The organism is Winogradskya consettensis (genome assembly GCF_018332715.1).
GTDB lineage: Bacteria > Actinomycetota > Actinomycetes > Mycobacteriales > Micromonosporaceae > Actinoplanes > Actinoplanes consettensis.
The window spans coordinates 173,014-264,396 of sequence record NZ_BOQP01000051.1 but is presented as its reverse complement, the minus strand read 5'-3'; the positions used below and the strand labels follow the sequence as shown (position 1 = coordinate 264,396).

The 91,383-nt window shown below is 70.8% G+C and carries 53 protein-coding genes and 3 pseudogenes (1 of these 56 only partly in view); 39 read left to right on the top strand and 17 right to left on the bottom strand.

Annotated elements, in window-relative coordinates; translation table 11 throughout:
- Positions 1 to 949: AMP-binding protein (locus tag Aco04nite_RS40955; RefSeq protein ID WP_213002565.1), on the bottom strand; the 949-nt coding region annotated here is incomplete at its 3' end.
- Entirely contained in the window at positions 943 to 6,138 is a 5,196-nt protein-coding gene (locus Aco04nite_RS40950; protein ID WP_213002564.1) for a type I polyketide synthase, read from the bottom strand. The genes Aco04nite_RS40955 and Aco04nite_RS40950, both read right to left, overlap by 7 nt.
- 218 nt (positions 6,139 to 6,356) lie before the next feature.
- On the opposite strand from Aco04nite_RS40950, the gene Aco04nite_RS40945 reads away from it, so the two are divergent.
- The 9 genes and pseudogenes from Aco04nite_RS40945 to Aco04nite_RS40905 all read left to right on the top strand — a co-directional run bounded on the left by Aco04nite_RS40945 (position 6,357) and on the right by Aco04nite_RS40905 (position 15,588).
- On the top strand, positions 6,357 to 8,048 hold the full coding sequence (locus Aco04nite_RS40945) for an FAD-dependent monooxygenase (protein ID WP_213002563.1): 1,692 nt from the start codon (positions 6,357 to 6,359) through the stop codon (positions 8,046 to 8,048).
- 107 nt (positions 8,049 to 8,155) lie between these two features.
- Positions 8,156 to 9,475, top strand: a complete 1,320-nt coding sequence (locus Aco04nite_RS40940) for a cysteine desulfurase (protein WP_213002562.1) — start codon at positions 8,156 to 8,158, stop codon at positions 9,473 to 9,475.
- 10 nt (positions 9,476 to 9,485) lie between these two features.
- Positions 9,486 to 10,370, top strand: a pseudogene (locus Aco04nite_RS40935) (formylglycine-generating enzyme family protein); the annotation flags it as partial.
- Between the two features lie 16 nt (positions 10,371 to 10,386).
- Positions 10,387 to 10,653 (top strand): MoaD/ThiS family protein, encoded by a 267-nt coding sequence (locus Aco04nite_RS40930; protein WP_244876664.1) that lies wholly within the window; start codon positions 10,387 to 10,389, stop codon positions 10,651 to 10,653.
- The gene (locus tag Aco04nite_RS40925) at positions 10,653 to 11,624 is read left to right on the top strand and encodes a quinone oxidoreductase family protein (RefSeq protein ID WP_213002560.1); all 972 of its coding nucleotides are present in this window, start codon (positions 10,653 to 10,655) and stop codon (positions 11,622 to 11,624) included. The genes Aco04nite_RS40930 and Aco04nite_RS40925 overlap by 1 nt, the downstream gene beginning before the upstream one ends.
- A 160-nt stretch (positions 11,625 to 11,784) precedes the next feature.
- A complete protein-coding gene (locus Aco04nite_RS40920) occupies positions 11,785 to 13,167 on the top strand; it encodes an NAD(P)/FAD-dependent oxidoreductase (protein WP_213002559.1) in 1,383 nt (460 codons plus the stop codon).
- A gap of 2 nt (positions 13,168 to 13,169) precedes the next feature.
- On the top strand, positions 13,170 to 14,123 hold the full coding sequence (locus Aco04nite_RS40915) for a hypothetical protein (RefSeq protein ID WP_213002558.1): 954 nt from the start codon (positions 13,170 to 13,172) through the stop codon (positions 14,121 to 14,123).
- Positions 14,123 to 15,163: a dTDP-glucose 4,6-dehydratase gene (rfbB, locus tag Aco04nite_RS40910; protein WP_213002557.1), complete on the top strand. Its 1,041-nt coding sequence runs from the start codon at positions 14,123 to 14,125 to the stop codon at positions 15,161 to 15,163. The genes Aco04nite_RS40915 and rfbB overlap by 1 nt, the downstream gene beginning before the upstream one ends.
- A gap of 29 nt (positions 15,164 to 15,192) precedes the next feature.
- Positions 15,193 to 15,588, top strand: coding sequence for a YciI family protein (locus tag Aco04nite_RS40905; RefSeq protein WP_213002556.1), 396 nt, complete (start codon positions 15,193 to 15,195; stop codon positions 15,586 to 15,588).
- 74 nt (positions 15,589 to 15,662) lie between these two features.
- Here the strand turns inward: Aco04nite_RS40905 and Aco04nite_RS40900 are convergent, their stop codons facing one another.
- From Aco04nite_RS40900 to Aco04nite_RS40885, 4 genes are all read right to left on the bottom strand, one after another.
- On the bottom strand, positions 15,663 to 16,688 hold the full coding sequence (locus tag Aco04nite_RS40900; protein WP_213002555.1) for a carboxymuconolactone decarboxylase family protein: 1,026 nt from the start codon (positions 16,686 to 16,688) through the stop codon (positions 15,663 to 15,665).
- A gap of 72 nt (positions 16,689 to 16,760) precedes the next feature.
- Complete coding sequence (locus Aco04nite_RS40895) at positions 16,761 to 18,398, bottom strand: FAD-dependent oxidoreductase (RefSeq protein ID WP_213002554.1); 1,638 nt, start codon at positions 18,396 to 18,398, stop codon at positions 16,761 to 16,763.
- On the bottom strand, positions 18,395 to 18,937 hold the full coding sequence (locus tag Aco04nite_RS40890; RefSeq protein ID WP_213002553.1) for a DUF5987 family protein: 543 nt from the start codon (positions 18,935 to 18,937) through the stop codon (positions 18,395 to 18,397). The genes Aco04nite_RS40895 and Aco04nite_RS40890 overlap by 4 nt, the downstream gene beginning before the upstream one ends.
- Before the next feature lie 31 nt (positions 18,938 to 18,968).
- Entirely contained in the window at positions 18,969 to 19,772 is an 804-nt protein-coding gene (locus Aco04nite_RS40885; RefSeq protein ID WP_213002552.1) for a TIGR03084 family metal-binding protein, read from the bottom strand.
- Positions 19,773 to 19,997: 225 nt separating this feature from the next.
- Between Aco04nite_RS40885 and Aco04nite_RS40880 the strand changes: the two genes are divergently transcribed.
- From Aco04nite_RS40880 to Aco04nite_RS40855, 6 genes are all read left to right on the top strand, one after another.
- On the top strand, positions 19,998 to 20,987 hold the full coding sequence (locus Aco04nite_RS40880) for a DUF1702 family protein (RefSeq protein WP_213002551.1): 990 nt from the start codon (positions 19,998 to 20,000) through the stop codon (positions 20,985 to 20,987).
- Positions 20,988 to 21,060: 73 nt separating this feature from the next.
- Positions 21,061 to 22,023, top strand: coding sequence for a DUF1702 family protein (locus Aco04nite_RS40875; protein ID WP_213002550.1), 963 nt, complete (start codon positions 21,061 to 21,063; stop codon positions 22,021 to 22,023).
- A gap of 71 nt (positions 22,024 to 22,094) precedes the next feature.
- A complete protein-coding gene (locus Aco04nite_RS40870; RefSeq protein ID WP_213002573.1) occupies positions 22,095 to 27,920 on the top strand; it encodes a type I polyketide synthase in 5,826 nt (1,941 codons plus the stop codon).
- Entirely contained in the window at positions 27,917 to 28,357 is a 441-nt protein-coding gene (locus Aco04nite_RS40865) for an acyl-CoA thioesterase (protein ID WP_213002549.1), read from the top strand. The genes Aco04nite_RS40870 and Aco04nite_RS40865 overlap by 4 nt, the downstream gene beginning before the upstream one ends.
- A complete protein-coding gene (locus Aco04nite_RS40860; RefSeq protein ID WP_438874987.1) occupies positions 28,357 to 28,908 on the top strand; it encodes a flavin reductase family protein in 552 nt (183 codons plus the stop codon). The genes Aco04nite_RS40865 and Aco04nite_RS40860 overlap by 1 nt, the downstream gene beginning before the upstream one ends.
- A complete protein-coding gene (locus tag Aco04nite_RS40855; RefSeq protein WP_213002547.1) occupies positions 28,905 to 30,260 on the top strand; it encodes a cytochrome P450 in 1,356 nt (451 codons plus the stop codon). Before Aco04nite_RS40860 ends, Aco04nite_RS40855 begins: the two co-directional genes overlap by 4 nt.
- Positions 30,261 to 30,282: 22 nt before the next feature.
- Here the strand turns inward: Aco04nite_RS40855 and Aco04nite_RS40850 are convergent, their stop codons facing one another.
- Positions 30,283 to 31,017, bottom strand: coding sequence for a helix-turn-helix domain-containing protein (locus Aco04nite_RS40850; RefSeq protein WP_213002546.1), 735 nt, complete (start codon positions 31,015 to 31,017; stop codon positions 30,283 to 30,285).
- Between the two features lie 293 nt (positions 31,018 to 31,310).
- Here Aco04nite_RS40850 and Aco04nite_RS40845 point away from each other — a divergent pair, with 293 nt between their 5' ends.
- The 8 genes from Aco04nite_RS40845 to Aco04nite_RS40810 all read left to right on the top strand — a co-directional run bounded on the left by Aco04nite_RS40845 (position 31,311) and on the right by Aco04nite_RS40810 (position 39,837).
- Positions 31,311 to 32,003, top strand: coding sequence for a MerR family transcriptional regulator (locus Aco04nite_RS40845; protein ID WP_213002545.1), 693 nt, complete (start codon positions 31,311 to 31,313; stop codon positions 32,001 to 32,003).
- 332 nt (positions 32,004 to 32,335) lie between these two features.
- Positions 32,336 to 34,300, top strand: coding sequence for a CRTAC1 family protein (locus tag Aco04nite_RS40840; protein WP_213002544.1), 1,965 nt, complete (start codon positions 32,336 to 32,338; stop codon positions 34,298 to 34,300).
- Complete coding sequence (locus tag Aco04nite_RS40835) at positions 34,249 to 35,310, top strand: enediyne biosynthesis protein (protein ID WP_438874985.1); 1,062 nt, start codon at positions 34,249 to 34,251, stop codon at positions 35,308 to 35,310. Before Aco04nite_RS40840 ends, Aco04nite_RS40835 begins: the two co-directional genes overlap by 52 nt.
- A 796-nt stretch (positions 35,311 to 36,106) precedes the next feature.
- On the top strand, positions 36,107 to 36,907 hold the full coding sequence (locus Aco04nite_RS40830; protein ID WP_213002543.1) for a helix-turn-helix domain-containing protein: 801 nt from the start codon (positions 36,107 to 36,109) through the stop codon (positions 36,905 to 36,907).
- A gap of 38 nt (positions 36,908 to 36,945) precedes the next feature.
- Complete coding sequence (locus Aco04nite_RS40825) at positions 36,946 to 38,124, top strand: acyl-CoA dehydrogenase family protein (RefSeq protein ID WP_308161720.1); 1,179 nt, start codon at positions 36,946 to 36,948, stop codon at positions 38,122 to 38,124.
- A gap of 92 nt (positions 38,125 to 38,216) precedes the next feature.
- The gene (locus tag Aco04nite_RS40820; RefSeq protein ID WP_213002542.1) at positions 38,217 to 38,645 is read left to right on the top strand and encodes an SgcJ/EcaC family oxidoreductase; all 429 of its coding nucleotides are present in this window, start codon (positions 38,217 to 38,219) and stop codon (positions 38,643 to 38,645) included.
- Between the two features lie 80 nt (positions 38,646 to 38,725).
- Positions 38,726 to 39,292 (top strand): hypothetical protein, encoded by a 567-nt coding sequence (locus Aco04nite_RS40815; protein WP_213002541.1) that lies wholly within the window; start codon positions 38,726 to 38,728, stop codon positions 39,290 to 39,292.
- On the top strand, positions 39,289 to 39,837 hold the full coding sequence (locus Aco04nite_RS40810; protein ID WP_213002540.1) for a copper resistance CopC family protein: 549 nt from the start codon (positions 39,289 to 39,291) through the stop codon (positions 39,835 to 39,837). Before Aco04nite_RS40815 ends, Aco04nite_RS40810 begins: the two co-directional genes overlap by 4 nt.
- Here the strand turns inward: Aco04nite_RS40810 and ku are convergent.
- On the bottom strand, positions 39,809 to 40,618 hold the full coding sequence (gene ku, locus Aco04nite_RS40805) for a non-homologous end joining protein Ku (protein WP_213002539.1): 810 nt from the start codon (positions 40,616 to 40,618) through the stop codon (positions 39,809 to 39,811). The two genes, Aco04nite_RS40810 and ku, sit on opposite strands and share 29 nt — an antisense overlap.
- Positions 40,619 to 40,737: 119 nt before the next feature.
- On the opposite strand from ku, the pseudogene Aco04nite_RS40800 reads away from it, so the two are divergent.
- The 6 genes and pseudogenes from Aco04nite_RS40800 to cpt all read left to right on the top strand — a co-directional run.
- A pseudogene (locus Aco04nite_RS40800) lies at positions 40,738 to 40,980 on the top strand (ArsR/SmtB family transcription factor); the annotation flags it as partial.
- Between the two features lie 103 nt (positions 40,981 to 41,083).
- Positions 41,084 to 41,542: a hypothetical protein gene (locus Aco04nite_RS40795; RefSeq protein ID WP_213002537.1), complete on the top strand. Its 459-nt coding sequence runs from the start codon at positions 41,084 to 41,086 to the stop codon at positions 41,540 to 41,542.
- 95 nt (positions 41,543 to 41,637) lie between these two features.
- A complete protein-coding gene (locus Aco04nite_RS40790; protein ID WP_213002536.1) occupies positions 41,638 to 42,891 on the top strand; it encodes a L,D-transpeptidase in 1,254 nt (417 codons plus the stop codon).
- A 63-nt stretch (positions 42,892 to 42,954) separates the two neighbouring features.
- The gene (locus tag Aco04nite_RS40785; RefSeq protein WP_213002535.1) at positions 42,955 to 43,428 is read left to right on the top strand and encodes an RNA polymerase sigma factor; all 474 of its coding nucleotides are present in this window, start codon (positions 42,955 to 42,957) and stop codon (positions 43,426 to 43,428) included.
- Positions 43,425 to 44,369: a hypothetical protein gene (locus Aco04nite_RS40780; RefSeq protein ID WP_213002534.1), complete on the top strand. Its 945-nt coding sequence runs from the start codon at positions 43,425 to 43,427 to the stop codon at positions 44,367 to 44,369. The genes Aco04nite_RS40785 and Aco04nite_RS40780 overlap by 4 nt, the downstream gene beginning before the upstream one ends.
- A 17-nt stretch (positions 44,370 to 44,386) precedes the next feature.
- Entirely contained in the window at positions 44,387 to 44,920 is a 534-nt protein-coding gene (gene cpt, locus Aco04nite_RS40775; protein ID WP_213002533.1) for a chloramphenicol phosphotransferase CPT, read from the top strand.
- Here cpt and Aco04nite_RS40770 read toward each other — a convergent pair.
- Both Aco04nite_RS40770 and Aco04nite_RS40765 read right to left on the bottom strand, forming a co-directional pair.
- The gene (locus Aco04nite_RS40770; protein WP_213002532.1) at positions 44,879 to 45,676 is read right to left on the bottom strand and encodes an alpha/beta fold hydrolase; all 798 of its coding nucleotides are present in this window, start codon (positions 45,674 to 45,676) and stop codon (positions 44,879 to 44,881) included. The genes cpt and Aco04nite_RS40770 overlap by 42 nt on opposite strands.
- Positions 45,677 to 45,712: 36 nt before the next feature.
- The gene (locus tag Aco04nite_RS40765) at positions 45,713 to 47,191 is read right to left on the bottom strand and encodes a glycoside hydrolase family 130 protein (RefSeq protein WP_213002531.1); all 1,479 of its coding nucleotides are present in this window, start codon (positions 47,189 to 47,191) and stop codon (positions 45,713 to 45,715) included.
- A gap of 57 nt (positions 47,192 to 47,248) precedes the next feature.
- Here Aco04nite_RS40765 and Aco04nite_RS40760 point away from each other — a divergent pair, with 57 nt between their 5' ends.
- Positions 47,249 to 48,832, top strand: coding sequence for a M1 family metallopeptidase (locus Aco04nite_RS40760; protein ID WP_244876663.1), 1,584 nt, complete (start codon positions 47,249 to 47,251; stop codon positions 48,830 to 48,832).
- A gap of 160 nt (positions 48,833 to 48,992) precedes the next feature.
- Here Aco04nite_RS40760 and Aco04nite_RS40755 read toward each other — a convergent pair whose 3' ends face one another.
- On the bottom strand, positions 48,993 to 49,310 hold the full coding sequence (locus tag Aco04nite_RS40755; RefSeq protein WP_280519484.1) for a transposase family protein: 318 nt from the start codon (positions 49,308 to 49,310) through the stop codon (positions 48,993 to 48,995).
- Between the two features lie 1,218 nt (positions 49,311 to 50,528).
- Positions 50,529 to 51,382, bottom strand: a pseudogene (locus Aco04nite_RS40750) (transposase).
- A 138-nt stretch (positions 51,383 to 51,520) separates the two neighbouring features.
- On the opposite strand from Aco04nite_RS40750, the gene Aco04nite_RS40745 reads away from it, so the two are divergent.
- Positions 51,521 to 52,687 (top strand): DUF4132 domain-containing protein, encoded by a 1,167-nt coding sequence (locus Aco04nite_RS40745; protein WP_213002529.1) that lies wholly within the window; start codon positions 51,521 to 51,523, stop codon positions 52,685 to 52,687.
- On the opposite strand, the gene Aco04nite_RS40740 is transcribed toward Aco04nite_RS40745, so the two are convergent.
- Positions 52,681 to 53,331: a TetR/AcrR family transcriptional regulator gene (locus Aco04nite_RS40740; RefSeq protein ID WP_213002528.1), complete on the bottom strand. Its 651-nt coding sequence runs from the start codon at positions 53,329 to 53,331 to the stop codon at positions 52,681 to 52,683. The genes Aco04nite_RS40745 and Aco04nite_RS40740 overlap by 7 nt on opposite strands.
- Positions 53,332 to 53,406: 75 nt before the next feature.
- On the opposite strand from Aco04nite_RS40740, the gene Aco04nite_RS40735 reads away from it, so the two are divergent.
- On the top strand, positions 53,407 to 53,865 hold the full coding sequence (locus Aco04nite_RS40735) for a YybH family protein (protein ID WP_213002527.1): 459 nt from the start codon (positions 53,407 to 53,409) through the stop codon (positions 53,863 to 53,865).
- On the opposite strand, the gene Aco04nite_RS40730 is transcribed toward Aco04nite_RS40735, so the two are convergent.
- From Aco04nite_RS40730 to Aco04nite_RS40720, 3 genes are all read right to left on the bottom strand, one after another.
- The gene (locus Aco04nite_RS40730; RefSeq protein WP_244876662.1) at positions 53,850 to 56,492 is read right to left on the bottom strand and encodes a transglycosylase domain-containing protein; all 2,643 of its coding nucleotides are present in this window, start codon (positions 56,490 to 56,492) and stop codon (positions 53,850 to 53,852) included. The genes Aco04nite_RS40735 and Aco04nite_RS40730 overlap by 16 nt on opposite strands.
- A gap of 342 nt (positions 56,493 to 56,834) precedes the next feature.
- Entirely contained in the window at positions 56,835 to 57,149 is a 315-nt protein-coding gene (locus Aco04nite_RS40725; protein WP_213002526.1) for a hypothetical protein, read from the bottom strand.
- Positions 57,150 to 57,197: 48 nt separating this feature from the next.
- Complete coding sequence (locus tag Aco04nite_RS40720; protein WP_244876661.1) at positions 57,198 to 58,643, bottom strand: GGDEF domain-containing protein; 1,446 nt, start codon at positions 58,641 to 58,643, stop codon at positions 57,198 to 57,200.
- Between the two features lie 205 nt (positions 58,644 to 58,848).
- On the opposite strand from Aco04nite_RS40720, the gene Aco04nite_RS40715 reads away from it, so the two are divergent.
- Positions 58,849 to 62,124: a TIM-barrel domain-containing protein gene (locus Aco04nite_RS40715; protein WP_213002525.1), complete on the top strand. Its 3,276-nt coding sequence runs from the start codon at positions 58,849 to 58,851 to the stop codon at positions 62,122 to 62,124.
- A gap of 49 nt (positions 62,125 to 62,173) precedes the next feature.
- Here the strand turns inward: Aco04nite_RS40715 and Aco04nite_RS40710 are convergent, their stop codons facing one another.
- Positions 62,174 to 62,584: a cellulose binding domain-containing protein gene (locus tag Aco04nite_RS40710; RefSeq protein WP_213002524.1), complete on the bottom strand. Its 411-nt coding sequence runs from the start codon at positions 62,582 to 62,584 to the stop codon at positions 62,174 to 62,176.
- A gap of 187 nt (positions 62,585 to 62,771) precedes the next feature.
- Between Aco04nite_RS40710 and Aco04nite_RS40705 the strand changes: the two genes are divergently transcribed.
- From Aco04nite_RS40705 to Aco04nite_RS49315, 6 genes are all read left to right on the top strand, one after another.
- A complete protein-coding gene (locus Aco04nite_RS40705) occupies positions 62,772 to 63,068 on the top strand; it encodes a hypothetical protein (protein WP_213002523.1) in 297 nt (98 codons plus the stop codon).
- Positions 63,069 to 63,193: 125 nt separating this feature from the next.
- Positions 63,194 to 63,955 (top strand): hypothetical protein, encoded by a 762-nt coding sequence (locus Aco04nite_RS40700; protein WP_213002522.1) that lies wholly within the window; start codon positions 63,194 to 63,196, stop codon positions 63,953 to 63,955.
- 22 nt (positions 63,956 to 63,977) lie between these two features.
- A complete protein-coding gene (locus Aco04nite_RS40695) occupies positions 63,978 to 64,787 on the top strand; it encodes an ABC transporter ATP-binding protein (protein ID WP_438874984.1) in 810 nt (269 codons plus the stop codon).
- A complete protein-coding gene (locus tag Aco04nite_RS40690; protein ID WP_213002520.1) occupies positions 64,772 to 66,673 on the top strand; it encodes a hypothetical protein in 1,902 nt (633 codons plus the stop codon). Before Aco04nite_RS40695 ends, Aco04nite_RS40690 begins: the two co-directional genes overlap by 16 nt.
- Before the next feature lie 106 nt (positions 66,674 to 66,779).
- Positions 66,780 to 89,771, top strand: coding sequence for a type I polyketide synthase (locus Aco04nite_RS40685; RefSeq protein WP_213002519.1), 22,992 nt, complete (start codon positions 66,780 to 66,782; stop codon positions 89,769 to 89,771).
- Positions 89,772 to 89,961: 190 nt separating this feature from the next.
- Positions 89,962 to 91,383 carry the beginning of a type I polyketide synthase gene (locus Aco04nite_RS49315; protein ID WP_244876660.1) on the top strand. Its footprint extends 31,830 nt past the window's final position, so 1,422 of the gene's 33,252 nt are visible here — the first part of the coding sequence; the start codon lies at positions 89,962 to 89,964; the stop codon falls past the right edge of the window.

Sequence of the window (91,383 nt, the reverse complement as noted above, 5' to 3'; positions counted from 1 at the left end):
CGAACCGCAGACTCGACAGGTCATGGGCGCCGACGGCCGCCACCCATCTGAGTGCCACCGCCGGCACCGCAGAGGTGGCGGTGACCCGTTCCTGCTCGATCGCCGCGAAGACCACCTCCGGCCGGGGAGAGGGCACCAGCACCACCCGGCCCCCCGCGTAGAGGGTGCCGAGGATCCCGGGATTCGCCAGAGGAAAGTTGTGACCGGCGGGAAGCACGGTCAGATAGACGGTCTCCGCGTCGAAGGCGCAGGCGTCGACGCAGCACCGGATGTTGTACTCGTAGTCGTCGTGGGTGCGACCGATGATCTTCGGTACGCCGGTGGTCCCCCCGGAGAGCAGGAACAACGCGACGTCCGAGGAGGCCGGTGCCCGCTCGTCGAGCCGTCGGCGCCGGGAGCCCGCGTCCCCGTCGGGCGTCATGAGCGCGCGCAGGCCGACACTGGTGGCGCGCACCGGGTCACCGACCACCATCACCGTCGCCGGCGTGTCCCATTGCTCCACGACACGGTGTGCGAGCTGTTCGTGGTCGAAGTCCCTCCACCGGTCGGGCACGATGACCGCTTTCGCCCGCACGTGCGCGCCTATTGACGCCAGCTCGTACTCCCGGTGTGCGGGAAGCATCATGACCGGCGCCACGCCGAGCCGGAAGCAGGCCAGCGTGACGACGACGAATTCCCAGCAGTTCGGCAGTTGCAGCAGGACCCGGTCCCCGCGGCCCAGCCCGAGGCCGGCGAGCCGCTCCGCGAGCGCGTCGGAACCGGCGGCCAGATCCCGGTAGCTCAGCCGGACGTCGCCGTCCACGACGGCGATACGGTCGCCGCTGCGCCCGGCCCACTGCCACAGCAACGAGCCGAGTGGCATACCGCGCCAGCATCCCAGCGCCACGTAGGCAGCGGCCCGGTCGGCGGGCCAGGCGACGCCGGTCTCCGTACTTCCCTCGTTCAGCATGGCCACACGTCCCCGGCGACGACCTCGACGAGAAGCGACGCCACCGCCTCGATCGTCGGCCGGTCCCAGAACAACGTCGCCGGCAGCGGGATCCGGAACTGCCGCTCGAGACCGCGGCGGACCCGGACCGTCATCACGGAGTCGAGACCCATCTCCATCAACGGCCGGCGGGCATCGAGGTCCACGACGGGCAGGTGCGTCTCGGCCGCCACGTGGATCCGGACAGCCTGGACGAAGAAGTCGTGCAGGGGCTGACCGGAGAGCCCGGCCCAGGGATCCGCCACCGTTGCCTCGTCCGCGGCCACCGGAACACCGGTGGAGAGCCCGCTGAGGAGGGGCAGCATCCGGCCACCCGCCTGCGGTGCGAGGGTACGCAGCACCGCGGCGTACCCCAGGTCGTGGCGATCCGCGAGTTCCCAGGCACCGAACGCCTCGTCCGCGGTGATGTCCGCTGTTCCGCGCGCCTCCAGCTCGGCGTCGATGGCGGCCGAGGACGTCGACATGCCCAGCCCGTGCCAGGACGTCCAGCCGAAACTGACGACCCTGTCGTCGCCGTGTCCCCGCCGATGCTGCGCGAGCGAGTCGAGGAAGGCGTTGCCGGCCGCGTACGCCGCCTGTCCCGGCAGCCCGAGAAGCTGTCCGCTCGAGGAGAAGAGAACGAAGAACTCGACGCTGCCGGGCGGGAACATCTCGTGCAGGACCAGCGCACCACTCACCTTCGGGCGCAGCACCCGGCGTAGCGTGGGCTCGTCGAGGCTGCCGAGCATCCGATTGTCGACCACGCCGGCGGCGTGCACGACCCCACAGATCTGCGGGAGTCCGAGCGATTGCGGCGAGAGCCGCGCGGCGACCTCCTGCCGATCGGCTATGTCCACCGCGACGACGACGACGGTCACTCCAAGGCGTTCGAGGGCCCGGACAGCGGCCACGCGCTCGGCGGTCCTGGCATCGGTGATCGTTTCCCAGCGGTCGCGGGGCGGCAGCCCGTGCCGGCCCGCCAGCACCAGTCGCCGGGCACCCCGGCTCGCGAGCCAGGACGCGACCTCCAGTCCCAGGGCACCGAGCCCGCCGGTGATGAGATAGGTGCCGCCGGGCCGGCATACGAACGCGGGGCGTACGGGTCTGCCCTCCAGGCGTCGTAGCCGGGGCACCCGGGAATGACCGTCGCGGACCGCCACCACGTCCTCGCGGCCCGCCGAGGTGATGATCGTGGTGAGGGCCAGGGCGTCCAGTGGCGAGGCGTCGACGTCGATGATGCCGCCCCAGAACTCGGGGTGCTCGCCGCCGATGATGCGGCCGAGCCCCCACAGCGTCGCGAAGGCCAGCGCCGCCTCGTCCGTGCTCTCCTTGACCCCCTCGGTGACGCACCACAGGCGTGCGGGGACGGCGTGTCTCGCGTCCGCGAGCCGCTGCGCGCACCGGGTGAGAATCCATGCCGAGCGCGTTGCCGTACCGGCCACATCGCCGTCCTGTCCCGGTCCCGGGACCACGACGACCGCGTGCCCGGCGGTCAGATCGGTGGTGTCCAGGTCCTCGGCCGTCGCGACGACCCGGAAGGGGATCGCGGCGTCCGCCAGCGTCGTCGTGAGCCGGGTGAGCATCGCACTGCCGGGCGCCACCAGGACCAGTTCCGGCGGTGCCGTGGCCGTGACCGTGGGTTCGAGGGTTGACCAGGAGATCTCGTGCACCAGCCGGCGGGGATCGGCGACCGCGTCCTCCTCGCGGTCGATCGCCCCGTAGCGCAGCCCGGTCAGCCGGCCGGCCACGATCCCGTGGACGTCGGTGATGACGACATCCACGGTGGCCTCACCGGTCACCCGCGCCTGGATACGTGCCCGGGCGGGTGCGGAATCCGCGAGGCTGACGTGGTCGATGTGGGCCGGCATCCGCAGGATCGGTGGGCCGGCGAACGACACCGAGGCGATCGACAGAGCAGCGTCCAGGACGCAGGCCCACGTGTCTCGCAGCGCCGGGTCGCAGGCATCGATGGTGGCCAGGATGCTGCGTGCGTCGCGCCGGATGTCGGTGACGCGCCACGGGAACCCCATCGCGGCGACACCGAGCTCGGCGAGGCGCTCCTCCACGAAGGCCGGCGGCAGCGGCTCGAGGTCGTCATCGCCGGTGACCACCACCGGCCCGGTCTCGAACCCGGTCCTCGCCTCGATGACGGCCGTGGTGTGGGTCAGCCAGCCTCTGTCGTCGCCGTCCTCCTGGGCGATGCGCGTGGCGAGCCGGACGGTACGGTCCTGCACGACCACCTGCAGGTCCCTCGGCATCGTCAGGCTGACCGGTATCCGCAGCGAGACCGACGAGAGATCCGCGGGGCCGCCGCTCTGTCCGGCCGCGGCCAGGAACGTGGTCAGCAGCACCGCCGCCGGGACGATCTCGACGCCGCGTACCGGATGGCTTCCCGGGTAGGGCCTCGTGTCCCGGTCGAGCCGGGTGGTCCACACGTGGGCGGGCGTGTTCGCGTGCACGCCGATCCGCCGGCCCAGGAGGGTGTGGCCCGCTGGATCGTGCGGCCAGGTCGCACCGGACGCCCGCGCGTGCTCCTGGGCCCAGTACGACCGGTGCTGCCACACCGTCGAGGGCAGGTCCATGAGCTGCCCGTACGGGTGGTGCGCCGCCCAGTCCACCCGCGCGCCGTGGCAGTACAGAACGCCGAGATTCGTGAGTAGGGTCCGCTGTTCGGGCTGGCGGCGCCGGGTGGAGTGGGTCACGCAGGCGTCCTCGACACCGAGCTCGGCCAGCATCTCGTTGATCGAGTGCTCGACGACCGGATGGGGTGATATCTCGGCGAACAGCCGGTAGCCGTCCTTGACCGCCGCGGCGACGGCCTGCGCGAATTGCACCCGCCCGCGCAGGTTCGCGGCCCAGTAACGGCCGGTGCGGGGTTCCGCCGAACGGGGATCCTCGAGCGCGGTGGTGTAGAGCACGACGGCCGGTGACCGTGGTTCGAGTGTCGCGACAGCCGCTTCGAGCTCGTCGAGCAGCGGATCCATCTGAGGGCCGTGGAAGGCCACATCCGAGGCGATAGGCCGCACCTCGAGGCCTTCCGCGCGCCATTGCCCGACTGCGTCGCGCACGGCGCCGACATCGCCGGACACGACGGTGGACGTGGTCGACGCCACCACCGCCACGGCGAGGTCCGTCCGCCCCTGCAGGCGGCGGTCCAGGTCCTCGGCCGTCAGGTTGACCATCGCCATGGCGCCGCGGCCGATCACGCGGCGCAGCAGCAGCGAGCGCCGGCAGACCAGCCGGGCCCCTTCCTCGAGGCTGAGAACGTCGGCGGTCACCGCTGCCGCGATCTCACCGACGGAGTGACCGATGACCGCGTCGGGCCGTACGCCATGGGACTGCCAGTACGCGGCCAGCGCTGTCTGCATAGCGAAGATCATCGGCTGCGTGACGTCCACGGGGTGTTCGGTGTCCGCGGTGATCGCCGCTCGCAGCGAGAGGCCCAGCTCCTGCGCATACCACGGTTCCAGCTCGTCGATGACCGCGGTGAAGGCGGGGTCGGTGTCCAGCAGTTCGGTGCCCATGCCGACCCACTGCGACCCGTGTCCGGAGAAGACCCACACCAGCCCCTGGGCCGCGCTGGGGAGCACGCCACCGATGATCGCGCCGGGTCCGGAGGCGGCCACCTCCCGCAGTCGCAGGGCCAGGTCCTCGCTGTCATCGGCTACGACCACTGCCCGATGGGGAAGGTGGGTGCGCCGCCGGCTCAGCGTGTGGGCGACGTCGACCGGCGTGAACCCGCCGGCGTCGAGATGCCCGGCGAGGCGATCGGCGTACTGGCGTACCGCGGCTTCGCCGGCTCCGGAGATCGGATAGAGAGCCAGACCGGCTGCGGTCTGCTCCTTCCCGGCGGTGACGCGTCCTCGCGGCGCTACGGGCTCCTGGGCCTGCTCCAGGATGACGTGGGCGAGCGTGCCGCCGTAGCCGTAGGCGGAAACCCCGGCTCGACGTGGCCCGGTGCCGGCGGGCCACGGTGTGAGGCGGTCCGCCACCCGCAGGCCGGAGTTCTCCCAGGAGATGGCCGGCGAGGGGTCGGTGATGATGCTGGGTGGAATCTCGGCATGCTGAAGTGCGAGCACCGCCTTGATCATTCCGGCGATCCCGGCACCGGCCTCGAGATGGCCGATGTTCGGCTTGACCGAGCCGATGAGGCAGGGGCTGCCGGCCGGGCGACCGGCGCCGAACACCTCCGTCATCGCGGCCGCCTCGAGCGGATCGCCGGCGCGGGTACCGGTGCCGTGGGCCTCGACGTACTGCACCGAGCCGGGATCGATCCGAGCCGCCTCGTACGCGCGGCGCATCAGATGTGCCTGCGCCTGGCCGTTGGGGGCCATGATCCCGTTGGTACGCCCGTCCTGGTGTACCGCGCTGCCCCGGACGACGGCGAGGACCCGGTCCCCGTCCCGTTGCGCGTCGCGCAGCCGTTTGAGCACCACCACGCCCGCGCCCTCGCCCCGGCCGTACCCGTCCGCGGCGGCGTCGAAGGACTTGCTGCGCCCGTCGGGTGCGGTAGCGCCGGCGGCGTCCAGGACCAGCGACAGGCCCGGCGCGGCCATCACCAGCACCCCGCCGACGATGGCGAGCGGGCATTCACCCGCGCGCAGTGCCTGCGCCGCGAGGTGGATCGCCACCAGCGACGATGAGCACGCCGTGTCGACCGCCATGCTCGGACCGCGCAGGTTCAGCAGGTACGAGATCCGGTTCGCGACGGCACAGTAGGCGCCACCGATGCCGGTCCATGCCTCGATGTGTGGCAGGTCCTCGAGGAGCCGGCGGCCGTAGTCGTCGGCACCGACTCCCATGAAGACGCCGGCGTCCGTGCCCGAGATGGCATGTGGCGGGACGCCCGCGTGCTCGAGTGCCTCCCAGGCCAGCTCCAGCACGATGCGCTGCTGCGGGTCCATCAACTCCGCCTCGCGCGGCGTGATCTCGAAGAAGTCGGCGTCGAAGCCGCGCACATCCTCCAGGTAGGCGCCGCGGGTCGTCGCACCTCGCACGGCCGCGTGGTGCTCGGGGCTCTGCTCTGCGTACCAGTCCCAGCGACCCGCTGGAAGATCACCCACGGTGTCGCCGCCCGAGCGCAGCAGCTCCCAGAACTTCGGCAGTGAGTCGACACCCCCGGAAAATCTGCACGCCATTCCGACGATCGCGATGGGTTCGAGGACGTTCATCAACCCTCCTTCGCTCGGCGCGGTCAGGAATGTGATCGCGCGAGCCGTACGCGGGCATCTGTTCGTGTCAACGGTGGGGGTTTGCGGTCCGGGGAAGCACCTTCGTGTTTGCGCCCCTGCTCCGGCGGGCCGGTGCTGCCTGACATTCGCAACCACGAAGATGAATATGCTGTCTGATCTGCGACGATGGCGCTGGCGGCACGGCGAGGGGAGCGGTTATGGCGAGCGGGAACCCGCGTCGGGTGGCCGTTGTCGGTGGCGGGCCCGCGGGCCTTTTCCTGGCCCGGATGGTCGGCCTCACATCGCCGGGCACAGCGGTTGAGGTCTACGAGCGCAACGGGGCCGAGGATGTCTCCGGCTTCGGTGTGGCGCTCAGCGAACGGACCCTGACCGATATCGCGGATCACGACCCGGAGACGCACCGTCGCGTGATCGATGCGAGCGTCACTCTCACCGGGGCCGAAGTCCGTCTCCCTGGCCGAGCGATGCGCTACGACGGTTTCGCCATGGTCACCATCTCCCGGCACACGCTGCTCCGGATCCTGCGGGACGCGGCCGGGCAGGCCGGTGCCCGCCTGCACTACCGGCACGCGGTCCCGCCCGGGCCGTCCGGCCATCGCGCCGCGGGGGCCGACGTGGTCGTCATCGCGGACGGCGGGGGCTCCCGGCACCGCGCCACGAGGGCTACAGAGTTCGGCACCACAGTGCATACGGGACGGGCGCGCTACATCTGGCTCGGCACCCGCGCCCGGGCCGGCGATGTAGCGACGTTCGCGTTCGTCCCGACACCGTACGGCGTGATGGCGGCCCACATGTACCCCTACAGCGAGACCATGAGCACCGTGGTCGTGGAGACCGACGAGGCGACCTGGTGCAAGGCGGGATTCGGGGCGGGCGCGCCCATCGACGACGGGGCGCTTGCGATGCTCTCCGGGATCTTCGCCGATCATCTCGACGGTCACGCGCTGATCAGCAACAACAGCAGGTGGGACCGGTTTGCCGTGGTGAGCAACAAGCGATGGTCCGCGGGAAACGCGGTGCTGGTGGGCGACGCCGCGCACACCGCACATTTCACCATCGGATCCGGGACGAAGCTCGCGCTGCAGGACGGGCTCGCGCTCGCGAAGGCTCTCGAGGAACATGACGACACCACCACCGCGCTGGTGGCCTACGAGCAGCGGCGCCGCGGACCGGTGGCCAGGGTTCAGCAGCGGGCGTACACGAGCATGCTCTGGTGGGAGACCTTCGCCCGCCGCCTGAACCTCCCGGCCGCCCAGTACGGGCTGCACTTCATCACCAGGGCCGGCGGATTCACCTACCGTGACCTGAGAGCGCGCTGCGGGGAGCGGGTCGCAGAGGCCGAGGCAGCGTTCCACAACGCCGGATCACCCGGCGAGACGCCGGGTACGCGGGCCGTCGCGGCACCCCTCCGGCACGGTCCACTGCGGACACCCGATCGCCTCGTGCGTGTGGTGCCGGACTCGGCCGGCGCCGGGAGCGGACACGGCCTGGTGCTGCTGCGCGGGGCGGAGGCGGGTGTGCTTCGAGCGGAGCACGGCGGGGGCGTCATCCGGTTCGCCGAGCTCTTCTGCCCGCAGTCGGCCGACGTCGCCGAGGAATGGGTGGTTCAAGGCGCTGAGCTGGCCCTCCAGGGAGTGACCGGTGTGCTCCTGCGACCAGGTCCGGGCGCCCGGTCGTGGTGGCAGCGGACCCTGGAGCACGCGAGCCGGCTCCGTACCGAGACGGGCCTGGTGGTCGCGGTCTGTGTCCCCGCGGGCTGGGAGCGGGAGGCGCCGGAGATCCCCGGGCGGGAGACGTGGGCCGGGAGGATCCAGCTCGCCCTGATCACCGGACGCATCGACCTGGTCGCGCCGTGGCCCATGTCCGAGCAGGTCGCCGCGCGGGCGTGAGCACGTCGCAAGGTGCCCCCGTGACAGCGCTGATGCGACGGTGAACACCGGGCCGGTTCATAGGCATTTCTGTCCTGCCGGCGCACGACCGAAGGGGCGTGCTCGTCATGCGTTACAGGACCATCGCGGCATCGGTGCGGACGGCGGATGACGGTGCCGCAGCCGCTCGGACGGCATTCGACGTTGACCGGGTGCGGGCCGATTTCCCCATTCTGACCAGACCGATCAACGGGCACCGGATGGTGTACCTCGATTCGGCGAACACGTCCCAGATGCCGATGCAGGTGCTGGACGCGATGCGGGAGCACCAGAGCCGGCACAACGGCAATGCCGCGCGTTCCGTGCACACCCTCGGCACCGAGGCCACGACGGCCTACGAGGGAGCCCGTGCCAAGGTCGCGCGGTTCATCGGCGCTCGGTCGCCGGACGAAGTCGTGTTCGCGAAGAACTCGACAGAGGCCATCAACCTGGTCGCGCACTCGTTTCACGGTGGTCTCCCGGGCCGGCACGGCGACCGGCGGTTGTCGCTCGGCCCGGGTGACGAGATCGTGGTCTCGCAGATGGAGCACCATTCCAATCTCGTTCCCTGGCAGATGCTCTGCGAACGCACTGGCGCGACGCTACGCTGGTTCCCGCTGACGGATGAGGGGCGGCTCGACCTTTCCGGCATCGACGAGCTGATCACCGCGCGTACCAAACTGGTCTCGCTCGTGCACATGTCGAACATCCTGGGCACCGTCAACCCGACGGCGGCGATCGTCGGGCGTGCGCACGACAACGACGCCCTGGTGATGCTGGATGCGTCGCAGTCGGCGCCCCACATGCCGATCGACGTCGCCGTCCTGGGCGTCGACCTGCTGGCGTTCAGCGGGCACAAGATGTGCGGTCCGACGGGTATCGGTGTGCTCTGGGGCCGGGCGGAGCTGCTGGAGGCGATGCCGCCGTTCCTGGGCGGCGGCGCCATGATCGACGCGGTGTCGATGACGGGAGCCACGTACGCGCACCCGCCGGCCCGGTTCGAGGCGGGGACACCGCCGATCGTTCCCGCGGTGGGGCTAGGAGCGGCCGTGGACTATCTGACGGGCGTCGGCATGGCGGAGGTGCACCGCCATGACCAGCATCTGACCGCGTACGCCCTGCGAAGTCTGCAGCGGATACCGGGGCTCCGGATCTTCGGGCCAACGGCGCCGGTGGATCGCGGTCCGGCCGTCTCCTTCGCGGTCGAGGGCGTGGACACGGTGGGACTCGGCCGGATCCTCGACGCCCGCGGGATCCAGATCCGCGTCGGCCGGCACTGCGCTGCGCCCGTCTGCGCCCGGTACGGCGTGCCGGCCATGGCCCGCGCCTCTTTCTACCTCTACACCACAGACGCCGAGATCGACGCGCTGGCCGAAACCCTCGCCGAAGCGCGGCGAACCGCGGGCTGACGACGCCGTTGCAAGGTCAAGGAGCGCGATGGAACCGATGGTCCCGATCCCCGGCGGCCCGTTCGACCAGGGATCACCCGCCTGGGTGCTCGACTGGCTCGACAGTCAGGACCAGCCGCTGCCCCGGGTGTGGTTCGGCGACGAGGCCCCACAGGTCACCCGGCTCGTGCGGCCGTTCCGGATCGACCGGTGCCCGGTCACGAATGCCCAGTTCGCCGAGTTCGTCGCGGCCAGCGGTTACCGTACGGACGCCGAGGTCCGCGGTGTGGGCATGGTGTACACCGACACGGGCTGGCAGGAGCGGGACAAGGTCTGGTGGCGTGCACCGGGTGGCCCCGGCACGTCGATCACCGGTTACGAGCAGCATCCCGTCGTGCACATGTCCTTCGACGACGCCGGCGCGTACGCGCGATGGGCCGGCAAACGGCTGCCGACGGAGTCGGAGTGGGAGTACGCCGCCCGCGGCCCGGAGTTTCGGATCTGGCCCTGGGGCGACACCTGGGACCACCGTCTCGCGAACACCGCCGAGCTGCACGCCGGGCCGCTGAACTCGCTGGAGCAGTGGCAGCAGTGGTGGCATTCGAGGTACGCCAGGAACGGCCCGATGCCGTGCACCACCCCGGTCGGCGAGCTGCCGCGCCGCGGCCGGAGCTCCGCCGGATGCGCCGACATGGCGGGCAACGTCTACGAGTGGACCTCGACGTTGTCGCAGCTGTACCAGGAGGACGCCGTCTGCGACCCCACCGTCCGCCAGGCGCTCGGCCGCTACCGGGTGATCCGCGGTGGGTCCTGGATGAATTTTCGCTACCAGGTGCGGTGCAGTGAGCGCATGCACGGCGACCCGGGCGGCTGGTCAAGTTTTGCCCACGGCTTTCGATGTGCGAAAGACCTGTGACCGACCTGGAGGGTTCATGATCAAAATTGTGCTGCCGTCGGTGTGGACCGGGACCGGAACCACCGTCTTCGCCGGTGAGGAGGGGCCGCTGTACGAGGTCATCAAGCGCTTCGCGGCCGGCAATCCGCAGTTCGGCCGGCGGCTGATCGGACCGGACGGTCAGCCGTTGACCTATCTCAACCTCTGCGTCGATGACGAGATGATTCCCCGGCATCTGCGCGCCCACACCGAGGTGGAAGCGGGCTGCACGGTCACGGTCATCTCGCCGATGGCGGGTGGCTGATGCGCCAGGTCGTGACCTACCGGCACGGCCCACCCGACGTGCTCGCCGTCGTGGACACCCCGACGCCGCACGCGGGGTCAGGACAGGTCGTCGTGCAGGTGGCGGCGGCGGGCGTCAACTATCTCGACGTGTATCAGCGCTCGGGGGCGTACACGGTGCCGCTGCCCTTCCCGCTCGGCGTCGAGGGTAGCGGCGTCGTTGTGGAGGCCGGCCCGGATACGCCCGGGTTCGACGTGGGCGACCGGGTCGTGTGGATGGGTGGCCGCGGTGCGTACGCGACCCATTGCCTGGTGGCGGCGGACTCCCTGATCAAGGTGCCCACCGCGGTGGCGCTCACGGACGCCGCCGCGGTTCTGGTGCAGGGCATGACCGCCCACTTCCTCGCCACCGACGTGGTCCGCCTCGGCGTCGGGGACACGTGTCTCGTCCACGCGGCCGCAGGCGGGGTCGGTGGTCTGCTCACCCAGCTGGCCGTGCAGCGTGGCGCGACCGTCGTCGCCACGGTCTCGACCGCGGCGAAGGCGGAGGCTGCCAGGCAGGCAGGCGCGGCGCACGTCATCGACTACTCGTCCGGCGAATTCGCGCAACGGGTCATGGACGTCACCGGTGGCATCGGTGTGGATGCGGTGTACGACGGCCAGGGTGGCAGCATCGTCGAGGAAGGCCTGCGATGCCTGCGGCCGCGCGGCGCATTCGTGCTCTACGGACAGACAGCCGGACCGGTGGCGCCCCTCGACCCCCGCCTGCTGAATGCGCGAGGCTCTCTGTTCTTCACCAAACCGTCGCTGTCCCACTACGACACGACGCCGGACGCCGTGTCCCGCCGGGCCGGTGAGGTGCTGGCTTGCGTCGCCGACGGCCGGCTGACTCCGCGGGTGCACGGTCATTACCTGCTCGAAGGGGCCGCACAGGCGCACACGGCGCTCGAGACGCGCGCCACGATCGGCAAATTGCTGCTGTGCCCTCGATAACCGCGTGGGCACTCCGGGAGATGCCCGGCGTCGTCCACCGCTGCCAGGATGCAAGACAAAAGGCAGGTCAGGCGTTTCATCGAGTATGCACAGGAGCGCAAATGCCCGACGTGAAACCGCACAGATCGCCCCTCGGCGCACACGCACCCGGAGGCCGGCGATGAAGAGGCGCATCGACCACGACGTGGATGTGGTTGTCGTCGGCGCCGGTCCCGCGGGTTCGACACTGTCCGCGCTCGTGTCCATGCAGGGCCATCGCGTCCTGGTGCTGGACAAGGATCTCTTCCCGCGCGGGCAGACGTTCGAGTCGCTCGCGCCGTCGACGATGTACGGCATCTGCCGGTTCACGGGTGCCACCGCCCAGCTGGAGCGGTCCGGCCTGGCGGCGAGCCCGGGAACCAGCTTCCGGTGGGGCGGCGATCCCGATTCGTGGGCCGTGGACTACGCGGGCTCGGACCGGCTGGCCACCGGAGCCGCGCAGGCTCACCACATCGAGCGGGCACGCCTCGACCAGATCCTCGTCGACACCGCTCGTCGCCAGGGCGTCGAGTTCCGCGACGAGTGCGAAGTCGTGGATGTGCTGTCCGAGGACGGCAGGACCACTGGCCTGTCGTACGTCGCGTCCGACGGGGTGGAGCGCCGGATCACCAGCCAGTATCTGGTGGACGCCTCCGGGTCGGTGAGCCCGCTGCGCACCATCGCCGGAGCCGGCGGCCGGGACGTCCAGGATCGCGGCACCGCCCGCTACGGCTATTTCAGCGGCAGACGCGGCACCGATCGGCCGGACAACACGCTCGTGGCCGCCTTCGACCGCGGCTGGTTCTGGTGTACCCCCTTGGGCCCGACACTCACCGGCGTGGGCGTCGTGATCCGGGACCGGGCCGGCGTGGCAGCGGGGGCGCGTGACGAAGACCTGACGCGGGACCTGGCCGCACTCGTGCAGCAGTGCCCCGCCGTCGCCGAATATCTGAACGGCAGCAGCCGGATCGGCTTCGGGCCGCACGGCCGGGACCTCAGGTGGCAGGTCTCCTGCCACAGCCAGGAGTCGTTCTGGCGGCCCGGCATGGTGGTGGTGGGCGACGCGGCCTGCGCCGTGCCGCCGTTGCCCGGCATCGGAGTCCACCTGGCCACCTACGGCGCCCTGCTGGCCGCTCGTTCCATCAACACGGCGTTGCTGACCGGCGGTGACGATACCGCCGTCTTCGAGGAGTTCGACAACCGGTATCACGCTGAGCACCGCCGCATCGCCCAGCTGCTGGATGCGCTGCGGGACCACGCGGTCGATCGAGAGTCCTTGGCGGAACTCCTGGCCGGGGTCTCCTCGCGGGATCCCGTACTGCTCCAGGCTCCGGACTACATCGCGCGGCGGGATGTCCCGCGGTGGTTCACCGGCGAAGGGAGCAGGCCGGCACCGGCACTGCCCACCGCGGTCGAACCGCCGCCGGACACACCTGGCCTACGGGCCACCGATGACGGTTTCCGCTGGCGGACCATCCTTTCACGACCGTCGCCGGCGGCCGTTTCCCCTCTGCCGATAGGGTAACGATGGCAATCACACAGCAGGATCCGTCCGCCACGGCGCCAGCGCGCGCCACCGACAGGACACGACCGTCGCGTCCCTGGCTGGTTGCCGGGCTGGGCGCCGCCGCGGGTGTCCTCCTCTCCGTTCTCTGGTCGTTCGAGCTCGTCGACTCCGTCATCGGTGACACCGTGGCCAAAGGGCTGCTCGGTAGTGACGCGAAGGCCGATCAGATCACCGGCACCGCGGCCGGGCTCCTCTTCGCCTTCGTCTCGGGCCTGGCCGGAACGTTCACGGCATGCAACATCGCCATGGCCGCCTCCGTCGGCCCGCTGGCGCAGGCCGGCGGTGGCATCGCAGCCGGCAGCCGTTCACAGATCCGGGCCATGCTCCGCCCGGTCGGCCATCTCGTCGCGGGCATGGTCACCGTCTCCGCCACCTACGGATTCGCCGGCGTTCTGCTGGGCGACCGGCTGCCCCAGCTGTCGACAGAGGTCGTCGGTGGGGTGCCGGTCCGGCTGATCCAGTCCTCGGTGGTGTTCGGGGTCATCGGCCTGGCACTGATCTATATCGGCCTCGCAGCGCTCAAGGTCGTCCCCGATGTCTTCGCCGACCGGCCCGTGGCGCGCGTGATCACCCTGGGTGCCCTGATCGGCGGCTTCCTCATCGGCCGGCCGTACCCGTTGTTCAACAAACTCTTCCACTGGGCGGTCGACAACGGAAACCCGCTCTACGGGGCTGCCGCCTTCGTCCTGCAGTCCCTGGGCAACGTGCTGATCGTCCTGGTCCTCTTCGTGCTGCTCACGGCATTGTCCCGGGGGGCGTTCCTGCGCGCGATGCTGGCTACGCCGACGAGGGCGATGGTGGTGACGGGCTCACTCATGGTCGCCCTGGGCGTGTTCACGGTCGTCTACTGGGATGTCCGGCTCCCGGCGATGTTCGGGCACGGCTGGTTCCCGGTCATGTTCTACAACAACTGATGGGTGAGCGCCGGATTCTCGTCACCGGGGGAGCGGGCTTCATCGGATCGCACTACGTCCGCACACTCCTGGGCCCGGGTTCACTCACCGATGTCAGGGTCACCGTCCTCGACAAGCTCACCTATGCCGGCAACCTGACCAACTTGACGCCGGTGTCCCGCCATCCCGCATTCCGCTTCGTGCGCGGCGACATCTGCGACGGGCCACTGGTCAACGCCCTGGTCGCGACGCATGACCAGATCGTCCACTTCGCCGCGGAGTCAGACGTCGACCGGTCGATCGCCGACGGCGGCAGCTTCATCAGGACCAATGTGCTGGGCACGTACACGCTGCTGGAGGCCGTGGCGCGGCACCACGGCGACGGGGCCACGTTCGTCCACGTCTCGACCGATGAGGTGTACGGCTCCGTCGAGCAGGGCAGCTGGACCGAGACCGAGCCACTGAAGCCCAGTTCCCCGTACTCGGCGGCGAAGGCCTCGAGCGATCTGGTGGCCCTCGCCTATCACCACACCCACGGCGTCGACGTGCGTGTGACGCGGTGCTCGAACAACTACGGCCCCTACCAGCATCCTGAGAAACTCATCCCCCGGTTCATCACGAACCTGCTCGACGGCGCGGATGTGCCTCTCTACGGCGACGGACTGCACGTGCGGGACTGGCTGCACGTCGACGATCATGTGCGGGCCCTCGAACTGGTCCGGACCAAGGGCCAGGCGGGGCAGATCTACAACGTCGGCGGCGGCGTGGAGCTGACCAACCTCTCGGTCGCCGACCGGCTCCTACGGGCCTGCGGAGCGGACGCGGGTAGGGTGACCCGGGTGGGGGACCGTCGCGGGCACGACCGCCGTTACTCCGTCGACTGTTCCAAGATCAGCCGTGAGCTCGGCTACGCGCCGGAGCGCGATTTCGAATCCGGTCTGGACGAGACGGTGCTCTGGTACCGCGCCAATCGGCGATGGTGGAGCCCGCTCAAACGTCAGCTCGGACGCCCGCCGCTGTCCCGTGTCGAGAGTGAGGCCAGGGCTTCGACCCATGAGTAGGAGTCCGTCACGACGAGAGGCGAAGCCGAATGAGATTCTTACTGCTGCTGCACGAGGACACCGCCGGCGGCTCGCGAGCATGGTCGCTTCTGGACAAGTCCGATCGTGAGCGCCTCCACCGGTTCGAGGAGACGCTGACGAGGGAGTTGTTCGAGGAGGGCGAGCTCATCGACGCCCAGAGTCTCGCGCCTCCCGAACTGGCGGGATGGGCAGGTCGTCACCAACCGGCGGCGGGGACCGGCGGCGACCCGGTGGCGGCCGGTGGGTCGCAGGTGACACGGTACTGGCTGGTTGATGTGGACTCCCAGCAGCGCGCCGCGGAGATCGCGGATCTCGCGTCGAGGGTGCCCGGGCCCCAGGGCTCGCAGGTCGCCCGCTCGATCGAGATACGACAGGCATTGAACGGTCCCGTCGTCGACTTCTGACGGTACAACGCACATTCAGGCCGTGGATCCCCCGTTGCGCGGGGAGATCCACGGCCTGAATGCTCGGATGCGCCCTAACCCGGTCGCGGATCGGCGCGGTCGTGCGACGCCGCGGCGATGCTCCTGGCGGCGGTGAACGCCGCCCACGACACGATCTCGATCAGCGCGGCGTCGGACCGGCCGCTGTCCCGAAGCTCGTCCACCATCGCATCGGTGACCCGGTACGACGAAACGGCTGTCCACAATGCCAGCCTGCCGGCACTACGGTCCCGTGCGGGCAGGCCGTCCGTGGCGCTCCTGAGCTCGTCGAGCGTCACCGACGTGCCCCGGCCCGACCACGTGCTGAGTCTGTCGCCCACGAGCCGGCGCACGCTGTCCGGGACGGAACGCACGCCGGCCCGCTCGACCGCCGCGTTGGCCCGTGCGAAGGCGGCCGCGCTCGTCTCGCGACCTCCGGCCCACCGCAGGTCCGGGGGCAGCGCGGCGGCGGGGAGAAGATCGATGTCCCGGCCGGGAAGACCGGCCCGGGCGCCGAGCCGCCCCATCACCCGGGCCGCGACCCACCGCCCGAGCCGTCCGCTCCTGGGAGGCAGCGGTGACTCTCGCAGGAAGACGTTCACCATCCGGTTCAGGTACTCGAAGGTGAACACGACCGCGGTGACAGCTGCCAGCTCGCCGGCGTCCCACCGCGTGGCTGTCCCCGCGTCGCCGGCGTCGCCGTGGCGGGCCCACATCGCCGCGGCCCGCAGCTCGTGATCGGCGATGTCCGCCACCCGGTCGTCGGCGAGCGCCCGAGCGTCCGGACCGCCGAGCAGGCCCAGGACGGCGCTGCCGTGCACGTCCACGCAATACGGACAGCGGTTGTTGAAGGACACCGAGGCCGCCACCGCCTCCCGGACTGCGCGGCTCACCGGCCCCGGGACCAGCAGTGATTCGCGCAGGATCAGCCAGCTCGCCACGAGCAGCTCAGGCGCCGGTGAGTGCAGGGCCATGGGGGGCGCGAGCATGCCGAACTCCTGCTCGACGTGCTGGTACACCCGCGCGACCACCCCGTCCGCCGACCCCGGAGGTGTCGCCCGGACATGGCGGATGTGCGTCATGGTTATCCGCCGTGTGGGTCCCGCGAGCAGGCCCTGCTCACCATGGTCTCGGCTGTTGCGGGCCATCGGCGCTCACCTCCCCGTCGGCACGGCGACCTGGTGCGCCGTGCCACTCACGGGAGAGGACGCCTCGTACGTGACCGCCACCCCCCGTTCCTGCGCCGCCTGGACGAGTGCGGGAATGGCACGCTCGGCGAGCGCGGCGATCGTCAGCGCGGGGTTGACCGTCAGCGCCCCCGGAACGGCAGATCCGTCCGTGACAAAGATTCCCGGATGCCCGCGCAGCTCATGGCGGTCGTCGAGGGCCGAGGTGGCGGGGTCGTCGCCGATCCGGCAGGACGACAGCGGGTGCACGGTGTACGCGCCCACCAGCTCGTTCGACCAGGGGCGCACCTTGGCGATGCCGTCACGCTCCAGGATGTCGCGTACCTCGGCGTCCGACTCCGCCCACCCACGCAGGGTGTTGGCCGTCGGGTCGTACCCGAGGGTTCCCCGGCCGAGCATCTGCTGGGTGACCCGTTCGGCGTTGCCGGTGGCCGGTGGCGGGCCGAACACCCCCTCGTTGTCGTCCTCGGTCATCGCGAAGACCGTCAGCCAGGACTGCCAGTCCCGGAGCATCTCCTTCTTCTCGCGCCCGAACCACGCCGGCGCGGCGGCACCGGGTGCCTGGGCGAGGATCGTGCCGAGACCGGGCGGGAAGTAGAGCTGCTCCAGGGAGTAGCGGCTGTACTCCGGCAGGCTCTCGTCGAGATGGTCCCAGGTGGCGACACAGGGCCCTTTGCCGATCTGGTGTGCGCCGTAGGCATGGCCGTCACCTCGGTCCAGGCCGAGCACCTCGCGGGCACGGTTCTCGTTGATGACTGCGGTGTTCAGGCGTTCGCCGTTTCCGGAGAAGTACCGGCCGACGGCGTGCGGCATCGTGCCGAGCTCCGCCTCGGACCGCTGCAGGATCACCGGTGTCGCACCCGCCCCGGCGGCCAGGACCACGATCTTCGCCTCGATGACGGCACTCTCGTGCTGCAGGCGGTAGTCCGTGTCGTCCACCCGGTTGTAGTGCACCTGATAATTGCCCTCGGCGGTACGGGTGAGGCGTTGCACCTCGCGCAGGGGACGGATCTCGGCGCCGTTCTCCACCGCGGCGGGCAGATAGTTCAGCAACAGGGACCGTTTGGCGTCGAACCGGCAGCCCGCCATCATCCAGTTGCAGTTGGTGCACAGCTGCTTGTCGATCGCCGACGGCACGGGATTCGCCGAGCGCCCCGCGTGTCGGCAGGCAGCGGCGAAGAGGCCGCCCGCGTAGGGAACGTCGTCCCAGGTCTGCGGTGTGACGGGAAGCGCGGCGCTGACCACGTCGTACCATGGGTCGAGGGTCTCGCGGCTGATGGACGCGGGCCACATTCGCCGGCCGATGCCGCCGTGGCGTTCGAAGACGAACCGGGGAGCGCGAGGCATCGTCGCGAAGTAGACGACGCTGCCACCGCCGACGCAGTTTCCCGCCAGCACGCTCATACCGTCCCCGACGGTGAAGTCGAAGATGCGGGTGTACGACGAGCCCAGCTTGAAGTCGTGATCGAAGTCCTCGGCCCGCAGCCACGGACCGCGCTCGAGGACGACGACCCGGGCCCCGCCCGCGGCCAGGTGGTACGCGGCGATGGCACCCCCGAAACCGCTGCCCACCACCACCACGTCGGTCTTTTCGGTACTGGTCATGTCGGACTTCCCGTCTCGGTGGTCTGCGGATGCGGGTCGGCGAGCCGACGGCGGTAGGAGAAGTCCGCGAAACGCCAGAGGCCGTCGGCGTCGGGAGCCCGGAAACCGATGAGCTCGAGACCCGGATGGTGCTCGGCCAACGCGGTCGCGGTGGGGAGATGCGGGGCGCTGTCGAAGGCCATCGTGCAGAACAGCGCGGCGCCGAACCACACCTCACGCTCGGAGTGCGCGGGTCCGGTCAGTTCCTGGACCAATGCGGTGCGGTCGTCGAATGAGAGGGCGACGAGCGCCGGTACGGTGCCGTCGAGTGTGAGGCCACGTTTGCGCCCGTACGCCCCGGCATGCATGTTGAGCAGCCCCGCCATGCCCTCGAGCGCGTCGGTCAGGCCCAGCGCCGGGTCGGCGAGCACCGCCAGGGCGCCAGCCGCGACAGCTCCGCCGTCCTCGCTGACGCCGGCGATCGCGCGGTCGTCGGAGGTCCTCTTGCAGCCGGGGATGATGGTGTCGGCGAATGCCTCGAGCGTCGCGATCTGCGTCATGGTGAGCCCTGGGCCCCGGGGATCCACGCCGTCACCGGCTCGCGGAGGAAGCGAACTGACCGGGGCGGCGGCCCTCACCAGCCGGCCCGCGGTAGGCCTGGGCGACGTCGAGCCACAGGTCGGCCGCCGGGCCCGAGGCCGAGAGGCGCAGATCGTTGCGGTGCCGACGCCGCGTCACCAGCAGACACAGGTCCACGGCGTCACCGGAGACTGTGTCCGCGTCGTCGGGACCGATGGCCCAGACCTTGCCGGACGGCGCGGTCACCTCGAACCGCGGTTCCTGCGACGGCGTACGCATATTGCGGGCCTGGAACCCGAAATCCCAGGTCCGGTGGGCGAAGTTCACCAGATGCCCGACCCGGTCGGTACGCACGGGGGTGACCCCGACCGCGTCCGCGATGTCCTGGCCGTGCCCGAAGACCTCCATCATCCCCGCGCCGGCCAGCACCATGGCGGGAAGCGGCCGTACCAGCCACGGCACCATCGCGTCCGGCGGCAGCGCCGCGAGCGCCTGCACCGCCCCGTTCCATTCCACCCGCCACCGGGCCAGCAGAGCGGAGGGCTCGCTGCCGAGGTAGCGGCTCAGTGCGGCGGTGACGTCGGCGTCGAAATCGCCGCTGAGCCCGGCCGTCATGGCCTTGAACGCCGCGGGGTCGCCGGCGGCGGTCGCCGCCATGCGGAAGACCGCACACAGATGGGCGACCTGGTGCTGGACGGTCCAGCCTGGCGCCGGGGTCGGCGTCGCCCAGGCGTCGGTGCTCAGCTCACCGAGCAGCGCGTCGAGCTCGGCACAGTCCGCGGCGAGGTCGGAGGTTGGGCTTGCCGGGTTGACCATGGTGGTCCCTTCGCTTGAGGCGGCATGTGGACCCAGAGTGTCGAGTGTGGTGGCTCTCGTCCTCTTTTCCCGTGCCCTTCCCCGCCGCGCGGTGCCCAGGCGCCCACCACCGTCCGCTTATGGCACAGCAGAAGAAGCATTGCGCCGTGTCATGGCTGACGATGAATCCGCTGCCGTCCATCGCGGCTCGGCCGATCTAGCCACTGAGAAGGCGGGATGCACGCAATGTCTACGATCGTGGGATCTCTGCGGCGGCTGATGCTCGCCCCGGCCCTGGAAGACGTCGGGTTCGCCCGGCGCGGATTTCCTGTCGATCCGTCACCGGTCACCGAGATGCTCGAACGCATCCCGCAGTCGGTGGTGTGCGGCTTCGAGTGGGCCGTCGACTGCCGGAGCACCGCCGAGCTGGACGCCCGGCTGGCGTTGGTGGAGCCGTCCCTGCGGGGATTCGCCTACGAGGGCGCCACGATGGCGATGACCGTACGCGACGCGATGGGCCCCCGGGGTCACCGGGCACGTGAGCTGCTCACCGGCCCGGGAGTGGTGCACACGTTCCTGAACTACATCGGGATCGGCTTCGCGATGGCCCGCCTGCCTCGCCCGCTCTGGAAGGGCGTCGTCCCGGACCTGACCGGCACGCCGTACTACCCCACGATGAGCTGGCTGGCCGTCGACGGGTACGGCTTCGACCGCGCGTATTTCGACACCGGGCGCTGGGTCGGCGAGCAGAAACGACCGGCGCCGTACCCGTGGGAGGGCTCCCCCGACTACTTCCTGCGCGCCGTCGACCAGGGTATCGGCCGCGCCCTGTGGTTCATCCACGGCGCGAGAATCGAACCGGTTGCGACCGCGGTCGCCGCGTTCGCCGGGCTGCGGCAGGCCGATCTGTGGAGCGGTGTCGGGCTGGCGGCCACCTTCGCCGGTGGCTGTGACGCCCCGAGCCTGCAGGCGATGAGCCGCCGGGCCGGCGGGCACGCGGCGGCGCTCGCGCAGGGTTCGGTGTTCGCGGCACGGGCACGCACGTTCTCCGGCACGGTTCCCGAGCACACCCGGGTCGGCGTCCAGGCACTCGCCGGGGTGGACGTCGACGCCGCGTCGGTGCTCGCCGACGATGCCGCGGTGACCGGGCCGGCGTCGGCGGGGCTGCCGGCGTACGAGATGTGGCGGGAACGGGTCCGCACGCAGCTTGCGTCCAGCAGCACGAACTCTCTCTGATGCCGCCCGCGCCGGCCGGTGGTCCCGGGACACCGGGAGGCACCTGGCGAATACCAACGAGCAGGAGAAGCAAGTGAGCCTATTGGGAAAGCTTCGGCGTCGGGTGCTGACACCCGACATCTCCGAGACGAAGGTGGCCGTGCGTGGCTTCCATGTGAAGGACCCGGCCGCGAAGGACCTGCTGGAAACCGTCGGCAGCTCCTTCCTCGAGGGATACGCCTACGCCGCTGAGGCGTCTCGGACCGCGGACGCGCTGGCGTCGCTGGAGCGGATGCCGACCCGGTTCAAGGGATTCGCCTACGAGGGGGCGGCGATGGGATTCGCCGTCCGTGACGGCCTGCCGTTCGGCGGTGGCCAGACGAAGAAGTTCCTGGCGGGCCCCGGCGACCGTCACGTCTACATGGCCTACGTCGGGGTGGGCTGGGCGATGGCCCGGCTACCGCGGTTCCGCTGGTCAGCGATGCACGCGCCGGACCCGCTGCTGCACTGGCTGCTCATGGACGGGTACGGTTTCCACCAGGCCTATTTCCGGACCCAGCGCTACGTGCACGAGCAGTACCGGGAGACCGGGTTCCCCTACCCGGCATCGGGCTCGCACCCGTACACCGATCATGCCATCGACCAGGGGATCGGCCGGGCCCTGTGGTTCGTCGGTGGCACGGACGTGAAGTGCGTGAAACAGCTGCTCGACCGTTTCCCGGCGCACCGGCACGCCGATCTCTACAGCGGTGTGGGCCTCGCCGCGACCTACGCCGGGGGCGTGGACCGCGCCGAGCTCCGTGAACTGCGGCGGGTCTCCGGGAAGCTGTATCCCCATCTCGCTCAGGGCGCGGCGTTCGCCGCCTCGGCCCGGGAACGGGCCGGGCTCATCGTGGCGCACAACGAACTCGCCGCCGAGGTGCTGTGCGGGATGTCCGTCGTGGAGGCCGCCGCGATCTGCGATCTGTCGCGCCCCGGCGAGGACGTCCCGGGCGATGTTCCCGCCTACGAGATCTGGCGCCGGCGTATCCGGCAGGAATTCGGAGCCGAGGAATAAACATGGCTTCACTCGACACCACCACCAGCATCAGCACCGAACGTGACAAGGACAACGGAGGATCGGACCCTATGACGACCATCGCCGTTGTCGGCATGGCTTGCCGGTACCCGGACGCGTCAAGTCCCCGGGAGCTGTGGGAAAACGCGATCGCGGGCCGGCGTGCCTTCCGCAGGCTCCCGGATCAGCGGATGAACCTCACGGACTACTGGTCACCGGACCCCGCCGCCCCGGACCGGTTCTACGCCCGCAACGCGGCGGTGCTCGAGGGCTGGGAATTCGATCGGGTGTCGTACCGGGTCGCGGGCAGCACGTACCGGTCGACGGATCTCACCCATTGGCTCGCGCTGGACGTCGCCGCGGCCGCCCTGGCGGATGCCGGCTTCCCGATGGCGGCAGGGCTGCCGCACGAGCGTACGGCGGTCGTCGTGGGCAACAGCCTCACCGGCGAGTTCTCCCGGGCGAACCAGATCCGCCTGCGCTGGCCGTATGTGCGCCGCACCGTCGCCGCGGCGCTGGCCGGGCAGGGATGGGAGCAGGAGCGGCTCGCGGCGTTCCTCGACGGTCTGGAGACCGACTACAAGCGGCCCTTCCCGGCGATTGATGAGGACACCCTGGCAGGTTCGCTGTCGAACACCATCGCGGGACGCATCTGCAACTACTTCGACCTCAAGGGCGGCGGCTACACCGTCGACGGTGCGTGTTCCTCGTCCCTGCTGTCCATCACGACGGCCTGCCGAGCGCTGGATGACAAGGACGTCGACGTCGTGGTCGCCGGCGGCGTCGACCTCTCCATCGATCCGCTCGAGATCATCGGTTTCGCCAAGACGGGCGCGCTGGCCTCGGGGGAGATGAAGGTCTACGACCGCGGCTCCACCGGCTTCTGGCCCGGCGAGGGTTGCGGCATGGTGGTTCTCATGCGCGAGGCCGAGGCGCGTGCCGCGGGTCACCGGATCTACGCCACCATCGCTGGCTGGGGTATCTCCTCCGACGGCAAGGGCGGCATCACCCGGCCCGAGGTCAGCGGTTATCAACTGGCACTGCGCCGCGCTTACGAGCGGGCCGGTTTCCCGATCGGAACGGTAGCGCTGTTCGAGGGGCACGGAACGGGGACGAAGGTCGGTGACCAGACCGAGCTGACGGCATTGTCCGAGGCCCGGCGGGCCCAGGACCGCGCGGCGGCGCCGGCGGTGATCAGCTCCGTGAAGTCGATGATCGGGCACACCAAGGCCGCCGCCGGTGTCGCCGGGTTCATCAAGGCGGTGATGGCGGTGCACCGGGAGGTCCTTCCACCGGCACTGGGGTGTCCCGACCCCCACGAGCTGTTCGGCCGCGAGGACCCCGCCCTGCGGGTGCTGCGGCGTGCCGAGAACTGGCCCCAGGAGCAGCCCGTACGCGCGGGCATCACCGCCATGGGCTTCGGTGGCATCAACACGCACGTCGTTGTCGAGAACAGCCGTCCGCTGCGGGCGGCGGCGCTCGACGCGCGTACGGAGTCCCTGAGCGCGTCCATCCAGGACAGTGAGATGCTCGCCTTCGCCGGGACGACCTGGACGGAGCTCCGGAACAGCGTCGCGGACATCGCGCAGGTCGTCGGGCGGGTCTCCTACGCCCAGATGGCGGATCTCGCCGCGATGCTGCGCGAGCGGCTCCGGGATCAGCCATGTCGTGCCGCCGCGGTGGTGGTGAGCCCCGAGGACGCCGAACGCCAGCTGAACCGCATCCTGGCGGCCGTCGACGACGGGCGGACCCAGGCTGTTACCGGCGACGACCGGATCTTCCTGGGACACGTGAGCGGCCCCGCCAGGGTCGGATTCCTGTTCCCCGGTCAGGGGTCGGGCACGGGAACCAGCGGGGGAGCACTGGGCCGCCGCTTTCCCTCCGTCCGGCGGGTCTACGGCAGAGCCGGTCTTCCCACCGGCGGGGACATGGTGGCCACGGAGGTCGCCCAGCCGCGGATCGCTGCCGGGTCGGTCGCCGGGCTGCACGCCCTGGCGATCATCGGGCTGAGTGCCACGTTGGCCGTCGGGCACAGCCTCGGCGAGCTGGCAGCGCTGCGCTGGGCCGGTGTGATGGACGACGACACGCTGCTGCGGGTCGCGACGTTGCGCGGTGACGCGATGAGCCGGATGAGCGAATCCGGGACGATGGCCGGTCTGGTCGCCGGCCCGGACGCGGTAGCCACGCTCGTTGCGGACCTTCCCGTGGTGATCAGCGGGTACAACGGGCCGGCGCAGACCGTCGTCTCCGGCACGGCCGAAGCGGTGGACGAGGTCTGCCGGCGCGCCGGAGACGCGGGTATCAGAGCCACGCCCCTCGCGGTCTCCCACGCGTTCCACTCACCGCTGGTGGCGCCGGCCGCGGAGGCGTTCGCCGCTTCCCTGGACGGCGTGCACCTGGGCTCCATCGCCCGGCGCATCATCTCGACCGTCACCGGTGAGTCGGCCAACGGCAGCACGGACGTGGTCACGCTGCTGCGCCGCCAGATCACCGACCCGGTGATGTTCAACCAGGCCGTCGTGCTCGCCGCGCAGGAGGTCGATCTGTTCGTCGAGGTCGGCCCCGGACGGGTGCTGTCGCGGTTGGCGGCCGGGGCTACCGCTGTGCCGGCGGTCGCCCTCGACACCGACGACGAGACACTGGTAAGCCTCCTGAAGGTCTGCTGCGCCGCGTACGTACTGGGTGCCGCCGGAGTACCTGCGGCGCTGTTCGACGATCGACTGGTACGCCCGTTGCGGCTCGACGGCCCGCTCGCCGTGCTGACCAGTCCCTGCGAGAGCGCGCCGATGGTCGACGTGCCCGGTGGCACCGGCAACGGGGCCCGCCCGGAGCCCGCCGCCGACGCGATCCCGGGTGACACCGTTGCGCCGGCGGGCATCACGGTCGTCGAGGAGCAGACCGAGCAGACCGTCGACCTGCTGCGCCGCCTCGCCGCGGAGCGGGCGGAACTACCGGTCGACATGGTGCACGAGGACAGCATGTTGCTGGACGAGCTGCACCTGAGCTCGATCACCGTGGGGACGGTCGTCAACGAGCTCGTCAGCAGGTTCGGCATCCCGGCCAGCAGGTCACCGCTGAACTTCGCCACCGCCTCCATCCGGGAACTCGCCGACACGATCGACGACCTGCGGGCCGGGGTGGACTCCGGCGCCGTCGAGGTCGCCGACTCCGTCGCGGGCGCCGCGGGCTGGGCACGGGCCTGGTCCGTCGACCGGGATCCCACGCCGCTGCCGGCGTCCGGTGGGACCGGTGCCGACGGGACCTGGTCGTTGCATGCCCGGGACGGCGACGCGTTCGCCCGGGCACTGCGTGACGCCCTGCAGCAGGCCGGTGTCGGATCCGGTGTCCTGGTGTGCCTGCCGCCTTCCTGCACCGAAACCGACCTGGAACTCGCACTCGACGGCGCCCACGAGGTCATCAAGGACCGGGTGGCGGACCGGTTCGTCCTCGTCGACGCCGGCCGGGGAGCGGCGGGGCTCGCCAAGACGCTCCGGCTGGAGAAGCCGTCCGTACGGGTCACGATCGTGCACACCCCGCCGGAAAACGCGGCATCGCTGCGGCGGGTCGTCGACGAGGTCCGGGCGACGACCGATTTCAGCGAGGCGATGTACGACGACGACGGCGTACGTACCGTCCCGGTGCTGCGGGTCATGCCGGTGGTCCCGCAGGTGTCGCAGCAACCGCTCGACGAGACCGACGTCCTGCTCGTGACCGGTGGCGGCAAGGGAATCACTGCGGAATGCGCCCTGGCCATCGCCGTCGACACCGGTGTGCGACTGGCGATCGTGGGCCGCTCCGACCCGCGGGCGGACGCCGAGCTGGCCGAGAACCTCGAACGCATGGCCCAGATGGGCGTGAAGGTCGACTACGCCCGCGCCGACGTCACGGATCCGGACGAGATCGGCCGCGCCGTCCGGGACCTCACAACCGCTCTGGGCACCGTGACAGCGGTGCTGCACGGCGCCGGCAGCAACGATCCGGCCGCCCTGCCGAACGTCGACATGGCCGCCGTGCGCCGCGCCTGCGCACCGAAGGTCCAGGGCCTGAGCGCCGTACTGGCCGCGGTTGATCCGCAGCGGATACGCCTGCTTGTCACGCTCGGCAGCATCATCGGGCGCACCGGGCTGCGGGGGGAGGCGCACTACGCCGTCGCGAACGACTGGATGGCCGAGCTGACCCGCGAGTACGGGCAGCGCAACCCCCACTGCCGCAGCATCTGCCTGGAATGGTCGGTCTGGTCGGGCGTCGGTATGGGCGAGCGCTTGTCGGTGATCGAGAACCTGACGCGGGAGGGGATCACCCCGATCACGCCCGACCAAGGGGTGGAGGTCCTGCGCCGGCTGCTGGCCGACCCGCAGAGCCCGCCGGTCGTGGTGATCAGCGGACGCACCTCGGGCATCGACACCATCCGGTACGACACCCCCGAGCTGCCCCTGCTCCGTTTCGTGCAGCGGCCGCTGGTCCACTACGCCGGTGTCGAGCTGATCACGGAGGTGGACCTCAGCGCCGGTACGGATCTGTACCTCGCCGACCACCGGCTCGACGACAGCCTGCTGTTCCCCGCGGTGTTCGGCATGGAGGCGATGGCCCAGGTCGGCTCGGCGGCACTCGGCGCCGGCTACGCGCCGATGGTCGAGCGGGCGGAATTTCTGCGGCCGATCGTCGTTCCGGTCGACGGCACCACCCGGATCAGGATCGCGGCGGTGGTGACCGGGCCCGGCACCGTGGAGGTGGTCATCCGCAGCGCCGAGACCGCGTTCGGCGCCGACCACTTCCAGGCTCTGCTGCGCTTCGGCGACCACCCGGTGCCGCAGGGCCCGCCCGTCCAGGCACCGGCCGGGACGCCGGTGGTCGACCTGCATCCCGCCACCGACCTCTACAGCGACGTGCTGTTCCAGGGCGGCCGCTTCCAGCGGTTGCGCCGCTACCACCGGGCGACGGCCCGGGAGGTCGACGCCGTCGTGCAGGCGAGCCCGGTCACGTGGTTCGCCGGGTACCTTCCCGGCCGGCTTCTGCTCGGCGACCCCGGCGTGCGGGACGCTCTTATGCACGGCAACCAGGTCTGCGTACCGCACGCCACCCTGCTCCCCTCGCGGATCGAGCGGATCTTCCCCGCGGGCGAGGCGCTGTCCGGCGACGGCGAGTTCCGCTACAGCGCTGTCGAACGACTGCACGACGGCGATACGTACGTGTATGACATCGCTCTGCGCGACGCAGCCGGCGAGGTGGTGGAACGGTGGGAGGGCCTCACCCTGCGCGCCGTTCGCAAGGGTGACGGAGCGGGGCCGTGGGCTCCCGCCCTGCTGGGTACGTTCCTGGAGCGCTCGCTCGACGAGATGGCCGGGACCGGCACCGCAGTCGCCCTCGAACCCGACGGCGGCCGGGACCCGGAGCCGGGCGGGGATCTCGTGGCAGCACGGCGGGCACGCTCTGCCGTCGCCGTGAGCCGGGTGACCGGTGAGCCGACCGTGCTGCGACATCGTCCGGACGGTCGTCCCGAGGTGGACGGTGACCGCCACGTGTCCCTCTCGCACGGCGCCGGGATGACGTTGTGCACGATCGCCCCCGGCCTGACCGCCTGCGACATGGAGACGGTGGAGGCGCGACCGCTGTCCGAGTGGCAGGGGCTGATCGGCCGGCACGCGGAGCTCCTGCCACTGCTCGGCGGGGACGCGGATCCGCGCGTCGCGGCGACCCGGGTCTGGGTGGCATTGGAATGCCTGCAGAAGGCCGGCAGGACGGTGGCGGCCCCGCTGACCGTGCGTACCGGTGAACGCGCCGGATGGCTGGTCTTCGCCTCGGGGATCCTGCGGATCTTCACGTTCGCCACGGCCGTCAAGGGTTGCGCCGGCCCGGTCGTCATCGGGATCCTGACAGAAGGGCGTCGAGCGGAATGAAACCGTATTTCGAACATCGTCACGTGGTCGGCTTCGAGGAGACCAATCTCGTCGGAAACGTCTATTACGTCAATTATCTGCGCTGGCAGGGCCGCTGCCGGGAGATGTTCCTGCGGGAGCGGGCCCCCGAGATCCTCGACGATCTCCAGCGGGATCTGAAGCTGTTCACGCTGCGTGTCGACTGCGAGTTCTTCAGCGAACTGGCCCTGTTCGACGAGCTGTCCATCCGGATGCGGCTCGTCGACCTGGCGCAGACGCAGGTCGAGTTCGGATTCGACTACGTACGGCTGGACGGGACCGGTGGCGAGACGCTCGTCGCCAGAGGGATGCAGCGCATCGCGTGCATGCGGGGCCCCAATACCCGCACGGAGCCCAGCCGGGTGCCGGATGCTCTCGTCCGGGCGCTCCAGCCGTTCGCCGTACGCGTGGGGGCATGATGGAACGCCGTTACGAGGCGGATGCCGGGCCCGACCTGCTGTCCAACGTCGACGATGCTCGGGCCCTTCGTCACGCGTTCGCCACCTTCGCGACCGGTGTCACGGTCGTGACCGTCGGCGGGGACAACCCGCACGGGATGACGGCGAACTCGTTCACCACGGTGTCGCTCGATCCGCCCCTCGCCCTGATCTGCGTCGGGCGCAACACCATCATGCACACCTGCCTGCTCGATGCCCCGGCGTTCGGCGTATCCGTGCTCGCCGCGGAGCATGCCCCGGTGGCCAGGTACTTCTCGGACGCCGATCGGCCGATGGGCGCAGAGCAGTTTCAGGCGGTCGAATGGCTCCCGGGCCCCAGGACGGGGGTGCCCCTCATCGCGGGTGCCCTGGCATGGTTCGAGTGCGTGCCCTGGCAGCAGTACGACGGCGGCGACCACACGATCTTCGTCAGCCGCCTGGTGACCGCCGAGCGCCGGTTCGAGACCGACGGGCTGCTCTTCCATTTCGGCGCGCTGGCCCGCTCCGACCAGCCCAGGAGGACGCTGCCATGACAACGACCAGCCGGCCGCGGGCTGACCTGCCCGGGCCGCCACGCAGTTCGGCGATGCGCATGCTCGCGGTCATGTCCCGCGACCGGCTCGCCATGATGACGGACGCGGCGGCCCGTTACGGTGACGCCTCCCGGCTGCCGGTAGCGCACAAGACCCTGTACTTCTTCAACCGCCCCGACTACGCGAAACACGTCCTCACCGACAACGCCGCCAACTACACCAAGGGCATCGGGCTCGTCCACGCCCGCCGGGCACTCGGTGACGGCCTGCTGACCAGCGACGGTGACCTGTGGCGCAAGCAACGCAAGGTGGTGCAGCCGTCTTTCCAGGCCAAACGACTCTCCCGGCATGCCGACGCGGTGGTCCAGGAGGGCCGGCGCCTCGTCGAGCGGCTGCATGGGCATCGCGGTGACGCTCCGGTCGACATGGTCGCCGAGCTGACGGGCCTGACCCTCGGTGTGCTCGGCCGCACCCTGCTGGACTCCGACCTTTCCGGATTCGACTCGCTCGGGGAGTCGTTCGGTGCGGTCCAGGACCAGGCGATGTTCGAACTGGCGACGCTCAGTGCCGTACCCATGTGGGTGCCGCTGGCGCACCAGCGACGGTTCCGCCGTGCCCGGCGGCATCTGCAGCAGGTGGTGGACGAGCTCGTGCGCCGGCGTGGTGCTGACGTCGTGGATCGTGACGACGTGCTGTCGCGCCTGATCGTCTCCGCCCGTCAGGAGAAGGATCCGGCCGCGGAGCGTACGCGGCTGCGCGACGAGCTGGTGACCCTGCTGCTGGCGGGTCACGAGACGACGGCGAGCACGCTCGGATGGACTCTGTCGCTGATCGACGGGCATCCCGACGTGGCCGCCCGGCTCCGGGAGGAGGCCATCGGGGCGCTGGGCGGGGAGCTGCCCGTGTACGAGGATCTGCATCGCCTGCCCTACACGACCATGGTTGTCGAGGAGGCGATGCGGCTCTTCCCCCCGGTCTGGTTGCTGCCCCGGCGTGCGACGGCGGGCGACGAGGTGGGGGGTTACCTCGTACCCGCCGGTGCTGACGTGCTGATCTGCCCCTACACGATGCACCGGCATCCGGGGCTGTGGGACAACCCGGACAGCTTCGACCCGGAGAGATTCACGCCGGAACGGCAGCGGGGGCGTGCGCGGTACGCGTACATCCCGTTCGGTGCCGGGCCGAGGGTGTGCGTGGGGAGCAACCTCGGGATGATGGAGGCGGTGTTCATCGTGGCGATGCTGGCGCGCGAGTTCCGGTTGAGCCTGCCCGTCGGCCATCGGGTGACGCCGGAGCCGATGCTGTCCCTCCGGATCCGCGGAGGTCTGCCGATGTCGGTCCGCGCCTGGTGACCCGGTGCGTACGCCACCCGCCTCAACTCATCGCCGCCGGCATGGACAGCAGTGCCGGCGGGTCGAACTCCCTGAGGGTGTGCAGGGTGATGTCCACGGTCCGGACGTACTGCCGGGGCTGGAACGACACGGGTCCGCTGCGCGCGCCGACCTCGCACCGGGCTCCTCGCGCCGGGCCGGGCCGGGAGCCGCCGAATTCCGGGCCGAGACAGTGCGCGACAACGTGCCAGGTTCCGCGGCCGATACCGTAAAGCTGGTACGGCCCGGGCCGGTTGACAATTGTCCAGCTCGTGGGGAATCCCTCGGCGATCGGCTCGGGGAAGAGCCCGACGAATGTGGGTCCCTGGTCAATATTGCTCAGTGCGTTCAGTTCGCCACTAATTGTCGCACCGCAGACGGGTGGTGTGTACCGGGGTCGCGGTGCCCTGGGCCGGCTGTACTGATGTCGGAAAGCTCCTGGTGAGAGGCCGACGCTGCGGGAGAACTTGGACGTGAACGTCCCCAGGCTCGTATAGCCGACCGTGGCACCGATGTCGGCGACAGTGCGCGGGGTGGTTGCCAGAAGGCGTTGTGCCTCTTTGATCCGCACCGCGGAGAGGAAGTGGCCCGGGGATATCCCGGAGACTTTCTGGAACACCCGGGAGAAATGGAATTTGCTGAACATCGCCGCTCGTGCAAGATCGTCCAGTGTCAAATTCTCGCCCAGTTTCTCCCGCATCAGGCAGATGGCTCTGATGGCGGCTTCCTCGGCAGACAAGACTATCGACCCTCCGTACCGATCGTGTCGGCGAGAACTGTTCGGCGCCGCTGCCGATGAGATCAACCGTCGCCTTATCGAATTGCCTCGATCAATTCAATGTAGGCCACATGCCGTGGCGGGGCAACATCAGAACATCGGTCGAAAATGGATTAATGCAGGCAACGTGATCCGGCCGGTCGTGGATACCTGAGGTATCTACGGCCGGCCTTCGCCGATGGCGGCCCGCGGCCGACCAGATCCTTTGTGGACGTCCGGATTGCCTAGATCGTTCCGGGGCGGCACCATGGGCTGTGAAACGCCTGTGGCCGGGCGTTCCGGTGGTGCGGGTATCAACGGGGAGAGAATTGTTTATATCGGATTTAAGCCGACGTTGTGACGTCCCGGTCCCGACGATCAAGTTCTATCTCCGAGAAGGACTCCTGGAGCCGGGCCGGCTCAGGCGGGGGAGACGTGCGGATTACGACGAGAGTCACGTGAGCCGCATCTATCTCATCAGGACCCTGACGGTGATGGGGCGGATGAGCATTTCGGCGGCGCGTGAGGCGCTGCAGGCCATCGATGACCAGGGACTGCAGGTCAACGGGTTGTGCGACGTGGTCAACGAGGCGCTTTTCGGGCAGGGGCCGGGCCTGGACGGCACCCCCGACGGCAGCGAGACCGCGCTGCGGGTGGACCGGTTCGTCGACGGTCTGGGCTGGGCGGTGGCGCCGGACTCGGCGGGGCGACGGACGCTCGTGCAGGTCTTCTCCGCTCTCGAACGTCTCGCCGGGCAGGCGGATGTGACGGCATTGCGCCCTTATGCTGACCTTGCGGCCCGGTTGGCACGCTTGGAGACGGATATGTTACCGCGCAGCATCGACTCGCCCGCCCAGGCCGGTGAGGCCATGGCCACGGCCGTGCTGCTCGAGGTGGCACTGTCGTCGCTGCGCCGGATGGCCCGCGAGCACATGACCACGTCGACGGAGGGGTTGCCGTCGGCGTAGGTGCAAAAGTCACCCTCAGTAATCGACTTAAGGCAAGCAGTGAGATGCGCGTCGCGGTGCGGCCGGGTCATGATGACTGGCGTTGAGGACCGTAATCGCGCTCGTGCAGAACCCCTTCAACGGCATTGCGCTTTTACTTCGGCGAGCTGCGAGCTGCGATCTGCGATTCGTGTCCGGCTCGCACCCGCTGCCGGGTGAGCAGTCGCCGCATCGAAAGTAATCGGCATTCCTGGCCGGGCCGGTCCTTTCCTTAATATCGGAATGCGGTCAAGCCGGCCCGAAGCGGCATCGGCGAAGAATCGGCATTCATCACCTTTACGTAGGGAGAGCCGTTGTCCACGCAGCCAGTCGGCGTATTTCGCCGACTCATCCCCGCGATCGTCGTACTGGTAGTCCTCATCGGCTCCTACGGCTTCTCGCGGCTGCCGACAGCCTCCGCGGAGCAGCGAAAGAGCCTGGCATCGAAATTCGGCTTCGCGGAATTGCCTATCGCGCTGCCGCCCGGGCTGGCCGAGCGGACCGTTCGCACCGTCAACCCCCAGTACGAGCACATCCGGTCCTGGGTCTCCTCCGTGGGAGCGGCCGTGGCCGTCAACGACCTCGACAGCACCGGGCGGGCCGACGACCTGTGTCTCGTCGACACCCGCAGCGACAGCGTGATCGTGACCCCGGCGCCCGCCTCCGGTGCCCACTATCAGCCCTTCGTCCTTGATCCCGCCCCCCTGCCGGTCCACGAAGCGATGGCCCCGATGGGTTGTCTCCCGGGTGACTTCAACGAGGACGGCCGGATGGACCTGCTGGTCTACTACTGGGGGCGTACCCCCGTCGTCTTCTTCCACCGCGGCGGGGCATCGGCGCTGAGCCCGGCCACATATCAGCCGACCGAACTCGTTCCGCAGGCACCCGGTGCGCTGTACCGCGGCCAGCTCTGGAACACCAATGCCGTGGCGGCCGCCGACTTCGACGGCGACGGCCACCTCGACCTGGGCGTCTTCAACTACTTCCCGGACACCGAGATCCTCAGCATCACCGGCCAGGCGAACATGCAGATGAACAACTCGATGTCGCACGCCCGCAACGCCGGCGGGTCGCACGTCCTGCGCTGGGTCGCGGCCTCGGCCGGTGCGAGCCCCTCGGCCACGTTCGAGGAGCAGCCCGCCGCCGTTCCCCCCGCCTTCTCGACCGGCTGGACGCTGGGCGCCAGTTCCGTGGATCTCGACGGTGACCTGCTGCCCGAGCTCTACCTCGCCAACGATTTCGGCAATGACCGCTTCTTCCACAACGTGTCGGCGCCGGGACGCATCAGGTTCGAGCTGGCGGAGGGGCACCGCGACGCGGTGACCCCCAAGTCGCTCGTCCTCGGGCACGACTCGTTCAAGGGCATGTCGATCGAGTTCGGTGACCTCGCCGGCGCGGGGCGCTTCGACGCGTTTGTCAGCAACATCACCACGTCATGGGGTCTCGAGGAGAGCAACTTCGTCTGGCACAACACCGCGGCCACACCCGCGGACGCCAACAAGATGCTCACGGCCCATGAGGCTCCGTTCCGCAACCAGGCTGCGTCGGCGAACCTCGCGTGGTCCGGCTGGGGGTGGGACTCGAAGATGGCCGACTTCGACAACGACGGCGACATGGAGATCGTGCAGGCCCTCGGCTTCATCGAGGGTCGCATCAACCGCTGGTCGTGGCTGCAGGAGCTGGCGATGAGCAACGACCTCATGCTGCGTAACCCGAAGATGTGGCCGAACGCCCAGCCCGGTGACGACATCGCCGGCAGCCAGCCGTTCGCGTTCTGGAGTGCCGAGGGCAACGGGCGCTACGCCGATCTGAGCGGCGACCTGGGGATGACCGACTCCACACCGAGCAGGGGCATCGCCGTGGCCGACATCGACGGCGACGGCGGTCAGGACTTCGCCGTCGCACGCCAGTGGGCCGCGCCCAGCTTCTACCACAACACCGGCACCAGCCAGGGAGACTTCATCGGTCTGCGCCTCTACCGTCCCGTCGCCGGCGGTGCGGCCGGCGTCATCGGCACACCGGCGTACGGCGCCCAGGTCTGTGTCAAGACGGCCGACGGCCGCACGCGGGTGGCGCAGCTGGACGGCGGCGGCGGTCACTCCGGCAAGCGCAGTCACGACGTCTTCGTCGGGCTCGGTGACAACGGCGACCGCCCGGTCTCCGTGGAGATCGCCTGGCGAGACCTGCGGGGTGCGGTGCACCGGCAGAGCATCGACCTGGCAACCGGATGGCACAACGTGATGCTGACCAGCGAAATCAAGGAGGTGGCGGCACTGTGACCACCGTGCAGCCGGCCCGGACCGAAGCGCCGCCAACAGCCCTCGAGCAGTCCGCGAGCACCGTGCCGGCGATACCCGGCCCCGTAGCCGCCAAGCCGGATCCCCGGTATCTCGCCCTGCGGAACTTCGCCATCTCCATGTCCATCTTCAACATCCTCGGCTACACGGTCCTGGGCTTCGAGCAGCCGTGGACGTGGCCCCTGTTCGCCCTCGCGGTGGGCTACTCGGCCGAGATCGTCATCGAGCTCATCACGGCGCGGGCCCATCGCCGGGTGCCGGAGTTCCTCGGTAAGGGTGCCCGGGGAATGTTCACGTTCCTGCTACCGGCGCACATCACCGCGCTGGCCGCGAACATGCTGCTCTACGCGAACGACCGGTTCTGGCCGATCGCCTTCGCGGTCCTGGTCGGCATCGGGCAGAAGTCGTTGCTGCGCGCGCCCATCAACGGCCGCATGCGTCACTTCATGAACCCGTCGAACCTCGGCATCTCGGCGGCGCTGCTGCTGTTCCCCTGGGTCAACGTCGCGCCTCCGTACCACTTCACCGAGAACGTCCCCGATGCCATCAGCATCATGATCCCGGTGGTGATCATCACCGCCGGTACGGTCCTGAACACCATGTTGACCAAGAAGGTACTGCTCATCGTGGGGTGGCTGGGCGGCTTCGTGATCCAGGCCCTGTTGCGGGCCTGGGTGTGGGACGTCGCGCTGTGGGCGGCCCTGATCCCGATGACCGGCGTGGCGTTCGTGCTCTTCACCAACTACATGATCACCGACCCCGGCACCACGCCGAGCCGGCCGCGTAACCAGTTCATGTTCGGCGCCGGCGTGGCGATGGTCTACGGCCTGCTGATGGTGTTCAACGTGGTCTACACGCTGTTCTTCGCCGTGACCATCGTCTGTCTCATCCGCGGGATCTCGTGGTGGATCATCTCCGCTACGCGCCGGGGCGAGCGCGACCTGCCCCGGGCGGTGGTGCAGGAGCGGGAACCTGTGCCGAGCACGATCTGATCGACAGCACCGTGCGGCGGATGCCGACGACGGCCGGGGCGCTCGCGCCCCGGCCGTCGTGCGTTCCGGGTTCTTCCTGGCGAGCCAGATGTTACTGATAGCTATCGACCATGTTCACTGAGTACTCAGAGTTCGTCGAACGGCGGCCGGCTGGGGAAGCATCCGGCCGGCAAGCCGGCGCCGGCGCAGTTCACGGGGATGATCCGTGGCGCCGCGCGCATGGTGCCGACTTCTGTGAGTAATGGCGACCGGTGACGTAGTGCTGACGATACCGAGGCCATTCCACGTCACCGCACGCGCCGGCGAATGCGACAAAGTGGCATTGTTCCTCGTAATGGAAACACCGCTACACGTTGTTATTTGTCAGTCATAAAATGGCTAAAACGTGGCAGGTGCGACGACGCCGATAATCGGGCGCTTCTTCGATCGTGCTCTATTGACGGCAATCTCTAAGATGCCTGGTCCAGGCATTGTCGAGAAGATTGCAGTTGTTAATGCACGACGTGACGATCTCGATGAACGTCGGCCGGTCGCCTCCGTGGCGGCGGAGCGGTGACATGCCGCTGGACCGGTCGGGACGAGCGCGTCCGGCCGGCGGGTCAAGGGCTCTGGAGTCTTTCCGGTCGGTGGCAGCCGGTGCGCGGGTGTCCGTGACGGCGGCCGGGACGGCTGCAGGTGGGGTACGGGCCGCACGGGGCGTTGTGGCTCCGAATGCGGGAAATCAGCCCGGAAGTGCCTCGCTGAATGTTGCGTAAGTCGCGCCGTTGGGTGGTTGTGTCTTTCTATTGGGGGGCGGATGGAAATACATTTCGAGCATGCGGTCGAGCGTGCTCTAAACATGATGCGCAACAACATGGGCGAAGACCTCACCGTCGACGACATGGCGCGCGCCGCAATGTTCAGCAAATTCCATTTCACGCGTGTCTTCCAGCGGGTCACCGGTGTGTCGCCGGGACGCTTTCTGTCGGCTATGCGACTCCAGCAGGCAAAAGAACTCCTCCTGGCGACCTCGATGAACGTCGCGGACATCAGCGTTCATGTGGGCTACAACAGCGTGGGCACGTTCAGCTCCCGGTTCACCCGCAGCGTCGGGCTGGCGCCGACGGAATACCGGCGGACCCGGGGAATCAGCCACATGGTCCAGACCCTGCCTTCCGACCAGGACATCTGCTCGGGTGACGGCGTCGTGTCCGGAATGCTCTCGATGCATCCGTGTGCCGAGGTCGACCTGGTGTTCGCGGGACTGTTCGCGAGCCGGGTGCCCGAGGGCCGGCCGAGCCGCTGCACGATTCTGAACGGCGCCGGGCACTTCATCATCGACAAGGTGCCCGACGGCATCTGGTACCTGCTCTGCCAAGGGGTCCCGCGGACCCCCAACGACGTCCGGAGCATCAGCGAGAACGGAATTCCCGGACCGTTCGTCGCCAGCGTCGGTCCCATCAGGATCCGCCGCGGATCGGCCGCCGTCGCCACGGTGCGCCTGGGCCCGGCCAGGGTCTTCGACCCGCCGCTGCTGCTGGCGCTGCCCGATGCGCGTACGACCGCTCTCGCGGCGCGCCGCCGGCACCACGCCGGTTCCGTCGGATACGCCGCCTGATCCCGCTCTCGCCAACCGCCCTCACAAGGAGCCAGTCCGTGACCCATCAGCGCCCCACCCGCGAGCAAATGATCGAACGTGCCACCGGGATCGTTCCCCTGCTGCAGAAATACTCGACGTGGTCCGAGGAGAATCGCCGGGTCCACGACGAGGTCATCGACGCGATGAGCGAGGTGGGCATCTTCCGCATGCGTGCACCGGCACGCCACGGGGGCTATGAGTGTGACACCCGTACCCTCGCCGACGTCGCGGCCACATTGGCCTCGGGTGATGCCTCGGCGGCGTGGGTCGCGTCGGTCCACTGGATCCCGACCTGGATGGCCTCGATGTTCCCCGCCGAGGTCCGCGAGGAGGTCTTCGCGACCGAGGACGTGCGGATCTGCGGCACGCTCAGCCCCACCGCGATGGCGGCTCCCGCGCCGGGCGGCATCGTCGTCAACGGCAAGTGGAGCTTCATCACCGGAGCACTGCACAGCCAGTGGCAGGAGATCATCGCGGTACTGGTGGGCCCCGAGGGCGACCCGATGCCCGTGGTGGCCCTGGTTCCGATGTCCGAGCTGCACATCGTGGACGACTGGCACACCGCGGGGCTGCGGGGGACCGGGAGTGTCAGCACGGTCGCGCAGGACCTGTTCGTCCCCGACGCGCGGTTCCTGCCGCTGGGCGTGGTCATGCAGGGCAGGTCGAGCCGGCCCAAGGGCGTGTACGGGTCGATCTACGAAGCACCGCTGCTTCCGGTCGCCTCGGCGTCGTCGGTGGGCACCGCGGTGGGCCTGGCGCGCGCGGCGTACGAGGCCTTCATGGAACGGGTGGGCGGCCGCAAGATCACCTATACCGACTACGCCCACCAGGCGGAGGCGCCGCTGACCCATCTGCAGGTCGCTGACGCCGCCATGAAGATCGACGAGGCGGGCTTCCACGCCGACCGGCTCACCGCCACCGTCGACGCCAAATCCGCCGCCGGCGCGGACTGGAGCATTCAGGAGCGTGCCAGGGCCCGGGCGGACATGGGCTCTGCCGTACGTCTGGCACTGCGGGCCGTCGATGTCCTGGCGGACGCGAGCGGCGGCACCTCCAACCTGCTCGACGTGCCGATCCAGCGCATCCGGCGCGACGTCCAGGCCGTCAGCCTGCACGCACTGATGCACCCGGACACCAACGCGGAGCTTTACGGGCGGGTGCTCTGCGGGCAGCCGCCCAACAGCCAGTACGTCTGACACCGGCAACCACCATCGGCAACTCATCTCTGGCAACCCATCACTGGCAACCCATCACTGGCGACCGTCGCCAGCCGACGCTAGGAGACACCATGACCACCAGTACCGCACCAGCATCCGGGCCGTCCGTCGCCGACCGCGCCGCCGTGGCCGCGCTGCCCGGGAGAATCGTCGAGGCCTGGGCCAAGAACGACGCGCAGGCCTTCGCCGAGGTCTTCGTCCCCGACGGCACGATGATCCTGCCCGGGGTCTTCGTGAGTGGTCGTGACGCGATCCGCGACTTCATGGCGGACGCGTTCGCCGGCCCGTACAAGGACTCCCGGGTCACCGGAGATCCCATCGGCCTGCAGTTCTACAGCGCCGAGGTTGGGCTGCTGCTGACCGAGGGCGGGTTCCTGCTCGGCGACGACACCACGGTCTCCGCTGACAACGCCATCCGCGCCTCCTGGCTGGTGACAAAGCGGGAGGGCAGCTGGCACCTGGCGGCTTATCAGAACAGTCCTCGCGACAGCAGCAACTAGCGCGACGTCCCGCCGGGCGCCGGGTGCACTGCAGCGACTCGCATCCGGCGCCTCCCGATCGTCTTATCCGAGGAGGCGCTATGTCCGACAAAGTCAGCTCAGCCCCGCGACTGAGCACCGGCAGGCCCTGGAGCCTGAACTCCGCGCACCACCGGGCCGCGCTGGGCGTGTTCATGGTGATCGTGATCGCACACTGGGCCGAGCACCTGGCCCAGGCGTACCAGATCTGGGGTCTGGGCTGGAAGCCGCCGCAGGCGCGGGGCGTGCTCGGCATGCCTTTCCCCTGGCTCATCTCCTCCGAGTGGCTGCACTACGGGTACGCCCTGGTGATGCTCTTCTTCCTGATCCTGCTTCGGCCCGGTTTTGTCGGCCGCAGCCGGACGTGGTGGACGGTGGCGCTGGCGATCCAGTTCTGGCATCACATCGAACACCTGCTGCTGCTCCTGCAGTCACAGACCGGTCACTTCCTGGCAGGGCGTGCCGTGCCGACGAGCATCCTGCAGCTCTTCCTGCCCCGCGTCGAACTGCACCTGTTCTACAACACGGTGGTCTTCATCCCGATGGTCGTCGCTATGTACCTGCACCTGCGGCCGAACCGGGCGGAGGCGGACGCGATGGCGTGCAGTTGCACCCCGCAGCCGGTATGAGGACAACCCTTTCCGGCCGCCACCTGATGGTGGGCGCCATTCTGGCGGCGCTCGCGGTGTTCGTCGTGGTCCGCGCCCTCGACGTGCCGGAGCCGGTACGCCTGCAGGCCGTCGAGCCCGCGGACGCCTCGACGGCCGGCGCGGCGCCCACCGCGGTCTCCCTGCTCTTCACCGCGGCGCCCCGACCGACGACGATCCATCTGGTAGCTGTCGGGCCGGACGGCGACGAGGTCTCCCGGGGCGAGCCGGTGGTGACCGGCAACCGCGTCTCCGTGCGGGTCGAGGCGAGCCTCCCGGGGCGGTACCAGATCGCGTACCACGTCGTGACCGGCGAGGGGAAGGCGGTGACGGGCCAGTCCGCGTTCATGGTGCGCGGTGACTCCACCGCCTTCGCGGCGGCCCCCGCGGCCCCCCTGACCGGCGCCGATCTCGCCGGCCACGCCCACATGAACCGCGACGGGGGCACCCTGGCCCTGGTTCTCCTGGACCTCGTCCTGGTGGCCGCCCTCGTGCTGATCATGGTGCGCCGTCCGCGGGTGCGCTGAGCGTGGCCGCCCGCTCCCGGGCGCGGTCGACGGATGCCGCCAGCGCCGCCATCAGGTCCGAGGTCCTGGTGGCGGCGGCTTGCGTGTCGGCGGGCGCTGCCGGGCGGCCGTGCCGCCTGGCCTCGACGGCCGCCTGCAGAGCCGCGCGGTGATCGTCGGTGAGAGACACGGGATCGAAGCCGGCGCTCATCGAGTCGATCAGCGACGCGGCCATGGCCAGCTCGGCGTCCTTGACCTCGACCGTGCCGTCCAGGAAGCCGAAGTCCGGGGTGCGTAGCTCGTCGGGCCAGCGCATGGTGTGCAGGACGATGACGTCGCCGCGCACCTTCATGGCGGCCAGCTGCTCGCGCCGTCGCAGGGCGATCTTGACGATCGCCACCCGGCCGGCATCCCGCAACGCCTCGCGTAGCAGGGCGTACGGCTTGAGCGCGGCGGCCTCCGGCTCGAGGAAATATGTGCGGCGGTACAGGATCGGGTCCACCTCGTCGCCGGGGACGAACTTCAGCACGTCGATGGTGCGGGCGCTGGGTAGGGGCAGATCCGTGACATCTTCATCGCTCAGCGTCACCAATTCTCCGCCGCCGGCGTCCCACCCCTGGATGATGTCGGTCAGCGCCACTTCGCTGTCGCATGCCGAGCAGACCCGGCGGTGCCGCACCCGGCCGCCGTCGGCGCGGTGGACCTGATGGAACCTCACGCTCCGATCCTCCGTGGCGGCAGACAACCTGACCGAGATGGAGACGAGCCCGAACGAGATTGCGCCCTTCCAGATCGCATGCACAGAAGATCCTCACTGCCGGCTTGGAGTCGCTGCCCTTCCCACCCTGGCATCGCCGGGACCCGCCCCTCGTCCTCTGCCTTGCGGACCTTCCCGCCGATCAACCGCGCCGGTCCGAAGTGATGAGCCCGTCACCGGGCGACCGCCTGAGTGTCGTCTTCGGCGCCCTGGCCGACCCGACCCGGCGGGCCATCCTCGCCCGGCTCGCCGTGGGTGAGGCCACGGTCGGCGAGCTGGCCGCGCCGTTCGCCATGAGCCTCCCCGCCGTTTCCCGGCACCTGAAGGTCCTGGAACGCGCCGGACTCATCTCTCGCGGCAGGCAGGCGCAGTGGCGGCCCTGCCGGCTGGAGCCCGACGCACTGCGCGCAGCGTCGGCCTTCCTCGGCGAACAGCTCGGTGCGGCTTGACCGATGGGCGAAGATGGTGGCATACGGCCGATGTGCACCGGCGGACGAAAGAGGGCAGACGATGATCGCCAGGCGGATCGCCACCGTGGTAGCCACCCTGCTGGCCGTCACCGGCCTCGGCGCCTGCGGCGGTGCGCCCGTCGAGTCACGGCGTGCCGAGCCCGCCGCGGTCGTCCCGGTTGCGGCTTCCCGCACCCGGACGGTCGCCCGGGAGGTGTCGGTCGTCACTCGGGCCCAGGCCGGCGTACGCAACGTGCCCGCCGCTTTCCGCATTCCGCCGGGCAGCCGCGTTACCGGCCTGAGTGACCGGGAGTCGGGCGCCTCGTTCACGCTCACCGAGCTGGATCCGCAGAGCGTGCTGGCGTTCTACCGCCGTGAGCTGCCGGCCGGCGCGTTCACCATCGTCGCGGACCGCGCCGAGAGCGACGCCGCGAGCCTGGCCTTCCGCAACGCCGAGGGCTGGGCCGGCGCGATCTACGCCACCACCCACCGCGTCACGGTCGCGGTGAAGCGGGCCTGAAAGCTCCGATCGACCGTTATGAGACTGCCATCGACGGGAGCGCCGAAGATCTCTAGACTGCGCCGGGCGGAGTGCCCCTCGGCGGAGAGAGAGTCATGGTCAGGCGACGTGGAGTAATCCTTGGCGCGGTCGGTGTCGGCGCGGCTGCGGGTCTTGCGGCCGCCGGGTGCTCCTCCTCGGGCAAGGCCGCCGGCGGCACCCCGCAGGCCGCGAGCAACGCGGCGGAAGTCGGCGCCTGGAGCGCCCCGCCCACCGCGCAGCCGATCAGCCTGACCGTGAGCCCCAAGGCGGGCGCCGCGAAGGTGTCGCCGACCGAGAACATCAGCGTCGCCGTCGAGGGCGGCACCCTGAAATCGGTCAGCGTGGTGGCCGGCTCGAAGAAGATCAGCGGTGAACTGCAGGCCGACGGCGCGACCTGGCGCTCGACGGGGACCCTCGCCTACGGCAAGACGTACAAGGTCAACGCGTCCATCGTCGACAGCCTCGGCGCCGAGGTGAAGAAGACGTCGACGTTCACGACGCTCAAGCCGGGCAAGGTCGCGAGCGTCACGTTCCAGGCCAACGGGCTCAACGTCCTGCGCACCGGCGGTACGTACGGCATGGGCCAGCCGGTCATCGTCGCCTTCAGCAAGTCAGTCTCCAAGAAGTCCGCGGCGGAGAAGGCGATCACCGTGGAGACCTCGCCCGCCGTCGACGGCAAGTTCTTCTGGGTGAGCGACTCGATCGTGCACTGGCGCCCCGCGAAGTACTGGAAAAAGGGCACCACGATCAACGTCAAGGTAGACGCGTTCGGCGTCAATCTCGGCAACGGTGTGTACGGCGCCGCCGCCAAGAAGACCGACTTCAAGATCGGCCGCCAGCTGCTGGCGATCACGGACAACAACACCCACCGCACCAAGGTCTACATCGACGGCGAAATGGTCCGCGACATGGCCTCCAGCACCGGCCGGGGCGGCTACTCCAAGGCCGCCGACGGCTCACAGCTGCACTTCTGGACCAACTCGGGCCCGCACGTCGTCCTCTCCAAGGAGAAGTCGCACTCCATGAGCTCGGCCAGCTACGGGCTGACCGACCCGAAGGACCCGAACTACTACGCCCCCGAGATCGTCAAGCTGTGCACCCGGATCAGCTACTCCGGCGAGTTCCTGCACGCCGCCCCGTGGAACAAGTCCCTCGGCCGCGCCAACCTCTCCCACGGCTGCGTCAACCTGAGCGTCGCCGACGCCCAATGGGTCTACGACAACTTCATCCTCGGCGACGTCGTCGACGTCCGGCACACCCCGAAGTCCCTCGCCGTCTGGAACGGCCTCGGCGACTGGACCGTCTCGTACGACAAGTACGGCGCCTGAGTTTCTGTGAGAAATGCCGTCCGGTGACCCAACCGGACGGCCCCCGGCGCGGGTAGTACTGATGTGAGCATCGCAACGGGGCCGGCGTTCGCCGAGTGGGTGCGCCCCCATCTGGGTGCGATGGCCAGGCTCGTGGCAAGGCTCGCTCCGGCGGCCGACCGCGACGACATCGTCCAGGAAGCGCTGACCCGCGCCTGGCTCAAACGCGGCCAGTACGACCCGTCGCGCGGAGCCCCGTCATCGTGGCTGCTCGCCATCGCCGCCGACCAGGCCCGCAAGGCGGCACGACGGTCCCGCCCACTGCTCGCAGTGCCCGACGGCGCGGGGGAGGCGGGATTCCCGGACGAACGCGTCGACCTGCAGCGAGCCCTGAACCGCCTCACCGACAGGCAACGGCTGGCCGTCGACTGCGTCTACTTCGCAGGGCTGACCACTGTGGAGACCGCGGCGGTCATGGGCTGTGCCGTGGGGACGGTCAAGTCGACGCTCGCCGACGCCCGCACCAAGCTGCGTACCCTGCTGGAGGTGGCCGGATGACCGATCCGATCGACGACCTGCTGACCGACGCGGGCCGGCAGTGGCGGAACGCCCAGCCGGACCCACCCGAACCCGATACCACGCGATGGATCCAGCACAACCGGCGCTGGCTGCCGGTCCTGGCCGCGGCAGCGGCGACCCTGATCGCGGGCGGCGCCGCGGTGGTGCTGGCCGACCGCCCCTCCGATGATGCCGGCCCGGCCGCGGCTGAAGCCCTCGTGGTCCACGACGGCGACACCGTGGAAGCATCCGGCACCGTGCTCAGCCTCCCGGGCGAACCCGTCCGCTTCTGCGCACCGGCACCGGTGGCCCTGGGTGGGGGCGGGGGCCCCGAGGCCGATTGCCCGTTCTACGTCCCCGTCACCGGTGTTGATCCCGCTGAAGGCGAGTTTCACCTGGTCGGCGTGTGGCACGCGGGCACCCTGACCGTCACCGAGCAGGGCCCGCCGTCTCCGGCGACCCCCGCGCCCACGATGCCGGACGAGCCACCGTGCCCCGCACCGGCGGGCGGCTGGAAAACCGACGCGGGCGACCGCACGGAACTGTACAAATACCTCGACGAGCAGCACCCCGATCAGTTCCGCCCGGTCTGGGTCGCCCACCCCGGCGGCGTTGAAGTCCTGGTCATCGAGGTGGTCAAGGGCGACGCGGCCCAGGCCCGGGGCGAGCTGGCGAAGCGCTACACCGGCAACCTCTGTGTCGTGGCCACCCCCGGCCGTCCCAGCATCGCCGACCAGCGCAAACTCACCGAAACGGTCGGCGACGCGGTCGGCGATCTGATGGATGACCACGCCAACGGCATCTACGCCACTGCGACAGGCGATACCGTACGCCCGGAGCTGGTCATCCTCACCCCCCAGCTCTACGCCACGTTCGCGGACATCGGCTTCACCTCGCTCGTCCCCGACCCCTGGCTCCGCCCGGTCAAAAAAAGCCCATAACCCTTGGAGGCACTTCGGTGGGTACGCAGGTCATCGTGCTGAACGGCGGATCGAGCTCCGGGAAATCCGGCATCGTCCACTGTCTCAAGGCGGTCCTGCCGCAGCCGTGGATCAACATGGGGGTGGATGATCTGGTTGACCGGCTGCCGCCCGCGCTCCTCGACTCCGGCTCGGGCATCTCCTTCGGCCAGGACGGGGAGGTCGTCCTCGGCGAGGCCTGGCGCGTGATCGAGACCGCCTGGACGACGGGTGTGGCCGCCATGGCCCGGGCCGGCGCTCGCGTCATCATCGATGACGTCTTCCTCGGCGGCCAGACCTCCCAGGCGCGGCTGCGGGGCCACCTCGAGGGCCTGGAGGTGCTGTGGGTGGGCGTGCACTGTGCTCCGGAGGTGGCCGAGACGCGCGAGCTGGCCCGCGGTGACCGGGTGCCCGGAATGGCGGCCCTGCAGGCCGGGACCGTACACAGAGGGGTGGTGTACGACGTCGAGGTCGACACCACCCATGCCGAGTCAGTGGATTGTGCCCGCATCATCGCCCGGCACATGAGCTGAGGCGATCGCGGCGGCGAAGCCGTCGAGGTTGTCCAGCATCAGGGCGTGACCTGAGGCCGGGACCACGCGGACGTCGACACCGGCGCCGCGCAGCGGGTCGAGGTCCTCGGCGGAGAGCTCGCCGCTGATGTAGATGCGGGGACCGGGGAAGGCGTAGAACTGCTCGCGGAACGTCTCGGGCCGGTCGGCGATCAGCGAGACGGAGGTGCGGTGGAGCCCGCGGGCCGACCACCGGGGCAGCGTGCGGCTGAACTGGATGGAATCGGTGTCCGAGGCCGTGCGGAGCTCGGCGATCATGCGTTCGTGCTCGGTCGCGGCGAACGTGTCCTCGTCGAATGCGGCGACCTCGGCGGAGAACGAACCGATGCCGGGGTCGAGGTTGGGCTCGGCCACGACGAGCGTGCTGACCAGGTCGGGGCGTTGGGCCGCGGCGCTGATGACCACGGACCCACCCAGTGAGTGGCCGACCAGCGTGACGTCCGTCAGGCCGAGCCCGTCCAGCACGGCGATCACCGTACCGGCGTGCTCGTCGATGGTGTGCCCGAACGTGTCGTCGTGGTCGCTCCAGCCGCTGCCGATCAGGTCGATCAGGATGTGCCGTCCGGTGCCCCCCAGCAGCGGATGTCCGGTGACCTGGCCGAAGCCGACGCCGGTGGACGACCCGAGGCCGCCGACGTAGACGCGCACCGGGTCGCTGGCGCCGAGGTCGAGGACGGCGACCGATGCGCCGGCGGGTGTCGCGGTCAGATAGATCATGATTTCTACTATCGCAGCCCCGTGCGGTGACGTCCGCTACCCGGCGGGAACCATGGCCGCGAGCAGGGCCTCGACCGGGGTGGTGGCGAAACCGACGCGGGCGTCGCTCGCGCCGTAGGGCATCCAGAGCAGCCCGTCGTGGATCAGGGAACCGCAGGAGTACACGACGTTGGGGACATATCCCTCACGTTCGCTCTCGTCGGGGGCGAGTAGGGCGTCGGGCAGCTCGGCGATGACCCGTTCCGGCCGTTCCAGGTCCAGCAGCAGCGCGCTGATCACGTACCGGCGCATCGGTCCGACGCCGTGGGTGATGACCAGCCAGCCCGCGTCGGTCTCCAGGGGCGAGCCGCAGTTGCCGGTCTGGATCAGCTCCCAGCTGCGGGCCGGTCCGTGCAACGGGGTCGGCGGCTGCCAGCTGGCCCGGTCGTCGAGCTCGGTCAGGCCGGTGGTCTCGCCGTCGGTGCGGCACAGGGCGAGCCGCCGGCCGCCGACGGTCCGCGGGAACAACGCGATGCCCTTGTTGCGTACCCCCGGCCCACGCATCGGGTTTATCTGGAAATGCCGCAGATCGGTGCTGCTGAGCGTACGCGCGGCGATGGAATGGCCGTCGTAAGCGGTATACGTCGCCCGGTAGCTCGCCACGCCGTCGTCGTCGACGAAGCGTACGAAACGGGCGTCCTCCATGCCGTTGCTCTCCATCGGCGTGGCCGGCCACAACACGCGTTGATGCAGTGCGGAATCCTCCGGGAACACGGCCGCATAGCTCGCCGCATTGGTACGCCGTAACTGCTCGAGTGTGCGCTGCGAATTCTCCCGCGTGTGCAGGTCGGCCGGCAGACTGCTCAGCACCTGCTCGAAAGTGGCCTCGTCGAACTGCGCGGGCAGGGCCTCCAGCAGTGTGCCGGACACCTCGTTGTCCCAGCCGTCATCCGCCATTCCCGCGGCGAGCAGATCCCGGCGGTACCGCGCGGGTGCGCGCAGGCCGGTGATCAGCGGCCCGGACCGCTCGGCGACCTCGAGCCGGGTGCCCGGTCCCAGGACGGCGGTGGCGAAGCCGATGGACGACAGGTGTCCCTCGCCGATCTGGCGCAGGCTGATCGCCGCGCGCAACTGGCCGTCGGCGAGCCCGGACTGGTCGGGATGGGCGACGACGGACGGATTGCACAACGCGGCCGCCTCCACGGCGTACTCATGGGTGAAATAGGCGCCGACGAGCAGCCGCTGGGCGCGCGACAGATGTGCGGCGCGTTCCGCGCGGTGGCGTACCAGGTCGAAATGGTGCAGAAAGGTGCCCCGCAGATCCTGGTGCCGGTGCTCGAACCGTTTGATGGTCTCCTCGAGCAATTGGTCGACAGCATCGGCGGGCAGGTCGGCGATCCGGTCGATGAGCGCGTGTGCCCGGCTCCGCACCACCGCGGCGTCCTCACCCGGCACGAACAGCTTGACGATGACCCGTTGCGGATCGGGGCTCAGCCCCACGTGTTGCCGGTCCACCGGTTCCGTCCTGAATGTCATGAGTGCCTTTCGATTACGGGTGTCGATATTTCAATGCCGGGCGTAACGTCCACGACCATGACAGCGTTGATAGGTAAACGTCTCCGCGTTGCCCTGGTGGCCGGCGCCACCGTGCTCGTTACGGTCGCCGGGTCCGTCGCTCCGGCGTACGCGGCAGGCAGCGCTCCCTCACCCGGAGCGCCCGGTCTCGGGGACCGGCTCTATCCGTTGCTCGGCAACGGGGGTTACGACGTTCAGAACTACGACCTGAGCCTGACATGCAAGGCGAAGGATCCGAAACAGACCGTGACGGGTGACGTCACCCTCACCGCGGTCGCGACCCAGGGGCTGTCCCGGTTCGACCTGGACTTCGGCGGCGATTCGGTGCGGGCGGTGTCGGTCAACGGACACCGGGCGGCGTTCTCCCGCTCCGGCGGCGAACTGGTCGTCACGCCACGCCACGCGCTGCGCAAGGGCAGCACGTTCCGGGTCACCGTCAGCGGCTTCGCCGCGACCCCGATCCCGGCGAACGCCGATTCGCCGGTCGGCTTCGTGAGCACGGCGGACGGCACTGTGCTGGCCGGTCAGCCGGACACCTCCCACCTGCTGTTCCCCAGCAACGACCACCCCCGCGACAAGGCGACGTACACCATCACCCTCACCGTCCCGAAGGGCTGGACGGCGGTCGCCAACGGACGGCACCTGCGCGACCGGGCCCGCGGCGGTTACGTGTCGTCCAGCTTCCGCGAGTCGCAGCCGATGGCCAGCGAACTGGTCCAGGTTGTCGCCGGTGACTTCGCCGTCCACACCCGGCCCGCGGTCAACGGCACCCCGATCCGCGACGTCGTGCCCACCCGGCTCGCGGCCTCCCTGCTGCCCAAGCTCGAGGCGGAGCGGTCCCAGCTGACCTGGATGGAGTCGAAGGTCGGGCGCTACCCGCTGGAGAACTACGGCTCGCTGGTCATCGACGCCAACCTCGGTTTCGCGCTCGAGACCCAGACCCTGTCGCTGTACGACACCGGGCTGCTCGGGCTGCCCGCGTACGTTCTGAATCCGATCATGACCCACGAGCTCGCCCACCAGTGGTTCGGTGACAGCGTCGCCCCCTCGGCCTGGAGCGACGTCTGGCAGAACGAGGGCCACGCCACCTGGTACGAGCTCACCTACGCCGCCGAGACCGGCAACCTCGAGCAGTACACCGGCGCAGCCGACCTGGACGCGTACTTCAAGGATGTCTACGCCGCCGGCGACCGCTACCGCGCCCGCTACGGCCCGGTCGCCCACCCGCTCAAAGCGGATTCCATCTGGGACGTCTTCAACCCCAACGTGTACGACGGCGGCGCACTCGCCCTCTACGCCCTGCGGCAGAAGGTCGGCAACGCCACGTTCCAGCGGATCGAACGCGCCTGGGTGAGCAAGTACCGCGGCCGCTCCGCGTCGACCGCCGACTTCGCCGCCCTCGCGTCCAAGGTGTCCGGCCAGAACCTGCGCGGCTTCCTCAACGACTGGCTGTACGGCACCACCACCCCGGCCATGCCCGGTCACCCCGACTGGACCGTGACACCGGCCACCGCCGCCTCCCCAGCCGCCGCGGCCAAGGCCCAGGCCGCCGAGAACGCGGTCACCGCCCGCCTGCGCAGACTCATCCCCGCAGGCCACTGACCGATCCTCCGGGCCCGCCGGCCCGCCGGCCCGCCGGCCCGCCGGCCCGCCGGCCCGCCGGCCCGCCGGCCCGCCGGCCCGCGCAGTCGTCGGGCCTGCGGGTCACCGCCGCAGCGACCCGGCCGACGGCGTGGACCGTGTTGTGGGCGCGGTTGAGCTGCTACTGGATATCAGTCCATGATCGGCTCGTCGGATTCTGAACGCGACGGTGATGGTGGCCCTGTTCGCCTTCGTAGCCCAGCTCGCCGAGGACGCGCAGTTGGTCGCCGGTCCACGCGGTCAGCAGCGGCGGGATGCCATGATGGCGCTGGGCGGTGGCGTCGTGTTCCCGGCCAGGATGCACGGGCGAGATCCCGAGCGGCCAGCCATCCGGGGCGGTGACGACCTGCACGTTCCCGCCGTGATTGTCGTGCTCTCCCGACCACCGAAGATCGAATCCAGGTGCCGGGCCCGACGTGCGGCACCGGTCAATGTCGATCAGGGTGCCGTGGGAGTAGCCGCAGTCTTAGCGCCGGCAGAGGTGAGGCCGGGAGCCCGACCACCGATCAGGGTGAGGCCTTCGTACAGGTAGGCATAGCCGGTAGAGCGGCTGGCCTGATTGTCGACGGCCCGCTCGGTGATCCGGGTGCCATCGACCAGCCGGGGCAGGACCAGGACTGCCTACCGGTAGCAGCCCAGCGACCAGGCTCCGACCCTGGTCCCGAGTCGTCGGCAGCTGAGTCAAAGCCATGGGACATAGTGGGGCTGTCGGCGCGTCTTTTCGCGGCAGAGGACCACGCCATTGATCGCTCCTATAGGCGTGTCCGTTGTCTAGGAGTTCACCGGTAGCCGTCGGTGAGGATTGCGGCTCGTTTGGTGCGAGAAGGCCTCAACCGACGGCGAACTCCGTCTCCGTGGCCATGGCAAGGAACTGGTGCAGGAATGGCTCCAGGAAGGTTCCAGGAAAGGATCGGAGGTAAACGCGTGTCGCGTCATAGCCAGGGCGGTCCGGTGCTGTCTAGCAGGCAGCCGCGTACTTCATTCGCCAGCGGTCGGTGAACCGAGCCCAGCCGAAAAGTTCACCGGCGGCACGCCTGCGGTCACGTTCGTATTCAGCATCAGCCTGCGCCCGCCTGGCGTTCGCCTCCTGGAACAACGCACGTGCGGCCTCGATCCACACGAGCTTGCCATCCGGCGTCCGGGCCTCAGGAGAGTCACGCCGTAGCCGGGCGGTATGGCCGAGAGCTTTCCCGAAAGCCCGCCGGACCCGGTGCCCACGCCGGAACCCTCTGTCGCCGCGGAGTAGTTCCGATGTCGCGTCGGGTCACGCATCCACGCCAATTCGACGGACGTAAAAATCTCCAGCTGAGCAAATTTCATTCCCTCATTCTTCGCAGACGGTTTCATGATCGGAAGGGCTGAGCGTGCCATTGCAGGGTTGAGAGGAATCACACCGATTTTAATGGCAGATGGTGAGTATCCGGATAGCCGTGATGCTGGTGAGAGCGGCAATCTTGGGCGCCCAGAGGTTGCCGAGAGTGAGACTTCCGAGTAGCGACTCGAGTGCTCAGGGTCTTGGAGCACGCCGTCCTTTGTGGACGCGGCGGAACCGTTTGTGGTGAAGCGGTAGTGAGCAGAACCCCGGTAGGAGGCGAACTGTTCACAGAACACTTCACAACAGGGATCGGGGCTTGCCCCCGGATCTTGGACACGGGGTTTATGCGACCGCTGCGAGCGTAGCTCGTATCGTGGTGGTGCGTTCGTAGGTGATCAGTGATCGTTGTCCGGGCCGGGAGTGGCGGCGGATGGTGTTGTAGCGGTGTAGCCGGCGCAAACTGGTGAGCCGGGCTTCGCGTTCGTCGGTGAACGCGCGCCGGCCTTGCAGGGCTTCTCGTTGTGGTCGGAATGAAAGATCGCCCCGTCGAGGCTGCCACGGGTCCGCCGGGCGGCGGTGAGAGCGTCGATGATCAGATCGGTGGGCATGGTGTCGGCGATCGCCCAGCCGGCCTGACGCCGCGAGTGCAGGTCGATAACCGGCCGGCGTCGTGCAGTTCGGCGGTGACCCGTGGTGCGCCGTAGGTGCCGTCCGAGGCGGCGTGGACCAGCCGGATCCGGTCGGGCAGGACTGTGTCTGCCGCGTCGCGGGCAGCCCGCTGCGGTGTGGTCGCCCGCCAGTAGTAGAAACTCGACCGGGCGATGCCGAGGATCGTGCACAACCGCTTCACGCCGTGGCGTGTGTGGTGGTCGGCGACGAACTGGAAGCGGTTCACCAGCGCGTCTCCCGGCGAAATACCGGGCCGCCTTCCGCAGGATGTCGCGTTCTTCTTCCAGCTCACGGACCCGCCGGCGCAGGGCGGTGTTCTCGTCCTCGACCGAGTCCGCCGCCGCGGGTGGCCGGGGCGTAGCGGGTGTGGTCCCGCGCCGCTGGTCATCGGTACGGACCCAGCTACGTAACGTCTCCCGGTTCACGCCCAGGTCATCAGCGATCGCCGCGATCGTCGCACCGGGCCGGGACCGGTACAACGCGACCGCGTCAGCCTTGAACTGCTGCGGGTAATGCTTGTTCGCCATGGTGTTCCCAGACTCCTGATCTACCAGGACGTCTCGATCCCAGCTTCAAGTGTCCAAGATCAGGGGGCAACGCCCCAACCTGGTTGGCCTGTCACGGCGGGAGCCAAAGTTGTCGTACCCCGGTTCTATGGTTTGGGGATGCTGCTTCCGGAGGCGTTGGAATTCCCGGCGGCGACGAAGGTGCTGCCCGGCTGGGTCGCGCTTCCCGCCCTGCCGCCGATCGTGCTGCGTGACGGTGACGGTGACGGTGACGGTGACGGGCGGGGGCTGCCTGAGATCGCCGTGCGGCGGCTGCTGGGGTTGTTGACGCTGTCCACGTTCGTCGATCAGCATCCCGCGCTTGCGCCGGCGCGTGCCGCGTGCGATCCGGCGAGCCTGGCGGCGTTCTCCTGGGCGCTCTACGAGCAGTGGCGGGTGGCGGGCTCACCGCCCGATGACAAGCATGCGATGCTCGCGTTGACCCTGCTCGGCGACGAGTCGGCGGTGCCGGCGGTGGCCGCGTTGTTCCCCGAGTGGTCCTACGGCACGGCTGCGCGGGTGAGCACCGAGGTCGAGATGCTCGGTGCGATCGGGACCGACGTCGCCCTGAGCCGCCTGCAGCACTTCGCGCGCACGGCCGGGCACAGGGGGCTTCGCAGGCAGGCCAGGGAGAAGCTGCACGAGATCGCCCGGCGTCGCGAGCTGAGCGATGCCGAGCTCGCCGACCGGCTCGTGCCCGATCTGGGCCTCGACGCACGGGGGCGCCGGATCTTCGACTACGGTCCGCGGCAGTTCGTGGTCACCCTCGACCAGTTCCTGCGGCCCGTCGTCAGCGACACCATCGGCAGGCGGCTGCCCGGCCTGCCCCGGCCCAGGGTCGCGGAGGCCGCGGGGGCCGCGGCGGCCAGGGAGGAATTCGCCGCGTTCAAGAAGGAAGCGAGGGTCTTCGCCGACGAGCGGCTGCGGGCGCTGGAGGACGCGATGCTCGGTGGTCGCATCTGGACGCTGACCGACCTGCGGGCACTTGTTCTCGATCACCCGGTGGTGCGCGGCGCCGGCCGGGCACTGGTCTGGCAGGTGATGGGCGGCCCGTCGTTCCGGGTGGCCGAGGATGACTCCTACGCCGACATCCGCGACGAGACGGTGACCCTGGCGGCCGACGCCCGGGTCCGGCTGTTCCATCAGGCGTTCGCCGAGAAGAAGAGCGCGATCTGGGCGGGCATCTTCACCGACTACGAGATCATCCAGCCGTTCCCGCAGCTCTCCCGCGAGTTCGACTGCCTCGATCTGGCGTCGGCCCCCGGCTGTCTCGACGCGGGTTACTGACCGGGTGTCAGGCCTGCCGCTGTCGCGGCGATCATGCGGGTGAGGGTGGGGCGGAAGGGCGGAAAGACCTGGGCTATCTCCGGCTCGCGGGCGTACAGCTCGCGCAGGGCCTGCGGGGGGCGGGTCAGCGGGAACAGCTTCGCGACGAACGCGCTGGACGCCATGACCAGGGCGGCGCCGTCCTTGTTCGCCATGGGCGGGCAGGCCGCGGCGATGCTCAGGCCGACCCGCATGTACGTGTCGATGGCCCACAGCTTGTAGTCCCGTAGCACCTCAGCGGTCACGTTGTGCTCGAACATCGTCTCCGCGTGCGTGGTGAGGTCGCAGAACAGGGGCCGGTCGACGTACGCGTCCGCGAGCGCGGCCGCCGTCGCGCCGGCCCCGCTCGCGTCCCGCAGCGCGGTGGTCGCGGCGGCGGCCCAGTCCGAGCCCGCCTGCATCGTGAGCCGCAGGTAGATCTCCTCGCGGGTGCCGAAATAACGCAGCACGTTCGACTTCGCCAGCCCGACCGCCGTGGCGATGTCGCCCAGGCTGACCCAGGCGACGCCCGAGCTCAGCGCGAGCTCCCGGGCGGCGTCGAGGATCGCCTCGCGCCGCTGGTCCTTCTGGTCCGGGCGCCGGGCCCGCTGGAATGGCGCCTGCATGGCAAGAATCTAACCGACCTGTAAGAGAACAGTGTTTCCTTGTTAAGGATACGCCGTTCTGTTAACGTCTCGCGGGTGAACGGGACTCTTGCTCAGACCATCGATGCCTTCGTGGGGTCGTTCAACGATCCGGACCTGGACAAGGTCATGTCGTTCTTCGCCGAGGACGCCGTCTACCTGCCGGGCAAGAAGCCCGAGCTGCACGGTCTCGCCGCCATCCGGGCGGAGTTCGCGCCGCAGTTCGCCGGGCGTTTCGGCACGATGACCTTCGACGTGTACGACCGCGTGATCGACGAGACGCGCCGCCGTGCCACGATCCGGTGGGCGTGCCGGCTGGACCTCACCGGCGACAACGGCCGGCGTGCCATGCCACTGCTGCGCTGGTTCGCCCGGGCCCGCTACGGCGGGCGGGTGCAGTGGCACGGCCTCGACGTCTTCCACTTCGACGCCGACGGGCGCATCTCCGGCAAGTTCACCTACGCGACGTTCCGCCTGCCGCTGTGGGAAGCGGCCGGGAATCACCAGCCCAGATAGCTGCGGGTCAGCGCGGCCACCTGCTCGGCGACCGCGATGCCGTCCTTCTGGCTCGGGTGACCGTGGGACAGCACCGAGATCGCCACGTCGGTCTTGTCGCCCGTGATGCGCCCGGTGCTGTTGATGATCCAGCGCCCGTCCTCGGTGGATCGGGAGAGCCAGCCGTTCTTGAGCGCGGTGCTCTCGCCGGAGAACGAGGCGGCGCTGACCCCCCAGCTCTGGTCGGCGTTGACCGTCGACATGAGCTGCGTCATCAGCTCCCGGGAGCCTTGGGCCAGGGGGCTGTCGGGGTCGGCGAGGGCCTGCATCATCCGGATCTGGTCCTTCGCGGTGGTCAGGGTGAGACCGAACGAGGTGTCCGGGTCGGTGTCGTCGAGACCGAGCCGTTGACAGGCCTCGCGCAGCCCCTCGGCGCCGCCGATGTCGTCGTAGACGCGGGTCGCCGCGTCGTTGTCGCTCGCCATGATCATCTTGTTGAGCCGGGTGCGTTCGGCGGCGGTGAGCGTACGGTCCTGGTCCTGGGTCTGCAGCAGCATCGCCGCCATCAGCTCGACCTTGATGACGCTGGCGGCCTCGTAGGGGCGACTGCCCCGGTAGTCGTAGTGCCGCCCGGTTTTGCGGTCGGCGACCGCGACGGCGAAGTCCGGGACGGTGGCCGCGTATTCGTCCAGCGCCGCCGTCAGCTTGTCGACGCGCTGCGCCCAGGAGCCGGTCGCCTTGGACCTGTCGACGAGGTCGCCCCGCTGTGGTCCCGGGTAGACGACCTCCGCGCGCTTCTTGAACTCGGAGCCGAGGGTCTTCAGGTCCGTCGACTCACGGCGGCCCACCGACGTCGGCTCGGGCAGGGCGGGGGACTGCCGGCCCTGCAGGGCGTCGCCGAGAAAATTGCGCCAGATGTCGTACGGCAGCCCGTCGCCGTTGATGGCCTTGCCGTCCTTCTCCCGAATGGGCCCCGGCTTGTCGCGGCCCACCCACACCGCCGCGGCCAGTTCCGGTGCCCAGCCGGCGGTCCACGCGTCGGACGAGTCGCCGGTGTCGCCCCACTGCTGCGAGCCGGTCTTCGCGGCGGCGTGGATGCCGGGGACGGCGCCGTCGTGCGCCACGACCTTCGCCAGGACGGCTCCGACGTCCGCGACCACGCCGGGGTCGAGCACCTCCTCGCTCTTCGTGAGATGGCGGTGCAGGAAATCGCCGTTGGCCGCGGTCACGGACTCGACGAAGTGCCGCTGCGCGCGCCGCCCGCTGGCCAGGGTGGCGTAGAGGGTCGCGATGTCGGCCGGGGCGACCGGGTAACGGCCCAGGGCGATGTCGGACCGGGTACGGCCGGGTGTCGGCTCGCCCTTGAGGTCGACCAGGGTCTCCTGCCTGCCGTACCGCTCGGGGACGCCCAGCCGGTGCGCGAGATCGCGGACGGCGTCCGGCCCGATCTGCTCGGCCAGTGCGTAGTACGGCGTGTTCAGCGAGTAGACCATCGCGGTGTCGAGCGGGCAGATCGGGCACTGCAGGTTGTCCTGGTTGTAGAGCGGCGCGCCGCCCCGGTCGGTGAACAGCCGCGGCGACGTGCCGTTGAACAGCGACTGGAACCCGATGCCACGCTGCTCGGCGGCGGCGAGGACCACCGGTTTGAACGTCGACGCGGGCGGCCGGGCGGCCAGCGCGTCATCGAAGTAGCCGCGGCCCCGGTCACCGCCGTAGTAGGCACGCACCGCGCCGTTCTGCGGGTCGACGGCCACGAGGGCGGCGCGCAGCTCCTTCGGCTGACCGTCGAGGGCGCCGCTGATCCGGCTGGTGGCCGCGGTCTGGGCGGTGGCGTCGATCGTGGTGGTGATGTGCAGCCCGGCGGTGCGGAACTGCTGCCGGCTGATGCCCGCCCCGACGAGCTCGTCCTCCACCCGGTCCACGATCAGCCCGGCGGGACCGCTGACGGTGCTCGAGGTGACGGACTCCACGGCGACCGTCGGGTACGGCGTGGTGTCGGCCGCGCCGCGCTCCAGCCAGCCCTGATCGGCCATGGCCCGCAGGATCCACTTCCACCTGGCCTGCGCCCACGCCGGATTCGCCGCCGGGTCGCCCTGGGTCGGATCCTTCACCATGGCGGCGAGCACCGCGCCCTGGAACGCCGTCAGCCGATCGACACCCGTGCCGAAATAGGCGCGGGAGGCGGCCTCGATGCCGTACGCGTCGCGGCCGAAGTAGATGGTGTTGAGATAGCGCTCGAGGATCTCGTCCTTGCTGAACCGGTGTTCGACCTGCAGCGCGAGCGCCGCCTCCCGGGCCTTGCGGCTCACCGTCCGGTCCTGCGTGAGATACGCGTTGCGGACGTACTGCTGGGTGATCGTGGACGCGCCCTGCCCGTCGTTGTGGAAGATGTTGGCCCACAGCGCACGCAGCAACCCCTTCGCCGAGACGCCGAAGTGGTCATAGAACCCGCGGTCCTCGGCGGCCAGAAAAGCCTGCCTGACGGGTACGGGCACCTTGTCCAGCCGCACGTCGGTGCGATCGGTCAGCCCGACCCGGGTCAGCACCGTACGCCCGTCGCGGTAGTACAGCACCGAAGCCTGCGGCGGCGCCGGATCCGGCGGCAGCTTGACGCTCGCGACATAGCCGCCCGCGGCCCCGATGAGCATCAGCACCGCCACCACGAGCCCCGCAACTACCCTGCGTAGCCATTTCGGCAACCACAGCCACCACCGCGGCGCCTTCCACTGCCGACGATTCCGGGTCGTTGCCGCATCCGCCAACGCTGGCATCGTGTACGCCCCTTAACGCTCCGTGACGACGCGGAGTGCGTCCCCCAGAGAGACGTGCGAAGGGCCGTTTTGGGTGGCACGAACCCGAAATTTAATGGAAATAGATGGTGAGTAATGATTCGAGCATCGTGAAAGTACGCCCGGCCAGCTCGACCGGATCCGCCGCACCGTCGCGGAGGGACCAGGGGCCGGCGCATCGCGCCCTGCACCGCCCCGCGCCTAGCGGTAGGCGAAGAACGCCGCGAACGCCATCGCCGTGCCGAACAGGGCCGCCTGGGCGCCGAGGGTGGACACGGACCGTGCCTTCGAGCGGCGCCACAGGATCCAGGCCGGGGCGACGATCAGGTCGACCGCTCCCATCAGCGGCAGGAACAGGAAGACGGCGAACGAGCCGGCCCAGATCAGGGCTTCCCCGCTCGGCCGGCCGGCGCCGCTGAGCAGCCCGGAGCCGAGGAAGAACAGTGCCAGGGCGACGGGCAGGATCACGACCGACCACGCGGCTGCGGCGGCGTAGGAGCGCCAAAAACTGATCATGGACAGACCGTACGGAGGCGGGCCGCGCGGGGTCCTGAGCACGCGTACCTAAAGTCGGGCGGTGGGCAGTGCGGCGGCGTCGCAGATTCGGTCGCGGCCTGCGTTCTTGGCCGCGTAGAGGGCGAGGTCGGCACGGGCGATGAGCTGGTCCGAGGTCTCCGTGCCGTCCCAGGTGGCGACGCCGGCGGAGAAGGTCTGGTCCTGCGGGGTGACCAGGCGCAGGCGTTCCAGCACGACGATGGCCTGGGAGACGTCCACGCCGGGCAGGACCGCGATGAACTCCTCGCCGCCGTAGCGGGCCAGGACGTCCGAGCGGCGCAGTGCGCTGTGCCAGGCGGCGGTTGCTTCCTTGAGGAGGCGGTCGCCGGCGGGGTGGCCGTACCGGTCGTTGAAGAGTTTGAAGCGGTCGAGGTCGATCATGGCGATGGCGACGGGGGTGTGGTCGGCGCGGGCCCGCTCCAGGATCCGGGGCAGCTCGTCGGTCCAGGCGCGGCGGTTCGGCAGGCCGGTCAGCTCGTCGCGGCGGGACAGCTCGTGGACCGCCTGCTGCTGGCGTTCGGCCTGCTTCAGCAGCTGGGCCATGCGCGTCACCACCAGCAGGAACATGATGGCGGAGCCGATGGCGATCGCGATGGCGTCCTCGACCCGGCCCGCGATGTCCTGGGCGACCAGCAGCACGGGTGAGATCAGCACCGCTCCCGTGAGCAGGGTAAGTTGCGGAAGGCTCAGCCGGGACACGGCGGCGGCTCCCGTACCGTGGTCGCGGAAGTCCGGCCGTGCGGCGGCGAGCGCCAGCACGAGCAGCGACAGCATGTACAGCGCGTTGATCAGCCGGCCGGTCCACCAGAGCTGACCCCAGTCGCTGTTCAGGGTGAACAGCAGCACCCAGGCGCAGTCACCGGTCAGGTATCCGCCGAGCGAGACGCCGATCCAGAACGGTGCCCGCCGGCCGCTGCTGCGCAGCAGGAGAATGGTCAGCGCCAGCAGGGCGAGGTCCGCGACCGGGTACGCCACGGTGACCAGCCGGGACAGCGGGGACCCGCCCGCGGAGTCGCGCCACGCGGGCTCGATGGCGTACACCCAGGCCAGCAACCCGATGCCGACGGTCACGGTGAGTGCGTCGACGAGCGCGGCCCAGTCGGTGCGGCGGTGCAGCGTCCGCAGCATCAACGTCAGACCTGTTGCCATCAGGGGGTAGAACGCGAGGAAGAGGTAGTCGGCGATGTCGGGGCCGTCGCCGGGGAACCAGTCGGTGCCGAGCTGGTCGGGCAGGGGAGCGGTGCACGTGCAGAGGACGGCGGCCGTCAGGAACCACCACGGCACCCGTTCGGCGCGGGGCAGCCCGCGAATGCCGACCAGGATGGCCGCCCCGCACGAGGGCCCGATGGGGACCTGGAACAGTATCTCCCACCACGGGCTCCGGGGCCCGGGAACGAAGATCGCCACCGCAGCGACCAGCGCGATCGCGTACATTCGCCAGCCGCGTCCCGCCACGTACCGATCACACCGCATCTGCGGTGACAAGGGCCGGAAACTACGGTGCAGCTTGGTTGCAACTCACCGACGCCGGCTCAGAGATAGATGATCGGCTATTGACAATCCCGGTGGCGGGCCGAGAGGCTCACGACGTTGTGTTACGCGTGTGTTGCGTGCGTCAGGGGGCGTCATGTCCGGGGATCGCCGTAGAACCGTCGGACGAATGGCGGGAATGCTCGCCTTCCTGCTGCTCCTGCTGGGCACGCCGGGTTCGGCGATCGCCGCGCCGCGCCCGCCGGACGTGCACGGGCAGAGCGTGCGCGCGGGTCATCTGCGGGTTCAGGTGCTCAGCCCGACGCTGCTGCGCCTGGAGTACGCCGCCGACGACTCGTTCGAGAACCGGCCCACGTTCACCGCGGTCGACCGAGCTCCGGGGCGTACCTGGTTCACCGCCTCGACCCGCGGCGGGGAGCTGAGCGTACGTACGAGCGCGGCCACCCTGCGCTACCGGCTCGGCAGCGGCCCGGTGACCCCCGCCAACACCACCCTGGAGCTGCGCGTCGGCGGCCGGACGACCAGCGTGCACCCGGCGTTCGGCTCGCCGGCCCGGGACGACTCGCTCGGTGGCTGGTACCGCGGCCTGGACTACTACGCGGGGCAGGCCGGCCCGGTCGACCAGATCACGCTGCACCCCGGCATGCTCAACCGCGGCGGCTGGTACCTGCTCGACGACACCGCCACCGCATTGCGCACCGGCGACGACACCGCCACCGCGTCGCGCGCCGGCGACGACTGGGTCACCGCCCGGCCGCAACGCACCGGCGCGTACCAGGACGGCTATCTGTTCGGTTACGGCCACGACTACCGGCGCGGGCTGGCTGATCTGCGTACGCTGACCGGCCCGTCCCTGCTCCCGGCGAAGTGGACGCTCGGCACCTGGTTCTCGAAATACCAGGCGTACAGCGCCGCGGACTACGAGAACGAGCTGCTGCCCGCGTTCCGGGAGCACGACGTCCCGCTCGACTCGCTGGTGATGGACACCGACTGGAAGGCGCCGAACCAGTGGGCGGGCTGGAACTGGAACGATCAGCTGTTCCCCGACCCGGCGGGCTTCCTGGGCCGGCTCAACGCGCAGGGCATCAACCCGACGCTCAACGTGCACGCCGCGATCTCCGGTGACGATCCGCGGTTCGCCGGCGCGCAGGCGACCGCGAAGGGCAAGCTGACGCCGGCGACGAGCAGTTTCGCGCCGAACCCGTACCGCTTCGACTGGACGGACAAGGACCAGGCCGCGGCCTACGAGCAACTGCACAAACCGTTCGAGGACCAGGGCGTACGCCAATGGTGGCTCGACTACTGCTGTGACGACAGCGGCGTCAGCGTGCCCGGCGTGACCGCGGACAGCTGGGTCAACGAGCTCTACAAGCGTGACGGCGAGCAGCGCGGACTGCGTGGTTTCTCGCTCGCCAGGATAGGCGCGAGCTTCCCGGCGTACAACGAGATCGGCTCGTCGGGGCCCTGGGCCGAGCACCGCAGCACGGTCCACTTCACGGGTGACACCCGCCCGGACTGGGAGACCTTGAAGTTCGCAGCCGCCATGACGCCGGCCGAGGCGAGCATTGGCCAGTCCTACGTCAGCCACGACATCGGCAGCTTCGCGGGCACCCACCTCAGCGACGACCTCTACCTGCGCTGGGTCCAGCTCGGCGCGTTCCAGCCGATCCTGCGGCTGCACTCCGACCACGGCGACCGGCTGCCGTGGGAATACTCGGACACGGTCGGCGGTCCGGCCGCGGACTTCCTGCGGTTGCGGGAGTCGCTCGTGCCTTACCTCTACACGGCCGCGCGGCAGACCTACGACACCGGCATGCCGATGGCGCGGGCGCTCTATCTGCAGTGGCCCGAGCTCGACGAGGCCTACGAGCACGACACCCAGTACCTGCTCGGCGATTCGCTGCTCGTCGCGCCGGTGACCAAGCCGGGACTGAGCACGACCACCCCGGTCTGGTTCCCGCCGGGCACCTGGACCGACTTCTTCACCGGAGAGACCTTCCAGGGCCCCGCGACACGAACGGTCGCTGCCACCCCCGATCACATTCCCGTGTACGCCCGGAGTGGCGCGATCATCGCCGGATCGCACCCGGCAACCAACGTCGCCGACCAGGAACGCGATCGGCTCAGGCTCACGGTCTACCCGCATGCCTCCGGCAGCACCTCGGTGTACGACGACGCCGGTGACGGGCTCGGCTACCGCAACGGCCAGTACGCCCGGATCCCCGTACGCTACGACGCCGGCCGCCGTTCCACGCTGACCGTCGGACCGGTCGCCGGCACGTATCCCGGCGCGCCGGCCGCCCGCCGGTACACAGTGGAGTTCGCCGGGGTTTCCCGGCCCCACGTCGTCACGGTGGGCGGGCGTCCCGCGGCGTTCACGTACGACGCGGTGAAGCATCTGCTCACGGTCGAGGTGCCGGCGGTGGCGCGGTCGCGGGCTGTCGCCGTGACCCACGACGGCGCTCCGCTGACGGTGACGCAGAAGCCGGCCGTGGATTTCACGTTCACGGCGCCGGACGGGCTGCAGTCCGGGGCGACGAGCAGCCTCGTGGCGGAGGCACGGAACGACGGGCCGGGGGCTGTCAGCGCGTTGTCGGTGAGCGTTGCCACGCCGGACGGCTGGGTCATCACGCCGCGCTCGCCGACGACGGCGGCTTCCCTCGCGCCGGGAGCCACCTTCACGGTCACGTACGACGTCACGCCCGCAGTGGCGTCGCCGCGCACCGCGAATGTGACGGCGCGGTTGGCGTACCGAAATCCGGATGGCAGCGGCGTGAGCCTGCCCGCGGCCCTGACCGTCCCCGCCCGCCCGGTCGCCGTCACGTTCCGCGTGCTCGCCCCGCCGGGCACCCCGGCCGACGCGACCCTCTACGTCCCCGGCAACATCGCCGAACTGGGCCCGTGGGACCCCGCCAAACTCGCCATGACCAACCGCGGCAACGGCATCTGGGAAGCGACGATCACGGTCCTCGACGGCACCGACATCCAGTACAAGTACACCCGCGGCACCTGGGAGACCGTCGAGGAGTGGGGCACGATCACCGGCACCAACAACCGCAGCGTCACCATCGACGGCGGCATCACCCACACCATGCTCGTCGACGACACCGCCACCACCTGGGACACCCCGGGCGTCCCGGACACCCATCTCGCCGTCCACTACTGGCGCGACCCCCTGGTCGTCACGACCACGGGAACGACCGTCACCTTCCAGCGCGACATCCAGCCGACCGGCGCGGACTACACCGGCACGGTGACGGTCACCGGCCCCGGCGGCGCGGTCCCCGTCACGGTCGCGGAGACCGACCCGGGCACGCTGGTCTGGACGCCCGCGACGCCGCTTCCACCCGGCACCTACACACTCACCGTCACCGGGGTCAGCAGCACGGGCGCGGCCGGCGTACCCATCCAGAAGCCCTACACCACCACGTTCACGGTCGCCTGACGCTGGGCCCGTGGCGGCCCCCGGGGATCGGGAACCGCCACGGTTGTTCTCAGGACTTGGTGCAGGCCTGGCCGTTGAGCGTGAAGGAGCTGGGCGACGAGTAGGTGCCGGTGTAGGCGCCCTCGAAGCCGAAGGTGCCCGTGCCGCCGTTCGCGGCCAGGTAGCCGTTCCAGATCGCGTTGCGCGCGGTGACCGAGGAGCCGGTGACCGTGAGGCGGGTGCTCCAGGAGGAGGCGACCTGCTGGCCGGCCGGGAGCTCGAAGCCGAGCGTCCAGCCGGTGACCGGGGTGCTGCTGGTGTTCGTCACCAGAACGGTGGCGACGTAGCCGGCGCTCTGGGTCACCGGGATGTAGGACACCCGGCAGCCCGGCTCGGCCGCCAGCGCCGGTGCGGCGCCTCCGGCGAGGAAGGCGCCGGCCGCCACGGTGGTGGCGGCGACGGTGCCGAGGATCTTCTTCATGCGTGCTCCCAGAGACGAGGACGATGACCGTTCGTGGAGCGCTCCGCCAGAAACGTACAAGACATTGATGATCGTTGTCCCTGTTGGGCGCTGGTGGGCCTGGGATGTGGGGGGCCGGTAGGGGTGCCGGGGCACCCGCCGGCGGCACAGCATGGGGCATCGAGATCGGCGTATGAGAGGAAGACGCATGCGGAAGAAGTTCCTCGTCGGCCTGGCGGCCACGGTCGGCCTGCTCGGCGTCCTGGCGGCACCGGGCGCTCCCGCGCTCGCCGCGCCGGAGCCGGTGACCTACGAGACCTGCTGGCAGGCGGGTGGAGCGATGACCACCTACGACGCGGCCGGCGTGCGGCACTGCGCGGGCGGCACCTACGACGGCGCCGTGCTCAACCCGGACCCGGTTCAGGGCTGGTGCCAGGACGGGTATCACATCGTGTTCGTGTACCTGCAGGGCCTCTTCTGCCGGCCGAACCTGCCCAACACCTGATCGGCGTGCGCCCCGGCGGTTTCGCCGGGGCGCGTACCGCCCCCAATGAGGGGTTGTTCAGGGGTTAACCGGGGTGGTGGCCGTTCCTAGGCTGGCGGCGTCCCCCGATCTGCAGAGGAGGGCTGATGAGCAGCTCTGTCCCCCTGACGAGCGCGACGGCCCCGGGTGTCCCGGTCCGCGGCGCCGACCTGCTGGCTCGCGACCGCCGCACCGGTGATCTGCTCCGGTTCGCCTGGCATGGCCCCGAGAGCTACGCCGCGCCCGAGCGTATCGGTGCCGGGTTCGGGGTGGACACCGTGCCGGTCCTCGGCGCGGGGCAGGGGATCAGCGGCATCACCCTCTGGTACGCCGGAGCGTCCGGCCTGCCCGTCGGCGTGCCCGGCCGCCCGTTCTTCGACGCGGCGTCGTGCCTGACCGAGCCGCCGGGCAGCGGGTTCGGCGTGATCGTGGCAACGCCGGACGGCACGCTGCTGACCCAGCGTCCGGGCGCTACAACGATCGAGGACCGCCCCGCCGTCCCGGGTGCCCCGGGCGTCACCGTCGCCACGGTGCCGCGCGGCACCGTCCTGGTCGGAGCGGGCAACGTCACGACCGGCCGCCGGCACGACATCGTGGTGCAGGGGCCGGACGGTCGGCTCGCGGTGCTCGAGCGCAGCGGCGGGGCGGGGCAGTGGTACCGCTTCACCGCGGAGCTGCCCGGCCTGCGCGGGATCCGGCTCGTGGACACCTCCGGGGACGGCCTGGCCGGGTGTGCCGGGGTCGTCCCCGACGGCACGCTGGTGGTCTACCCGCACAGCGGCGTGTTCTGGCCGCAGGACCCGGACACCGTTCTCCTGTCGCCGGTGGCACTCGCCGGTGGCTGGCACGACCTCGACATCCTGCAGTGACGACACGCGAATGTGGCAGCCTGTGACAACGACGACGGATCCCTCCGACCATGCGCGGCCGGTCGCCGCGGACGACTCGCCACCGGCGCTGCGGCTCACGGGACTGGTGAAGACGTACGGCGAGCACACCGCCGTACGCGACGCCGGCCTCGTCGTGCCGCACGGTTCCTTCTTCGGTCTGGTCGGCCCCAACGGCGCCGGCAAGACCACCGTGTTGTCCATGGCCGTCGGCCTGGTGCGCCCCGACAGTGGCAGCGCCCAGGTGTACGGCGTGGACGTGTGGCAGGACCCTCAGAAGGCCAAGTCGCTCATGGGGGTGCTGCCCGACGGGCTGGCGATGCCCGAGCGGCTGACCGGCCGGGAGCTGCTCACGTTCATCGGACAGCTGCGCGGTCTCGCCCCGGATGTCGTCGCTGAGCGGACCCGGGACCTGCTCACGGTCATGGACCTCGGCGATGCCGAGCGCACCCTGGTCGTCGACTACTCCACCGGCATGCGCAAGAAGATCGGCCTGGCCACCGCGCTATTGCACGCGCCGAAGCTGCTGGTGCTCGACGAGCCGTTCGAGGCGGTCGACCCGGTGTCCGCCGCGGCGCTCAAGGCCATCCTGGTGCGCTTCGTCGCCGACGGCGGCTCGGTGGTGCTCTCCAGCCACGTGATGGCGCTGGTCGAGCAGCTCTGCGACACGGTCGCCGTCATGGATCACGGCACGGTGGTCGCGAGCGGGCCGGTCGGTGAGGTCCGCGGCGACGGCAGCCTGGAGGACGCGTTCGTACGCCTGGTCGGGCATCGCGCCCCCGAGCCGGGAGAACTGCCGTGGCTGGCACCCTGATCCGGATGAAGCTGGCGGTGATCCGCCACTCGATGACCGGCAACAAGCTGTTCCTGATGATCGCCGGCGGCATCATCGGCCTGGCGCTCGCGCTCGGCACGGTCATGTTCGCGGTGATCGACTTCGGTGCCGACGGCGTCCGCGGCGACCTGCTCGGCGGGCTCTACCTGCTGTGGACGCTCGGCTGGCTGATCGGCCCGCTGTGGAGCGGGACGACCGTGCTGCGCGCCGAGCAGTTCGCGCTGCTGGGACTGCCCCGGTGGCGGCTCGCGTCGGGCCTGCTGGCCGCCGGGTTCGCCGGCATCACCACGGCGGTCACCCTGCTCGCCCTGCTGGGACTGATCGGGTACGGAGCCCGCCTCGGCGTCGCCGCGGCGCTGGTCGCCGTACCCGCCGTCGTCCTGCACCTGGTCGTTCTCGTGCTCCTGGCCCAGGTGTCGGCGGCGGTGTTCGGCTTCGTCAGCCGCCTGCGGACCGGCGCCGTGGTCACCGGCGCGGTGTTCAGCGGGTTCCTGGTGCTGGCCCAGTCCGGCTGGATGGTCGTGCTGGCGATCCAGGTCAACGGCGTGTTCGACGACGGCTTCCCCGGCTGGTTCGCAGGCGGCGTGCGGGCCCTGCCCTCGGGCTGGGGCCTCGCCGCCGTGGAGGCTGCCGGCCGCGGCGATTGGCTGCGGGTGGCCGCCTGCCTGGCCGGCTATGTCGTGCTCGGCCTGCTGCTGCTGGCCGCCTGGATGCGCAGCCTGGCGACACCGCGCCGGGCACGCGCGCTGATCAGGGGTTCCCGCGACGTCGGCCCCGCGGCCCGTGGCGTCTTCGCCGGTCCGGTCGGCGCCGTGGCCCGCAAGGAGCTCTACACCTGGTGGCGCGACCCGCTGCGGATCCAGTCGATCGCCGTCGCGGTCTGCTGGGCCGTGTTCACCGCGGTCCTGCCGGTGACGTTCGGTACGACCGTCGCGCTGCCGTGGACCGCCCCCGGCATCGCCCTCATGGCGGCGGTCACCGCGTCCAACAGCTACGCCCAGGACGGCACCGCCCTGTGGATGTCGCTGCTCACCGGCTCCGAGCGGGCCGACATCCGCGGCCGGCAACGCGCGTTCCTGTTGATCTACGGGCCGATCACCGTCGTCGTGGCCGTGGTGACCCTGCTGATCAGCGGGCTGAGCTGGGCCTGGCCCTGGGTGATCGCCGTGCTGCCGGCGACGCTCGGCGGGTCGGCGGGCCTGTTCGCCGTCGTCGCGGTCGCGCTCGCGTCGCCCGGGCCGGACGCGCACAAACGACCGTCCGATCCGCTCGCGCAGGGCGACACGACCACCACGAACAACGTGACGTTCTGGGCCGCGCTGCTGCCGCCGGTGCCCCCGCTGGCCGTGCTCGGCCTGGGCCTGCTGACCGGCAGCACCGTCCTGCTCTGGGCGGCCGTCCCGGTGGGCCTGGCGACCGGTGTCGTGCTGTACCGCTGGCTCGGCGGCCTGGCCGCGCGCCGGTTGCACGCCCGCGGGCCCGAGCTGCTGCACCTGCTGCGCTCCGGGCGCCCGGCCACCGTGGTCACCGGCCCCGGCGGGCGGGTCACGGTGAAGATCGAGATCTCCCGCGTACGGTACCTGTGGAGCACCCTCGGCTGGACCGTGGGCACCCTGGCGCTGTTCCCGCAGGGGCTGGTCCCGGTCATCCTGGTGATCAGCGGTGCGGAGACCAGGTCGTGGTTCGCGGCGATGTACCTGCCCGAGGCGCTGCGCTGGCCCGGCGGCCTGCTGATGATGGTTCTGGGCGGCTACCTGATCTATGTGGCGATCCGTGTCGTGATGCCGCCCAAGCCGTCCCCCGCCGAGGCCGGCACGCACCCCACGCCCGACAGCGAGCCCGTCGGGGCGCAGCCGCGCGGTTAGGGGCCGGGCCCGCGTGCGGCCCTCACCCCGGCGGATCCCGGCCCGCTGACCCCCGATCGCCCGGAGAACGACGTCTCGTGAGCCGGACCAAGCCAGGAGGACACCGATGAGCGACCGCGCGGAGAAAACGGTCGAAGCGCTGCGCGCCTCGCTGAAGGAGACCGAACGGCTGCGCAAGCAGAACCGTGTGCTCCGGGAGGCCGCCAGGGAGCCGATCGCCATCGTCGGCATGAGCTGCCGGCTGCCCGGCGGCGTCGCCTCGCCCGCCGACCTGTGGCGCCTCGTCGCCGGCGGCGTCGACGCGATCGGCCCGTTCCCGCAGAACCGGGGATGGGACGACACCGACGGACCGTACGCGCGGCTCGGCGGTTTTGTGCACGACGCCGACACGTTCGACGCGAGCCTGTTCGGCATCTCCCCGCGTGAGGCGCTCGCGATGGACCCGCAGCAGCGGCTCCTGCTGGAGGCCGCCTGGGAAACCGTCGAGCACGCGGCGATCGACCCGCAGTCGCTGCACGGCAGCCGCACCGGTGTCTTCGTCGGCGCGTCCACCTCCGGGTACGGCTTCGGCGCCGGCCATCCGGAGATCGCCGGTCACCTGCTCACCGGCAGCGCCAACAGCGTCATCTCCGGCCGGGTCGCCTACACGCTGGGGCTGGAGGGTCCGGCCGTCACGATCGACACCGCGTGCTCCTCGTCGCTGGTGGCGCTGCACCTCGCCGTGCAGGCGCTGCGGAACGACGAGTGCACGATGGCGCTGGCCGGCGGCGTCGCGGTCATCCCCACCCCGGGCGTGTTCGCCGAGTTCTCCCGTCAGGGCGGGCTCGCGCCGGACGGGCGGTGCAAGTCCTTCGCCGCGGGCGCGGACGGCACCGGGTGGTCCGAGGGCGTGGCCCTGCTGCTGGTCGAGAAGCTGTCCGACGCGCGGCGCCTCGGGCACGAGGTGCTCGCGCTGGTCCGCGGCGGCGCGGTCAACCAGGACGGCGCCTCCAACGGCCTGACCGCCCCGAACGGCCCCTCGCAGGAGCGCGTCATCAGGGCGGCGCTCGCCGGGGCGCAGCTGCTGCCGGACGACATCGACGTGGTCGAGGGCCACGGCACCGGCACCGTGCTCGGTGACCCCATCGAGGCCCACGCGCTGTGGGCGGCATACGGAAAGGACCGGGCCTCGGGCAGGCCGCTGCTGCTCGGCTCGCTCAAGTCGAACATCGGGCACACCCAGGCCGCCTCGGGCGTCGCCGGGATCATCAAGATGGTGCAGGCGATGCGGCACGGCGTCGTACCGCGGACGCTGCACGTCGACGCCCCCAACCCCGACGTTCCGTGGTCGGCCGGCGGCATCGAGCTGCTCACCGAGGCGCGGCCGTGGCCGGAGACCGGGCGGGCCCGGCGCGCCGCCGTCTCGTCGTTCGGCATCAGCGGTACGAACGCGCACGCGATCATCGAGCAGGCGCCACCCGTGGAGCCCGTGACGCGGGCCCCCGCCCCGCCGGTGCTGGCGGGTGCCGTACCCCTGCTGGTGTCCGGGCGCACCGCCCCCGCGCTCGCCGCGCAGGGGGCCCGGCTGCGCGCCTTCCTCGGCGCCGACCCCGGTCTGGACCTGGCCGGTGTCGCGTACGCGGCCGCCACCACCCGCGCCCACCTGGAGCACCGCGCCGTCGTGCTGGCCCCGGACCGGCTGGCCGCCCTGACCGCGCTCGACGCGCTCGCTGCCGGTGGCACCGCCCCGCAGCTGGTACGGGGCGTAGCCGCACCCGGCCGCACCGCCGTACTGTTCACCGGCCAGGGGTCTCAGGCGCCGGGCATGGCCGCGGATCTCTACGAGCGGTTCCCCGTGTTCGCCGGCGCCCACGACGCGGTCGCCGAGCGGGCGGAGATCGTGTCGGACGAGCGGATCCACGAGACCCGGCACACCCAGATCGCCCTGTTCGCGTACGAGGTGGCCCTGTTCCGCCTCCTGGAGTCCTGGGGCGTACGACCCGACTTCCTGCTCGGCCACTCGGTCGGCGAGCTCGCCGCCGCGCACGTGGCCGGCGTGATGACCCTCGACGAGGCGGTGGCGCTGGTCGCCGCGCGTGGCGCGCTCATGCAGGCGCTGCCGGCCGGCGGCGCGATGCTCGCCGTGGAGGCGACCGAGGCGGAGGTGACCGCGATGCTGGCCGCCCATACGGGCCGCGCCGGTATCGCCGCCGTGAACGGTCCCCGCGCCGTGGTGGTCTCCGGGGACGCCGACGCCGTCGAGGCGCTCGCCGAGCACTGGACCGACCGGGGACGCCGGGTCGGCCGGCTACGGGTGTCGCACGCGTTCCACTCCGCGCACATGGATCCGATGCTGGAGCCGTTCCGCCGGGTCGCCGAGCGGATCGCGTACCAGGCGCCGCGCGTACCCGTCATCGGCAATCTCACCGGCGAGCCGGTCACCCGCTTCACCGCCGACCACTGGGTACGCCACGTACGTTCCGCCGTCCGCTTCGCCGACGGTATCGACTGGCTGGCCGCGCACGGCACCACCCGGTTCGTCGAGGCCGGGCCGGACGCCGTCCTCGCCGGTATGGCCCGGCTGTGCCTCGACGGCCGGGACGATGTGCTGGTCACGGCGGTGGCCCGGCGCGGACGCGAGCAGACCGGCACACTGCTCGACACCGTCGCCCGGTACGCGGCCTCCGGCGGCGTACTCGACTGGCCCGCGCTGCTCGGGGAGCGGCCGGCGGGGACGGCGCTGCCCACGTACGCGTTTCAGCGCGACCGCTACTGGCTGGACCCGCCGAAGGACGCCACCGCGGACGTCGACCACGGCCGCCGGCAGCAGGTCCTCTGGCGCAGGCTCGACGAACCCGGCACGGCCTCACCGACCGGCACCTGGCTGGTCCTCACCGCACCCGGCGCCGCGTCCGACGACGTCACCGACGCGCTGCGGGAAGCGGGTGCCTCCCCGCTCGTGGTCGCACTGACCACTTCGGAGCTCGATCCGGTGCTGCTCGAACGGGCGCTGCTCGATCCGGCGCCCGCGGGCATCGTGCTGGTGGCCGCGGCCGGCGAGGAGCTGCGGCCGGTGCCGTTCAGCACGCTGGCGGCGGTCGCTGTCGTCCGTACCCTCGCGCAAGCCGGCCGTGACGTGCCGCTCTGGGCCGTGACCCGGCAGGCGGTCGCGGTCACCCCGGGCGAGACCCCCGACCCGGCGGGCGCGCTGCTCTGGGGCGCCGGCCGCGCGCTGGCCCTGGAGGAACCGGCCCGCTGGGGCGGCCTGATCGACCTGCCCGCCACGCTCGACGACGACACCGCCCGGCGGTTCACGGCCGTGCTCACCGGCACCGAGGATCAGGTCGCCGTACGGGCTGGAGCCGCCCACGTCCGCCGCCTGGTCACCCACGTCCTCACCGGGCCCGCGCCGGAGGACTCCTGGCAGCCCCGGGGGACCGTGCTGGTGACCGGTGGCACGGGTGCTCTGGGCGGCCACGTCGCGCGCTGGCTCGCCGGGCGAGGTGCCGAGCACATTCTGCTCGTCGGGCGTCGTGGCCCGGACGCGCCGGGTGTCGCGGAGCTCGTGGCCGACGTTGAGGCGTCCGGTTGCCGGGTGACCGTGGTGGCCTGTGATGTGGCCGATGGGGATGAGCTGGCCGGGGTGCTGGCGGCGGTCCCCGCCGAGTTCCCGTTGCGGGCCGTCGTGCACGCCGCCGGGGCGAACGACAGCGGCGCGCTCGCGGACATCGACGCGGACCGGCTCGCCTCCGCGCTACGCGCCAAAGTGGACGGTGCGGACAATCTCGATCGGCTGACCGGCGACCTCGACGCGTTCGTGCTGTTCTCCTCCATCGCCGGCGTCTGGGGCGGCGGCGGCCAGATCGCCTACAGCGCGGCGAACGCGTTCCTGGACGCCCTCGCCGAGCGCCGGCGGGCCGCCGGGAAGCCCGCCACGGCCGTCGCGTGGGGCCCCTGGGCAGGCGGCGGCATGCTGGACGACGGCGACGGCGAGGAGTTCCTGCGCCGCCGGGGCCTGCGCCCGCTGGAGCCCGCCGTCGCGATCGCCGCGCTGGACCGGACCCTCGCCCATGACCGGGCGACCTCCGTCATCGTGGACGTCGACTGGGAGGTGGCCCGGCCCGCGTTCAGCGCCGTACGGCCCAGCCCGCTCTTCGCCGAGCTGCCCGGCGGGGAACCGGAAGCACCCGCCGCGGCGGAGATCGCCGTGCCACTGCTCAGCGGGCCCGCCGCCCTCACGCTCGTCCGCACGGAAGCCGCCGCCGTCCTTGGCTACCCCGACGTGGCCGCGGTGGAGTCCGGAAAACCGTTCAAGGACCTGGGTTTCGACTCGCTCACCGCGGTCGAGCTGCGCAACCGGCTCATGGCGCGGACCGGACTGACGCTGGGAGCGGGGCTCGTCTTCGACCACCCCACTCCGGCCGCGCTCGCGGACCACCTCCGACGCCGGTCGGCCGCCACCGCCGCCCCCGAGGCCGCACTGCCGGCAATGGTCGCGATCCGCACCGATGAACCGATCGCCATCGTGGCGATGACCTGCCGCTATCCCGGCGGGGTGACCTCGCCCGAGGAGCTGTGGCGGGTCGTCACCGGTGGCATCGACACGGTCAGCGAGTTCCCGTCCGACCGGGGCTGGGACCTGGGCGCGCTGTACGATCCGGACCCGGACCGGCCGGGTACGTCGTACACGCAGGCGGGTGGTTTCCTCGCCGACGTCGCGGGTTTTGACGCTTCGTTGTTCGGGATCTCGCCGCGTGAGGCGGTGGCGATGGATCCGCAGCAGCGTCTGCTGCTCGAGGCGTCGTGGGAGTTGTTCGAACGTGCGTCGATGAACCCGCGCGGGATGGCGGGTAGCCGGACCGGCGTGTTCATCGGCACGAACAGCCAGGACTATCTCGCGCTGGTGGCGAATGGTGGCTCGGACACGGACGGCTATCTGGCAACGGGTAGTTCGGCGAGTGTGGTGTCCGGCCGGATCTCGTACTCGTTCGGCCTTGAAGGACCGGCCGTCACGGTCGACACCGCATGCTCCTCATCGTTGGTGGCGTTGCATCTGGCCGCGCAGGCGTTGCGGTCGGGGGAGTGCGACCTGGCGCTTGCCGGTGGTGTCGCGGTCATCTCCACGCCGGGTATCTTCACCGAGTTCAGTCGTCAGCGTGGGTTGGCGGCGGACGGTCGGATCAAGGCGTTCGCGGCGGCTGCTGATGGCACGGGTTGGGGTGAGGGTGTCGGTCTGCTGCTGGTGGAGCGGTTGTCGGATGCGCAGCGCAACAACCATGAAATTCTTGCCGTGGTACGCGGTAGCGCGGTCAACCAGGACGGCGCCTCGAACGGCCTGACCGCCCCGAACGGTCCTTCGCAGCAGCGCGTCATCCGGCAGGCCCTGGCTGTCGCCGATCTGTCGGCTGCGGACGTTGATGTGGTGGAGGCGCACGGAACCGGCACCACGCTGGGTGACCCGATCGAGGCGGAGGCGTTGCTGGCCACGTATGGCCGCGATCGTGTCGGTGATCCGTTGTGGTTGGGGTCGGTGAAGTCGAACATCGGTCATACGCAGGCGGCGTCGGGTGTTGCGGGTGTCATCAAGATGGTGATGGCGATGCGGCACGGCGAGTTGCCGCGCACGTTGCATGTTGATGCGCCGACACCGCACGTCGACTGGTCGATGGGTGCGGTCGAGCTGCTCACGGAACCGCGTACCTGGCACGCAGGCGACCGGATCCGGCGTGCTGGTGTGTCCTCGTTCGGGATGAGCGGCACCAACGCACACGTCATCATCGAGGAAGCGCCCGAAGCGGCTGGCGCGGTGGCTGCCGAGAGCCCAGCCGGGCCGCTGCCGTACGTGCTGTCCGCGGCCTCGCCACAGGCGCTGCGTGACCAGGCCGAGCGGTTGCTGGACGTGACCGCGGGCCCCGCGGCGCTGGCAAGGACGCTCGTCACCAGCCGTGCCGCACTCGGCGAGCGTGCCGTGGTCGTGGCCGGTGACACGGCGTCCCTGCGCGCCGGCCTGGCAGCCGTGGCCGACGGGTCGGCCCCGGCGGGCACCGTCTCCGCCACCGGCCGCGACGGCATCGTGCTGGTCCTCGCGGGCAGTGGCACCGCGGTTCCCGCCGAACTGTCACCCCGGTACACCGAACTGCTGCACGAGTGCGCCGCCCACTTCGACTTCCCGGTGCTCGGCGCGCCCGCCACGGAGCCGGTGCTCGGCGTGCCCGCCACGGAGCCGCTGGTCGCCCGCGCTGTCCGCTGGGCCGGCAACGTGGCGCTGGCGCAGGCGTGGGCGGAGCTCGGCGTGCCCATCGCCGCGTACGCCGGGGACGGCGACGGGGAGATCGCCGCGGCGGTGGCCTGCGGAGCCCTCACGGTCGCCGAGGGTGCTGCCGTGGTCGCCGCGTACGGCACGGGGCGTGACGACGTCATCGCTGCTCTGCGTAGCCTCGCACCCGCGTCCGGGCACACCCCGTTCCTGTCGGGCGTCACCGGGGGTTCCCTCGACGGGAGCCTGCTCGACGCCGGGTACTGGGCCGAGCCGAACCCTCGCACGGCGCAAGCGGCTGACGCGTACGCACGGGCCGGCAACCTCACCGTCGTGCCCGCCGGCGTGGCGGACCGCCCCGCGCTGCTGCGGGCCGTTGCCGGCCTGTGGACGTCGGGTGTCGCCGTGGACTGGACCGCGGTGGTGCCGGAGTCGCCGGTGGCGCCGCTGCCGACGTACCCGTTCCAGCACGAGCGTTTCTGGCCGCTGCCGGGTCTGCCCGCCGGTGACCCCGCGTCCGCCGGGCAGGCCGCCGCCGGGCACCCGCTGGTCGCCGCCGCGGTGTCCCGCGCCGACGACGACGGACTGATCCTCACGGGCCGGCTCGGCATCGCGGCCCACCCGTGGCTCGCCGACCACGTCGTTCTCGACCGGGTGCTGCTGCCCGGCACCGCGTTCGTCGAGCTGGCCCTGCACGCCGGCCGGCTCACCGGCGCCGTCGTGCTGGACGAGCTCACCATCGAGGCGCCGCTGGCCCTACCCGTGAACGGTGGCCCGCAGCTGCAGGTCGCCGTCGGCGCACCCGACGACGCCGGGGCCCGTACGGTCTCGGTGCACTCGCGACCCGACAACGACGCCCCCTGGACCCGGCACGCCCACGGCGCCCTCACCACGCACGCCGCCGCCCCGCAGCCGTTCGCGGTGGCCTCCTGGCCGCCTGCCGGCGCCGAGCCGATCCCCGGGGCCGGGGACTACGACGCGACCGGGTCAGGCTTCGGCTACGGCCCGGCCTTCCAGGGTCTGCGCCGGGCCTGGCGCAGTGCCGACGGCATCGTGTACGCGGAAGCCACGCTGCCGGATTCCGTCGCCGATCAGGGCTACGGGCTGCACCCCGCGCTGCTGGACGCCGCCCTGCACGCCATCGCCGCGGGCGGGTTCGTCAGCGGTACCGGCCCCGCACTGCCGTTCGCCTGGACCGGTGTCACGCTGGCCGCCGCCGGGGCCCGGACGCTGCGGGTGCGGCTGACCCCGGCCGGCCCGGACGCGGTCGCCGTCGCGCTCGCCGACGAGACGGGTGCCGAGGTGGCCACCGTTGAGCGGCTGGTGCTGCGCGCGGCCCCGATGCCGGCCACCGACGCCGATGCGGCGCTGCACCACACGTTGTTCGCCGTCGACTGGTCCCCCCTGCCGGGCGACCTGCCCACCGCCACCACCGATGTGACCTCGATCTTCGAGCTGCCCCCGCAAACGGATGACGCCGGGGCAACCCGCGCGGCGCTGACGACCGTGCAGGAATGGCTCGCGGACGACCGGGACGCCGGGGCGCCGCTGGTCGTGGTCTCCACGCACGCGGTGCCCGCCGCGGAGCCGGTGCGCGATCCGGGTGCCGCCGCGGCGCTGGGGCTGCTGCGCAGCGCGCAGACCGAGAACCCCGGCCGCCTGGTACTGGTCGATCTCGACGACACCGACGCCTCCCGTGCGGCGCTGTCCGCTGCCGCCGCCCTCGGCGAGCCGCAGCTGGCCCTGCGCGACGGCAAGGTCTGGGTGCCCCGTCTGGCGCACGCCCAGGCGGCGGCCGGGCTTCGCGTTCCCGGCACCGGAAGCTGGCGGCTCGACGTGGCCGGGGGCACCAGCCTCGACCACCTCGCGCTGGTCCCGGCACCGGACGCCGGCGCCGAGCTCGCCCCCGGCCAGGTCCGGGTCGCGATGCGCGCGGCCGGCATCAACTTCCGCGACGTGCTCATGGCGCTCGGCATGTACCCGGAACCGGCGCTGATGGGCTCCGAGGGCGCCGGCGTCGTGGCCGAGGTGGCCGCCGACGTCACCGGCCTCGCGGTCGGCGACCGGGTCTTCGGCTCCTTCTTCGGCGCGTTCGGCCCGCTCGCCGTCACCGACCGGCGGCTGCTCACCCCGATGCCCGCCGGATGGACGTTCGCCGAGGCCGCATCCGTGTCCACGGCGTACCTCACCGCCTGGTACGGCCTGTACGACCTGGCCGCCCTCGAGGCCGGCGAGCGGGTGCTGATCCACGCCGCGGCCGGTGGTGTCGGCATGGCCGCCGTCCAGCTGGCCCGGTTGCGGGGTGCCGAGGTGTACGCCACGGCCGGCCCCGCCAAGTGGGACGTGCTGCGCGGCATGGGCCTCGACGACGCGCACATCGCCTCGTCGCGGGACCTGGGTTTCGCCGACTCCTTCCCCGCCGTGGACGTGGTGCTCAACTCCCTGGCCGGTGAGTACGTCGACGCGTCGCTGGGGCTGCTGCGCGCCGGTGGACGGTTCATCGAGCTGGGCAAGGCCGACCTGCGGACCGCGGAGTCCGTGGCGGACGCGCATCCCGGCGTCGCGTACCGGGCGTTCGACCTGACGCTGGTGGACCATGACCGGCTGCAGGAGATGCAGGCCCGGGTCGCGGTGCTGTTCGCTGACGGTCAGCTGTCCCTGTCACCGATCCGGGCGTGGGATGTCCGCGACGCCGTCGCCGCGTACCGGCACATCAGCCAGGCCCGTCACGTGGGCAAGAACGTGTTCACGCTGCCGGTGCCGGTGGATCCGGCGGGGACGGTGCTGATCACGGGTGGGACGGGCCTGCTGGGTGGGCTGTTCGCCGAACACGTCGTCCGTACGCACGGAGTCCGCGATCTGCTGCTCGTCAGCCGCGGTGGCGGCGGCGAGGACCTGGTGCGACGCCTCGCGGACCTGGGTGCCACGGCCCGCGTGGTGGCGTGTGACGTCTCGGATGCCGGTGCGGTGCGCGAGCTGCTGGAGGGCGTACGGCTGACCGGTGTTCTGCACTGCGCCGGTGTTCTCGACGACGGCGTGCTCGCGTCGATGACCCCGGAACGCGTCGACCGCGTGTGGGCGGCCAAGGCGGGCGCCGCGCGTACCCTCCATGAATTGACTCTCGGACTTGACCTGGCCTGGTTCGTGACGTTCTCGTCGGCGTCGGCGACCTTCGGCTCGCCGGGGCAGGCCAACTACGCGGCCGCCAACGCCTACCTGGACGGTCTCGCCTCGCTCCGGCGCGCGGCAGGTCTGCCCGCACTGTCGCTGGGCTGGGGACTGTGGGCGGACGCCGCCGGAATGGCCGGCGGACTCGACGACCGCGAGGTGGCGCGGATCGGGGGCAGCCTGGAGTCCGGCCTCGGCCTCGCCCTGTTCGACCGGGCGCTGACCCTGTCCCGGCCGGCACTGGTCCCCACCGTTGTCGACCTCGCCGCGCTGCGTGCCGCGCCGGGCGAACCCACGCCGCTGCTGCGCGGTCTCGTCCGGCCGAAGCTGCGCCGCGCCGCGACCGCCGCGGCCACCGGCAGCCCGCTGGCCGACCGCGTCGCCCGCCTCGACGACGCCGACCGCCGGCGACTCCTGCTCGACCTGGTCCGCGATACCGCCGCCGCGGTGCTCGGTCACGCCGACGCCGAGCACGTCCGCGCCGACCAGGCGTTCCGCGACCTCGGCTTCGACTCGCTGACCTCGGTCGAACTGCGCAACCGGCTCACGGCCGCCACCGGCACCCGGCTGCCCGCCACCGTCGTGTTCGACCAGCCCAACCCGGCAGCGCTCGCGGCGTTCCTGGTGGAGCGGCTCGCCGGGACGGCGCCCGCGGTAGTGCCCGCACCGGTCGCCCCGGCCCGCGTCCTGGACGACGAGGTCGTCATCGTCGCCATGAGCTGCCGGCTGCCCGGCGGCGTGACCAGCCCCGAGGACCTGTGGCGGCTCGTCAGCGACGGCGGGGACGCGATCACCCCGTTCCCCGCCGACCGCGGCTGGGACCTCGACGCGCTCTACGACCCCGACCCGGACCGCGACGGCACCTCGTACGTGCGCTCGGGCGGCTTCGTCGACGGCGCCGACACGTTCGACGCGCGCCTGTTCGGCATCTCCCCGCGCGAGGCACTGGCCATGGACCCGCAGCAACGCCTGCTCCTGGAAGCGTCGTGGGAGGCCCTGGAACGCGCCGGGATGGCACCGCTGTCGCTGCGCGGCACCGCGACCGGCGTGTTCATCGGCGGCGCCGCCTCGCACTACGGCATCAACGTCCCGCTGCCCGACGGCATCGAGGGCCACCTGCTCACCGGCAGCGCCAGCAGCGTCATGTCCGGCCGGATCGCGTACCAGTTCGGCTTCGAGGGCCCGGCCGTCACCATCGACACCGCCTGCTCCTCGTCGCTCGTCGCCCTGCACCTGGCCGTCGAGTCGCTGCGCCGCGGTGAGTGCGAGCTCGCCCTCACCGGTGGCGTCGCCGTCATCACCCAGCCCGGCATCTTCACGTCGTTCAGCCGGCAGCGCGGACTAGCCGACGACGCGCGGTGCAAGCCGTTCGCCGCGGCCGCCGACGGCACCAGCATGTCCGAAGGCGTCGGCATGCTCGTCCTCGAACGCCTCTCCGACGCCCGCCGCAACGGCCACCGGATCCTCGCCGTCGTCCGGGGCACCGCCGTCAACTCCGACGGCGCCTCCAACGGCCTCACCGCCCCGAACGGCCCCGCGCAGCAGCGCGTCATCCGGCAGGCGCTCGCCGCCGCCCGGCTGACACCCGCCGACGTCGACGTGGTCGAGGCACACGGGACCGGCACCGCGCTGGGCGACCCGATCGAGGCACAAGCGGTCCTGGCCACGTACGGGCAGGAGCGCGCCGCCGGCAACCCGCTCTGGCTCGGCTCGCTCAAGTCCAACATCGGCCACACCCAGTCCACCGCCGGTGTCGCCGGCGTCATCAAGATGGTCATGGCCATGCGGCACGGGGTTCTGCCTGCCACGCTGCACATCGACGAGCCGACCCCGCACGTGGACTGGGAGACCGGCGACGTCCGGCTGCTCACCGACGCGGTCGCGTGGCCCGAGCGGGGGCGGCCCCGGCGGGCGGCGGTCTCGTCGTTCGCGATCAGCGGGACGAACGCGCACGCGGTCCTCGAAGCCGCTCCTCCCGTCGTGCCGGCCGGCACTGAGCCTTCGGGTGCTGTCGTGCCGGCTGACACTGAGCCTTCGGGTGCTGTCGTGCCGTGGGTGCTGTCCGCGCGGACCGCGCCGGCGCTGGTGGAGCAGGCGCGGCGGCTGCGGGAGTTCGTGCTCGACGGCGGCGTGTCGGAGTTGGACGTGGCGCGGACGCTGATCTCGGCGCGTTCGGTGTTGGACCGGCGTGCGGCTGTTGCCGGGGCAGGGCGGGAGGCGTTGCTCGCTGGTCTTGACGCTGTCATCGCGGGTGAGGCCGGTGGGGCCGTCGTCGCCGGTCCGATGGCGATGTTGTTCACGGGCCAGGGGTCTCAGACGCCGGGAATGGCCGCTGATCTTTACGTGCGTTTCCCGGTCTTCGCCGCTGCCTATGACGAGGTTACGTCGCGGCACGAGGTCGTTTCGGATGAGCGTGTTCACGAGACGCAGCACACGCAGATTGCTCTGTTCGCGTTCGAGGTGGCGTTGTTCCGCTTGTACGAGAGCTGGGGGATCGTTCCGGACTTCCTGCTGGGTCATTCGATCGGTGAGTTGGCTGCCGCGCACGTTGCGGGTGTGTTCGATCTGGATGATGCGATCAGGTTGGTGTCTGCTCGTGGTCGTTTGATGCAGGCGCTTCCTGCGGGTGGTGGCATGGTGGCGATCGAGGCTTCTGAGGCGGAGGTTCGTTCGATCGTCGGCGACACACTGGATGTTGCGGCGGTGAACGGTCCGACCTCGGTGGTGGTGTCGGGTTCGGTCGAGGCGATCGAGGCGCTGAGGACGGATAGGCGGACGAAGCGGCTGCGGGTGTCGCATGCGTTCCATTCGCGGTTGATGGAGCCGATGCTCGAGGAGTTCCGGGCTGTTGCTCAAACGGTCACTTACGCTGAGCCGCGGATTCCGTTGGTGATGGACGGGTGGGACGCGGACTACTGGGTGCGGCAGGTGCGCGAGGCGGTGCGGTTCGCCGACGGTGTGGCGCACCTGGCCGGCCGGGGAGTTGTCAAGTTCGTCGAGATCGGGCCATCGGGCGTGCTCACGGGCATGGCGGCGACGTGCCTGACCGGTGACGAGATCGTGGTGCGCGGCGACCGGCCCCTCGCGGCAGCCGCCCGGCTGTTCGCCGCCGGCACGGACATCGCCTGGGACCGTACGATCAGCGGCGGCACGATCATCGATCTCCCGACGTACGCATTCCACCGCGAACGCTTCTGGCTCGACCCCGCCCCGGCACTGGCCACGCTCGCCGACTCGCGCCGCACCCGCCACGAGACAGCCGAACTGGACTCCTGGCGCTACAACATCCACTGGCACCGTCTGCCCGCCCTCCCCACCGCGGACCTGACCGGCATCTGGCTCGTCCTCACCCCCGCGGGCTCCCCCGCGGGCTCCCCCGCGGGCGCGGGCCTCGGTGCCGCTCTCGCCGGGCACGGCGCCACTGTCCGCCTCCTCGAACTGCCCGCGATGCCTGACCGGTACCTCATCGCCGAGCTGCTGCTGAACGCGCTGGCGGAGGGCGAGCATCCGGCGGGGCTGCTCGGGATGCCGGCCGACGCCCAGGAAGCACTGGCACTCGTGCAGGCGCTCGAAGACGCCGACACCGACGCACCACTGTGGATAGCCACGCGGGCAGCGGTCGCGGCCGCCGGGAACGACTCCGCGCCGCGCCCCGGCCTCGCGCAGATCTGGGGTCTGGGCCGGGTCGCGGCACTCGAGGCACCCCGGCGCTGGGGTGGCCTCATCGACCTGCCGGAGAAGTTCGACCGGCGAGCGGGAGACCGGCTGGCCTCCGTGCTCGCCCAGAGGACCGAGGACCAGATCGCGATCCGCGGCACCGGCGTCCTCGCCCGCCGCCTCCGGCCCGCACCACTGACCGGCCGCCGGACCGGGACAGCCGCCGGGACCGTCACCGGGACCGTGCTCGTCACCGGTGGCACCGGGGCGCTCGGTGCCGAGGTGGCCCGATGGCTGGTGGAACACGGTGCGGGGCATGTGGTGCTGCTCAGCCGTCGCGGACCCGCGGCGCCCGGGGCGGACGAGCTGATCGCCGAGTTGACCGCGGCCGGTGCCCGCGCGACCGCCGTGGCTTGTGACGTCGCGGACCGCGACCAGCTCGCCCGGGTCGTCGACGAGTACCGGCCGACCGGTGTCGTGCACACCGCCGGCATCTCCGGGTCGACGCCGCTGCGGGACACGACGGCGCAGGAGTTCGCTGAGGTCCTCGACGCCAAGACGGCCGGTGCGGACCATCTCGACGAGCTGCTCGATGACGCCGCCCTGTTCGTGGTGTTCTCGTCCATCGCGGGTGTCTGGGGCAGCGGCGGCCAGTCCGCCTACGCGGCCGCCAACGCGCACCTGGACGCGCTGATCGAAGCCCGGCACGCCCGGGGCCGTACCGGCCTGGCGGTCGCCTGGGGGCCGTGGTCCGGGGCGGGGCTTGCCGCGTCCGGTGACACCGATGCGTACCTGCGCCGTCGAGGCCTCAACCCGCTGGCGCCGGAACGTGCGATCGCCGCACTCGCCGGTGCGGTCGACCACGGCGACGCGACGGTGACCGTGGCGGACGTGACCTGGCCGGTGTTCGCCGGCGCGTTCACCGCGAACCGGCCGAGCCCCCTGCTCGCCGACCTGCCCGCTGCAGCACAGCCGGATGCCGGACACACCGGCTCCGGGACTCCGGGTGGTGAGCTCGCTCAGCGACTCGCGGGTCTGCAGCCGGCCGAACGCCGCGCGAGCATCCTCGACCTGGTCCGGTCCCGCGCCGCCGCCGTCCTCGGCTATGCGGACAGCGCCGCGATCGAACCCGGCACCGCCTTCCGCGAGCTCGGCTTCGACTCGATCACCGCCGTGGAGCTGCGCACCGTACTCGCCGGGGCCACCGGACTGCGGCTGCCCGCGTCGCTGGTGTTCGACTACCCCACGCCGGTGGAGCTGGCCGGGAACCTGCTGACCGCGCTGGGCCTGGGCGAGGAGCCGACGCCCGCCGATGTCGCGGTCCGCTCGGTTCTGCCCGTGGTGGACGACGAGATCGTGATCGTCGGCATGGGTTGCCGCTACCCGGGTGGTGTGCAGTCGCCGGAGGACCTGTGGCGCCTCGTCCTCGGTGGCGAGGAGGGCGTCTCAGGATTCCCCGACGACCGTGGCTGGCAGGTGCCGGCGGAGGCCTCGTTCGCGCCGCTCGGTGGGTTCGTGCACAGCGCATCACAGTTCGACGCGGGCCTGTTCGGGATCTCGCCGCGTGAGGCCCTGGCGATGGATCCGCAGCAGCGGTTGTTGCTCGAAGTCTCCTGGGAGACCTTCGAACAGGCGGGTGTGGACCCGCGGTCGCTGCGTGGGCGCCCGGTGGGTGTGTTCGTGGGTGCTTCCCATTCCGGGTACGGCGTGGGCGCCGAACTGGATGGGCATGGCTTGACGGGTACGGCCGACAGTGTGATCTCGGGTCGGGTGGCGTACACGTTCGGTCTCGAAGGTCCGGCGGTGACGGTTGATACGGCGTGTTCGTCGTCGCTGGTCGCGTTGCACTGGGCTACTCAGGCGCTGCGTAACGGCGAGTGTGAGATGGCGCTGGTCGGTGGCGTCACGGTCATCGCCGGCCCGGAGGTGTTCGCGGAATTCGCAAGGCAGGACGGGCTGGCCGCTGACGGGCGTTGCAAGTCCTATGCCAGTGCCGCTGACGGTACGGGCTGGGCCGAGGGTGCCGGTCTCATTCTGGTGGAGCGGATGTCTGATGCTCGCCGCAATGGTCACGAGGTTTTGGCGGTTGTTCGGGGTAGTGCGGTCAACCAGGACGGTGCGTCGAATGGTTTGACGGCGCCGAATGGTCCGTCGCAGCAGCGCGTCATTCGGCAGGCCCTCGCTTCGGCCGGGTTGAACGCGTCGGATGTGGACGTGGTTGAGGGTCATGGGACGGGTACTCGTCTGGGTGATCCGATCGAGGCGCAGGCTCTGCTGGCTACTTACGGTCAGGAACGGGATCGGCCGTTGTGGCTGGGGTCGGTGAAGTCGAACATCGGGCACACTCAGGCCGCGGCCGGGGTTGCGGGCATTATCAAGATGGTCATGGCGATGCGGCATGGTGTGTTGCCGTCGACGCTTCATGTTGATGAGCCGTCGGGTCATGTTGACTGGACGGCTGGTGCCGTCAAGTTGTTGACGTCAACACAGTCGTGGGACAGCGGTGTCCGGCGGGCGGGTGTGTCGTCGTTCGGGATCAGTGGGACGAACGCGCACACGATCATCGAGCAGGCCCCGGCTGGTGGTGAGGCGGCGGCCGTTGTTCCGGTTCTGGATGGTCCGACGGCGTGGGTGTTGTCGGGGCGGTCTGCGGAAGCTTTGCGAGGGCAAGCTCAACGACTCATCACTGTGGACTACGGGCATTCGGCTGCGGTTGCGGCGGCGTTGGTGCGGACCCGTGCGACGTTGGAGTATCGGGCTGTAGTGATTGCCGATCGGGTCGAGGGCTTTGCCGCGGGGCTGGCCGCGGTCGCTGAGGACCGGCCCGCCGCCGGTGTGGTGACCGGGCGTTCGGGCGACGGCCGACTGGCGATGTTGTTCACGGGTCAGGGGTCTCAGACGCCGGACATGGCCGCGGATCTGTACGAGCGGTTCCCAGTGTTTGCCGAGGCCTATGACGAGGTGGCGTCGCGGCACGAGGTTGTCGCTGACGAGCGTGTTCACGAGACGCAGCACACGCAGATCGCTTTGTTCGCGTTCGAGGTGGCGTTGTTCCGCCTGTACGAGAGCTGGGGCATCACGCCCGACTACTTGCTTGGTCATTCGATCGGTGAGCTTGCTGCCGCGCATGTTGCCGGGGTGTTCGATCTGGATGATGCGATCACGCTGGTGTCCGCTCGTGGTCGTCTGATGCAGGCGCTTCCTGCTGGTGGCGCGATGTTGGCGATCGAAGCGTCCGAGGCGGAGGTTCGTTCGATCGTCGGCGACACACTCGATGTTGCGGCGGTGAACGGTCCGACGTCGGTAGTGGTGTCCGGTCCGGTCGAGGCGGTTGACGCTTTGATCACGGACAAGCGGACTAAACGCCTTCAGGTGTCGCATGCGTTCCATTCGCGGTTGATGGAGCCGATGCTCGATGAGTTCCGTGCGGTTGCTGAGACGATCGAGTACGCGCAGCCGTCGATTCCGCTCGTCATGGGCGGGTGGGACGCGGATTACTGGATGCGTCAGGTGCGTGAGGCTGTTCGTTTTGCCGATGGCATCGCTCAGCTGAGCGCGCAGGGGGTGTCGAGGTTCCTGGAGGTGGGGCCGTCGGGTGTGCTCGCCGGGATGGCGGCTACCTGTTTGGGCGCCGATGATGTCGTCGTGCGCGGTGATCGGCCGCTGGAGGCAGTCGCGAAGCTGCACGTGAACGGGGTCCGGGTGGACTGGACGGCGGTGCTGCCGGCGGGGGGTCGGGTGGAGCTGCCGACGTATGCGTTCCAGCGGGACCACTACTGGGCTGTGCCCGTTCGTGCGGTGAGTGCTGCGCATCCCGAGGAGAACCGGTTCTGGAAGGCGGTCGAGACGCGGAACCTCGACGCGCTGGCCGGCACGTTGCGGCTCGGGAGCGCGGCCACGGAGTGGGACACGCTGCTGCCCGCCCTGGCGGAGTGGCGGCGCGGGTTGCACGAACGGGATGTTCTGGACGGCTGGCGGCATCGGATCACCTGGAAACCCCTCGACCCGAGCTCCGGTGCGCCCGAGGGCACCTGGGTAGTGGTAGCGGCCGGACAAGGCGCCGAGGATGACGTCGTGGCGGCGTTGCGGGGTGCTGGTGTGGATGTGATCGAGGTGCGGGTGCCGGGTGACGCCGATCGCTGGCGGATTGCCGACGAGCTGCTGACCGCGGCTGGGGACCGTACGGTCGGTGGGGTTGTGGGGTTGCCCGGCAGTGGGCTTGCGGCGACCGCCCTGCTGCAGGCGCTGGGTGAGGCCGAGCTGGTCGCCCCGGTGTGGTTGCTGACGCGCGGTGCGGTCACGACCGGTCCCGCGGATCCGATCCGGCGGGCCGGGCAGGCGGAGGTCTGGGGGGTGGCGCAGGTTGCCGCGCTCGAGCTGCCGCACCTGTGGGGTGGCATCGCGGACCTGCCCGAGACGCTCGATGAGCGGGCCGCTCGCCGGCTCGCCGCGGTGCTGGCCGGGCACGACGAGGACCAGGTCGCGATCAGGGCGGCCGGTGTCTACGGGCGGCGGTTGACGGCGGCGCCGGGCTCCGGTGCCGAGTTCGTCGCACCGGACGGGACGGTGCTGGTCACCGGTGGCACAGGCGCGCTCGGTGGGCAGGTGGCGCGCTGGCTGGCCGGGGCGGGCGTTCCCAGTCTGCTGCTGCTCAGCCGGGGCGGGCCGGAGGCGCCCGGGGCCGAGGAGCTGACCGCTGACCTGACCGCGCTCGGTGCGCGGGTCACCGTGGCAGCGTGTGACGTGTCCGAGCGGGACCAGGTGGCTGCCGCGCTCGCCGCGGTTCCTGGGGAGTTCCCGCTCGCCGGTGTCGTGCACGTTGCGGGCGTGGTGGACGACGGGGTCCTCGAGTCGCTCACCGCCGACCAGTTCACGACGGTGTTCGCTGCCAAGGCGCGGGCCGCCGACCACCTCGACGCGCTCACCGCGCATCTCGAGCTGCCGCTGTTCGCCCTGTTCTCGTCGGTGGCCGGGACGATCGGCAGTCCGGGGCAGGGGAACTACGCGGCGGCCAACGCGTACCTGGATGCGCTCGCTCAGGACCGCAGGGCCCGGGGCCTGGCCGCGACGTCGATCGCCTGGGGACCGTGGGCCGAGGGTGGCATGGCGGACACCGGCACGGTCGGCCGGCGCCTCGACCGGGGCGGGTTCACGGCGCTGCCACCGGAGCAGGCGGTCGCCGCGTTCGGTGCTGCCGTCGCCTCCGCCGAGCCCGTGCTGCTCATCGCGGACGTCGACTGGCCCCGGCTCGCCGGCGGACGGCGTGGACCGCTGCTCGAACCGCTCCTTCCGGTGGAGGCCCCCGCGCAGGTCGTGGAGCGGGCTGCCCGTCCGGCCGGGCACACGGCCGTGGAGCTGCTCGAGCTGATCCGCAGCCGGGTCGCGCTGGTGCTCGGCCATACGACCGGGGACACCATCGAGCCCGGGCGCGCGTTCCGTGACCTCGGCTTCGACTCGCTCACCGCGGTGGAGCTGCGCAACCTGCTCACCGAGGCGGTCGGCGTGCCGCTGCCCGCCACGCTCGTGTTCGACTACCCGACCCCGGCGGCGCTCGTGGAGCATCTGCGCGACCGCCTGGGCGCCCGGAGCCAGGTCGCGTCCGGAGCGGCGGTCCCGGCCGACGCTGTCCCGGCCGTGGTGGACGCCGGTGATCCGGTGGTCGTCGTGGCGATGGCCTGCCGGTTCCCCGGGGGCGTGGCGTCGCCGGAGGACCTGTGGGAGCTCGTCGCCGGCGGTACGGACGCGCTGACCGCCCTGCCCGCGGACCGGGGCTGGCCCGGTGGCCTGCCCGCCGTCGAGGGCGGTTTCCTCGACGATGTGGCCGGCTTCGACGCCGAGCTGTTCGGGGTGTCGCCCCGGGAGGCGCTCGCCATGGATCCCCAGCAGCGGGTGCTGCTGGAATCGGTGTGGGAGGCGTTCGAGCGCGGCGGTGTCGACCCGGTCGCCGTACGCGGATCACGCACCGGTGTCTTCGTCGGCACCAACGGCCAGGACTATGCGGCGGTGCTGGCCATGGCCGGTGGCGCCGGTGTCGAGTCGCATGCCTCCACGGGCAACGCGGCGGCGGTGCTGTCCGGCCGGGTGTCGTACGTGTTCGGCCTGGAAGGCCCGGCGGTCACCGTGGACACGGCCTGCTCGTCGTCGCTGGTCGCCCTGCATCTCGCCGCGCAGTCGCTGCGGGCGGGGGAGTGCGACCTCGCGCTGGCCGGTGGTGTGACGGTGATGTCCACGGCGGGCGCGTTCGTCGAGTTCGCCCGGCAGGACGGGCTGGCCGGTGACGGCCGCTGCAAGGCGTTCTCCGCGGACGCGGACGGCACGGGCTGGGGTGAGGGCGTCGGCGTTCTGCTGGTGGAGCGGCTCTCCGACGCGCGCCGCAACGGCCACGAGGTGCTCGCGGTGGTGCGGGGCAGCGCGATCAACCAGGACGGCGCGTCCAACGGTCTGACGGCGCCGAACGGTCCTTCGCAGCAGCGGGTGATCCGGCAGGCGCTCGCGTCGGCGGGATTGAAGCCGGCGGACGTGGATGTTGTCGAGGCGCACGGAACCGGTACCCGGCTCGGTGACCCGATCGAGGCGCAGGCGGTGCTGGCCACGTACGGTCAGGATCGGGATCGGCCGTTGTGGCTCGGGTCGGTCAAGTCGAACATCGGCCACACCCAGGCCGCAGCCGGCGTCGCCGGGCTGATCAAGATGGTCATGGCGATGCGGCACGGCGTGCTGCCCGCGACCCTGCACGTGGGCGAGCCGACCCCGCAGGTGGACTGGTCCGCCGGCGACGTGCGGCTGCTGACCGCCAACCAGCCGTGGGACGGCGCGCGGCGACGGGCGGGCGTCTCCTCGTTCGGTCTCAGCGGCACCAACGCGCACGTGATCCTGGAACAGGGCGACGTCGTGGCCCCCGCCGCGGAGGAGCCGGCGGCCGGTGACGGGCCGGTCACCTGGCTGCTGTCGGCCGGCACCGGCGCCGCACTCAGCGCCCGGGCGGCACGGCTGCGCGAGGTGGCGGCGACCGCGAGCGACCTCACCGCCGTGGCCCGCAGCCTCGCCGCGGTACAGGCGAGCCTGCCCGTACGCGCTGCCGTTGTCGCGCCCGACAGGGAAGGCCTGCTCGCCGGGCTCGCCGCCCTCGACCAGGGAACGTCCGCGGCCGGGGTGCTGACCGGCACGGCGGGCCACGGCCCGCTCGCCGCACTGTTCACCGGGCAGGGCGCCCAGCGTCCGGGCATGGTCCGCGACCTGTACGACCGTCATCCGGTGTTCGCCGACGCGTTCGACGCGGTGGCCGCCCGGGCCGAATTCCCGCTTCACAAGGTCGTCGAGACGGAGCTCATCGATCAGACGCAGCACACCCAGCTGGCCCTGTTCGCGTTCGAGGTGGGGTTGTTCCGGCTGTACGAGAGCTGGGGCATCACGCCCGATTTCCTGCTTGGTCATTCGATCGGTGAGTTGGCTGCCGCGCATGTGGCGGGTGTGTTCGATCTGGATGATGCGATCAGGTTGGTGTCTGCTCGTGGTCGTTTGATGCAGGCGCTTCCTGCGGGTGGTGCCATGTTGGCGATCGAGGCTTCTGAGGCGGATGTTCGTTCTATCGTCGGCGACACGCTGGATGTTGCGGCGGTGAACGGTCCGACGTCGGTGGTGGTGTCGGGTTCGGTCGAGGCGATCGAAGCTTTGACCACGGACAGGCGGACGAAACGTCTTCAGGTGTCGCATGCGTTCCATTCGCGGTTGATGGAGCCGATGCTCGAGGAGTTCCGGGCGGTTGCGGAAACGGTCGAGTATGCGCAGCCGTCGATTCCGTTGGTGATGGACGGGTGGGATGCGGATTACTGGGTGCGTCAGGTGCGTGAGGCTGTTCGGTTCGCTGACGGCATCGCGGAGCTGAGCGCCCGGGGGGTCACGACGTTCCTGGAGGTCGGTCCGTCGGGAGTCCTCGCCGGGATGGCGGCGGGGTGCCTGGACGGCGGTGAGACCGTGATCCGGGGTGACCGCCCGCTGGACGCCGTCGCAGCGCTGCACGTCGCCGGCGTACCGGTGGACTGGGCCGGGATCCTGCCGGCCGGGCCGCGGGTGGCGCTGCCGCCGTACGCGTTCCAGCGCGAGCGGTACTGGCCGGACCTCGGGCACAACACCGACGGGCTGCGCTACCGCGAGGACTGGACGGACATCACCGCCCCCGTGGCGGCGGCACCGGACGGGAACTGGCTCGTGGTCACGGACGGCGAGGTGCCGCAGGACCTGCGGACGGCGCTGACCGGGGCGACGCTGACCGAGGTCACGATCGCGACCGGCGCCGACCGGGCAACAGCCGCCGGCCGCATCCGCGACGTCCTGAAGGGGAACCGGGGGCTCACCCCGGCGACCCGCGTGCTGTCCGTCCTGCCCGACGCGACCCGGACGGTGACGCTCGTCCAGGCGCTCGGCGATGCCGGCGTGGACGCCCCGCTCTGGTGCCTGACCCGCGACGCGACCGGTGCCACGGACGCCGCGCCACGGCAGGCGCAGATCTGGGGCCTGGGCCGGGTGGCCGCGCTGGAACACCCGCGGCGCTGGGGTGGCCTGGTCGACCTGCCCGGCACCCTCGCCGACGCCGACGGGCAGGCGCTGGCGGCGTTCCTGACCGCCCCCGGCGAGGAGGACCAGGTGGCGATCCGCCCCGGTGGCCTGCGGGCCCGGCGGCTGCTTCCGGCTCCGGCCCCCGTCAAGGCAGGCGGCGGTTACCGCCCCACGGGTACGGTTCTGCTCACCGGCGGCACCGGCGCACTCGGCGCCCACGTCGCGCGGTGGCTCGCCGGGCGCGGCGTACCCCACCTGGTCCTGCTCGGCCGTCGCGGCCCGCAAGCCCCCGGCATGAGCGACCTCACCGCCGAGCTGACCGCCCTCGGCACCCGGGTCACCGTGGCGGCCGCGGACGTCACCGACCGGGACGCGCTGGCCGGTGTGCTCGCGGCGATCCCGGCGGACCTGCCCCTGACCGGCGTCGTGCACGCCGCCGGGGTCAACGACGCGGCCACGCTGGCGGCGACCACCCCGGCGGAGTTCGCGGCGACCCTGCACGCCAAGGTGGCCGGCGCCCAGCACCTCGACGCCCTGACCGCCGCCCTGGACCTCGACGCGTTCGTGGTCTTCTCCTCCATCGCCGGGGTGTGGGGCAGCGGGGGACAGGCCGCGTATGCCGCCGCCAACGCCCATCTCGACGCGCTCGTCCGCACCCGGCGGGCCCGGGGCGCGGCGGGCACCTCCGTCGCGTGGGGACCGTGGGCCGGTTCCGGCATGGCCGCGTCCACCGAGGCCGACGACTACCTGCGCCGCCGCGGCCTGGCCCCGCTGACCCCGCAGCGGGCGATGGCGGCGCTGGCCGAGGCGATCGACGGCGGCGAGGAATGTGTGACGGTCGCCGACATCGACTGGTCGCGGTTCCTCGCGACGTTCACCGCCACCCGGCCCGCGCCGCTGTTCGCGGAGCTCGGCGGCGGGGAGCAGGCGGAGGTGCCGAGCGGTGCCGGGGACGCGGGCGACGGGCTGCGCGGCCGTATCCGGGGCCTGTCCGCGACCGAGCAGACGGACCTGCTGGTACGGCTGGTGCGCACCGAGGCGGCCGCCGTGCTGCGGCACAGCGGCATCGACCGGGTCCCGGCCGGGCGCGCGTTCAACGACCTCGGCTTCGACTCCCTGACCGCGGTCGAGCTGCGCAACCGGCTCGTCGCGGCGACCGGGCTCAGCATGCCAGCGAGCCTGGTGTTCGACCACCCGGACGCGGCGGCGGTGGGCCGGTACCTGCGGGCCGAGCTGTCCGGCGAGCAGGACGGCGTCGACCCGTTCCTGGCCCGGCTGGCGGAGCTGGACGAGGCATTCGGGGGTGCCGGGTTCGATGCGCTCGCGCGCGCCAAGGTCACCGTACGGCTGCAGTCCTTCCTGTCGAAGTGGACGGCCGCGGCGCCGGCCGCAACCGGTGCCGGCTCGGTGGACGACACGCTGGAAGCGGCGTCCGACGACGAGCTGATCTCGTTCATCGAACAGCAGCTCGGCGGCGCCTGATCATCGAGGCGACCCCTGCCCGCAGGGGTCGCCTAGGGGTTGTTGGGGTTCCGAGGGCGCCCATAGGCTCCCGGCATCAAGGCTCCCGAGGACCGTTCCACCCTGCCCGCGGGCGGGGCGGAACGGTCCTCGACGGTGCCTCCACACGGTGGTGCGAACCATTCCGATTGCCTAGACAAGGTGACCTCGAGTGGCAGATGAACAGAGGTACCTCGAATACCTCAAGCGCGTCACGGCCGATCTCCGACACGCCCGGCGCCGTCTGCGACTGGCCGAGGACCGGGCTCGCGAGCCCATCGCCATCGTCGGCATGAGCTGCCGGTACCCCGGCGGTGTGAGCTCGCCCGAGGACCTGTGGCGGCTGGTGGCCGACGGCGGTGACGGCATCGGTGCGTTCCCCGCCGACCGTGGCTGGGAACTCTCCGAACCGGACGACGCCCAGTACGCACGTGAGGGCGGCTTCGTGCACGGCGCCGGCGACTTCGACGCCGGGCTGTTCGGCATCTCCCCACGTGAGGCGCTCACCATGGACCCCCAGCAGCGGCTGCTGCTGGAGTCGTGCTGGGAAGCCGTCGAGACCGCCCGGATCAACCCCCAGTCGCTGCGCGGAAGCCAGGTCGGGGTGTTCATCGGCAGCTCCGCGTCCGGGTACGGCTACGGCGTCACCGAGCTCCCCGAGGGCGCCGACGGTCACCTGCTCACCGGCAACGCGGCCAGCGTCGTGTCGGGGCGGGTCGCGTACGCACTCGGCCTCGAGGGCCCCGCCGTCACCATCGACACCGCCTGCTCCTCGTCGCTGGTCGCGCTGCACTTCGCCGCGCAGGCGCTGCGCGCGGGCGAGTGCTCGATGGCGCTCGCCGGCGGCGTCACCGTCATGGCCGGCCCCGCCATCTTCGGTGAGTTCGACAAGCAGGGCGGTCTGTCGACCGACGGGCGCTGCAAGCCGTTCGCCGCGGCGGCCGACGGCACCGGCTGGTCCGAGGGCGTCGGCGTGCTGCTCGTCGAGCGACTCTCCGACGCCCAGCGCCTCGGCCACGAGATCCTCGCCGTGGTCCGCGGCAGCGCCGTCAACCAGGACGGAGCGTCGAACGGCCTCACCGCCCCGAACGGCCCGTCGCAGGAGCGCGTGATCCTGCAGGCGCTCGGCAACGCCCGGCTCGCCCCGGCCGAGGTGGACGTCGTGGAGGCCCACGGCACCGGCACCCGCCTCGGTGACCCGATCGAGGCGCAGGCACTGCTGGCGACGTACGGCCGGGGGCGCGAGAACGCCGAACCGCTGCGGCTCGGCTCGATCAAGTCGAACATCGGCCACACCCAGGCGGCCGCGGGCGTCGCCGGCATCATCAAGATGGTCATGGCGATGCGCCACGACACCCTGCCGGCCACCCTTCACGTCGACGCGCCGACCCCGCACGTGGACTGGACCGCGGGCGCCGTCGAACTGCTCACCGAGTCCCGCAGCTGGCAGCGGGGCGAGAACCCGCGCCGGGTCGGTATCTCGTCGTTCGGCGTCAGCGGCACCAACGCGCACATCATCATCGAGGACGCACCGCTGCCGGCCCCGGCCGGAGCAGCCGCGGACGCCGATGACGACGAGACCGCAGCCGCCGCA

Excerpts from the sequence above, each read along its gene's own strand:
- Aco04nite_RS40820 (WP_213002542.1), top strand. The coding sequence starts at position 38,217 with ATGACCACCAGTACCGCACCAGCATCCGGGCCGTCCGTCGCCGACCGC.
- Aco04nite_RS40725 (WP_213002526.1), bottom strand. The coding sequence starts at position 57,149 with ATGATCAGTTTTTGGCGCTCCTACGCCGCCGCAGCCGCGTGGTCGGTC.
- Aco04nite_RS40855 (WP_213002547.1), top strand. The coding sequence starts at position 28,905 with ATGACAACGACCAGCCGGCCGCGGGCTGACCTGCCCGGGCCGCCACGC.
- Aco04nite_RS40865 (WP_213002549.1), top strand. The coding sequence starts at position 27,917 with ATGAAACCGTATTTCGAACATCGTCACGTGGTCGGCTTCGAGGAGACC.
- Aco04nite_RS40930 (WP_244876664.1), top strand. The coding sequence starts at position 10,387 with ATGATCAAAATTGTGCTGCCGTCGGTGTGGACCGGGACCGGAACCACC.
- Aco04nite_RS40810 (WP_213002540.1), top strand. The coding sequence starts at position 39,289 with ATGAGGACAACCCTTTCCGGCCGCCACCTGATGGTGGGCGCCATTCTG.
- Aco04nite_RS40920 (WP_213002559.1), top strand. The coding sequence starts at position 11,785 with ATGAAGAGGCGCATCGACCACGACGTGGATGTGGTTGTCGTCGGCGCC.
- Aco04nite_RS40710 (WP_213002524.1), bottom strand. The coding sequence starts at position 62,584 with ATGAAGAAGATCCTCGGCACCGTCGCCGCCACCACCGTGGCGGCCGGC.
- Aco04nite_RS40815 (WP_213002541.1), top strand. The coding sequence starts at position 38,726 with ATGTCCGACAAAGTCAGCTCAGCCCCGCGACTGAGCACCGGCAGGCCC.
- Aco04nite_RS40795 (WP_213002537.1), top strand. The coding sequence starts at position 41,084 with ATGATCGCCAGGCGGATCGCCACCGTGGTAGCCACCCTGCTGGCCGTC.
- Aco04nite_RS40900 (WP_213002555.1), bottom strand. The coding sequence starts at position 16,688 with ATGACGCACATCCGCCATGTCCGGGCGACACCTCCGGGGTCGGCGGAC.
- Aco04nite_RS40830 (WP_213002543.1), top strand. The coding sequence starts at position 36,107 with ATGGAAATACATTTCGAGCATGCGGTCGAGCGTGCTCTAAACATGATG.
- Aco04nite_RS40790 (WP_213002536.1), top strand. The coding sequence starts at position 41,638 with ATGGTCAGGCGACGTGGAGTAATCCTTGGCGCGGTCGGTGTCGGCGCG.
- Aco04nite_RS40740 (WP_213002528.1), bottom strand. The coding sequence starts at position 53,331 with ATGCAGGCGCCATTCCAGCGGGCCCGGCGCCCGGACCAGAAGGACCAG.
- Aco04nite_RS40780 (WP_213002534.1), top strand. The coding sequence starts at position 43,425 with ATGACCGATCCGATCGACGACCTGCTGACCGACGCGGGCCGGCAGTGG.
- Aco04nite_RS40705 (WP_213002523.1), top strand. The coding sequence starts at position 62,772 with ATGCGGAAGAAGTTCCTCGTCGGCCTGGCGGCCACGGTCGGCCTGCTC.
- Aco04nite_RS40880 (WP_213002551.1), top strand. The coding sequence starts at position 19,998 with ATGTCTACGATCGTGGGATCTCTGCGGCGGCTGATGCTCGCCCCGGCC.
- Aco04nite_RS40835 (WP_438874985.1), top strand. The coding sequence starts at position 34,249 with ATGGCACAACGTGATGCTGACCAGCGAAATCAAGGAGGTGGCGGCACT.
- Aco04nite_RS40945 (WP_213002563.1), top strand. The coding sequence starts at position 6,357 with ATGGCGAGCGGGAACCCGCGTCGGGTGGCCGTTGTCGGTGGCGGGCCC.
- Aco04nite_RS40915 (WP_213002558.1), top strand. The coding sequence starts at position 13,170 with ATGGCAATCACACAGCAGGATCCGTCCGCCACGGCGCCAGCGCGCGCC.
- Aco04nite_RS40890 (WP_213002553.1), bottom strand. The coding sequence starts at position 18,937 with ATGACGCAGATCGCGACGCTCGAGGCATTCGCCGACACCATCATCCCC.
- Aco04nite_RS40870 (WP_213002573.1), top strand. The coding sequence starts at position 22,095 with ATGACGACCATCGCCGTTGTCGGCATGGCTTGCCGGTACCCGGACGCG.
- Aco04nite_RS40905 (WP_213002556.1), top strand. The coding sequence starts at position 15,193 with ATGAGATTCTTACTGCTGCTGCACGAGGACACCGCCGGCGGCTCGCGA.
- Aco04nite_RS40950 (WP_213002564.1), bottom strand. The coding sequence starts at position 6,138 with ATGAACGTCCTCGAACCCATCGCGATCGTCGGAATGGCGTGCAGATTT.
- Aco04nite_RS40685 (WP_213002519.1), top strand. The coding sequence starts at position 66,780 with ATGAGCGACCGCGCGGAGAAAACGGTCGAAGCGCTGCGCGCCTCGCTG.
- Aco04nite_RS40715 (WP_213002525.1), top strand. The coding sequence starts at position 58,849 with ATGGCGGGAATGCTCGCCTTCCTGCTGCTCCTGCTGGGCACGCCGGGT.
- Aco04nite_RS40765 (WP_213002531.1), bottom strand. The coding sequence starts at position 47,191 with ATGACATTCAGGACGGAACCGGTGGACCGGCAACACGTGGGGCTGAGC.
- Aco04nite_RS40770 (WP_213002532.1), bottom strand. The coding sequence starts at position 45,676 with ATGATCTATCTGACCGCGACACCCGCCGGCGCATCGGTCGCCGTCCTC.
- Aco04nite_RS40895 (WP_213002554.1), bottom strand. The coding sequence starts at position 18,398 with ATGACCAGTACCGAAAAGACCGACGTGGTGGTGGTGGGCAGCGGTTTC.
- Aco04nite_RS40885 (WP_213002552.1), bottom strand. The coding sequence starts at position 19,772 with ATGGTCAACCCGGCAAGCCCAACCTCCGACCTCGCCGCGGACTGTGCC.
- Aco04nite_RS40860 (WP_438874987.1), top strand. The coding sequence starts at position 28,357 with ATGGAACGCCGTTACGAGGCGGATGCCGGGCCCGACCTGCTGTCCAAC.
- Aco04nite_RS40730 (WP_244876662.1), bottom strand. The coding sequence starts at position 56,492 with ATGCTCATCGGGGCCGCGGGCGGCTATGTCGCGAGCGTCAAGCTGCCG.
- Aco04nite_RS40925 (WP_213002560.1), top strand. The coding sequence starts at position 10,653 with ATGCGCCAGGTCGTGACCTACCGGCACGGCCCACCCGACGTGCTCGCC.
- Aco04nite_RS40760 (WP_244876663.1), top strand. The coding sequence starts at position 47,249 with ATGACAGCGTTGATAGGTAAACGTCTCCGCGTTGCCCTGGTGGCCGGC.
- Aco04nite_RS40700 (WP_213002522.1), top strand. The coding sequence starts at position 63,194 with ATGAGCAGCTCTGTCCCCCTGACGAGCGCGACGGCCCCGGGTGTCCCG.
- Aco04nite_RS40745 (WP_213002529.1), top strand. The coding sequence starts at position 51,521 with ATGCTGCTTCCGGAGGCGTTGGAATTCCCGGCGGCGACGAAGGTGCTG.
- Aco04nite_RS40940 (WP_213002562.1), top strand. The coding sequence starts at position 8,156 with ATGCGTTACAGGACCATCGCGGCATCGGTGCGGACGGCGGATGACGGT.
- rfbB (WP_213002557.1), top strand. The coding sequence starts at position 14,123 with ATGGGTGAGCGCCGGATTCTCGTCACCGGGGGAGCGGGCTTCATCGGA.